The following is a 100,418-nucleotide window of genomic DNA, read 5'->3' on the forward strand; positions in this document are numbered from 1 at the left end:
GGAAGGCAGCCAGTCCGGCGGCGGGGGCGAGCAGGGCGGCGTCCATCGCGCCTACCTCGCCAGCGCCAGCTGTTGCGCCAGCCGGCCGCGGATCAGCAGCACCGCCAGCACCGGGGCGACGCCGCCCAGCAGCGGATCGGCGCGCAGCCACAGCGCGACGCCGGCGGCGAGGCCGGAAGCCAGCAGCAGCCAGGCTGACACCCGCCGCACCTGCTCCGGGTCCGGATGCGGCTCGCCGATGAAGCCGAGCGGCGACAACAGCGTGGCGGCGAGGCCGGTGGCGAACACCGAGGCCAGCGCCGGGGCTGCGCCGTAGCCGCGTCCCCACTGGTCGACCGCCTGGGCCGAGGCCAGGGCCAGCAGTCCGCCTATCGCCAGGTAGAGATCGACGCCGAGCGCGATCCAGCTGCCGGCTCGCCGCTTAAGCAGCCAGGCCGAGTGCGGCAGCGCCAGCAGGCCGCCGGCGAGGTAGGCGGCGGACCAGCGCGCGCCGGCGTCGCCGGGGCCGAAGCGGCCCCAGAGCAGGAAGGCGATCGCCGGCGCGAAGGCGGCGGCGTGGATCAGATAGGAACGGCTCAGTTGGCGGATGGACATGGATCTCCTCGCAATGGGTTCAGTCGAACAGCGCGACCTGGATTTCGCGCGGACCCTTGAATGGATTGCGGCCATGGGCGACGGCGATGTTGTCCAGCAGCAGCAGGTCGCCGCGCTGCCAGGGGAAGGCGATTTCCTCGGCCTCCAGCGCGTCGTAGACCGGCGCCAGGTCTTCCGGCGCGATGGCCTCGCCGTCGCCCATACGCACCTCGTACGGCCGCGCGGGCCGGTCGCGGTACAGCAGCCGGATGTATTCGTAGCCGGCCGCGCCCATCGAGCGCGCGTTGTTGTGCTGGGTGGACAGCTGGTTGAACCAGATTTCCTCGCCGGTGGCCGGATGGCGCGCGGTGGCGCCGCCGACGTGGGATACGGTCAGGCTGCCGTCGTCCAGCCAGCGGTAGTCCAGATCGGTGTCGCGGCACAGCTGTTCGATGCGGGCCGGATCGTCGCTCTGAAACACGTCGTCCCAAGGCCGGTGGTATTCGCGCAGCGTGGAGTTGCGCGGCTCGCCGTCGGCGCTCGGGCGGCGGAAATTGCGCAGGTACTGGATGCCGCGCGCGCGGAAACGCTCCACCAGCTCGGGCGGCAGCCGCCGCGTCACCGCCCGCATATCGCAGATCACGGTCTCGCCGCCGCTGTCCGACGGCTGTTTGCAGAAGAAAGCCAGTTTGCGCGGATAGTGCGCCATATAGGCCTTTTCCTGGTGCAACCCTATCTTCAGCGAGGGGGGAATGCGGGTGGACTCGTAGACCTTGCCGTCTATATTGCGGCGCGGCGTGGCGCCGCCGATATAGCCGAAGGCGTGCTCCGGATGCAGCCCGGCGATGGCCTGGAAATCGGCGGTGTCGCGCAGCGCGAAGCCGCGCAGCAGCAGGCTGCCGTATTCCAGCAGCGCCTGCTCCAGCGCCGCCAGGCTGCCGCGGTACCAGTCGGCGACCGCGGCCGGGCTGTCGCGCAGCGCTTGCTCCCTGGGCGTGATCAGCAGCGGCATCCGCCACGGCGACAGCGGGCGGCACTCCACCCTCGGGTCGTGTTGCAGACCCAGCCCGCAGCGCGGATCGGCATCGGCGGCGTGTTCCATCGTCGTCTCCTCGCTTCAGGCCGGCAGCGGCTTGCGGATCAGGATTTCGAAGCCCAGCGCGCCCAGGCCGATGCCGGGGCTGGTCACCGCGCTGCAGTCGGCGAGGCCGGCCTCGGCCACCAGCGCGCGCGCCTCGTCCAGCGTCACCTTCTCTTCGACGTGGGTGGGCGGGTAGCCGACGGCGGCGCGCATCTGGGTGAATTTCTCCAGCAGCGCCGGCGACACGTCGCGGCGCATGTCGTGCACCAGGCCGATGCCGCCCGGCTGCAGCACGCGGTACATTTCGGTCAGGCTCTTGAGCTTGTCCGGCAGATGGTGCAGCGTGGCGCGGCTGACCGCCATCGCCAGGCTGCCGTCGGCGAACGGCAGGTTCTGCGCGTCGCCGACTTTCAGCTCGATCACGCCTTCCAAACCCAGCTCGGCTATGCGCGGGCGGCCGCCGTCCAACATGGTTTCGTCCAGGTCCAGGCCGACGAAGCGCCAGTCCTTGAACACCGGGTCGGCGGCCAGGCGCACCGGCACCACGGCGGTGGCGGTGCCGATGTCGACCAGCGCGCCGGGCGCCATGTCGCGGGCCAGCTGGCGGATGCGGGCGACGAAAAGCACGTCCCACGGCTCCAGCGCCTGCGAGGCGAAACGGTCGTATTCGTCGGCGGGGCGGAGGTTTTTCAGTAGCATCGGGTTTCTCCAATTAAACAAACAGGGTGGCGAGCGGCTTCGTCGCGTTCAAAGCCAGCCGACGGGGACGGTGGCCAACAACTTCCGGGCCGCCTTGCTGCTGACGCCGAAGGCGGGCCGGTCGCGGCGCTCTATCGCGTGCGCCACCATCGCGGCGACGCGGGCGCACAGCCCCAGCCCGACTCCCCAGCGCGGCTCTTCCACGCCCAGGTCCAGCAGCGCGGCGGCGGTGATGAAGTCGATGTTGGGCCGCAGGCCCTTGCGCTCCAGCGCGCGGCGGCAGGCGAGGTCGAACAGCCGGATATGCGGGCCTTCGAAGCCCCATTCGGCGAACAGAGCGCGGATATGCGGCGGGCGCGGGTCTTCGACGAACAGCGGATGGCCGAAGCCGAACAGCAGCTGGCCGGGCGAATCCAGCGCGGCGTCGACGGCGGCATGGACCGCGTCGTCGCCGGCGTCCGGGCCGATGGCTTTCAGCCAGGCCAGCGCCTCCTCGGCGGCGCCGACGTGCTTGGGGCCGCTGGCCATGAAGCCGGCCGCCACCGCCTGCGTCAGCGTGACGCCGGTGCCGATGGCGACGCGCGGCACCAGCACCGTCGGCGTGATGTAGCCGAAGCCGGCGTGCCAGGCCACCAGCAGCGCGTCGACGACGCGGATGGCGGTTGCATCGCGGCGGACGGCGCGCATCGCGGCCAGTACCCGCTCGGCGTGGCGGCCGCCGCCGGACTCGGCCCTGCCGCTCAGCGCCGCCGCCAGGAAGGCCGGCGCGCAGGCGATGGCGGCCAGGCCCTGGATAAAGTCCTCGTCCTCCGGCAGGCCGCTGACGGCCGCCTGTTCGCGGGCGACGTCCTCCAGCGCCGACAGATCGGCCAGGAAGCCGCAGGCGGCGGCCTGCACCATGCCGGCGCCGCTGGCCGCCACCGTCCGCGCCGCGGCGATGGCGGGTTGGCCGGCTTCGTCAACTAGCGCCGCGGATACGGCGGCGAGCGCGGCGTCCACCGATTCGGCGACGGCGGGTTCCGGCATCTCGCCGAACCACACCCGCCACAGCGCGCTGGCGAAATCGATGCCGCCTATCAGTTCGTTCAGATTGCTGCCGCGCACCCACAGGCCTTCGTTGGGCTCGATGGTGGCGCCGTCGATGTCCGTTCCGCGGTACAAGGTGCGGGGGCCGCCGAACAGCGATTGCGGCGCTGCCTCAGACGGCGGCGTGGCGACGGTCTGCGTCATGGCTGTCCTCCTGGGCGAGTTCGTCGATGGCGACGGCGATGGCCGCGGCCGGCAGGTCGGCGATGATCCTGCCGTGCAAGTGCACGGTCGGCAGGATGTTGGCGAAGAAGTAGCGGGCGGTTTTCAGCTTGCCGCGATAGAAGGCGGCCTCGGTCTGCGGCAGCTCCCGCTCCAGCGCGCGCGCGGCGAGATGGGCGCCTTCCAGCAGCGTCCAGCCGGCGACGGTATAGCCCAGCATTTCCAGGAAGCGGGTGTAGAACTGGCTGCTCTCCCGCATGCGGCCGTCGCGCACGGCTTCGCCTATCCGCTCCAGCGCGGCTTCCACGGCGGCCATCGCCTCGTCCAGCTGTCGCGACAGCGGCGCCGATTCGGCGGAGGCGTCGGCGTTTTCCAGGAAGGCGTCCAGTTCCTCGCGCAGATATTTGATCAGGCGGGAGTTGCGGCCGAAGCCCAGCTTGTCGCGCACCAGATCCTGCGCCTGGATGTAGTTGGTGCCTTCCCAGATCGACAGGATCTTCACGTCGCGCGCGTTCTGCTCCACCGGGTAGGCGTCGGTGTAGCCGATGCCGCCGTGCACCTGTATCGCCAGTTCGCAGATCCGCCAGGCCTGGTCAGAGACGAAGGCCTTGCACACCGGGGTCAGCAGCTGGACCAGCTTGCGCTGTTTCTCCACCTTCATCTCGTCCGGCGCGGCCTCGGCCTCCAGCGCGAAGGCCTCGGTGGAGGCGGCGGTGAGCTTGCCCAACAGGCCGCGGCAGCCTTCGACGCGGGCTTTCATCTCCAACAGCATCCGCTGCACGTCGCCGTGCTCGGCGATAGGCAGGCTGGGCGCGCCGCTGTCCGAGGTGCGCTCGATCGCGCGGCCTTGCAGGCGTTTGGCGGCGAACTCCACCGAGTGCAGATAGGCCGACGAGGCCAGGCCCAGGCCGATGACCGCGGTGCTGATGCGCGCCTGGTTCATCAGCGGGATCAGCTGCAGCAGGCCGGCGTTCTTGCGGCCGCCCAAGAGCGCGCCGCGGGTGACGCCCTGGCGGCCGAAGACCAGCCGGGTATTGGCGCAGCCCTTCAGGCCCATCTTGACCGGCAGTTCGGCGCACTCGACGAAGTTTTCCTCCAGCTCGCCGGTTTCCGGATTCGGCCAGAAGCGCGGCACCAGCAGGCAGGACAGCGAGTAGGAGCTGCCGCCGGCGTTGCCCAGGCGGCCGAGCACGAAGTAGACGGTGTTGTCGGTCAGGCTGTGCATGCCGGCCGAGATGAACACTTTCTCGCCGGTCACCGCGTAGACGCCTTCCTGCGGCAGCGGCTCGGCCAGCGTCTTCACCGCGGTCAGGTCGCTGCCGGCTTGGGCCTCGGTGGCGCAGAAGCAGGCGTCCCATTCGTGGCGCTGCAATTTGTCCAGGTAGACGGCCTTCTGCTCCGGCGTGCCGTGCAGGCGGAACAGCTTGATCGCCGGCAGGTTGAAGCCGCCGTAGGTCATGAAGGCCGGATTGGCGCCCATGAACATTTCCTGTATCGCCTGGCGGACGATGGGCGGCAGGGCGGGGCGGTGGACGTCGCCGCCATTGCCCAGCACCGGCACCCATTCCTGCTTGTAGCGTTGCCACAGCGGGTGGAATTCACGCGGGATCTCCACCTCGCCGTTGTCCAGCAGCCGGCACTCCTGGCGGTCGGATGCCTGGTAGGCGCGGCCCAGGTCCAGCGCGAAATCGCGCGCCTTCTCCAGCAGGAGGTCGTAATGGCCGCGGTCGCGGTTGTCGAACGGCGGGCGCGACAGGAATCGGCGCGCGGCCTGGTTCTGCTCCCACAGGAAGAAGCGCAGCTCGCGCAGGCTGACTTTGTAAGCGGACATATCGTTTTTCCTTGTTGGCGTTCAGGCCGCGGCGGAAATCCTGGCCACGACGGCGCCGGAGACGCCGCACAGCGCGGCGTCCCACAGCAGGGCGGCGGCTTGCTGGCCGGGCCGCAGCGAGGCGCGCAGCTCCATCAGCGCCAGCAGCGGATCGGCGTTGGAAAGATGGCTGCCCGCTCGCGCCATGCGGCGTTCCGGCGCGACGCCCAGTTCGTCGGCCACGCGGGCGGCGAAGGCGGGGCCGAAACCGGCCGGCAGCATGCAGTCGATGTCGGACGGGCGGATGCGCGCCTTGTCCAGCGCCGCGCGCGCGGCGGCCAGGGCCCGCGGCAGCAGCTGGTCGGCCAGCCGGTCCGGCGCGAGCGCCCACGGATTGGCGATGGCTTCGCCGTAGTGGACGGCGTGGGACTCGATGGCGCCCCAGCCGCCTTCGCCGCCGTCCAGCAGCATCGCCGCCGCGCCGTCGCCGTAGGCCACCAGATCGCCCCAGGCGCGGAAGAACGGGTACAGCCATTTGTCGGTGGCCACCAGCAGCACGCGGCCGCCCAGCCGAACCAGCGCGTCGACCAGGGGCAGCGCGTTGTAGGCGCCGGCGGTGCCGGACTGGCCGACCGCGAACGGCAGCGCCTCGTCCAGGCCCAGCGCGTGCTGGACGCGGCCGGCCACCGATTCGTTGATGCGCTGGTTCAGCGAGGCGCTGGCGACGACGATGTGGCTGACCGCGGCCAGCTCCTCTGCGGCGACTTGCTCGCGCAGCGCGGCCACGGCCTGCAGCGCCAGGTCGGCGTGGCTGAGCTTGGCTTCGGCCACCGGCAGCGCGGCTGGGGAACCGGGCATCAGCCGCAGGCTTTCCTTCTCGTCCAGCCGGCCTTTGCCGCGCGGCAGCGCGCTGGCGGCGGACGGGAACAGCAGATGGCCGTAGCCGAAGTTGCGTTCGGCGGCCTGCACGCCGTGGAAGTCGGAGCGCTCCGGCACGGCGGAGGCGATGGCGCGGATTCTGAGCATGGCGTCACCCGTTGATGGTGGAGGAGGAGGCGAACAGGCCGATCAGCCGCTGTTTCAGCTCTTTGCGGTCTATCTTGCCGTTGGGATTGCGCGGCAGCGGCCCGGCGTGGAAGGCCAGGCGCTGCGGCGTCATGTAGCCGGGCAGCCGCTCCCGGCACAGCCGGAGCAGATCGGCCTCGGCCACGCCGTCCGCCGCGTGCAGGCTGACGACGATGGCCTCGCCCAGCATCGGATGCGGCACGCCGAAGGCGGCCGCTTCGCGCACGCCGGGGTGGGAAAACAGGACCTCCTCCACCTCGGTGGGGCTGACGCGGTAGCCGGAGGTCTTGATCATGTCGTCGCCGCGGGTGACGAAGTACAGATAGCCTTCGTCGTCGCGGTAGACGATGTCGCCGGACCAGACGGCGACGTCGCCGCGCGGAATCTGGCCGTGGGGACCCTGCCATGGCCGGAAGCGGCGGGCGGTCAGCTCCGGATCGTTCCAATAGCCCAGCGTGACGAAGGCGCCGCGGTGCACCAGCTCGCCCGGCTCGCCCGGCGCGCATTCGCCGCCGTCGGGCCGCAGCACGCGGATGTCGGCGTTGGGCACGGCCTTGCCGATGGAGCCGGGGCGCGAGGCGGCGTCTTCCGGCTGCAGATAGGTGGAGCGGAAGGCCTCGGTCAGGCCATACATCAGATAAGGCCTGGCTTGCGGAAAGGCCTGGCGCAGCCGGTCCAGCAGCGGACCCGGCATGTGGCCGCCGGTATTGGCGAAGCGGCGCACGCGCGCGCCGGTTTGCGCCGGCCAATCGGCGGCCATCAGCTGCATCCACAGCGGCGGCACGCCGGTGATGGCGGTGACGCCGTGGCGCTCGCAGAAGGCGGGCACTTCGTTGGGCTGCAAAAAGTCCAGCGGCGCGTAGCAGGCGGCGCTGGCCAGCGCGGTGCTCAACTGGCTGAGGCCGGCGTCGAAGCTCAGCGGCAGGATGCCGAGTATCACGTCGTCTTCGGCCAGGCCCAGGTAGGCCGACACGCTGTCGGCGCCGGCCACCAGGTTACGCTGCGACAGCACCACGCCCTTGGGACGGCCGGTGGAGCCGGAGGTGTACAGGATGGCGGCCGGATCGCTGTCCACCACCGCCGGCTCCGGCGCCGCCAGCGAGGCCTCGGGCAGCGCTTCCAGCCGCCAGGCGTCGAGCGTCAGCCCGTCCAGCGCCTCTTTGAGCCGCTGCAGCCGGGGGCCGCTGCTGAGCAGCAGGCGCGCGCCGCTGTCCTGCAGGATGTGGCGCACCTGGGCCGGCTTCAGTTGCGGGTTGATCGGCACCAGGATGGCGCCGCGGGCGTTGACGGCCAGCATCATCGCCACGGTGTCGTATTGCTTGCCGGCGTACACCGCTACCCGGTCGCCGGGCTCGATGCCGGCGGCGGCCAGGCGCTCGGCATGGCCGCGGACGTCGGCCAGCAGCCGGGCGTAGTCCGCGCGCGTGTCGCCCTGGACGAAGGCCGGCCGCCCGCCGTGGCGCTCGGCGCTCAGTTGCAGCAGATGATAGAGGCTGACGCGGGCGCGGTTCATTCGCTTGCTCCGGACTGGTGGATATAGGCCCCGGCGGGGCCCAGGGACAGGAAGCCGCTGACGCTGTAGCTGGGATGGTAGGCACCGCATTGCTCGAAAATGAGCAGATCGCCGACAGCGGGCGCGGCGATGGCTTCCGGCTGCCAGCCTATGACGTCGGCGCGGCTGCAGGTGCTGCCGACGTACTGCACGGAAGCCGTCGCCGCGCCGTCGGCGGCCGGCTGGCGGCGCAGCAACCGGGGGCGCGCGTATTTCTTGATCGCGGATTCGGTGCGGGCCAGCAGGAAGTTGTGGCTGAGGCCGCCGTCGCAGACGGCTACCGCGCGGCCGCCCAGCGTCTTCACCGCGCGCACGCGGGTGGCGAACAGGCCGGCGCCGGCGAAGATGCCGCGGCCGGATTCGTGAACCAGCCGGAAGCGGCGGCGCAGCGGGGCCAGCCGCTCGCGGTAGGCGGCGAAGGCGGCTTCATCGTCGTGGAAGCGCTCGCCGAAGCCGCCGCCGCAGTTGAGGAATTCGATCGGCGCGCCGGTGGCACCGGCCGCGTCGGCGGCGAAGGCGGCCAGCGCATGGGCGAGGTCGGCGGAGTCGCCGCCGCTGTCGTCGACGCGGAACTGGTGCGAGCCGGCGAAGCTGTGCAGGCCGATCACCGGCACGTCGGCGCGGCTCAGCGCCGCCGCTGCCAGCAGCGCTTCCTGCGGGCTCATGCCGAAATGGTCGGCCGGCTCGCGGCGGCGGCCGGGCATCAGTTCGGCCGCGTTCAGCCGCAACACGGTCTGCGGCGCCGGCTGCTTGCCCATCAGGCCGGCCAGCCGCTCGGCCTGGCCCAGGCTGTCGATGATGAAGACGCAGCGCGAGGCCAGCGCGGCGCGCATGAAGGTCTCGTCCATCGAGGGGTTGTTGATGTACTTGGTCGCCGCTATCCGGCCGACGGCGAGGTCCAGTTCGCCCAGGCTGGCCAGCTCCACGCCGTCGATAAAACCGTGGCCGCAGCGCGTCAGCAGCTCCAGGTTGGAATTGGCCTTCAGCGACACGATCAGCCCGGTGTCCAGCAGCTCGCGCAGCCTGCGGTAGCGCGCCAGCACGATGGACGGGTCGAACACGTAGCCGGGGGTCTTGACATCCCACAGCCACTGGATGGCCTGGTCGTCTTCCGGCAGCGGGATGGAGAGGGCGTCAGTTCGCGTCATGGCTGGCCACCGGGTGCAGGGTGAGGGCGGAGAAGGCGCCGCTGTTGGATTGGGTGACGCTGAGCAAGTGGCGGCCGGCGTCCACTTCGGCCAGGCCGATGTCGGCCAGATTGACCGCCAGGTCCGAGCAGCAGGCGTGGCCCTTCAGCAGGATGTTGTCGGCGCGCAGGATGTCCAGCGGGATGTCCATCGCTTTGCAGATGGAGATCCAGCCCTTGTGGTCGGAGTTGTGCGGCAGCAGGCAGCCGTAGTCTTCCAGCGCCACGCCGCTGTCGGCCACCGCTTGCTGCATCACTTTGCGGGTGTAGTGCCATTCCAGGTTGATCATGTCGCGCTCCACCGCGGCATTGGTGTCCGAACCCTGATGCCATTTGCCGTAGTTGCGCAGCTCCAGCGCGCCGATGCGGTTGCGGCCGCAGTCGCGGCTGAGCAGCAGGCAGGCGGCGCCGTCGCTCTGGATGCCGGACATCTGGCGCAGGCGGAAGCGTTCGCCGTAGACGCGGTCGACCGACACGATGATGGCGTGGCGCAGCTCGGCGTGGCTGGCCATCAGCGCGCCGGCCAGCTGGATCGCCGCGGCGTTGGACGAGCAATTCAGCTGATTGACCGAGCCGGCCCACGACGGCCGCAGGCCGAAGCGGGAAGCCAGCTCCAGCGGCAGGCTGCGCGGCGCGGCCGGCACGCTGAACAGCTGGGTGTGCACATGGATCACCGCGCCGACGTCGGCCGGTTTGAGGCCGGTTTCGTCGAACAGCCGCGCCATCGCGCGTTCGGCCAGCTCGACCTCGTTGATGTCGGGCGCGGCGTGAAAGTGGCGGCAGCCGGAGCGGATGATGGCCTGGACGCGGGCATCCGGCCAATTGTGCTGGCCGGCGCAGGCTTCGATGTCCTGCAGCTCGCCGGGAAAATGGTAGGCGGCGGCCGCGATGCCCATTTGGACCGGTATGCTGGCGATGCTTGTCATGCGTTTTCCTCCTTAGGCCGGCAGCGGCATGGCGGCGTAGTCCATCACCTGCATCTGCTCGAACACCCGCTGCACGCGCGGGCTGAGCAGGCCCATCTCGCGTATGGTGGGCACCAGGCGGCGGAAGATGGAGCGGCGCATCGAGCTGGTGACCGGGGAGTTCCGCACCAGGTGTCCGCATTCCTTCTTCGACAGTCCCATCGGCTCCCAGATGTCGTCCGCGCACAGGTGTTCGTGCAACGTGTTGGCGCCTTCGGCGACGAACTCCTCGCGCTCCTTGCGCTCGGTGTCCGTCATCTCCTTGTAGAGGCGGCACAGCGTGATGCGGCCGATGGCGAAGTGGCGGGCCTCGTCGCGCTGGATGCGGGTGACCAGGTCGCGGATGAACGGGTCCTGGGTGTAGGCGACGATGCTCTGGAACAGCGACAGCGCGATGCCTTCCACCAGCACCTGCATGCCGAGATTGGTGATGTCCAGATGGCTGCTGGTGATGGTGTCGCCCAGCAGGCTCTTCAGCGACTGGCTCATTGGATAGCTGATCGGCAGCTTGTCGTTGACCAGGCGGCCGAAAGCCTCGATGTGGCGGGCTTCGTCCATGATCTGGCCGGCGGCGCACAGCCGCGCCGACAGGCTCTCCTCGGCCACCGCCAGCTTGGACGCGCAGATCAGCGCCGCCTGTTCGCCATGCAGCACCTGCGACAGGGTCCAGCCCTGGGAGTGGTGGCGCACCTCGGCCCGGCCCTTGGCGTCCAGCTTGTTCCAGACATCGCTGCCGTAGATCAGCAGCGTGCCGTCCGGCATGCCCAGCGGGTTGTCGGCGTTCAGCTCGCAGCTCCAGTCGAGATCGGTGTTGACGTCCCACTGGTTGGCCTTGGCTTTCTGGTAAATGGCGTTCAGGCTGTCGTCGCCGAAGTCGTAGTTTTCGGACATGAACGCGTCCAGCGCGAAGTTCCATTTATACGGCTGAGCGGCATCCATCCGCGTCTCTAGCGTCGCTTGCATATCGATTCCTTTATCGCGTGGCGGCGGCGGGGCCGCCGTCGGTCAGATCCAGAAAGCGGGGCGCCAGCGCGTCCAGCGCGGGCAGGAGCAGGGCGGCCGGATCGGGCTGGCCTGCGTTCCAGAAAGCCAGGCGCAGCGTGTTGTCGCCGGCGTCCCACAGGTCGCGGCGCACGCGCTCGGCTGCGATCCAGGCTACCGGCGCCGGATCGAAGCCGGAGCGCAGCGCGGCTTCCCGCGCCAGGCCGGCGCCCACCGTCACCCGCGCGTCCAGCAGCGAGGCAGGCAGCGCCAGGTCCATCGCCGGCAGCCGCAGCTGCACGAACAGCCGGCAGCGCTCGCCCAGTCCAGACCACGCTTGCCGGACCAGCCGGTCCAGCAGCGCGTAGTACTGGCGGTGGTTGACCAGCACCGGCGCCGGGTTGGCGTGCGCGTAGGCGTGGCGGCGCGCGTAATCCGGCGTTTCCAGCAGCGGCAGATTGGCGCTGGCGCACGGCGCGGCGCGGCCGTGGTCAGGGTTGCGCGTCAGGCGCAGCGCCAGGGTTTGCTGCGGTGTCATGCGGCCTCCAGCGAGTGGCGAAGGTCCGGCGCGAAGGCCAGCTCGGCGATGGAGAAATAGCCGTTCATCGCCAGCGAGGCCAGCACGCAACGCCCGCCGGCGTAATCTTCTCCAGCCTCCATTTCCGCCAGCAGCGACAGCCACGGGTCGCTGCCGAAGGCATGGCCGAAGCGCGGGTAGTGGTCGGGGTGGGCGGCGGCGGCGTCGAAGCTCTTGAACAGCGCATGGCGGGTGGCTTCGGGGAAGAAGGGCAGCGCCAGCGGTATGCCGGGGCGGGGTTCGGTGAAGCGGCCCAGCGCGCGGCCCATCATGGTCAGCGCGTGCGCTTGCGGCGCGGAGCCCAGCAGCAGCGCGCCGTCGCCGCCGTCCGGGTGGATGTCCAGCAGCAGCGTGGCGATGCCGAAGCCGGAGCGGCCCCAGCGGCGGGTGCGGTGCCAGAAGGCGAAATTGTGGATGTCGACGTCGACGATCTGCAGCAGCAGCCGGCGCGGGCCGGTCAGGCTGGCCTTTTCTTTGACGTGGCGGAGGATGTAGCCCCAGCCGGTGCATTCGTAGCCGTTGGTGATCCAGTCCGGCTCGCGGCCGCAGGCGTCGGCGATTCCCCGGCGGAACCGCGCCGCTTCAGGGGTGTCGTCGGCCAGGTACTGGGACAGCACGGTCGAGGTGACGACATAGTCGTCGATGCGGACGCCCGCCGCATGGCGGTTGGCCTCGGCGCCTGCGCGGCGGCCGAGTTCGGCGGCCGCTTCGGCCAGGGGCGCCGACGCCGAGACGAAAGGCGTTTCCGTCTGGCGGTAGGCGACGACGTCGGCCCGGAATGCGGGCGGCATTTGCGGTTCGGTCATGGCGGTCCCCGGCCTAGGCGTGGCGATCAGACGGTCTGCTGCTGCAGCTGGGCGTCCAGCTGTTCCAGCGTGGTGAATTGGGTGATGTTCAGCTGCTCCGGGTCGATCGAGCCGTACAGCTGCTCGCAGAACACGATCAGCTCGACGACGTTCAGCGAGTCGATGCCCAGCTCGCCGAGGCCGACGTGGGTATCCACGGTTTCCACGTTCAGGATCTTGGCGGTTTCCTTGCGCAGCATTTCCAGGGTGTTGACGGTTTCGGACATGGTGTTTCTCCTTGTTGAGGGGGTCAGGCGTTTTGAGCGCGCGCGGCGGCGCGCAGCTCGTGGTAGCAGCGGTAGGAACTGCCTTCCATCTTGGTGAAGGCCAACAGGTCGCGCTGGTCGGCGAAGCGCCCGACGGCGCCGCTGGAGACCAGATGCAGCAGCAGCTCGTTGGAGGCGAACTTCAGCGCCAGCACCTTGTGCACGTCCTCGGCGGCGTAGTTGCCCGCCTGAGTCTTGGCGCGGGCGGCGGCGGCGATGAAGTCGCGCGCCGTGAGCGCGTCCTCATCCAGCCGCAGCCGGCCCTGGCCGTGCAGCCATTCGACGTGGGCCATCAGCGCGCGCACCAGAAAGGGCCGCACCGTGGTCAGGTATTTGTTCAGCGCCGCCGGACCGCCGGCCTTCAGCTTGTCGGCGGCAGCCACTGTCACTTCGCCGCGCACATCGCCCAGCTGCACCACGTCGTCGAGGAAGCTGTCGCCGCAGAGGCTGCGCTGCAGCGTCGCGTATTGCTCGGGCCAGACCAGGAAGGCCGACGGGAAGAAGCTGCCCGGGGTGCGGGCGGCGACGATGGCCATGCCGTTCAGGTTGGCGTACATGCCCCAGACCTTGTCTATGCGCAGCTTGAAGCCGTCGCCGTCGGGTTGGGCCACGGTGCGCCAGCTGCCCAGCGTCGGGCCGCCGGCGTCGCTCATCAGGAAGCGCAGATTGTTGCCGCTGTCTATGCATGCGCAGGCCCGGTCGTACTGGTCCGGCGTCAGGAACAGTGAAAACAGGATGCGGGCGAAGGTGCGCATGAAGGGTTTGTAGTGCGGAGCCAGGCCGTCGCGGCGTATCTGTTCCAGAATGCTTTCGCTGAGCGCGTGCTCGCGGTGTTCCAGCGGCACCGGTGCATGCGCGCTGGCTTCCGGCGCGGCGAATGGCTGCGCGGTCTGCCGGATCAGCATGTCGGAGTCCAGCAGCCGCACCGAGGCGCGGGCCACGATGGCGGCGAGGCCGGCGGGAGGCTCGCCGTAGCAGCGCAGCCGTTGCAGGACCGGCTGGGCGGCCAGTTCGGGCAAGCCGGGGGCCGGGATGGCGGGCGCGGCGACGCCGTCCGCCAGCGGGGTGGTGGTGTGCATGAAGCTTCCGTTCGATTGTGAAGGAGGGGGGCGCGTGCCGCGGTCAGGCTGGTGTCGCCGTTTCCTGATTCTCGCCGCGCAAGGCCCGCTCGATGTAGAGGCCGCGGCATTTCAGCCTTTGCAGCTTGCCGCTGGTGGTGCGCGGCAGGCTGCCGTTCGCGACGAAGACAATGGCGTGGGCGCCGAAGCCGAAGCGTTCGCGCAGCATGGCTTGCAGTTCGGCGCGCAACGCGGGCTGCTCGTCTTCGCGCTCGAACTCGATCATCGCGATCAGGTTCTCGGTGCCCTGGGTTTCGTCGTAGACGCCGGTGGCGGCGATGGCGTTGCCGCCTGCCAGCAGCGGGTGGGTGGCCAGCGTGTCTTCTATTTCGTGGGGGAAATAGTTGCTGCCGCGGATGATGATGATTTCCTTTTGCCGGCCGAGCACGAACAGCTGGCCATCGGCGAGATAGCCGAGGTCGCCGGTGGCGAACCATTCGCCTGGCCGGTAAGGCTCGTTCTGCCCTTCGGCGGGAAGATAGCCGGACATCAGCGAACTGCCGCGCAGTTGGATCTCGCCGATCTTGCGCGCTTCGGCCTCGGCGCCGTTGGCGTCGACCACGCGCAGCGACATGCCGGGAATCGGCTTGCCCATCGCCAGCACCGTTTCCGCGGCGCGCGTCCGCGCGTCGGCGGGGCGGGCGACGGCCTCGGCGACGAGGGCGTCGGAATCGATCCGGTCGGGAATCAGATAGGAAAACGACTGGCGGTCGTAGCCGGCGGTGGCGTCATGCATGGTGGCGGCCAGCGTGGTTTCCGCCATGCCGTAGCAAGGCTGCAGCGCTGAACGCGACAGCCCGTGCGCTTCGAACACCCGGGAAAATTCCTGCAGGCAAGCCAGGTCGACCCGCTCGGCGCCGATGAAGATGTTGCGCAGGCAGGAGAGGTCGACGTCCTGCATGGACGCGGCGCGGTAGCGGCGCACGCAGTATTGCAGGCCGAAGGTGGGCGTGGCCGTGGTGGTGGCGCCGAAGGAGGCGATGCGCTTGAGCCAGCCCAGCGGGTTGCGGATGAAGCCGGACGGCTGCATCAGCAGCAGCGGCGCCTGGTAGTAAAGATTGGACAGCAGCGTGACCAGGCCCATGTCGTGGTAGAGCGGCAGCCAGCTGGCGGAGGCGTCGCCGCGCGCCGGATCGTAGCCGACGACGCCGCCGATGCCGCGCACATTGTCGATGACGTTGCGGTGGCTCAACACCACGGCTTTGGGGCGGCCGGTGGAGCCGGAGGTCAGCTGCACGTGGTGGGCGTCGTCCGGGCCGGCGCGGAAAGGCTGGATCGAACCGGCGGCCTCGGCTGCCAGCTCCACCTCCGCAGTGGAGAGCACGCGCACCGGCAGCCCGGCGAGTTGCTGCCGCAGGATGTCGGCCTGAGGCGGCACAGCGATCAGCAGGCGCGGCGAGAACAGCCGGCAGGCGAGATGAATCTGGTTGCGCGAAGAGTCGGCTTGCGTCCGGCCCGGCAGCGGCACGGTGCAGGGCAGGGCGCCCAGCAGCGCTAAGCCGGTTTGCAGCAGCAGGTGGTCGATGGAGGCGGGCAGCGCCAGGATGACGAGATCGTTGCGTGACGCGCCCAATTCGCGCAGAGCCGCGGCGACGGCCAGCGCGCGGCGGGCCAGATCGGCATGGGAGATTCGTTTTTCTTCGCCGTTTTCCTCAAATATGGCGATGTGTCGCTCTGCGCCAGACTGGGAATGTTCCAGCGCAGATAAAATAGCGTCCGTCATTGATGCGTGGGTCTGCAATTTCCGAATCTCCTGCAGTTCTACTAAACGTTATTCTTGCGTTACATCATGCGGATAAGGGTTTGATTTTATTTTTTATGAAATTAGCATTTCATTTTTTCGAAAATAATACGACCACGTTGCTTTGGTGTGAACCTGTTATCTAGGACAGGTTTTTGAGTATATTTTTGGGTTTATTTTTTTGAAAGTTTTGAATGAAAAACGAGAAGCTACATTTATCGTTAGCTAAATTCATGCCGAATTTTTAGCTGAAATAATCCAAAAATTGGCTGAAAAATTTACTCGATCTTGGATTTGTGATTGAAAGATATGGTTTGGGAGTTGAGGGGCGTGTTTTGATGCGTGATGGGTTGGAAGAGAGTAATGGCCTCTTCGATAGTCAGGCGCGGAGTGCTATGTAATTATTGGTAATGTTATCTAGGCTAATTGGAAGTGTTAGTTTTGTTCTGTGGCCTGTATTTTCCAGGCGCAGGGAAAATGGAAGTGCAGTGAAATATTAATAGCATTGTTATTAATGTTGGTGCGGACATCGGGTTGCTATTGGGATTGATGGACTGTCACAAATACTGGTGGACAGTTTCTGCGAAGCTTGATCTGCGCGGTCGGTTGCCGGCGGAGATCGTGGCGGCAAGCCGCCACTGTATGGGAATTCAGGCTCGAGGATTGCCTGGTGCGGCGTCGGCGCTCAAGCGAGCCATCATCAGGACGTTCTTATAGCGGCTATCGATGCGTACGGCGTTGCGCTTGCGGCCTTCCAGTTGGAAACCATGCTTTTCGTAAAGCTTGATCGCGTTGAGATTATCTTCATGCACGGTTAGCTCCAAACGGCGGAGGCCGCGCTGTTCCGCTAAGCGCAATGTGCTTTCCAGCAACCATCCGCCCAGGCCCATGCCGCGGTAGCGGGGAAGCAAGCCCATGCCCAATGTGCCGCCATGCTGACAACTGGGGAGGCGATGAGGGGTGACATCGCACCACCCGACGACCTGGTTGCCGTCCAGCAACAACAAATGCGGCGCTTGGCTGGCTAGTTGGCTGCGCACGTATTCCGCCGAGTCCGCTTGCGCGATTTCCAGAAATGGCATGTAGCGCCGCTCTCTGGCCACGCTGTCCGTCAACTGCCAGAATGCCTCGGCGCGCTCGGGGGTGAGCGGTTGCAGCGTGTATGGGGCGGTGTACGGGCTGGGCATGACGGCATCTCCTGAATCGGGTCCATCATTCTGCCGAAGCGAAAATGCCGATGCAATAATGCCTTGGGTCAGGCTGCCGCGCCGCCGCTGGCGATCACGCCGCGGCAGTGCGTTTCCAGCGCGCCGATCTCGTCCAGCACCGCGTCGATGTCGCGGCGCTGTTCTTCCAGCTGGCGGCGCCGGGCCAGCAGCAGGTCCAGCAGCTTCTGGGACTGGCTGGCTTCGTCGTGGGCCAGCTGGTACATGTCTATGATTTCGCGGATTTCCGCCAGCGACAGGCCGATGCGCTTGCCGCGCAGGATCAGCCTCAGCCGGGCGCGGTCGCGGCGGGTGAACAGGCGTTGGCGCCCGTCGCGCCGGGGCTCGATCAGTCCCTGTTCTTCATAGAAGCGGATGGTGCGCAGGGTGACGTCGAATTCGCGCGCCAGGTCGGAGATGGTGAATAGTTCGGCTTGGTTCATGGATTTCCTTACAGGCGCGATTGTAGCGTTTTTCCCACGCGGCTTGCTGAAAGCTTGATTTACGTTTACGTAATCGTCAATTGTTGCTTCAAGATTTTAAGGACATCGTTGCCGAAAAGCCGCCATGGCAAGCGCTGCGGCCAGTCATGATCGATACGTGGAATGAGTGTCCCGTTAGGCGAGGCGGGCCAGCAGGGTATTGACGAATGGGGGGCGCGTGGATTCAGTCATTTGTCTGGAGGCGCGTTTCCGGGCAGCGGGCCAATGTGTCGGATCATGGCGTGGAGTGAGGGGCACGGCTCGGCCATTTTGTTGAGTGAGCAGGTTGATGAAGGAGGCTTGCGCGCCTTGTTCTGAGCCAGGCGCCAGGCGTTCGCACCGCGTCAAGAATGCGGGACCGCAGAAGGCGTCCCGCATCTGGCGGATAGGAGGAGACGGCAGCTCAGACCGCCGTTGACGACTCCTGAGCGCTTTATCGCACTACCCATACTTGATTATCGTTGCCTGACATGCAATCCCATACCTGAACGTTGGTGCCGTTCGTGGTCCCGCCGCCGCTGACATCCAGGCACTTGCCGCCGACCCAGACAATCCTGCCGGGAAAGTTGGAGTCGGTCGACCATTGCTGATTGCGGTTGCCCGCTTGGCAATCCCAGATTTGGACATTGGTGCCGTTGGCGGTGCCTCCGCCGGAGACATCCAGGCATTTGCTGGTGCCTGCCCAAATGATTCTTCCTTGGCTGAGTATCCATTGCTGATTGCCGTTTCCGGGCTGGCATTGCCACATCTGGACATTGGTGCCATTGGCCGTGCCGCCTCCGCTGACATCCAGACAATTGCCGCCATGACCTATCACCGTGGCGGCATGCGCAGCGACGCTGAACAGGGATGCGCTCCCAAGTATGGCCAAGCCCATCAATACGGAGTGAGTCGTTTTCTTCATGTCAATCTCCAAATCAGAGAGTCAATCAGAATTCGTTAGCGGTCACATTTGATATCGAAATATCCGGCTTCGGTTTCCTGATATGGCTGGAGACGTGGAGCATGGGTGTTTCTTACTGCCGATGGCTGCCTATCGGCGCAACATGACTGCCAGAGCGAATGCTTTACTGCCACGTGAGTATGGAGTCTGATTCTGCTCATTCAAGTTGGTATGTTTACTGATATAAGTTATTGTTTTTAATGGTTAAGTCATTCGTGTTGTAGAAGAGAAAATGCATATGGAGAAAGCGGCGTTCAGGGAGTCGCGGCTGATATCGGATAGCTAGTGGCGTTGTGTCGCAATGGGGGAGAATCCTGTGTCTCTGGCAAGCAACTGAGGCATTGCGGAGGGTCGCCAGGGCTGATGGGTGGCAAAATGCAATGTCTTCGCGGGGAGCGGCGCGTGCGAGTCGCTTGGGCACAGTGAAGACGCGGCGTGAAATCATCACTGTTCTTTTTGCCAGGGATGGATCACCCATTGCAAGACTCATCGCGATATCGAGCTTGTCGGCTGTTTCCCCGATGCCTGCCATCGGCAAAATCCAGAAATGCCTGATGTGGAGGACGATGGTGGAAAAGTTGAGTCTGAACGACGCCAGGATGGCCTGATCGAGGACAAGAACGCTAGTCGAAATGCGAGGCCGCCGCCGCGCTTTTGGCTTACAATGCCGCCAGACCAGATACATCCAGAGGAATCACACCATGACCGCAACCGTTTTCAATGATGCAGACCTGACCCGTCTCGAAACCCTGCTGACTCCGCTGTCGGCCAGCGGCAGCACCATGCGCCCGGACGAGGTGCAGGGCTTCTTCTCCGCCCTGGTCAGCGGTCCGGACGCGGTGGACACTGACTTCTGGCTGCCGGAAGTGCTGGGCGATGCGCCGGCTTTCGAAAACCAGGCCGACGAAGTCGAGCTGAAGGCCCTGCTGCAGAAACTGTTCGACGCCACCCGCGACGCGCTGGCGGCGGGCGAGGAGCTGGACCTGATCCTGTACGCCGAGGAAGACAGCGGCGAAGAGGGCGAGCCGGACTACTGGCCGTGGGCCAACGCCTACCTGTACGCGCTGGATCTGGTCGACACCGACTGGTTCGAAGTGGCGGAAGAGGATGAGGGCTTCGAAAGCCTGATGATGCCGATGCTGGTGCTGGGCGGCGCCTTCGAGGACGAGGAAGGCGGCGAAGATCTGCTGACTTTCACCGACGAAGAAGTCGACGGCTACAAAGGCGAGCTGAGCGACGCGCTGGCCGCGGTGTTCGCTTACTGGCGCGCCAAGGATCAGGCGCCCACCACCGTTCGCCGCGAAGGCGACAAGGTGGGCCGCAACGATCAGTGCCCGTGCGGCAGCGGCAAGAAATACAAGGCCTGCTGCGGCGCCAACTGAGGCGGCAGTCGGTGCCATGGAAAAAGCGGACTTCGGTCCGTTTTTTTGTTTGCGCCCGCGCGCATCTCGGCGCTGCGGGTATCGCGCTAGCCTGAAGCCTGAGCGGGTGATAGAACGAATCATGGTGGGCCTGGGAGGCGGCGATGGATTGGAAAACTTGGCTTTGCGGCGGTGTGGCCGCGCTGGCCGCCGCAACCGCGCTGGGCGCGGAGGTGGCATCGATGCGGATTCTGCGTCCGGAAGGCGCGCGCGATTATCTGCGGGTGACGCCGCATCCCTTGCCGGCAGGCAAGCGTCCGCTGGTGATTCTGCTGCATGGGCACGGAGGTTCGGCGCGCCAGCTGCTGGGCCTGGAGGCGGGCGCGGCGCCGTTGTCGCAATGGATGGAGATATCCGACCGCGAAGGCTTGCTGCTGGCGGTTCCCGACGGCGCGCGGGGCGGCGACGGAAAGCAGGGCTGGCATGATTGCCGGGCCGACGCCGCTAGGAACTCGCAGACCGACGACGTCGGCCTGGTCGCCGCCATCATCCGGCGCGAGGTTGCCGAGCGCGGCGCCGATCCGGCGCGCGTGTACGCGATGGGCATGTCGAATGGCGGCATGATGGTCTTCCGGCTGGCCAGCGAGTTGGGCGATGGCCTGGCGGCTTTCGCCACCGCCGGCGCGTCGATGGCGCGCAGCAGCGGCTGCGCCGCGCCCAGCCATCCCTTGTCCGCGCTGATCATTGCCGGCACTGCGGACCCGGTGGTGCCCTATGCAGGCGGGCAGGTTCGCCTGTTCGACGAAAAAGGGCGTGGCGAGGTGATGCCGGTGGCGGACAGCGCCGCGTTCTGGCGCCGGCTGGACGATCTGCCGGACATCCCGCATGTCACTGCGCAGTTGCCGCATGCCAGCGCCGGCGACCCGACCCGGGCCACGCTGACGCAGTGGGGAGAAGATGGCCCGGGGCGCAGAGTGCTGCTGCTGACCATCAGCGGCGGCGGCCATGTCGAACCCAGCGTGGCTCATCGGGTCGGCGCGTTATACACGCATCTGCTGGGGCATCAGAATGGCGATGTGGAGTCGGCGGAGCTAGCCTGGAAGCTGTTTCGCGACCAGAGAAAACCGTGAGTTCATCGCCGCCGGAGGCCCGCGGCCTTGAGATTCGAGAGGCGGGGCTAGACAGCCAGCAGCCGTTCCTCGAACAGCTGCTGGGTCAGCAGAAGCAGGCCCTGCAGCTGGTCGGCGACGACGGGCGTATAGACGTTCAACTGGCGCAGCACCTGGCAGGTTTCCTGATAGCCGCGCTCCAGTCCGGAGCGAGCCAGCGGAGCGAACGCCTGCAGGAGAGCCTGAGAGGATAGGTCTTCGCGCTGCCGGCGATAAAGCTCCAGCAGGATTTCCATGCCCAGCAGCAGGCGCTGGCTGTGGCTGCCGCCGGTCAGTTCGTTTTCCGGCGGCAGCACTGGTTCGATGTCCAGGCCGGCCAAGCGGGAGATTTGATCCATGGCCGCGCTGAACAGCAGCTCGGCGGCTTGCGCGCCCTGGCTGAGGCTGATGTCGGCGCTGTCCTCTCTCGCGGGCTTGCCGCCGTGCTGGCCGGTCCGGTGTGAGACAGCGAACGGCTCATGATTGCCGGCCGGCCGCGGCTGCACGCCGCGGATCGGTTGCACGGCGATATCGTTATCCTCCGCCATCGCCGTCTCCCGCAGGCTCAGCTAGCGCTGGCCTGGCTGGTTCCCGTCCCGGACGAGGCCGATTGGGCGCTGGAGGACAGGTTGCTTTTCAGGAAGGCGTCCAGGCCTTTTTCGACCAGATCCTTGGTCTTTTCCACCCCGCTTTGCACGTCGCCGTTGAATACCTTGAGGCTTTTGAGGATGTCGGTGGCTTCGCCGTAACCCTGTTCGAAGCCCTGGCGGATCAGGTTGACGAAGTTTTTGGCCTGGTCGTCGGCGCTGAGTTCAGGATGCTGTTGCTGGTACAGCGCGAACATGCTGGTGGCGCCGTCCAGGATGCGCTTGGAGGTGGCTTCCGGCGAGTTGTCGTCGCTCTGGCCGTCCTGCTGGATGGAAATGCTCAGCTGGGTGCTGCTGACTTGCAGCGACCCGCTGCCCTGATTTTGCTGAGAGCCGTCCTGGTTGGAGAAGTCGGCGTTCAGAATCTGGGTGATATTGGTGATCGACGCACGGAACAGCAGAGTTTGAGACTGCTTGCCGCTGCTGATCGACACATCCAGCGACTGCACCAGCACCGAATTGAGCTGGTTGCGGGAGTTTTGGGCGCTGTAGGCGGAACTCTGGGCCGGGAGCGCGCTGCCGGCCTGGCCGGGCTGATTGTTGTTCAGAGAGGATATCGACATCACGGACTCCTGTCGGCGCGTCGTTATTTGGCTGGCGCACGCTTGTGGTGGTTGAGAGGACAACTCCAGTATGCCCCGATATCGGCAATCCGGCCGAAAACTTGGGGGCGAGGTGGGCAAGTAATTGATTTTGCTGATCAAAATGACACAGGCCGCGCCTGGGCGCGGCCTGGAGGGCAGCGATGCGTCGATGCTTAGAAGACGAAGTGCTCCTCGTCCAGCGCCATCAGCGGCTTGGCGCCGGTCTTGATGCTGGCTTTCAGCGCTTCGGCCTCCGGCAGCAGTTTGGCGTAGTAGAAGCGGGCGGTGGTGATCTTGGCGTTGTAGAACGCGTCGTCGCCCTGGCCCAGCTTGGCGAACGACACTTCGGCCATGCGCGCCCACAGCCAAGCATAGGTCAGGTGGCCGATCAGGCGCAAGTAGTCGGAAGCGGCCGCGCCGGCCTCATCCTTGTCTTGAAGGCTGGCCATGCCCACGCCCATGGTCAGTTCGCCCACTTCCTTCATCAGCCTGGCGAGAGGATTGGCGAATTCGCCCAGTTGGGGGTGGCCTTCGTGCTGCTGGCAGAACTGGTGGATCAGCTTGGTGAATTTGCGCAGTTTGGCGCCCTGGTCCAGCAACACCTTGCGGCCCAGCAGGTCGATCGCCTGGATGCCGTTGGTGCCCTCGTAGATTTGCGAGATGCGGGCATCGCGCACCAGTTGCTCCATGCCCCATTCGCGGATGTAGCCGTGGCCGCCGAACACCTGCACGCCGAGGTTGGCCGCGGCGAAGCCGTTGTCGGTCATGAAAGCCTTGGCCACCGGGGTCAGCAGCGCGACTAGGTCGGCGGCGTCGGCGCGGACGGCTGCGTCCGGATGCTTGTCCTCGATGTCCAGCTGCAGAGCCAGGAGGCCGGCCAGCGCGCGGCCGGCTTCGGTGTAGGCCTTCTGCGTCAGCAGCATGCGGCGCACATCCGGGTGGACGATGATGGGGTCGGCGGCCTTGTCCGGGCATTTCGCGCCGTTCAAGGCGCGCATCTGCAGCCGCTCGCGGGCATAGGCCAGCGCGCCCTGGAACGAGGCTTCGCCCAGGCCCAGGCCCTGCATGCCGCAGCCGAGGCGGGCGGCGTTCATCATGGTGAACATGCAGGACAGGCCCTTGTTGGCTTCGCCGATCAGCCAGCCCTTGGCGCCGTCCAGGTTGATCACCGCGGTGGCGTTGGCCTTGATGCCCATCTTGTGTTCCAGGCTGCCGCAGGCGACGGCGTTGCGGCTGCCGTCCTTCAGGTATTTGGGCACGATGAACAACGAGATGCCCTTCACGTCCTTGGGCGCGTCCGGCAGGCGTGCCAGCACCAAGTGGATGATGTTGTCGGACAGGTCGTGCTCGCCGGCGGAGATGAAGATCTTGGTGCCGCTGATGAGGTAGCTGCCATCGGTTTGAGGCTCGGCTTTGGATTTCAGCAGGCCTAGGTCGGTGCCGCAGTGCGGCTCGGTCAGGCACATGGTGCCGGTCCAGCTGCCGTCCACCAGCTTGGGCAGGTAGGTCGCCTTCTGCTCGTCGGTGCCGTGGGCGTGGATGGCGGAATAGGCGCCGTGCGACAGGCCCGGGTACATCGACCACGCCACGTTGGCCGAGCATTGCATCTCCATGATGGGAAAACCCAGGCTTTTGGGCAGGCCTTGGCCGCCGTAGGCCGGATTGCAGTCCAGCGCCGGGAAGCCCAGCTCGCAATACTGCTTGTACGCTTCCTTGAAGCCGGCCGGAGTGGTGACAGACTTGGTGGCGCTGTCATAGTGACAGCCTTCCTCGTCACCCTGGCGGTTCAGCGGCGCGAGTTCGGATTCGCAGAATTGGGCCGCTTGTTCCAGGTAGGCGCTGAAGATGTCCTGGGTGGCTTCTTCATATCCCGGCAATGTGGGGATGATGTCCTGCACCTTGATCAACTCGTTGAGAACGAAATCAAAATCGCGCAGAGGGGCTTTGTAAGCGGGCATTCGGTTTCTCCAGTTGGTTGGCGCCGCCTGGTGCGTGCCAGGGCGATACGTTGTTATGATGAGACCCTGTGTAGGCTGGGGTATTCATTCAAACGATTGTTTAAATTATTCCCGGGATTTTGACAACTAAATCGCGCTCGCGCCTTGGCGGGGGTGTGGTTTAACGGCAACGCGACGGCAAGAAATGGAATGACCTGGCTTAAACGCAAAATGCGCCGCTTTTCCGCGGCGCGGCACAATTGGTTCGCGCGCCCCGGCATGCGGCGGCTGGCGCCGTATCTGGATCGGCCGGCCTATTGGTCGTTCAACCGCCGCAAGGTGGCGATGGGCGTGGCGGTGGGGCTGTATTCGGGCGTGATGCCGGGCTTCACGCAAAAGGCCACGGCGCTGGCGCTGGCCTTGTTGCTGCGGGTGAACATTCCGGCGGCGATGGTGGTTTCGCTGTACAGCAATCCGCTGACCGTGCTGCCGCTGTACTATCTGGCCTATCGCTATGGACGATGGCTGCTGGGCTCGGACGCGGCGGCTACAATGACGGCGCCCCCGGGTTTGCTCGCGCTGGGGCCGGCGGCCTGGGCGCGGCAGACGCTGGGGTGGCTGATTGATTTGGGCTGGCCGCTGCTGGTGGGCATGCCGGCATTGGGGGCGACCCTGGGCGCGGCGGGCTATCTGGCCACCCGGGTATTATGGCGCTGGGCGGTGGTCAGCGCATGGAACGATAGAAAGGCGAAGTGTGGATCTCGTTGAAAAACGGTTGTCGTCGGAACTGGTCTACCAGGGCGGATTTATCAATGTGCGCAAGGACCGGGTAGCCCTGCCGGATGGCAACGAATCCTCGCGCGAATACATTCTTCATCCCGGCGCTGTGGCCGTGCTGGCGATCACGCCGGAGGGCGAGCTGGTGCTCGAGCGGCAATACCGTTATCCGGCCGGCCGCGAGTTCATCGAGATACCGGCCGGCAAGATCGACCCGGACGAAGCGCCGGAGCAGACCGCCCGGCGCGAGCTGCTTGAGGAGACCGGCTACCGGGCCGGCCGTTGGACTTATCTGGGCACCGCCCATCCCTGCATCGGATACTCCAACGAAAAAATCAGCTATTACCTCGCGCAAGAACTTATGCTTAGCGAAAGGCAACTGGACGCCGGCGAGTTTCTGGAAGTGCTGACCGTGCCTCTGGACGCCGCGATGAACATGGCGCTGACCGGCGAAATTTGCGACAGCAAATCCATCGTCGGCCTGCACTGGCTGGCGGCTTACCTGGGCGGGAGGATGCGGGGTGTCGAGATTTGACGCGTATTACGACCGGCGGCGAGGCCGCCGGGTCAGCATGGGGTGCAAGGCCCGCATCAAGTCGCTCTTGAGCGGGCAGACGTTCTACGGGGAGTGCGTGGACTTGTCGGTGGACGGCATGGCCCTGCGCTCGTCCTTCGTGCCGCAATTCGGCGAACGGCTCAGCGTGATCGTGCTGGTGCCAGGCGTCGGCGCCACTTCGGGCAAGCCGTTCGAGGCCGAGGTGGAGGTCAAGCGCTGCAATGAAGTGCAGCGCGGACTGATTTATGAAATAGGCGTGCGCATCCTGGTGCGAAAAACCTGAGCGGCGAGATATTCATCGCTTTCCCGCACTAATTTCAGTAGGCATTACAAGAATTTACTAAGCTTCATCTATTGTTACAAAAATCCGCAATTAAAAAAATCCATTGATTCAAAGACTTCCCCCACACAATGTTCTCGGCACTGCCTGAACCCGGTTCAGACCGGCTTTTGTCCGGTTGATTGGCGCTGCTATGCTATACCCAAAATAGAACCGGAGACACAGTCAGTACTCTAATTCAGCAAGGGGAAAGGCAGATTGCGAGTTGCAGCGCGCCCAGCCCCTGCTACCAGCCAGGAGAGAGTCATGCACCCGGATATCTTCAGTCACTACGCAGTGCGATACGACAAGACCCGCGAGGAGGAGTACACGATCCAGGAGTACCTGGAGCTGTGCAAGAAAGATCCGGGAGGCTACGCCACGGCGGCCGAACGCATGCTGACCGCCATCGGCGAGCCCGAGTTGGTGGATACCCGCCACGATTCGCGGCTGTCTCGCATTTTCTCCAACAAAGTCATCAAGGTTTACCCGGCATTCCGTGACTTCTACGGCACGGAGGAGGTGATCGAGCAGGTGGTCGCCTACTTCCGCCACGCGGCCCAGGGGCTGGAAGAGAAAAAGCAGATCCTCTACCTGTTGGGGCCGGTGGGCGGCGGCAAATCGTCTATCGCCGAGAAGCTGAAAGAGCTGATGGAGCTGGTGCCGTTCTATTGCCTGAAGGGCAGTCCGGTCAACGAGTCTCCGTTATCCCTGTTCAGCTACGATGAGGACGGCTCCATTCTGGAGGAACAGTATGGAATCCCGCGCCGCTACCTGAAATCCATCCCCAGCCCCTGGGCGGTCAAGCGCCTGCACGAGTTCAACGGCGATATCGGGCAGTTCCGCGTGGTCAAGCGCTATCCGTCGGTGTTGCGCCAGGTGGCCGTAGCCAAGACCGAGCCGGGCGACGAGAACAACCAGGACATCAGTTCGCTGGTGGGCAAGGTGGACATCCGCAAGCTGGAAAAGTACGCCCAGGATGACCCGGACGCCTACAGCTACTCCGGCGGCTTGTGCCTGGCCAACCAGGGCCTGCTCGAGTTCGTCGAAATGTTCAAGGCGCCGATCAAGGTGCTGCACCCTTTGCTGACCGCTACTCAGGAAGGCAACTTCAAGGGAACGGAAGGGTTCGGCGCAATTCCCTTCGACGGCATCATTCTCGCGCACTCCAACGAGAGCGAGTGGAAGCAGTTCCGCAACAACAAGAACAACGAAGCCTTCCTCGACCGGATCTACATCGTCAAGGTGCCGTACTGCCTGCGCGTGGCCGAGGAAATCAAGATTTACGACAAGCTGATCCGCAACTCCTCGCTGGGCAAGGCACCATGCGCGCCGGGCACGCTGAAGATGATGGGCCAGTTCGCGGTGTTGTCGCGCTTGAAGGAGCCGGAAAATTCCAGCCTGTACAGCAAGATGCAGGTGTACGACGGCGAGAATCTGAAGGATACCGATCCCAAGGCCAAGTCGCTGCAGGAATACCGCGATTACGCCGGCGTGGACGAAGGCATGAGCGGTTTGTCGACGCGCTTCGCGTACAAGATTCTGTCCAAGGTGTTCAACTTCGACCACAGCGAGGTGGCCGCCAATCCGGTGCACTTGCTGTATGTAATAGAGCAGCAGGTCGAGCGCGAGCAATTCCCGGCTGAAACGGAACAGAAATACCTGACTTTCCTGAAGGAATATCTGGCGCCGAAATACGTTGAATTCATCGGCAAGGAAATTCAAACCGCCTATCTGGAAAGTTATTCCGAATACGGGCAGAACATTTTCGACCGATACGTGACTTTCGCTGATTACTGGATACAAGATCAGGAATATCGCGATCAGGATACCGGCGAAATTTTCGACCGCACGTCTCTTAATGCCGAACTGGAGAAAATCGAGAAGCCCGCGGGAATTTCCAATCCCAAGGATTTCCGCAACGAGATCGTAAACTTCGTTTTACGGGCCCGAGCCAACAACGGCGGCAAGAATCCCACCTGGACCAGCTACGAGAAGCTGCGCACGGTGATAGAGAAGAAGATGTTCTCCAACACCGAGGAGCTGCTGCCGGTGATCTCCTTCAACGCCAAAGCCAGTGCCGAGGATGCGAAGAAGCACGAGGACTTCGTCAATCGCATGGTGGAGAAGGGCTATACCGCGAAGCAGGTGCGGCTGCTGTGCGAGTGGTATCTGCGCGTGCGCAAATCCTCATAAGCCGCCCGAGCCGGCCCGGCCAGCGTGCCGGGCCTGCAGGAGGCGCCGGGTCCGCGCGGTCCGGCGACAAGGAGACACAACCGCGCGCGGCGATCGGTCACGGGTTCCGGCAAGGAAGCCGGTAGCCGCCAGCAGCGCGCCAGAGAGGTGGCGATGTCCCACATCATAGACAGACGCCTCAACGGCAAGAACAAGTCGGCGGTCAATCGCGAACGCTTTCTTCGCCGTTTCAAGGCGCAAATCAAGGAAGCCGTCTCCAAGGCGATCAAGGGGCGGAGCATCACCGATATCGAGAGCGGGGAAAAGGTATCCATCCCGGTGAAGGACATTTCCGAGCCCAACTTCCATCATGGAAAGGGCGGCGTTTGGGAAAACGTCCACCCAGGCAATGAGGAGTTCATCAAGGGGGATCGCATGCCGCGGCCCCAGGGCGGCGCCGGCGGCGGCGGCAGCAAGGCCAGCCAGGACGGCGAGGGCGAGGACGATTTCGTGTTCCAGCTGTCGCGCGAGGAATTCATGAACGTGTTCTTCGACGACCTGGCCCTGCCCAACCTGGTCAAGACGCAGCTGATGGGCATCGAGGAAATGAAAACGGTGCGCGCCGGCTATACCAACGACGGCACCCCCACCAATATCAACATCGTTCGTTCGCTGCGCGGCGCGCTGGCGCGGCGGGTGGCGATGGCCGCGCCGACGCTCAGCAGCATAGACGAGGCGGAAGAGGAGCTCGATACCTTGATCGAGTCCGATGACGACAACGCGATGGAGGTGAGGGACAGGCGGCAGCATATCCATCAGATGAAAGAGCGGCTGGCGAGCATTCCATGGATAGATCCGTTCGACCTGCGCTACAACAACCGTGTCAAGCAGCCCAAACCGACCAGCCAGGCGGTGATGTTCTGCATCATGGACGTGTCCGGCTCGATGGACGAGCAGAAGAAGGACATGGCCAAGCGCTTCTTCATCCTGCTGTACATGTTCCTGCAGCGGAATTACGAGAAGATCGAAGTCGTATTCATCCGCCACCATACCAGCGCGGTTGAGGTCAATGAGCAGGATTTCTTCCATTCCCGCGAGAGTGGCGGCACCGTGGTGTCGTCCGCATTGAACCTGATGAGCGACGTCATCCGCAAGCGCTATTCCAGCAGCGAGTGGAACATCTACGCCGCCCAGGCGTCCGACGGCGACAACTGGGACAGCGACTCTGCCAATTGCGGCCGCATCCTGGAAGAGAACCTGCTGCCGTACTGCCAGTATTTCGCCTACATCGAGATCACCGAAGGCGAGCCGCAGAACCTGTGGTACGAGTACCTGAAGGTCAAGGCGCAGTGTCCGCAGTTCGCGATGCAGAAAATCCGCTCCGCATCCGACATTTATCCGGTGTTCCGGGAGCTGTTCAAGCGCCAGCCGGCGAATGGGAGGGTGTCGGTATGAAACGGACGCGCAAGGGGGAGGGCACGGCGCCGATTTCCACCGGCTCGGAATGGACTTTCGACCTGGTCGGCGAATACGACCGCGCGATTCGAGAGATCGCCGTGGGAGAATTCAAGCTGGACGTGTATCCCAACCAGCTGGAAATCATCACCGCCGAGCAGATGATGGATGCCTACGCCTCGGTGGGCATGCCGGTCAATTACAACCACTGGAGCTACGGCAAGCACTTCGTCTCCACGGAGAAGAGCTACAAGCGCGGCCAGATGGGGCTGGCTTATGAAATCGTGATCAATTCCAACCCCTGCATCGCCTATCTGATGGAAGAGAACTCCATGATGATGCAGGCGCTGGTGATTGCCCACGCCGCCTATGGCCACAATAGCTTCTTCAAGGGCAACTACCTGTTCCGCTCCTGGACCGACGCCTCGGCCATCATCGATTACCTGGTGTTCGCCAAGAGTTACATCATGAAGTGCGAGGAGCGCTACGGCATCGACGAGGTGGAGGAGCTGCTGGATTCCTGCCACGCGTTGATGAATTACGGCGTCGACCGCTACAAGCGGCCGCAGAAGCTGTCGCTGGCCAAGGAGCAGGCGCGCCAGGAAGAGCGCGAGCATTATCTGCAGATGCAGGTGAACGACCTGTGGCGCACGATACCGAAGCGCGACAAGGATGGCGGCGACAAGATGCCGCCGCGCTTCCCGGCCGAGCCGCAGGAGAACATCCTGTACTTCATCGAGAAATCGGCGCCGCTGCTGGAGCCCTGGCAGCGCGAGGTGGTGCGCATCGTGCGCAAGGTGGCCCAGTACTTTTATCCGCAGCGGCAGACTCAGGTGATGAACGAGGGCTGGGCGACGTTCTGGCACTACACCATCATGAATCGTTTGTACGACAAAGGCCTGATCACCGACGGCTACATGCTGGAGTTCCTGCAGAGCCACACCAATGTGGTGTCTCAGCCGCCGGTCACCGCGCGCTGGTACAGCGGGATCAATCCCTATGCGCTGGGTTTCTCGATGTACCAGGACATCAAGCGCATCTGCGAGGAGCCGACCGATGAGGATAGGGCCTGGTTTCCGGATTTGGCCGGCAGCGATTGGCGGGAGTCGCTGGAGTTCGCGATGCGCAACTTCAAGGACGAAAGCTTCATCTCCCAATACCTGTCGCCCAAGCTGATCCGCGATTTCCGCCTCTTTTCGATCCGCGACGACGACCGCGACGACAAGCTGGAGATTTCCAGCATTCACGATGAGGAAGGATATCGGGACATCCGCGGCAAGCTGGCCGAGCAATACAATCTGGGCTCGCGCGAGCCGAATATCCAGGTGTGGTCGGTCAATATGCGCGGCGACCGCAGCCTGACGCTGCGCCATACCATGCACAACCGCCGGCCGCTGGAGGAACAGAGCGCGCAGGAAGTGCTGAAGCATGTGTGCCGGCTATGGGGTTTCGACGTACGGCTGGAGAGCGTGGACATCAACGGCGAGGTCAAGCAAGTATACGAGGTGCAGGCGGTGAAAGAGACTGAAACAGCCTAAAGGCTTTGGATATGAAACGAAACGGACGGCGCGGGCGCGCCGTCCGTTTTCTTTTCCCGTTCGGTTGGGCCGGGAGGCCGGCCCGGGTGGGGATCAGGCAGTGCCGGCCACCGGCGATAGCCGGCAGTGGGAGCGGTCTTCGAAACTGTCGTTGGGTTCGCCCCAGGCCTGAGCGTACAACAGTTGGCCATTGGCTTCGACGCGGATGGTGATTTCCTGGCGGAAGTGCTCGCTCAGGCTGCGGGGTCCGCTGGCGAACACCACTTCCAGCACGCCGTGTCCGCCCTCCGCCTGGCGTATCGCCGGGTGGGCCAGCACATAGGGCAGCTCGTCCATCACCGGCCACAGGCACAGCGTGCCATCGGGCAGATAGCCGAGCAGGGTGGTTTCTCGATGCAGGATTTCGCCGTCGGTGCCGCTGGCCGTGTAGTGCAGCAGCAGCGCGCGCTGGCCGGGCAAGGCCTGCCAGTGCAGGCAGCCGGTGAAGGTCTGGTCTTCGTGGTTGATGCCTTCGCCACAGAACTGGTTGGGAAGCGATTGCAGAGCGGCTAGCAGCGGCATGACTTCTCTCTTCCGGTTGCGGATGCGAGATGGTCAGGATCGCAGGTTTGCCTGGCGAATGCAATACGGGTCAGGCTTGCGGGGGCGTTTGTCCGGGCATGGGGATGAAGGCGCGCCACGGTTGCTCGGGGTGGACCAATTCGGCCAGCCGCACGCCGTAGACGGCTTCCAACCGCTCGCGCTGCATCATCTCGCGGTTGTCGCCGCAGCCAGCCGCGCGGCCGTCGTTCAGCAGCAGCACCCTGTCAGCGTGGCGTAGCGCCAGGTTGAGGTCGTGCACGACCGCCAGCGCGCCGATGCCCAGTTCGCTGGCCAGCGCCCGGACCCGCGCCATCAGCGAGTCTGCCATCGCAAAATCCTGGGCTGCCGTGGGTTCGTCCAGCAGCAGATAGCGCTCGGGCCGCGGCGACAGCAGCAGCTGGCACAGCGCCCGCGCCAGTTGCAGTCTTTGCCGCTCTCCGCCGGAGAGGCGGGTCAGGTATCGATCGGCCAGGCCGGCGGCATCGCTGAGGCGCAGCGCCTCGGCCACGGCGGCGTCGACGCTTTGCCGTCCGGCTTCCGGGCGCAGGTAGGCGCCGGCGGCCACCAGCTCCGCCCCGCGCCAGCCGTCCGGGGTCATAGGGTGCTGTTCGACGACGGCGCGCCAACTGGCCAGCTCCGCGCTGCGCATCCGCGTCAGCGGCTGTCCTGCGAGCAGAATGCTCCCTTGGTCCGGCTGCCACAGGCCGGACAGCAGCTTGAGCAGGCTGCTTTTCCCGGCGCCGTTGGGTCCCAGCACGGCCAGCAGCTCGCCGGGGCGCAGCGTCAGGTCTATATCGGCCAGCAAGATTCGGCCGCCTTTGCTCAGCGACAGGCCGCGGGCTTCAAGCATGGCGAGGTCCTTGGCGGCGAAGCAGCCACAGGAAGAACGGCGCGCCCAGCAGGCTGGTGATCACGCCGACCGGCAATTCGGCCGGCGCCAGCAGCGAGCGGGCCAGCCAGTCGGCGCTGACGGTCAGCCAGGCGCCCAGCAGCGGGGAGACGGCGAGCAGCCGGCGGGAGTCGCTGCCGAGCAACTGGCGCGCCAGGTGCGGCGCCATCAGGCCGACGAAACCTATCATGCCGCAGCCGGATACCACCAGACCGGCCGCGAGCGCGGCCAGCAGCACGATGCGCCATTCCTGCCCGCGCACGGAAAAGCCCAGATGGAAGGCGGCGCTTTCCCCCAGCTGCAAGGCGTTCAGGAAGCGCCAGTGGCTGAATAGCGCGAGCCAGACCAGCGGCGCGGACACGGTCAGCGCCAGGGCCAGCGGCCACTCTGCGCTGGCGAAGCTGCCCATCAGCCAGAAGGTCACCACGCGCAGAGAGCCGTCCGGCAGCATGGTGATCAGCAAAGTCAGCAGGCTGCCGAGCAGGGTGCTGACCGCCAGCCCGCTGAGAATCAGGCGGTTGCCGTCCTTGTCGTCGCCCAATAGCCGGACCAGAAGCAGCGCGCCCAGGCCGCCGGCGAAGCCGGCCGCCGCCACGCCGTACAGGCCCGCACCCAGACTCAGGGCCAGGGCCGCGGCCAGGGCCGCGCCGCTGTTGATGCCGATCAGGCCGGGCTCGGCCAGCGGGTTGCGGAAGCGGGCCTGCACCGCGCAGCCGGCGCTGGCCAGCAGCGCGCCCGCAGAGGCGGCGGCCAGCAACCGCGGCAGGCGCAGTTCCAGCAGCAGCTGCCATTCCAGAGCCGGCTGCGGATCCAGAGTGAGCAGGCTGGCGGGCCTCAATTGGCTGTGGTACAGCAGGGATGCTAGAGCGGTGAGGCCGAGCAGGGGGAGCAGGATGAAGAGAAGAGAGCGGACGCGCATGGGTGGGAGAGGGAGGGGCGGAGGCCCCTCCGAATGTCAGCGCAGGCCGAGCACGTCCTGCATGTCGAACAGGCCGTGCGGTTTTTCGGACAGCCAGCGCGCGGCGCGCACCGCGCCGTTGGCGAAGGTGGCGCGGCTGGAGGCCTTGTGGCTGATTTCCACGCGTTCGCCCAGCGTGGCGAACAGCGCGGTGTGATCGCCGACGACGTCGCCGCCGCGCACGGTGGCGAAGCCTATCGCATGCGGATCGCGCTCGCCGGTCACGCCTTCCCGGCCGTAAACCGCGCATTGCTTCAGATCGCGGCCCAGCGCGTCGGCGATCACCTCACCCATGCGCAGCGCGGTGCCGGATGGCGCATCCACCTTGAAGCGGTGGTGGGCTTCGATGATTTCGATGTCGTAGTCCTCGTTCAGCACGCGGGCGGCCACATCCAGCAACTTGAAGGTGAGGTTGACGCCCACGCTGAAGTTGGATGCGAACACAATGCCGATCTTGTCCGCCGCGGCGCGGATGGCGGCTTTGCCGGCATCGTCGAAGCCGGTGGTGCCGATTACCATGCGCACGTCGCGCTCAGCGCAGGCCAGCATATGCTCCAGCGTGCCTTCGGGGCGGGTGAAATCTATCACCACGTCGGCACCGTCCAGAGCGGAGATGAAGTCGGAACTGATGGCGATGCCGCTGTTGCGACCGCAGAACAGGCCGGCATCCTGGCCGATAAAGCCGGAGTCGGCGCGGTCTATCGCCGCATGCAGGCGGACACCCGGCGCATTCAGCACCGATTCGATCAGCACGCGGCCCATCCGGCCGGACGCGCCGACGATCACGATGTTCTGGCCGCTCATGGCTTCTTGGTTTCCTGAGCGGGCGCGGACGCGTCCAGCTGCTTGGCCGGCGGCGCCGGCTGAGCATTGCCTTCGATGCGGTCCAGCACATCGCCCTTGAAATAGACGGTCAACAATTTATCGCTGGCGGGATCCACCTTGCTGCCTTTGACGTCGCTATACTTGTAGTCCCAGCGATCGGCATGGAAAGGATCGGTCAGCAGCGGGGTGCCCAGCAGGAAGCGCACCTGAGCGCGGGTCATGCCGGGCTTGAGCTTGGCGACGGCGTCCTGGGTCACGTAATTGCCTTGCTGGACTTCCACGCGGTGGCTCCAGTCGAGCGGATTCATCGAACTGCAGCCGGCGACTGCGATGACGGCGGCGAAAATCAGGGCGCGCATGGTACTCCGATTGACTCAAACGTTTATGAGGCTGTAATTAGGCAAAGCCGTCAAAAGGCTTTATCATGATTCGAAAACCGAGACACTTTATATCACGATGAGCAAAGCCAGTCACCTCAAAGATATCGGCCTGAAAGCCACCGGACCGCGTCTGAAAATCCTCGATCTGTTCGAGCAGGGCGACGCCGGCCACATGTCCGCCGAAGACGTCTATCGCAAGCTGCTTGCGGAAAACATCGACATCGGACTAGCCACCATTTACCGCGTGCTGACCCAGTTCGAACAGGCCGGCATTCTGGTGCGCCACCATTTTGAAACCGGCAAGGCTGTGTACGAGCTGAACCAGGGTGGCCATCACGATCACATGGTCTGCGTCAGCTGCAACAAGGTGGTGGAGTTCTTCGATCCTGAGATCGAGGCGCTTCAAGACCGGATCGCAGAACAGCATGGTTTCCGCATCGTCGAGCATGCGCTGTACATGTATGGCGAGTGCCCGGACTGCCTGGGCAAGAGCGGCCGCCGCGGATGATTCCCTGGCTCGGTCCCGAGCCTGTCTTCCCGCCGGTGTCGCAGGCCCTCAGTCATCCCAACGGCCTGCTGGCGGCCGGCGGCGACCTGTCGTCGCGCCGCATTCTCACGGCCTATTCCGAGGGCATTTTCCCCTGGTTTTCCGAAGGCGAACCGATATTGTGGTGGTCGCCCGCGCCCCGCATGGTGATGTTTCCCGATGAGCTCAAGGTCAGCCGTTCGCTGGCCAAAACGCTGCGCAATCTCGATTACGAGGTTCGCGTCGATGCCGCTTTCTTCGAAGTGATGCGCGCCTGTTCCGAGCCGCGGGCGGGGCAGGACGGCACCTGGATCGTGCCGGAAATGGTGGCTGCCTATTGCCGGTTGCATCAGTTGGGCTACGCCCACAGCTTTGAAACCTGGATGGATGGCGAGCTGGTCGGCGGGCTGTATGGCGTCTCCATCGGCCGCATGTTCTACGGCGAGTCGATGTTTTCGCGGCGGCGGGACGCGTCCAAGCTCGCCTTCGTCCATATGGTTCGGCATCTGCAAGCCCAGGGCGTGGCGATGATAGATTGCCAGATGCACACCGAGCATCTGGCCAGCCTCGGCGCGAGGCTGATATCGCGCGATGTTTTTCTTGCTACTCTGAAAGAGAGCATCCGGCATCCTCAGCCGGATCAGATGTGGGATTACCATTACCGCCATGAGTCATCGTGAAGCCGGCCAGGTCGCGGCCATCCATTTCTACGCCACTGCGCCATACCCGTGCAGCTATCTGTCCGGCCGACAGGCACGCTCTCAGGTGGCGATCCCGGCCGAGGCGATAGACAGCGGCGTCTATAGCCAGCTGGTCAGGCTGGGCTTTCGCCGCAGCGGCCTCTACACCTACCGCCCTTATTGCGATTCCTGCCAGGCCTGCATCCCGGTGCGGCTGCCGGTGGATCAGTTCCGGCCCAGCCGCACCCAGCGGCGGGTGTGGCGGCGCGGCGCCGAGATGAGCGCGCGCTGGCTGCCGCTGGGCTTCGACGCCGAGCATTACGCGCTGTATCGCTGGTATCAGCAGACCCGCCACGCGGGCGGCGGCATGTCGGACGACGACGCGCAGCAGTATTCCGAGTTCATCCTGAAAAGCGGGGTGGACAGCCATTTGGCCGAATTCCGGCTGGGCGGCCAGCTGAAGATGGTGAGCCTGGTGGATCGGCTGGTGGACGGCCTGTCAGCCGTTTACACCTTTTACGATCCGGAGGACAGCCAGTCCAGCCTGGGGGTCTACAACGTGTTGTGGCAGGTGGAGCAGGCGCGCCTGCTGGGACTGAGCTATGTCTATCTGGGCTACTGGATCGCAGACTGCCGCAAGATGGCGTACAAGTCCGGCTATCGGCCGCTGCAGATGCTGTACGGCGGCCGCTGGCAGGCGATGCCGGAGCGCGGCTGAGATGGATGCAAACGAAAACAGGCCCGAAAGGGCCTGTTTGCATTGAGGGGCGATGTCCGCTCAGTACGGCACGACGCGGTCGTTGCCGCCGCCGCTCAGCACTTTGACGCGCTGATTGGCGACGAAGGGGATGTCGGCTTCCTGGACGATGGAGATGGTGCGGCCGGTATCCAGCTTGACGGTGATTTCCAGCGCGTTCTTGGTCATCGCGCGTTGCGCGGCCTGGGTGCCGAAGCCGCCGGCCAGCGCGCCGACGATGCCGCCGGCGATCTGGCCCTTGCCGCCGCCGATATTGCTGCCGGCCAGGCCGCCCAGCGCGGCGCCGCCCAGAGTCAGCAATTCGTTGTTCTGGCCTTCCATTTTCACATTCTGCACCGACAGCACGGTGCCGAGCTGCACGGTCTGCGCCTGGCGCATCTGGCCTTTGGAGTAAACGGCTGCGGAATCGGATGTCGAGCAGCCGGCGAGCACGCCGACGCTCAGCAGGCTGACCAGGGTAATGCGGCTGATGGAAGAAATCATTTTTTCCTGCTCCATTCTTTCTATTTAGTTGCGAGCTTGTAGATATTGCGCCGCCGCCCGCGCGCATTCGCTGACCAGCTCCGGACCTCGATAGATCAGGCCGCTGTATAGCTGCACCAGGCTGGCGCCGGCATCCAGTTTTTCCACGGCGTCGTTGCCGGAAAGGATGCCGCCAACTCCTATGATAGGCAGAGCGCCGCCAAGTTCCTTGTGCAGTTTGCGTATGACTTCTGTTGAGCGGCTGCGAACCGGCGCGCCGGACAGGCCGCCGGCCTCGTTTTCCAGCGGATGGCCGGCCACTTCGCGGCGCGACAGCGTGGTGTTGGTGGCGATGACGCCGTCGATGCCGTTGCCGGTCAGCAGTCGGGCAATCTCGGCTATCTGCTCGTCGTCCAGGTCCGGCGCGATCTTCACCGCCAGCGGCACGTAGCGGCCATGCTTGTCGGCCAGCGCCTGTTGGCGCTGCTTCAGCGCGGCCAGCAGCCGGCCCAGCTCGTCGCCTTGCTGCAGTTGACGCAGGTTCTTGGTGTTGGGCGAGGAGATGTTGACGGTGACGTAGCTGGCGGCGGCGTAGACCTGATTCAGGCAGGCCAGGTAGTCGTCCACCGCGTTTTCTATCGGCGTGATCGCGTTCTTGCCGATGTTGATGCCGAGCACGCCCTTGAATTTGCAGCGGCGCACATTGTCCAGCAGCGCGGCGACGCCATAGTTGTTGAAGCCCATCCGGTTGATGATGGCCTCGTGTTCCGGCAGGCGGAATAGCCGCGGCCTGGGGTTGCCGTCTTGAGGGCGCGGGGTGACGGTGCCGATTTCGATGAAGCCGAAACCGAGCGCGGCCAGCGCGTCGATGTGGGCACCGTTTTTGTCCAGGCCGGCGGCGAGGCCGACGGCGTTCGGGAAGGTCAGGCCCATCGCCTGCACCGGCTGGCGCGCGGCGGGGGAGGCGGCCAGCGGCGTCAGGCGCAGCCGATGCGCGCGGTCGAGCATCTTCAATGTGTGCTCGTGGGCGGTCTCCGCGTCGAATTTGAACAGCAGCGGGCGCAGCAGCGGGTACAGCATGGCATTCTCCGGGCAGACAAATGCCCGGCATTATAACCGGGCATCGGGATCAGGCCAGCGGCAAATGCGCGGCTTACAAAATCCGGCAGGCCTCGTCGAAGTCGAAGCGAGGCGAGCGCGGGAACAGCTTGTCGGCCTCGCCGTAGCCCAGGTTGATCAGGAAGTTGGACTTGAAGCGGCCATCCGGGAAGAAGGCCGCGTCGACGGCGGCGTTGTCGAAACCGGACATCGGGCCGCAATCCAGGCCCAGCGCGCGGGCGGCCAGGATCAGGTAGGCGCCTTGCAGCGTGCCGTTGCGGAAGGCGGTGGTGTCGATCAGCGGCTGATTGCCCTCGAACCAGCTCCTGGCGTCCGCGTGCGGGAACAGTTGCGGGAGGTGTTCGTAGAAGCGGGTATCGTGGGCGACGATCACGCAGACCGGCGCGGCCAGGGTCTTGTCTACGTTGCCGGCGGCCAGGCAGGGCTTCAGCTTGGCCTTGGCTTCGTCGCTCTTGACGAACACCAGGCGGGCCGGCGAGCAGTTGGCGCTGGTCGGAGCCTGCTTCAGCAACTCATGCAGTTGATGCAGCAACTCGTCGCTCACCGGACGCGGTTGCCAGTGACTGTGGGTGCGGGCATTCAGGAACAGCTGTTCCAGCGTGGCGTGGGAGAGGGGAGTGCTCATGGTCTTACCTCGGTTGGGGTGGGGTGTTGTTGTTTGGCGTCTCCGGCGGAGGGCGCGGAGTTTTGAGGAGTTGCAGGTTCTTCGAAGGTGTTGGCCTGAACGGAGACGGTGACGCGGCGGTTGCGGGCGCGGCCGTCGGCGGTGGCGTTATCCGCAACCGGCAGATTGGCGCCATGGCCGACAGCCACCATGCGTTGCGCCGAGATGCCGTTTTCCTGAAACAGCCGCACCACGCCGCCGGCGCGCGCGGCCGACAGCTCCCAGTTGGACGGGAAGGCGGGCGTGCGGATCGGCGCGTCGTCGGTGAAGCCTTCCACTTTGATCGAGTTGTCCACATTCGACAGCAGCTTGGCCATATTGGACATCAGCGGCAGCGATTGCTGGTTCGGTTCGGCCTGGCCGATGGCGAACAGCGCGCTGTCGCGGATGTCGATATTGATCCCCTGGTCGGTCTGGGTGATGGTGACCTCGCCGCTCTGCACCAGCGGGCTCAAAACCTTGGCCAGGTTTTGCGTCAGCTGGCCCAGCTTGGCGGCCTCTTCCTCCTTGCGGCCGTGGGAGACGGCCTTGGCGATGGGCTTGGTCTTCGGAATCTCTATCATGGTGTTGGCGCCGCCGGTGGGCGGCGTCGATTGCACCGTGATCACCGTGCCGTTGCGGAAGGCGTCCATGATGGCGGACGACATCACGCGGTATTTGCCCTCGTTCAGCGAGGAGATCGCGTACATCACCACGAAGAAGGCGAACAGCAGCGTGATGAAGTCGGCGTAGGAAACCAGCCAGCGCTCGTGGTTCTCGTGCTCTTCTTCCTGTTTTCTGCGCCGCGATGCCATCTTCGCCTCCGCCTGATCAGAACAGCTGGGTGTCGAACAGCGATTTCACGCCGCCGGCGAATTCCACGCCGATGCGGCGCGCCACCCGGCTGGAGAAGTCGTCCTGCTGGGTGTAGTCCACAGTTTTTTCCGCCTTCACCATGTCGCGGGCCACCGAGGCCACGGTGCCGTAGCCGTCGGCCAAGCCCAGTGGAATGGCTTTTTCGCCCAGCCACACCATGCCGCTGAACATCTGCGGGTCTTTCTTCAGCCGGGGGCCGCGGCCGTTTTCCACCGCCTGGATGAACTGAGCGTGGATGTCGTCCAGCAGTTGCTGGCGGATGGCGTCGTGTTTGGGGTTGGGCGGGGAGAACGGGTCGCCCATCGCCTTGTTCTCGCCGGCGGTTTTCAGCCGGCGGTCTATGCCCAGCTTTTCCATCGCGCCGGTGAAGCCGAAGCCGTCGGACAGCACGCCGATGGAGCCGACGATGCTGGCCTTGTCGACGAAGATCTTGTCGGCGGCGGCGGCGATGTAGTAGCAGCCGGATGCGCAGACCTCGCTCACCACCACGTAGACCGGAATATCCGCGTGCTTTTTCTTCAGAAGCCGGATTTCATCGTAGACCATGCCCGACAGCACCGGGCTGCCGCCGGGGCTGTTGGCGTCGATGATCACGCCCTTGGTGTTCTTGTCGCGGAAGGCGTGATCCAGCGCCGAGATCATTTTTTTGCCGGTTTCATTCTCGCTGGTGATGGCGCCGTCCAGCTCGATCACTGCGGTGTGGCCGCCGCCGGCCAGGCCGACCGCGCTTTTTTCCTCGCTGCGCATGAACACGCTGGCGGCGATCATGCCGATGATGACCAACCAGGCCAGGCGGAAGAAGATTTTCCACTGCCGGCTGCGGCGCTGCTCCACCAGGGAGGCCGAGGCGAGCTTCTCCAGTAGTTGTCGTTCCCAGTTTTGGGTGTCGCTCATTTTTCGAATCTGCTCCAGGATAATCCCGTGAGTCTAGCAAAATTCAGGCTGCCATGACATTCAGCCAGACTTGGCCGTCTTCTTCGACGATATCCAGCGCCGTCAAGGATTGGCCGCGGCAGGGGCCCCAGGTGCAATAGCCGGTGTCGGGGCGGTAGCGCGCGCCGTGCATGCTGCAGATCAGGTAATGGCCGGAGAGATCGAATAGATTGCCGTCCTGCAGGTCCAGCTCCACCGGGATGTGGCGGCAGCGGTTCAGGTAGCCGTAAACCCGGCCGCGGTAGCGGATCACGAAGGCGGGCAGCGGATCGCCATCCGCCTGGGCGATCTCGAAGCGGCGGGCAAGGCCGCCGTCTTCCAGATCGGAGGAGCGGCAGATCAGCAGAGTCTGGGGAGCAGCCATGACGACAGCTCGGACAGCGAGTGGACGATGATGCGGGGCTCGCAGCTGATGAGCTCGGCGCTGTCGTGGGCGCCGTGGCTGATGCCGACGCCGTGGCTGCCGGCGTTTCGCGCCATCAGCAGGTCATGGCTGGTGTCGCCCACCATGACGGTGCGATCGAGCGCCACGCCGAACAGGTCGGTCAATTGCAGCAGCATGTCCGGGTGCGGCTTGGAGTGGCATTCGTCCACGGTGCGGGTGGCGTCGAACAGGTTTTTGATGCCGGCGGCCGCCAGCGCGCGGTCCAGGCCGGCGCGGCTGCTGCCTGTCGCGATGGCGACGAAAGCGCCGCAGGCGCGGATCGCCTCCAGCGTGTCGCGGGCGGCGTCGAACAGTGTGACGCGGTCGAGTCCGGACTGGTAATGGCGGCGAAAGGCGTCCACCAGTTCGGGCAAGCGGCCGGCTTGGTCCGGCGGGCAGAACTGCTGCATCGCCTCGGCCAGGCGCAGGCCGATCACGTGGCTGGCGGCCTCGCGGCCCGGCACCGGCAGGGCCAGGTCGCGGCAGGCCTGCTGGATGGCATTCACGATATGGGCGGTGGAGTCCATCAGGGTGCCGTCCCAGTCGAACACTACCAGATCGTATTCACGCATCAGCGCGGCTCCAGGGTTTTCAGGAATTTCTGCAGCTCCGGCGGCAGCGGGGCTTCCAGCTTGAGGGGCGCGCCGGTCAGCGGGTGCGGCAGCGTCAGGCTTCTGGCGTGCAGGAACATCCGCTTCAGTCCGCGCCGCGCCAGCTCCTTGTTCAGCGCGAAGTCGCCGTATTTTTCGTCGCCGGCTATCGCGCAGCCGTTGGCCTGCATGTGCACCCGGATCTGGTGGGTGCGGCCAGTGCGCAGATGCGCTTCGACCAAGGTAAATTCAGTGTAGCGCTGCTGGATGGCGAAGTTGGTGTGCGCGTATTGGCCGTCGTCGCCCTCGGCGACCTTCACCCGCCGCTCGCCGTCCGGAGTATGGAACTTGAACAGCGGCAGCTTCACCTGTTTGACGTTTTCCGGCCAGCGGCCGGCTGCCAACGCCAGGTAGCGCTTGTCCGGCACGTTGTCGCGCATCATGTCGTGAAGCTTGGTCAGCGCGGAGCGTTTCTTGGCCAGCATCAAGAGGCCTGATGTTTCGCGGTCCAGCCTGTGCACCAGTTCCAGGTAGCGCCATTCCGGGTGGGCGCGGCGCAATTGCTCGATCACGCCGAAGGACACGCCGCTGCCGCCGTGCACGGCCACGCCGGCGGGCTTGTCGATCACCAGCAGCGCGTCGTCTTCGTACACCACCGGGAAGGTGGCGGCGGGCACGTTTTTTTCCGCGCGCTCGGCGACGCGGATCGGCGGAATGCGCAATGTGTCGCCGGCCGCCACGCGGTAGCTGGCGTCGACGCGGCCCTTGTTCACCCGTACTTCGCCGGAGCGCAGAATGCGGTAGATATGGCTCTTGGGAACCCCTTTCAGCAGGCGTTGCAGGTAGTTGTCCAGCCGCTGGCCGGCATCTTCTGCGTCCACTTCAAGGAAGGTTACGGAATCTTTGCGAATGTCTGTCATATTGCTTATACTTATGGCGCTGCCTGCGGTGCGAATGCACCCAGAGCGGGCGGCGGTCGGAAACCAAGGTCACGGCCTGTTTAGCGTGATGCTGCTGCGGAAACCGAATAATGGCCGGCAGGGGCCAACTCCTGACCTGATGCCGTTTGCACAGCCGCAGCCAAGGTTAACTCGCTCACCGAAAAGTAGCGATGGTAATGCATTTATACGCATAACGCACTCACGAGTATTCCATCCCTTGATGCAAAGCCAGTCAGGGGATTTTGCAGCGAAGTTTGACCCGGCATGCCAGCCGTCCTGCAATGTTTGTCCCGCCTGGTAGGCGGGATCGGCGACAACGCCGATGCGCCGTTTGCGCACAGAATCGCTGGGCTGCATGTGACCAAAATCAGGAAGTCGGCTTTCATAGCAAATCAGCTTTTCTCGATCTTTACCTCGACACTTCTTTCGGAAAGCGCCCATTAATAGTCACTGGGCCGTCAAATACTGGCTGCATCCTTGCGTGAGTGCTGCGCAAGGAATGTAAATGAAACGTATGTTGTTCAATGCGACGCAAGCCGAAGAGCTGCGCGTCGCGATTGTCGACGGGCAGAAGCTCGTCGATCTCGATATCGAGACCGTAGGCAAGGAACAGCGCAAAGGCAATATCTACAAGGGTATCATCACCCGGATCGAGCCCTCGCTGGAAGCCTGCTTCGTCGATTACGGCACCGAGCGTCACGGCTTCCTGCCGTTCAAGGAAGTGTCCCGCTCCTATTTCCAGGGCTATGAGGGCGGCCGTCCGCGCATTCAGGACGTGCTGCGCGAAGGCATGGAAGTGGTGGTGCAGGTGGAGAAGGACGAGCGCGGCAACAAGGGAGCGGCGCTGACCACCTACATCAGCCTGGCCGGCCGCTACCTGGTGCTGATGCCGAACAACCCGCGCGGCGGCGGCGTGTCGCGCCGCATCGAGGGCGAAGAGCGCCAGGAACTGAAGGATCTGCTGTCGCAGCTGGAAGTGTCGCATGGCATGAGCCTGATCGCGCGCACCGCCGGCATCGGCCGCAATCTGGAAGAGCTGCAGTGGGACCTCGGTTACCTGATGCAGCTGTGGCGCGCCATCGAGGGCGCTGCCGGCGCGCAATCCGCGCCGTTCCTGATTCTGCAGGAAGGCAGTCTGGTGATCCGCGCGATCCGCGACTATTTCCATCCGGACATCGGCGAAGTGCTGATCGACACCGACGAAATCCACGATCAGGCCCGCCAGTTCATGAGCCATGTGATGCCGAACATGCTGTCGCGTGTGAAGGTGTACAAGGATCATGTGCCGCTGTTCTCCCGCTTCCAGATCGAGCACCAGATCGAAACCGCCTTCTCGCGCAGCGTGCAGCTGCCGTCCGGCGGCGCGATCGTGATCGACCATACCGAAGCGCTGGTCTCCATCGACGTGAACTCGGCTCGCGCCACCAAGGGCGCCGACATCGAGGAAACCGCGGTCAAGACCAACCTGGAAGCGGCGGAAGAGATCGCCCGCCAGCTGCGCTTGCGCGACTTGGGCGGCCTGGTGGTGATCGACTTCATCGACATGGAAAACCCGAAGAACCAGCGCGACGTGGAAAACCGCCTGCGCGACGTTCTGAAGCATGACCGCGCCCGCGTGCAGATGGGCAAGCTGTCCCGTTTCGGCCTGCTGGAACTGTCCCGCCAGCGCCTGCAGCCGTCCCTGGGCGAGACCAGCCACGAGCCATGTCCGCGCTGCCACGGCATCGGCTTCATCCGCGGCACCGAATCGTCGGCGCTGCACATCCTGCGCATCATCCAGGAAGAAGCGATGAAGGAAAACACCGGCGCGGTGCACGCGCAGGTGCCGGTCGACGTGGCCACCTTCCTGCTGAACGAGAAGCGCGCCGAGATCCACTCGATCGAAGAGCGCCTGGATGTCGACGTGGTGCTGATCCCGAACATCCATCTCGAAACCCCGCACTACAAGATCGTGCGCGTGCGCCACGACGACCTGGCCGAGCTGGGAGAAGCGCCGAGCTACAGCCGCGTCGAAGTGCAGGAAGAGGACGTGATCACCAATTTCGGCCAGGAAAAGCCGAAGGTGGAGCGTCAGGAGGCTGCGGTCAAGGGCATCACGCCGCAGCAGCCGGCCCCGAACGTGGAGGCCAAGCAGGCCAAGCCGGCCAAGCCCGCGGAGCAGGGCGGCCTGTTCGCCGGCATCGCGGCCTGGATCAAGAGCTTGTTCGCCGAGCCGGAAAAGGCGCCCGCGCAGGATGCCAAGAAAAAACCGGCGCCGGCCGCTTCGCGCAACAATGAGCAGCGCGGCAACCGCCAACGGCAGCAGGAGCGCCGCACCGGCGGCCAGGCCCGCCGCGAGCACGACCAGCGCCGTCATGTCCAGCAGGATGAGGGCAAGACCCGTCGCCAGGACGAGCGCAAGGATGGCGAACGCGTTGAGCGCGTAGAGCGCAAGGAAGCGCCGAGCCGCGAGCGTGAGGAGCGCAGCGAGCAGCCGCGCGAGCCGCGAGGCAACCGCCGCCGCGAGCCGCGTGAACCGCGCGAGCCCAAGGAAGTCCGCGAGCAGGCTCCGCGCGAAGAGCGCGTGAGCGAGAAGGCCGAGAAGCAGGACAAGCCGCAACAGGAGCCGCGTCGCCGCCAGGCGCCGGCAGCAGCTCCGGCTGAAGCCGTCGAAAAACCGGTGCAGGAAGAACTGCGTCTGGATGCCGAAGGCGAGCAAGCCGAGCAGGAGCGCGGCGAACGCCGCCGCCGCCGCAGCCGCCGCGATCGTCGCCGCGACAATCCGGAAGCTCAGCAGGACGGCGTTGCGGAAGCGGTTTCCGAGTCGCCGGCCGCGCCTGTCGCCGAAGCGGCGGGAGCCACTGTGGCCGCAGCCGTCGCAGCGGTAGTGGTAGAGTCGGCTGTGGAAGCAGTCGAGTCCAAGCCGCAGCTTGAGGTTGAAGCCAAGCCGGCGGTCGAGTCCGCTCCGGTCGAGCCGGTTGTCGCCGAGCAGCAAGCGCCGGTCGTCATCGTGGCCGAAGCTCAGCCTGAGGCTGTAGTGGTCGAGCCGGCGGTGGTTGTCGAAGCCGAGCAGGCTCCGGTTGCCGAGCCGGTGGCGGTGGCGGTGGAGCCGGTTGTCGAGGCGAAAGCCGAGGCTCAATCCGAGCTTGCCGCTCCGGAAGCGCTTGTTGTGGAAGAGGCCGCGCCAGTGGTGTTGGCGAAGGTGGAAGAGGCTCCGGTTGCGGAAGCGCCGGCGGTCAAGATCGAGGCGATTGCCGTCGAGTCGAAGCCGGTTGCTGTGGAGTCCAAGCCATTGGATCTGGGCGGCCTGGTGATGATCGCGACCAAGCCGGTGTCTCAGCAGCCCTCGGCGACGTCGGAGCCGGAGCTGCCGCAAGGCCCGCGCCGCCGCGATGTCGCCGCAGCTGACGCCGCGGTTGTAGAGCCGGTGCAACTGATGCAGGTCGAAACCCGCAACGGTTGAGCGTGATGCGGAGCGGAGAGGGCGGCGCCCTCTCCGCGGGCTTCATGTGTTGACAGCTGCGTTGATCTGAATTAGAATCGCTTTCTCTGATGTTCCCTGATAGCTCAGTTGGTAGAGCGACGGACTGTTAATCCGCAGGTCGCAGGTTCGAGCCCTGCTCGGGGAGCCAAGAATTCAAAAAAGCCCATGCGTTCGCGCATGGGCTTTTTGCGTTTCGCGCGGACTATCCGCTTGGCGCATGCGAGCCTGAATGGAAAGGGTCGCCGGCCGGATCGGCTGCGCCGGCGAAGCAAAGGCCGATGGGCGGAAGGGGCTGGGGATGTCCGGGCGCGATGACGATGGCCGGATTCATCAGGCCCGCAGCCAGCAGCCGGAGATCGAACAGCAGGTCCAGCGCATGCGCCATCGCTTGAGCGCGGCCGGCGAACGCGGCGTCCAGGTGGCTGAGAAAGTCGGCGTAGCATGCCGAAAAACGCGCCAGCAGCGCCTGCTCCGGGCTGCCGGGCGGGTAGTCGTCAAGACGGACATTGGCCGGCATCGGCCATACGCTGTCCGGATCAAAGCCGGGCGGGGAGTCTGACGCGGCGAAGGCGGCCAGCCCGTCGCAAAGCGGAGCATGATGGCTGGCCAATTCGTTGAGCGCGGCCAGCGCGTCGTCCAGCCCGCGGATGGCGGCGATCGGCGGGCCGGGGGGATAATCGAGCGCCTGGCTGCGCCTGGCGTCGAAATTCAGCTGTTTATGACATTGTTGGAACCCTTCCCGCAAGGAAAGGTAAAAGCCGGCCGATCCGGCATGTCTGTTTTCGCCATCGCGAGAGAGCGCGATCTGCGGCAGCAGAACATCGCGAAGCAGACGGGGGCTGAACGGTTCTATGCCCATGGCCGGCGCCTCCGGCGCCAGCGGCGGCGATGACGGGTAAGCCGGCGCAAAGCCGGGCAGCGCCACGCGCGGCTGTCCGCCGATGGCGATCTGCAGGTTGGCGGCCAGCGCCATCCGCCGCATCTGCGACGCGATCGCCTCCTCAAGCAGAATGGACAGCGCGCGGTTGGCCGCGGGCTTCAGCGACAGCCAAGCGGCGAGCAGGGGTGGGATCAGGCTATGTTCGCGCCGCAGCGCCTGCTGCAACAGGGAAGGGAGCCTGTCGGCGAAGGCAGGCTTTGTATGTCGCGGACGCCGGCCTGCTGCGCCGTTGCTTGCCGGAGGGGGCGGTGCGATACGCTCATGCCGGATTTTCCTTGAGAGAGGGACGCGCCGCTACTGGCGTCGCCAACGGAGGAAGCATGGCGGCGCGGTTTCCCCGCTGGGAACTGTTCTTTGGTGTAGACGGCGCTGCGCGCCCGATAGGCGCGGCATGGAATGTCGTTGGTATTTTTATGGGAGGGGGAACCAAACCGCCGCCATTCGCCCTAATATGTCGTTTTTGTTACGAGTCTTCGCGCCCGTGCGGCCGCGTTTCACTGCAAGCCGATGCCCCAAATCGAAATCCTGAATCAATCGTTGTTCCTGCTGATCAACGCTACGCCGGAAACCTCTCCGCTGGCCATCAAACTGGCCGCCTTTATCGCCCAGGACGTCATGCGCCTGCTGCCGCTGTGGCTGGCCGCGCTGTGGCTGTGGGGCCGGCCGGCTCTGCGCGACGTCATTCTGAAATCGGTGGCGCTGACGGTTGTGGCCTTGCTCGGGAATTGGCTGATCGGCCTGGCCTGGCCGCATCCGCGGCCGTTCGCCATCCCGCTTGGCCATACTTTCCTGCTGCATGATGCCACGCCGTCCTTCCCCAGCAATCACGGCACCATTTTCGCAATGATGGCTTTGTGCTGGTGCTTCAGCCCGGCGCGTGGCTGGGGCTGGTTGCTGGCGATCGCCGGCGCGGCGGTGGCCTGGTCAAGGGTATTCCTCGGCGTGCATTTCCCGCTGGACATGCTGGGCGCCTTGCTGGCATCCGTTTTCTGGTACGCTGCCTTGTCGCCGCTGTGGTCGCGCAAAGGCGAAGCCTTGACCGAGTCGCTGGAGTCGCTGTACCGCCAGTTGTTGGCCAAACCGATCGCCGCCGGGCTGATCAGGCGCTGAGCTCGCCTGGTGCTCCCGGCGACGCGCGATGCCGACGGGAGCTTTCGTGCCGCAATCTTCCACTCCGTTTTCCACTGCTCGCCCGGCCATGCCGCGCGGCGTCTGGGTTCTGGGCGTCGTCAGCCTGCTGATGGATGTTTCGTCCGAGTTGGCGCACAGCCTGCTGCCGCTGTTTCTGGCCGGCACCCTGGGCGTGCCGGTGCTGGCCATCGGCCTGATCGAGGGCGTGGCCGAGGCCACCTCGCTGATCTGCAAGGTGTTCTCTGGCACATTCAGCGACTGGTTGGGCAAACGCAAGCCCCTGCTTTTGCTGGGCTACGGCCTGGCGGCTTTCTCCAAACCGCTGTTTCCCCTAGCCGACTCCGCCTCCACCGTGCTGTTCGCGCGCTTTGTCGACCGCGTGGGCAAGGGCGTGCGCGGCGCGCCGCGCGACGCGTTGATCGCCGACATCACGCCGCCGGACATCCGCGGCGCGGCTTTCGGCCTGCGCCAGAGCATGGACACCGTCGGCGCGGTGCTTGGTCCGCTGCTGGCGATCGGCCTGATGCTTCTTTACCGCGACGATATCCGCAGCGCGCTATGGTGGTCGCTGCCGCCGGCGCTGCTGGCGGTGGCCGCCATCTGGCTGTGGGTGCGGGAGCCGGCAGAGCATGGCGAGGCGCGCGCGCCTGCCTTTCTGTTCAGCCGAGCTGTCTTTTCTCAATTTTCAGCAGGCTTCTGGGGCGTGGCCGGGCTGGGCGCGGTGTTCACGCTGGCGCGCTTCAGCGAGGCCTTCCTGGTGCTGCGCGGTGCGCAGCTGGGCTTGCCGCTGGCCTGGGCGCCGCTGACGATGGTGGCGATGTCGGCCAGCTACGCGCTCAGCGCCTATCCGCTGGGCTGGCTGTCGGACCATGTCAGCCGCGCGCGGCTGCTGCAGTTGTCCCTGCTGTTGCTGATAGCGGCCGATCTGGCGTTGGGAGCGGCCGCGGGGCCGGCGATGTTGCTGGCGGGCGCGCTGCTATGGGGCCTGCATCTGGGCTGCAGCCAGGGTTTGTTGTCGGCGCTGGTGGCCCAGACCGCGCCGCCTGGCCTGGCGGGATCGGCATTCGGCTTGTTCAACCTGATCTGCGGCGCGGCGACGCTGTTGGCCAGCGCGCTTGCCGGCGCTTTGTGGCAGGCCTGGGGCGCGGCTGCGGCCTTTCACGGCGGCGCGGCGTTCGCGGCGGCGGCCTTGCTGCTCGGCCTGGTTTTGCGCCCACTGAGACAGTTCTGATGTGGAGTGTTTTGACTGTGCGCACATTGCCTGTTTTTTAAGCGCACAAAACGACAAGTTGATGGTAAAGTAAATGTAAAGTTATTTGCTTATATCAATTTGTTATGTGTCGGCGGAGTGAGCATGTCTGAACGTGAAGTTAGGTTGTGGCCGGAATTCGTCAAGGCCCTGAAACAGGAAGTGGTGCCGGCCCTGGGCTGCACCGAGCCGATTTCGCTGGCGCTGGCCGCCGCGCTGGCGACCCGCGAGCTGGGCAAGGCGCCGGAGCGCATCGACGCCTGGGTATCGGCCAACCTGATGAAGAACGGCATGGGCGTGACCGTGCCCGGCACCGGCACCGTCGGCCTGCCGATCGCGGCCGCCGTCGGCGCGCTGGGCGGCGACCCGGACGCCAAGCTGGAAGTGCTGAAGAATCTGACCATCGAGCAGGTGGCCGCCGGCAAGCGGATGCTGGCAGACGGCAAGGTCAAGCTGGGCGTGGCCGCGGTGCCCAACATCCTGTACGCCGAGGCCTGTGTCTGGCATGGCGACGAGTGCGCGCGCGTCGCCATCGCCGACGCCCACACCAATGTGATCAAGATCGAGCTCAACGGCGAAGTGAAGCTGAAGCGCGAAGCCGCCGACGCCAAGCCGGTGGAAAGCTACGATCTGGGCGACGCCACCGCGCGCGACGTCTACGAGTTCGCGATGCGCGCGCCGCTGGACAGCATCGCCTTCATCCACGACGCGGCGGTGCTGAACAGCGCGCTGGCCGACGAGGGCATGAGCGGCAAGTACGGCCTGCACATCGGCGCCACGCTGCAGCGGCAGATCGAGGCCGGCCTGTTGTCCGAGGGCCTGCTGTCCAACATCCTCACCCGCACCACCGCCGCGTCCGACGCGCGCATGGGCGGCGCCACGCTGCCGGCGATGAGCAATTCCGGCTCCGGCAACCAAGGCATCGCCGCGACCATGCCGGTGGTGGCGGTCGCCGAGCACGTCAAGGCCGACCAGGAAACTCTGATCCGCGCGCTGGCGCTGTCGCACCTGATCGCCGTCTACATCCACACCCGCTTGCCGAAGCTGTCGGCGCTGTGCGCGGTCACCACCGCGTCGATGGGCGCGGCGGCCGGCATGGCCCAGCTGCTGAATGGCGGCTACCCGGCGGTCAGCATGGCGATCTCCAGCATGATCGGCGATCTGGCCGGCATGATCTGCGACGGCGCGTCCAATAGCTGCGCGATGAAGGTCTCCACCTCGGCCGGTTCCGGCTACAAGGCGGTGCTGATGGCGCTGGACGGCACCCGCGTCACCGGCAACGAGGGCATCGTCGCCCACGACGTGGACGTGTCCATCGCCAACCTGGGCAAGCTGGCTACCCAGGGCATGGCTCAGACCGACACCCAGATCCTGCAGATCATGATGGACAAGCGCTGAGCGCGGTTCAGCACGATGCGACAAGCCCGGCGACGCCGGGCTTTTTTCTTGCCGCGCGGCGGGTTTCAACGGGAAGCCAGGTATTGCGCCGGCGGCGCGCCCAGCGCGCGGCGGAACATGGCGATGAAGTTGCTGGGCGAGGCGTAGTCCAGCGCGTCCGACACTTGGGCGACGGTGCGGCCGGACGCCAGTTGTTCCATCGCCCATACCAGCTGCGCCTGCTGCCGCCAGCGGGTGAAGCTCATGCCGGTATCGGCCTGGATCAGCCGGCGCAGGCTGCGGCCGGACAGCGCGCCCCGCGCGGCCCATTCTTCCGCTGAATAGTTTGCGGCCGGGTCGGCCAGCATCGCGCTGGCGATCTTCTGCAGCCGCGGATCGGACGGCATCGGCAGATGCAGCGCTTCGCGGGCCGCTTGCCGGATCTCGTCGAGGATGACGGCGGCGATGCGCCGCTGTTCCGGCTGATGCGGCGCATCGGGCCGCCATGAGGCCGCCCGCCGCACCAGCTCCCGCAGCAGCGGCGAGATGGCCAGCACGCAGGGCTGGGACGGCAGCAGGCCGCAACAGCTGGGCAGCAGAAACACGCTCCAGCCGTTCAATGCGCCGCTGACGCGCACCCGGTGCGGCGTGTCCGGCGGCAGGTAACCGGCGCGGTGCGGCGGCAGCAGCCAGGAGCCGCGCGGCGTCTGGACGTGGATCAGCCCGTCGCTCACGCAAAACAGCTGGGCGCGAGCATGCCGGTGCCAGTCGTATTCGCGGGCGCCCAGCCGGTATTCGCGGCCGGCCTCGTCGCCGCCGTTGAGCGCGATCAGCTCCGGGCCTTCCAGCCATTCGCTGAAGTTGGTGGGAGTGGGGGTCGATTCCATGCTGGCCATTATTCACTATTTCTTGTCCAGATAGCGCTATATCGATGATTCCGACTGGCCCGACAATGATGGCGCGGGGCTTGGCGTGGCTTGCCGCCGCATTCATCTGAAACGGAGAGTCATCATGAGCAGCGTGATCATTGTCGGCGGCGGCATCGGCGGTCTATGTCTGGCGCAGGGGCTGGAGCGGGCGGGCATCGAGTTCGAGGTGCTGGAGGCGGATGCGGGACCGCAGGTCAGGGACCAGGGTTACCGCTTGCGGATAGACGCGATGGGCCAGCGCGCCTTGCGCCAGTGCCTGCCGCCGGAATTGTTCGAGTTGTTCCGCGCCAGCTGCGCGGTCAGCGGGCCGGCGCGCTTCGTCGATCCGCAGATGAATCCCTTGCCGGGCCGGCGGCCGGAGAGCTGGCGGAAAAACGCCGGCGCGGGCCAGGCAAACGGCGACTTGAGCGCGGATCGGCAGGTGTTGCGCGACATTCTGAGCCACGGCCTGGAGGCGCGCATCCGCTGGGGGCGGAGGGCGAGGAGATTTGAGCGTGGCGGCGATGGCGTCGTCGTGCACTGTGCCGACGGCGCTGAACACCAGGCGGATCTGGCCGTGGCCGCCGACGGCCTGCATTCGCCGCTGCGCCGGCAATGGCTGCCGCAGGCGGAGCCGGAAGCGATCGGCGCGCTGAATCTTTACGGCAAGGCCGCGCTGGGCGGCGTCGATCCAGCCTTGCTGGACGGTCCGACCGTGGTGTTCGCCGATGGCTTCACGCTGGTGATCGAGCCGATGCGTTTCCGCGCGCCGATGGAAACGCTGGCGGCGCTGCATGCGCCGGATTGCCGGCTGAGTCCGGCGGCGGACTACGTCTACTGGGCGCTGTTCGGCAGGATGGAGTGCCTGGGAGGGACATTCGAGGAAGCGGGCGGCAGCTTGCGCCGGCGCGTCGAGGACGCTGCGCGCGGCTTGCATCCGAGCCTGTCTGCCTTGCTGGCGAGGACCGAGCCGGAAACGATCAAGGGTCGGGAGGTGAGGATGGCGAGCCATGTGCCGATGTGGCCGACCGGGCGGCTGACCGCGCTGGGAGACGCCATCCACGCGATGAGTCCGGCCGGAGGCGTCGGCGCCAACACCGCGCTGGCCGACGCGGCGATGCTGGCGGCCTGCCTGGCCGAAGGCGATGTCGGCCAGGCTGTCGCCCGTTACGAGGCCGAGATGCGGGGCCGGGCCGAGCAGGCGCTGGCGGCGACGCGCGCCGGGACCGAGCGCCTGCTGCGGCGCGCTTGAGTCTACTCCTGCGTCGCCGGGCTCAGCGCCTGGCGAACGCTCTGCTCGTTCAGCGCCGGCGCGCACAGCTCGATGAAGCGGTAGGCGTAGCTGCGCAGATAGTGGCCGCGGCGGATGGCGATGCGGCTGGTCTGCTGGCCGAACAGCGGCGGCCCGTCCACTACTTTGACGCCGGCGTCGCGGCGCGGATCCACGGCCATCGAGGCGACGATGCCGACGCCCAGCTCCAGCTCGACGTAGGTCTTGATCACGTCGGCGTCCAGCGCCGCCATCACGATGTCGGGCGCCAGGCCGGCCTCGGCGAAGGTGTTGTCTATCTTGGCCCGGCCGGTGAAGCCGTGGTGGTAGGTGACGATGGGGTGCTCGGCCAGCGCGTCCAGCGTCAGAGGCTCGCGGTGCAGCGGATGCTCGGGCGGGGCGATCACGCAGTGGTGCCAGCTGTAGTAGGGGAAGGACACCAGTTCCGACACCTCGGTCACCGCTTCGGTGGCGATGCCGATGTCGGCGTCGCCGGCCAGCAGCAGCCGCACCAGCTCTTCCGGGCTGGCCTGGTGCAGCACCAGGTGCACGCGGGGGAAGGCGCGCTTGAACTCGGTCACCACCTGCGGCAGCGCGTAGCGCGCCTGGGTGTGGGTGGTGGCGATGGTCAGCTGGCCTTCGTCGCGCAGGCTGAACTGCTGCGCCAGGCGTTTGATGTTGCCGGCGTCCAGCAGCATGCGCTCGACGATGGTCAGCAGCTCCTTGCCCGGATCGGTCAGGCCGAGGAAGCGCTTGCCCTTGCGGATGAACAGCTCCACGCCCAGTTCGTCCTCCAGGTCCTTGATGTGCTTGCTGACGCCGGATTGGGAGGTGAACAGCGCGTTGGCCACCTCGGTCAGATTGAAGCCCTGGCGCACAGTCTCGCGGATGATGCGCAGTTGCTGGAAGTTCATGCCTTTTCTCCTTCCGCGGCGAACACGCGTGCGGCGCGCGCCTGCAGCCGCACCGCCTGTCCGACGGCGAGATCGGCCAGCAGGGGCGCGTCGGCCGGCAGTTCGGCGTCGAAGGATTGGCCGGCCAGCTCGTCGCGGCCCTCCAGTTCGATGCGGGACAGCCCGCCCAGCGTCAGCACCCGCTGCACCCGCGCCGGCAGGCCGGCGCCGTGTTCCGGCAGAATGGCCAGCTCGTGCGGACGGATGAAGGCCTCCACCGGCTGGCCGTGCGGCAGCTGGTGGTCGGCGGCCAGCGTCTGCCCGCCGACGGCCACCGCGCCGGCGGCGCTGACGCCGCGGACGCGGTTGGCGCTGCCGAGGAAGCCGTAGACGAAGGCGCTGGCCGGTTGGCCGTACACTTCGGCCGGCGAGCCGATCTGCTCCACCTTGCCGTGGTTCATCAGCACCACCCGGTCCGCCACTTCCAGGGCTTCTTCCTGGTCGTGGGTGACGAAGATCGAGGTGATGTGCAGCTCGTCGTGCAGCTTGCGCAGCCAGCGACGCAATTCCTTGCGCACCTTGGCGTCCAGCGCGCCGAACGGCTCGTCCAGCAGCAGCACGCGCGGCTCCACCGCCAGCGCGCGGGCCAGGGCGATGCGCTGGCGCTGGCCGCCGGACAGCTGGGCCGGCAGGCGGTCGGCCAGCCAGTCCAGCTGCACCAGGTCCAGCAGCGCGTGCACCTTGCGCGCGATCTCGGCTTCGGACGGGCGCTCGCGGCGCGGCTTCATCCTGAGGCCGAAGGCGACGTTGTCGAACACGCTCATGTGGCGGAACAGCGCGTAGTGCTGGAACACGAAGCCCACCTGGCGCTCGCGCACGTGGGTGGCGGAGGCGTCCTGGCCGTCCAGCAGCACGCGGCCGGCATCGGCCTGCTCCAGGCCGGCGATGATGCGCAGCAGCGTGGTCTTGCCGCAGCCGGACGGGCCCAGCAATGCCACCAGCTCGCCGCCGGGGAAGTTGAGGCTGACGTCGTCCAGCGCGGCGAAGTCGCCGAAGGCCTTGCGGATGTTTTCTACTTGTATGCTCATCTCAGTTTTCCTTGACGCTGCGCCATTCCACCCAGCTCTTCAGCGCCAGCGTGACCAGGGCCAGCAAGGCCAGCAGGGACGCCACGGCGAAGGCCGCGGCGAAATTGTACTCGTTGTAGAGGATTTCCACGTGCAAAGGCAGGGTATTGGTTTCGCCGCGGATGTGGCCGGACACCACCGACACCGCGCCGAATTCGCCCATCGCCCGCGCGTTGCTGAGGATCACGCCATACAGCAGCGCCCAGCGCACATTGGGCAGGGTCACGTGCCACAACACTTGCCAGCCGCGCGCGCCCAGCACCACCGCGGCTTCCTCCTCCTCGCGGCCCTGGGCTTCCATCAGCGGGATCAGCTCGCGGGCGATGAAGGGCACGGTGACGAACAGCGTGGCCAGCACGATGCCGGGCACCGAGAAAATGATCTTGATCCCGTACTCGGCCAGCCACGGCCCCAGCCAGCCTTGCTGGCCGAACACCAGCACGAAGATCAGGCCTGCGACGACGGGCGACACCGAGAACGGCAGGTCGATCAGCGTGATCAGCAGCTGTTTGCCGCGGAAGTCGAAGCGGGTGGCCGCCCAGGCGGCGGCCACGCCGAAGGCCAGGTTCAGCGGCACCGATACCGCCGCCGCCAGCAGCGTCAGCCTCACCGCCGCCAGCGCGTCGGGCTCGGACAGCGCGGTCAGGTAGGTATCCCAGCCCTTGGCCAGCGCCTCGGCGAACACGACGATTAGCGGCAGCAACAGGAATACGGCGAAGAAGCCCAGCGATAGAGTCAGGATGGTCCATTTGACGGCGCGCGACTCGCGGGTGGCGGCGCGGGATTCCAGCTGCGCGGCCTTGTCCGCCGCCGGGCGCGGATGGGTGATGGCGGCGCTCATCGGGCGGCTCCCGCGCGGCCGTGGCGGCGCGCGCTCCAGAACTGCAGGCCGTTGATCGCCAGCAAGAGCAGGAAGGACGCGGCCAGCATCACGCTGGCGATGGCGGCCGCGCCGGCGTAGTCGAACTGCTCCAGCTTGCTGATGATCATCAGCGGCGTGATTTCCGACACCATGGGCACGTTGCCGGCGATGAAAATCACCGAGCCGTACTCGCCGACCGCGCGGGCGAAGGCCAGCGCGAAGCCGGTCAGCAGCGCCGGCTGCAGCGTGGGCAGGATCACGTGGCGGAAAATCTGCCAGCGGCGCGCGCCCAGGCAGGCGGCGGCTTCCTCCAGCTCGGACTCCAGGTCTTCCAGCACCGGCTGCACGGTGCGCACCACGAAGGGCAAGCCGATGAACACCAGCGCCACCAGCACGCCCAGCGGGCCGAAGGCCACCTTTACGCCCAGCGGCTCCAGGTATTGCCCCAGCCAGCCGTTGCCGGCGTAGAGCGCGGTCAGCGCGATGCCTGCCACTGCCGTCGGCAGCGCGAACGGCAAGTCCACCAGCGCGTCCACCAGGCGCTTGCCGGGAAAGTGGTAGCGCGTCAGCGACCAGGCCAGCAGCAGGCCGAACACGCTGTTGATGGCGGCGGCGGCCAGCGCCATGCCGAAGCTGAGCCGGTAGGACGCGAGCACGCGCGGCGAGGCGGCGGCCTGCCAGAAGCTTTCCAGCGGCTGGCCGGCGGCGCGCAAGGCCACCGCGGCCAGCGGAATCAGCACCAGCAGTGACAGATAGCTGACGGTGAATCCCAATGACAGGCTGAAGCCGGGCAGGACGCGGGGAGGGCGGGGTGGCGGGGCGAGTGTCGCTGACATCGTGGATTCCAATTCATATAACCGAATAAACGATATCTTCGAGGCTCTTATTCTGAAAATAAGTATTTCTTCGTTGCTTATTCGAAATTATGCAAAGTGGGCGAGGGGTGAAGGCTTGGTTTTGTTCTGTCCGGGCTGAATGGCTGTCGGTGCGACAATTCCACTTTCAGAGCGCGCCAGCAAAAAGGCGATGAGCGAGGTTTTAAGCCGCCGCTTGTTCGACGCCGCGCGACGGTAGCGCGCGGCTAGTTTCGGTGGCTCCTCGCTCAGCGCTTTTTGGTCGGGGTTTCGCGGGCTGCAGGGGCGGCCTGGGATCGCCTCTGCGTGCGAATCTTCGATTCGCTCAACAGGGCTGGCCGCACCGCCCCTGGCCCGTTTGGCGGGCGGAACCGCCACCTAAAACATTGTTCGCGCAGCGGACACATTTGCTTATGTAGAGGCAATAGAGATGGCTAAATAGAAACCGCCCGGTGTCGCGTCCGGGCGGTTTTGAATAGCGGGGAGCCTCAGCGCGCCACGATCTGGTCGAACACCCCGCCGTCGGCGAAGTGGGTTTTCTGCGCCTTCTGCCAGCCGCCGAAAGTCTGGTCGATGGTGAACAGCTTCACCTTGCTGAACTGGCCGGCGTATTTGGCCGCCACCTTGGCGTCGCGCGGGCGGTAGTAGTGTTTGGCGGCCAGGGTCTGGCCTTCGGGGCTATACAGGTATTTCAGATAGGCCTCGGCCACCTTGCGGGTGCCGCGCTTGTCCGCCACCTTGTCCACCACGCTGACCGGCGGCTCGGCCAGGATGGAGACGGACGGGGTGACGATATCGAACTTGTCGGGCCCCAGCTCCTTGGCGGCGAGGAAGGCTTCGTTCTCCCACGACAGCAGCACGTCGCCGATGCCGCGCTGGGTGAAGGTGATCAGCGAGCCGCGCGCGCCGGAGTCCAGCACCTTGACGTTGCCGTACAGCTTCTTGACGAAGTCCTTGGCCTTGGCGTCGTTGCCGCCGGGCTGCTTCAGCGCGTAGCCCCAGGCCGCCAGATAGTTCCAGCGCGCGCCGCCGCCGGTCTTCGGGTTCGGCGTCACCACTTCCACGCCGGATTTGACCAGATCGTTCCAGTCCTTGATGTGCTTGGGATTGCCCTTGCGCACCAGGAACACGATGGTGGACGAGTACGGCGAGGCGTTGTTGGGCAGCCGCTGCTGCCAGTTGGGCGCGATGGACTTGGCCTGGCTGGAGATCTCGTCGATGTCGTAGGCCAGCGCCAGCGTCACCACGTCGGCGTCCAGGCCGTCTATCACCGAGCGCGCCTGCTTGCCGGAGCCGCCGTGGGACTGCTTGACGGTGACGGTTTCGCCGGTCTTGGCCTTCCAGTACTTGGCGAAGGCGGCGTTGTAGTCCTGGTAGAGCTCGCGCGTCGGATCGTAGGAGACGTTGAGCAAGGTCACGTCGGCGAAGGCGGAGGCGCTGCCGGCGAGCAGCAGGGCGATGGCGAGGTGGTGCAGGGGGCGCATGGCTTTGTTTCCCGTGATGATGAATGTTCTGATGGGGAGCACTGTAGGCAGGCCTTTCCGCAGCCGGGAAGCAAGAAAATCTGCAATCGATATCGAAAATACGGCAAAAGCCATCATTCCGGAAAAACAGATAGGCTTATCGGCAAATCGTATATGACCTTGTCACGGCCGGGGCTATAGTGGCGCCAATTCCACCACCCGGGGTCAGGCCATGAAACGATTCAAGCCCGTCAAAACCCTGCCAGCCGGCTTTGCGCCCGCCACGCTGGCCGCCTGTCAGCAGTTGTTGCAGCAGGAGGGCGTGCAGATCAGGCTGCAGTGGAATGAACAGGAAGTCTTCGCCAGCTTCGACGGCTGGTGGCTGTGCAGCAGCTTCATTCCGCAGGCCAAGGTCAGGGACGGCCGTTGCCAGCTGCAGCAGTACGCGGCGCGGCTGCGCATCTTCGGCCAGTTCGGCCAGGCGCTGCCGGCCAATTGGCTGTTCGCGATGAATTACGGCGAGACCAAGGCGGTGGCGCTGCTCAAGCTGATCCGGGTGCTGCACGTGCTCAACCATCTGGGGCGCAATGGCCGCCACCTGCCGCTGCGGATAGACGTCGACCCGCGCATCTGCCACGCCTACAGCGACCGCATCGTCGACTTCACCGCCCGCCTGCTGGAAACGCTGGAGTTTCCGGCCAACCTGTCGCAGATGCTGCTGTTCCTGGACGAGCGCACCGGCGAGCTGGGACTGTCGCTGCTGAGGCGCTACCGCCAGCACGGCCACCGGCTGGCGCTGGGCGACTTCGGCGCCGGCGGGCAGGATCTGTTGCGGCTGTGGCGGCTGGAGCCGGACGGATTGGCGCTGGCCCCGCGTTTCATGAGCCGGGCGGTGATGTATCCCCGCGTGCGCGACCAGTTGCTGCAGCTGGCGCCGCAACTGGTGGAGCAGGGTTTCGCGCTGGCGGTGGAGGACATCGTCTGTCAGAACATGCTGGGCCTGGCGCAGCGGATGGGCGCCGAGCACTGTTCGGGCCCGCTGTTGTCGGAGCGGCTGAAGCGGCAGCGCGCGGCGCGCGAGGTGGCTTTGTCGGGTATCGCCTGTTAGGATGTTTGCATTTTTGACCATCCGGTCAATTGCATGATGCGATATCCGAGCAGAGGCGAAATGAAACAACTGGCAATGGCGATGATGTGCGCGTGGGGCTTGTCCGCCTGCGTGATCGGCAATACCGACGGCTACCGCGACGTGGCCCAGCTGCAGCGTATGACGGACCAGGCGCTGAAGACCTGCGGCCAGGGCAAGGTCAAGTCGGTAAGTTACGGCAGCTTCACCTGCGCGGCCGGCGACGCGATGGCGGCGAAGTAGCATGGCGGTTACCGATGCGAACGGCGGCCTGTCCATCCGCCTGTTGTGCGCTGCCGACGCCGACGTCTACCAGGCGATCCGCGTCGCGGCCGCCACCCATGATCCGGCGTCCATCCATGCCGACGCCGCCGAAGTCGCCGCGCTGGACCGGGACGCCATCCAGAGGCAGATAGCACCCGGCGACGCGCAGCGGGTTGTGGGCGCTTTCATCGCCGGCGAGCTGGTCGGCGTGGCCGCGCTGCGGCGCAACGTTCTGGCCAGAACCCGCCACCGCGCGGCGGTGCAGGGCGTGTTCACCCGGTCGGAATGCCGCGGCAGGGGCGTGGCGCGCAGTCTGATGCAGGCGGTGCTGGACGAGGCCGCCAAGCTGCCGGGGCTGGCGTCGCTGGAGCTGGCCGTCCATGCCGAAAACGCGCCGGCCAAGGCGCTTTACCAGGCCTTCGGCTTCCGCCGCGTGGGTTTGATTCCCGGCGCGGTGATGGTGGACGGCCGCAGCCTGGACGAAGTGCTGATGCAGCGCCCGCTGAACTTCTCATCTTCCGCCGCCGCGCCGGCTTTCATTCCAGATGGCGATGATTACGCCTTGATCGAGGCGGCGCCGGATGTCGACACTTATCGCCGCCTGCGGGCCGAATCCGGCCTCAGCCCCAAGACCGAGGAAGCCGCTCGCCGCGGCCTGGCCGGCACGCTGTTCGCGGTGCAGCTGCGCCACGGCGGCGAAACCATAGGGATGGGGCGGGTGATAGGCGACGGCGGCGGCTTTTACCAGGTGGTGGACATCGCCGTGCTGCCGGCGCACCAGGGCCGGGGGCTGGGCAAGCGCATCATGGCGGCGATCCGCGGCTACATCGACCGCGAACTGCCGGTCAGCGCCTACGTCAGCCTGATCGCCGACGGCGACGCCAGGCATCTGTACGCCCAGTTCGGCTTCGAGCCCACCGCGCCGCGCTCGGAAGGCATGGCGCTGTTCAAGCGTTGATCCGAAATCTGCCGTCTTGCCCATAGCCTGGACCGAATCATCTTGACGCCGGCGCGGGAATCTCCAAGCCGCCACCGGGGCGGCGTCGTTCTTTAGGCAAGGTCGTGCCAGTGACTCAATTGCATCTGGTGTTCGGTCCGCAAGGGGCCGGCAAATCCACTCACGCGCGCAAGCTGGCCGAGGCCGAGCAGGCGGTGCATCTGGCGATAGACGACTGGATGGGCCAGCTGTTCGGCCCCGACCTGCCGCAGCCGCTGGACTTCGGCGGGGTGATGGAACGGGTGGCGCGCTGCGAGCGGCGCATCTGGCTGACGGCGCTGGCCATCGTCCGCGGCGGCGGCCGCGTGGTGCAGGACCTCGGCTTCATGAAGGCCGCCGGCCGCGGCCGTTTCCTGGCGCTGGCCGACGAGCATGGCTTGAGCGCCAAGTGGCATTAAGTGACGGCGGCGCCGGATGTGCGCCGTCAGCGCGTGCTGCAGCGCAGTGCCGCGCGCGGCGATACTTTCTCCTTTGAAGTGACGCCGGCGATGTTCGACGCGATGGAGACGCAGTTCGAGCTGGCCACGGACGAGGCGCTGGCCCGCTCGGCGGTGATCGCCACCGGCTAGCCTGGCCGCATCCCCTCGTAACACAGGCGCGCGGCGGCCCGGACGCGGGCGCGCAGGGCCGCGTCGACGCCTGGCGTGGCCAGGCCCAGCGCCATTTGCCGCAGCGGTTCGGCGATGGCCATCGCCAGCAGCAGCTCGGCGCAGGTCGCCGGATCGTCCACTTTCAGCAGGCCGCGGCGCCGGCGTTCGGCGAGCCAGTCCGCCAGCAGCGACGCGCTGTGGCGGACGCCGTGCCCGGTATACGCCGCCAGCGCCTGCTCGCGGCCGGGAAAATCGTTGATCAGCAGCTTGAACATGCCCACCGCTTCCGCCGACAGCACCCGCTCGGCGATGGATAGCAGCAGCGTTTCCAGCGCCCGAGGCAGGTCGGCGCTGTCGTCTTGCGGCATATCAACCGCGAAGACCAGTCCCGCGGTCCAGTCGTCGACGATGGCCGCCAGCAGCCGCTCCCGGTTGTCGGCGAAACGGTACACCGTCTTTTTGGCCACGCCGGCGCGCTTGGCCACCGCCTCTATGCTTAATGCCCGGTAGCCGTCGCCCAGCAGCAGCTCGGTTGCGGCCTGCAATACCTGATGGCGCAGCGTCTGTTCCGGGGAGGCGGGACGGCCGCGCGGCCGAGGCGTTGGGGATGCGGAAAGGTCAGGTGGACTTGACATGGCTTCTCATGTTGCTGGAATATGGAAACGTTAATCGTTTCTTAATTGGCCGCGCATTCGCGGGGTCCAGACGATCAAACAGCGAGGAGTGTACTGTGAATGCTCAGAATCGGATATCCAGCCATGATGAACTGCTGTCGCCGCGCCCGTTGCCATTGGAAACCGGCATCCGCCGGCTGGACGACGGCCGGCTGCTGGTGGCGGTGAGAACCGAGCTGCCGGGTTGCGCCGGCCGGATGGTCGAATGGTGGTTCAAGTTCTTCGAAACCACCCAGCACATCCGCTGGTGGCACCCGCACGACCATCACCGGATGCATGGCTGGGACCAGCATTGGCGGCGGGGCGAGAGCTATGTCGGCGCCTGCGTGCGGGCGGAGGAGTCGCTGGGCGATTTTCCGCCGGTGGCGGCGGTGCTGAAGTTTCACGAGCCGGCGGATTTCTTCACGGCTGACGCGCTGGCGCAGGCGAGGCGCGAGCAGGCGGTGTCCGGGCTGGTGTGCGCGCGGATCGCTTTCGGCGACGAGCCCAGGCTGGCGGCCGACGGCGACCCGCTGGACGGCGAGATGATCCATCTGGCGCGCGACAAGCCGCAGGGCGCGGTGCTGCGCAGCCGCTTCGTGCTGGGCGGCGAATCGCCGGTGCCGGACGAGCTGGGCCTGGGCCTGATGCAGCACTGCTACAACGAGTTCAGCAGCCTGGCGCGTTTCCTGCCGTCGCTGTACTACGGCGAGCACGCCAACGGCGAGAAGGGGCCGTTGGCGTGGTGAGCGCGTAAGGGGGCTACGCGCCAGGGCGCGGCTTGGCCAGGTGGCCGGCCATCAGCGGCCACACCCAGTCGGCCGCGTCCAGGCTCCAGCCGCCGTCCTTGGCCGCCTCGTCCAGCTTCCGCAGCGCCAGGATGTCGGCCAGGTCCGGCAGGCGCGAGAAGGCGTCGGCCTCGTCCGCGCGCATCGGCCCGCCCTGGTAGCCCAGCGTGGCGGCGCTGGCCGGCGACAGCGCCGCCAGATACGCCGGGTCGACCGCGCACAGGTAGCGTTTGGCTTCGACGTGCATGCCCACCAGCCGCGCCAGCCGGGGCGAGAAGCCCAGCTGCAGCAGATAGTCGCGCGCCAGCTTGTCGTGGGCCATTACGCCGTAGTCGCCCATGGCCTGAGCGCCGTCGTGTTCCAGCAGATGGCCGATGTCGTGCAGGAAGGCTGCTAGCACCATCTCGTCGTCATGGCCCCAGTCGCGCGCCAGCGTGGCGGCCTGGATGGCGTGGTCGAACTGCGAGACGGCCTCGCCGTAATGGCGGGCGCCGTGTTCGCGGTACAGCTGCTGCAAAACAGCGATGGCGTCGAACATCAGAATACCCTCCCGCCCAGCTTCCACACGCTCCGCACCAGCGGCACATCGCCGCGCGCCGTCATCGCCACCAGATCGGCGCGTTGGCCGACGGCGATGTCGCCGCGGTCGGCGAGGCCCACCGCCCGCGCCGGATTCAGGCTGACGGCGGCGACGGCGCGCGGCAGGCCCCAGCCCGCCACGGCGTGCAGCAGCCAGGCGGCGTGCAGCAGGCTGGCCGGCACGTAGTCGGACGACAGGATGTCCAGCAGGTCGTGGCGAGCCAGCTCCAGCGCCGCCACATTGCCGGAGTGGGAGCCGCCGCGCACCACATTGGGCGCGCCCATCACCGTTTGCAGGCCGTGCGCGCGGGCGGCTTGGGCCGCTTCCAGCGTGGTGGGAAATTCCGAGATCGCGACGCCGTCCCGCAGCGCTTCCTCGATGTGGGCAGCGTCGGTGTCGTCGTGGCTGGCCAGCGCGATGCCGCGCGCCTGGGCCATTTCCACCACCGCCTGCTTGTGGCGGCCGGCGAATTCCGCCTGCTTGGCCTTGCGTTCCGCCACGGCGGCGAGGAAGGTCTCCTCGTCCCAGCCCACCTTTTTCTCGCCATAGTATTTTTTGTATTGCTCCAGGTCGCGGTACTGGCGCTGGCCCGGCGTATGGTCCATCACCGATACCAGTTTCACCGCCGGGTGGGCGATCAGCGGCGTCAATTCGTCCAGCAGTTGCGGGAAGGCCAATTCGCAGCGCAGGTGGAAGAAGTGCTCCGCCCGCAGCGCGCCTTCGTCCATGCCCTGGTTGATGGCGGCGAAGGCGCTGTGCAGCGTGTCCAGCCGCACCCTTTCGCCTTCCAGATCGCCCACCGCCAGCGCGTCCAGCACTGTGGTGATGCCGGCGGCCACGCATTGGGCGTCGTGGGTGATCACCGCCGGCAGAATCGGCCACAGCACGCCGTTGCGCGGCATCAGGTGTTTTTCCAGATTGTCGGTATGGATCTCCACCAGACCAGGCAGCAGCAGCGCGCCGGCCAGATTTTCGCCTTCGGTCAGCGGCTGTTCGTGGATGGCGGCGATCAGCCCGTCTTTAATTTCCAGCGCGCCATTGTCGATCACGCGGTCGGCCAGCACGATGCGGGCGTGGTTCAGAATCTGTTTCATGCTGCGATTTCCGTTTGTTGCGCCAGCGGTACCTGGAACACGCGGCTGGCGATGGCGTCGCGGGTGGGGGCGTCGTGGAAGATGCCGATCAGCGCCGCGCCGCGGGCAAGGGCTTCGCGCATCAGTTGTACCACCACGTCGCGGTTGGCGGCGTCGAGGGATGCCGTCGGCTCGTCCAGCAGCAGTATCGGCCGCGGCGCGATCATGCCGCGCGCGATGTTGACGCGCTGCTGCTCGCCGCCGGAGAAGGTGGCCGGCGGCAGGCTCCACAGCCGCTCGGCGATGTTCAGCCGCGCCAGCCATTCGCCGGCCGTCAGCCGCGCCTCGGCGTCGGCGGCGCCCCATTCGCGCAGCGGCTCGGCGACGATGTCCAGCGCCGACACCCGCGGGATCACCCGCAAAAACTGGCTGACATAGCCCAGCGTGCGGCGGCGCACGGCGGCGATCTCGTGCGGCAGCGCGCGGGCCATGTCCAGCCATGCGCCCTGGTGGAACACGCCGATGCGGCCGCTTTCCACCAGATAGTTGGCGTATAGCGCCTTCAGCAGCGTGCTCTTGCCGGCGCCGGACGGACCGGCCAGCGCCACGCATTCGCCGGCGGCCGCCTGCAACGAGACATCGGTCAACACCGGCAGCCGCAGCCCGCCTTGCTGGTGCAGGGTGAAGGTCTTGCTCAGATTTTGCGCGTCTATCAATAGATTCATGATTTCAGGCCTGCAGGATGGAGGACACCAGGAGCTGGCTGTACGGGTGTTGCGGGTCGTCGAGGATCTGGTCGGTCAGGCCGGCTTCGACCACGCGGCCCTTCTGCATCACCAGCGTGCGCTGCGCCAGCAGCCGCGCCACGCCCAGATCGTGCGTCACCATGATGACGGCGATGCCGGCGTCGCGCACCAGGCGGCGGGTCAGGTCGAGGAAGCGCGCCTGCACCGACACGTCCAGCCCGCCGGTGGGCTCGTCCATGAACACCAGCCGCGGCTGAGTCACCAGATTGCGGGCGATCTGCAGCCGCTGCTGCATGCCGCCGGAGAAGGCGGATGGCTTGTCGTCGAGACGCGCGCGGTCTATTTCGACCTTTTCCAGCCAGTCGCCGGCGGTCTGCCGCAGCCGGCCGTAATGGCGCTGACCCAGCGCCATCAGCCGCTCGCTGACGTTGGCGCCGGCGGAGACGCCCATGCGCAGGCCGTCGCGGGCGTGCTGGGTGACGAAGCCCCATTCGCTGCGCGCCAGGCGGCGGCGCTCGGCCTCGGGCAGGCAGGTCAGCTCGTGCCGCATGCCTTCGCGGTTGGCGAAGCGCACGCTGCCGGCGTCGGCGGCCAGTCGGCCGGCCAGGGTGGACAACAGCGTGGATTTGCCGGAGCCGGATTCGCCGACGATGCACAGCACCTCGCCCGGGTATAGCTCGAAATTGACGTCGAAGCAGCCCTGGCCGTTGCCGTAGTCCTTGCTCAGCCCGCTCACGGTAAGGATGGGCGCCATCATGCTTGTTTCTCCTGCTGGCAATAGTCGGTATCCGAGCAGACGAACATCCGGCTACCGGCGTCGTCGGTGACGATTTCGTCCAGATAGCTCGTGCGCGAGCCGCACAGCGCGCAGCCTTGCTCCCAGCTTTGCGCTGTAAACGGATGATCGTCGAAGGCCAGGCTCTCCACCTTGGTGTATGGCGGAATCGCGTACAGACGCTTTTCGCGGCCGGCGCCGAACAGCAGCAAGGCCGGGCTCATGTGGAGCTTGGGGTTGTCGAATTTGGGAATCGGAGACGGCGAGGCCAGGTAACGGTCGTTGACCATCACCGGGTAGTCGTAGCTGGTGGCGATATGGCCGAAACGGGCGATGTCCTCGTACAGCTTGACGTGCATCAGCCCGTATTCCTGATGCGCGTGCAGCTTGCGGGTTTCCACCTCGCTGGCTTCCAGCGTGCGCAGCGGCTCCGGCTCAGGCACCTGGAAGATCATGATCTGGCCAGGTTTCAGCGGCCTTTCCGGGATGCGGTGGCGGGTCTGGATCAGCGTCGCGTCGGCGGTGCGGGTGGTGGTGGCCACGCCGGCCACGCGGCCGAAGAAGCGGCGGATGTTGACGGCGTTGGTGGTGTCGTCGGCGCCCTGGTCGATGACCTTGAGCACGTCGTCGCGGCCGATCACGCTGGCCGTCACTTGGATGCCGCCGGTGCCCCAGCCGTAAGGCAGCGGCATTTCGCGGCTGCCGAACGGCACCTGGTAGCCGGGAATCGCCACGGCTTTGAGCAGGCCGCGGCGCAGCATGCGCTTGGTGTTTTCGTCGAGGAAACCGAAGTTGTAGCGGTCGTCAGTCATGGCGGGTCTCCTGGTCGGCGGCGGCGCGCAGCTGGCGGATCAGCGCCAGCTCGGCCTGGAAGTCCACGTAATGCGGCAGTTTCAGGTGCTGGACGAAGCCGGAGGCTTCGACATTGTCGCTGTGGTAGAGCACGAATTCGCCCTGCTGCGCTGGCGCGTGGGCGGTTTCGCCCAGCTCCTCGGCGCGCAGGCTGCGGTCCACCAGCGCCATCGCCATCGCTTTGCGCTCGGCCTCGCCGAAGCTCAGGCCGTAGCCGCGGGTGAATTGCGGCGGCGCGCTCTTGCTGCCGGCGAACTGGTTGATCATCTGGCATTCGGTCAGCGTGATCTCGCCGATATCGATCTCGAAACCCAGTTCCTCCGGGCAGACCGTCACGCTGACTTCGCCCATGCGGATTTCCCCTGCGAACGGGTGGCTCTCGGCGTAGCCGCGCTGGGTGGAGTAGGCGAGGCCCAGCAGCCAGCCTTCGTCGCCGCGCGCCAGGTTCTGCAGCCGCGCCGGGCGACCGGCCGGGAACATCAGCGGCTCGCGCGTCAGGTCCACCGGTTCCGGGTCGCCCTCGGGCGGCAGGTCGGCCTCGATCAAGCCTTCGCGGTCCAGCAGCTGCAGCACGCCGGGCAGCGCGTCCGGCAGCGGCTCGGCGGCCTGCTCCAGCTCGATCTTTGGCGCGGCTGCCGTCAGGCCGAAGTCCAGCAGGCGCTGGGTGTAGTCGGCGGTGGGGCCGAGGATCTGGCCGCCCGGCACGTCCTTGAAGGTGCCGGACACGCGGCGGCGCACGCGCATCGCGGCGGTGTTGAGCGGCAGCGTCTGGCCGAAGCGCGGCAGCGTGGTACGGAAGGCGCGCAGCAGGAACACGGCTTCTATGCTGTCGCCGCTGGCCTGTTTCAGCGCCAGCGCGGCCAGCTCTTCGTCGTACAGCGAGCCTTCCTGCATCACGCGGGCCACGGCCAGGCGCATTTGCTGGCGGATTTGGGCGATGCTCAGCTCCGGCGCGGCCTCGTCGCCGCGGCGCGCGGCGGCCAGCAAGTCCCAGGAGCGGGCGATGGCGGTTTCCCCGCCTTTGACGGCTACATACATCTCAACCCTCCCGGATGCGGACGCTGCGCGGCAGGCCGGCGACGTGGGTGTCGGAAATCAGCATGGCGTCCACGCCCAGCGGGAAGCGGGCGTGATTGCGCTGCCATTCGCGCCAGAAGTCTTTGGGCAGGCCGGCGGCGCCGAAACGGCGCGGCGCGGCGAAGCCGGGGCCGCTGCCTTCCACCTGGTCCGCGCCGAAACCATCCACTTCGATCAACAGCGTGGCCGAGCGGTCCGGGTATTCGGCGCTGCCGGCTTTCAAACTCATCAAATCCGGCAGCGGCATGCCGGCGGCGATGACGATAAAGTCGGCTTCTTCCGGCAGCTCGGCCACGCGGATGCCGGTGTGGAAGCGCAGGCTGGCGATGGTGTCGTCCGGCAGCGCCGGCAGCCAGACGCGCACATCCTGATCGGCCAAGGTGTAGAGCAGGGCGGCGGCGGAAGCTTTGAGGCCGGGCAGGGCCGGCGGCAATACCGGCAGCGCGCGCGGCAGCAGCGGCTCGGCCATCGCGCTCAATACGGCGCGGAAGGTCTGCTGGGCGTCATCCACCGGATGGGCAAAAGCGCTATGCATGGTCATTCCCCCCGCACCATGGTGAAGAATTCGACCTTGCTGGAGGCGGCCTCGCGCGAACGGGCGGCGCGGCGTTCGGCCAGTTCGTTCTCCAGCGGCGCGATCCACGCCAGCATCAGCTCGCCGTGGCGGGCAGGGTCTTGCAGCAACGCGTCGGCCTGGGCGATCAGCTCGGCGTGGCGGCCGTCGCCGCCGCGCACCCAGCCGTGGCCGACATGGCCGTCTATCTCGCAGCTGGCGCGGCTGACGCTGATCTCGCCGAGGTTGAAACGGGCGCCGGCGCCGCCACTGCGGCCTTGCAGCATCATCAGGCCGGTTTCTGCGCGGCGCAGCCAGCGCGGGTCGGCGGGCAGGGCCGGCGGCAGCAGGGCCAGCAACCGTTCGATGGGGCTGTTGGCCAGCGCGGAAAGCCAGCGCTGTCGGGTGGAGGTGTCCATCATCTGCCTCATGGTTCAAGAAAGATTCATATAAACGTATAGACGTATGAATGATAATGGCGGGCATCGAAGGACAAACAGCACGCGGCGATGAAGGTTTTGTGACGTTTTCAAGGCGGGCACAGACGATTGCTTTAGCGCTGCGGTGATCAACATGTTTTTTGAATCCGCTGCGCGGATGATGCTTTTCATAGCCGGGGCTGCCCGGCGGGCAGGGAGGGGATATTTGTGTGGCCAAATATCCCCTCCACCCCTAAAGGCCACCCCGCAAGCCTGGCCTGCGGCTTCCCGTCGGGTCCCGCCAGGCCCGAGGCGCGGCTGAACTCGCGATTTGCTAACGTCAAATCGCTCAGACAGGCAGCCGCTTAAAACCTCGGGCCTGCCACCCGACGGCAGGCTTGAAGGGATCTGGGCGCGTCGGCCCCGTGTTTGCTATTTGCAGATCCAGGCGAAAACGTCGTTTAAGAAACGCGAAAGGATAGGAATGATAGAGAGAGGCTCCGGCGTCGCCGTGTGGCGGCAGATAGAGGAGGCATTGGCGGCCGACATCGCCGGCGGCGCATTGCAGGCGGGCCAGCAACTGCCCACCGAACTGCAACTGGCGGACCGTTTCGGCGTCAACCGCCACACCATACGCCGCGCGGTGGCCACGCTGGTGGAGCGCGGCCTGCTGCGAGTGGAGCAGGGGCGCGGCACTTTCGTGCAGGACAATGCGATCGACTACGCGATCAGCAAGCGCACGCGCTTCTCGCAGAACATGGCGCGGCAGAACCTCAGCTCGGACATCGACATCCTGAACAGCGACACCGTGCCGGCCAACGCCGAGCTGTCGGAATTGCTGCAGGTGGTCGCGGGCGACACGCTGTACCGCATCAAGACCCTGAGCAAGGTAGAGGGACGGGTGGTGGATTACGCGACCATGTTCTTTCCCGCTTCCCGGTTCCCAGGCTTGCCGGAAGCGTATCTGAGGCATCGCTCGGTGACGCTCGCGCTGGCCGAGTGCGGCGTGGCCGACTACACCCGCCGCTTCACCCGCGTCACCGCCCGGCTGCCGGACGCGGAGACGGTCGATTATCTGGGCATTCCCAAGAACCGTCCTGTGCTGCATGTGAAGTCGCTGAACGTCGACGCGGCCGGCGCGCCGGTGCAGTACGGTGTCACCTGCTTCAACGGCGACCTGGTGCAATTGGTGATGGAGCAGGAATGACGCGCTACGCGATTTATTATGCGCCCAGGCCGGACAGCGAGCTGTGGCGCGCCGGCTGCCGCTGGCTGGGGAGAGATGCCTTGAGCGGCGGCGCCCTGACTCAGCCTGAGGTGCCGGGCATCGGGGCGGAGGGCCTGGCCGGCTTGACCGGCGAAGCCGCCCGCTACGGCTGGCACGCCACCTTGAAGGCGCCGTTCGTTTTGCGGCCGGACCTGGGCGAGGACGCGCTGTTGCGGCGGACCGCCGGGCTGGCGGCGGCGTTCCAGCCGTTCGCGCTGAATCTGGAGGTGGGCTGGCTGGATGACTTTCTCGCGCTGCGGCCGGCGGCGCCGCTGCCGCGGTTGGACGAGCTGGCCGCCGCCTGCGTGGCGGCGCTGGAGCCGCTGGCGGACCGGAGCGGCCCGGCCAAGTCCAGGCCGGGACTGAGTCCGCGGCAAGAGGAGCTGTGCCGGCGCTGGGGCTACCCATATGTGTTCGAGCAGTTCCGTTTCCACCTGACGCTTTCCGGCAGCCTGGCGCGCGGATCGCAAACGGCCGCCACGCTGGAGGCGGGCGCCAGGCGGCATTTCTCCGGCCTGGCCGCCGCGGCCGAGATCGAGGGCGTCGCGCTGTTCGTCGAGCGGACGCCGGGCGAGCCGTTCCGCTACCTGGCCCACTGCGGTTTTGACGGAGTGGTGGCGCGCCATGACTGTTGAGTCCGGAATCCTGTGGTATGTGATCGGCCCGTCAGGCGCCGGCAAGGACAGCCTGCTGGCCTATGCGCGGCAGCGGTTGCCGCAAGTCGCCGGCGTGATGTTCGCCCACCGCTACATCACCCGGCCGGCCGATGCGGGCGGCGAGAACCACGTGGCGTTGAGCGCGGAGGAGTTCGCTGCCCGCGAGGCGAGCGGCTGTTTCGCCTTGTGCTGGCGGCGGCACGGCCTGGCTTATGGATTGGGTGTGGAGGTAGCGATGTGGCTGGCGCAGGGCTTGGACGTGGTGGTGAACGGTTCGCGTTCGATGCTGCCGCTGGCGGCTGAGTGTTTTCCCACTTTGCGTCCGCTGTGGATCACCGCCAGCCCCGAGGTGCTGGCGGCGCGATTGGCCGGGCGCGGTCGGGAATCGGTCGAGGAAATCGCCCGCCGGCTGGTGGAGGCGGGCAGCTTTGCGCCGCCGCCCGCGTGCGAGGTGCTGTGGAACGACGGCGAGCTGGCCGAGGCCGGCGAGTGTTTGCTGGCCCTGCTGGCGCGCCAGCCGGTTTGATCAGCGGTCCACCACGAAGCGCCGAATCTGCGTTTGCAGCGTGGCGCTGACCTCCTGTAGTCGGCCGCTGCTGAGACTGGCATCCTGGCTGGCTTTGAGGCTTTCGTCGGCGGAGCGGGCGATGGCCGACACGCTGCCGGCGATGGACTGGCTTTCCCGCACCTGTTCCTCGATATCCGCCGCCAGCCGCTCCAGCTCGCCCACGGTGGCGGTGGCGCCGCGTTTCAGCTCGGTCAGCGGTTCGATGATTTCGCCTATCAGCGTCACGCCGCGCGCCATTTCACGCTGGCCCTGTTCGATGCGGCCCATCGCCTCGGACGTTTGGTTATCCATCGCGGCGATCACCTCGTTGATCTCCCGGGTAGCTTGGGCGGTGCGCGCGGCCAGATTGCGCACCTCGTCGGCCACCACGGCGAAGCCGCGGCCCATTTCGCCGGCGCGCGCCGCCTCGATGGCGGCGTTCAGCGCCAGCATATTGGTCTGTTCGGCGATGCTGGTGACGGCTTCAATCATGCCGTGCATGGAGTTGGCGCGCTGGCGCAGCGTGTCCACCGATTCGGCGCTGCCCTGGATTTTTCCGGCGATCAGGCCGATTTCGTGTGAGGCGGTTTCGATCAGTTTTTGCCCTTGATCGGCCAAATCGGCCGCGTTGCGGGCCTGGCGCCTGGCTTGGTCGGCGGTGGTCGCCGCGCGGTCCAGCTTGGCGGAGAAGGCTCCGACCACGCCATTGATCTGATGGATTTCAGCCTGTTGCCGCTCCACGCCGCCGGCCACTTCCGCCGCGCTGCCTCGGGTGGCGCTGGCGGTGTCCGCTACGATGTCCGCGCTGGCGCGCAGTTCGCGCACCAGAGCGGCCAGCTCGTCCTGCATCTGAGCCATCCGCCGCAGCATTTGCGCCGTTTCGTCGTTGCCGGCGGCGTGCACTTCGCTGCGCAGGTCGCCCTGGGCCATCGAACCCAGCACCGCCACACTGTGTTCCAGCGGCCGGGTGATGCTGCGGGTGACGCTCCAGGCCAGCAGGAGGCCGGCCAGCACGGCGGCGATGCAGCAGCCCAGCAATAAGCCGCGGGTGGCGCCCATCAGCGACAGCACATCGGCCATTTCCGCGTTCATATGGTTTTGCTGGGCCGCTGCTAACTCGGCGGTGGCTCCGAGCAGCGCTTGCAGCGCAGGGCGGGTCTGGCTGCCGTATTGCCGGGCCAGCGCGGCCGGATCATTGGCTTCCACCAGGTCCACCGTGTTGCTGAAGGCCTTGGAGTAGGCGGTCCGCAACTCGGCCAAACGTTGCAGCGCGCCGGCCTGCTCCCCGCTCCAGGGCAGGGCCTTCAGGCGCTGCAGCGCGGTGTTGGCCTTGTGGCTGGCCTCATCCATCGCCGCGTACAGCGGCACGCGCTGCGGCTGGTCCGGAGTGGAGACGATTTGCAGAAGCAGCAGCGCCGCGCTTTGCGAGTAGCGGTCCAGATCGGCGGCCGCCTGCTGTTTGCTGGCATCTTCGCTGACGATGACGCGGGTGGCCTGTTCGATGCGGGCCAGCCCGGCCCATACGCTGGAGGCGATTGCTAGCAGGAAAGCCAGCAGTACCATGAAGGAGACGGCCAGTCTGGGTCCTACCTTGATTTTTTGCAGTAGCCTCATGACAGAGATCTCGCGGATTGCAAAACGGTTGGTCGGGATGACGCCTGGAATATGACGGCGGCTCCGCCTGGCGCTTACAGGTGGATGGTGGCGCTGCCGCTGCTGCCGGTTTTCTTGACGCGGTACATCGCCTGGTCTGCCGCCTGCAGCAGGCTGTCCGGATTACTGTAGCCGTCGCCGATGGCGATGCCGATGGAGATGCCCAGCTGGCAGGAGTTGCCGGAGACCAGGAAGGGCGTGTCGAAGGCTTCCAGGCATTTGTCGGCCACGGTGCGGGCGATGTCCTCGGCCTTGTCGTCCAGATCGCTCAGCAACAGCACGAATTCGTCCCCGCCTATCCTGGCCAGGGTATCGCTCTGGCGCACGGTGCCGGACAGGCGCTGCGCGGCCTGCCACAGCACCTTGTCGCCGGCTTTGTGGCCCAGGGTGTCGTTGATCATCTTGAAACTGTCCAGATCCATGAACAGCAGCGCCAGGCGGGTCTCCCGGCGCTGGGCCTGGGCCAGCGCCACGTGCAGCCGGTCGGACAGCAGCAAGCGGTTGGGCAGGCCGGTCAGCGAGTCGTGGTGCGCCATCTGAGCCAGCTCCGTCTGCTTGTCTTCCAGCTTGCGCAGCAGGCGGTTGAAGGAGGCGATCAGATAGCCGACTTCGTCCTTGCGGTGTATCGGCAAGGGCTCCAGCGGCAATTCGCCCCGCGTCATGCGGTCGGCGTGGCGGGCGGCGCGGAACAGCGGACGCAGCACGATGTACATGCCGCCGCAAGCCAGCACCGAAAACACGACGAAGGCGATCAGCGCCTGGCGCAGCGTGAAGTGCTGCACCCGGGCTACGGTGGCGAAGGCGTCCCGGCCGGGCAGCTTGGCCACCACCAGCCAGCCGGTGCTGGGCACCTGCACGATGGCGCGGACTTCCTCCTCTCCCTGCGGCGTGGCCGCCACCGCCGCGCCGCGATAGCCGGCCATCGCCTGGTCGTGCAGCGGGTCGCGCCCGGGCTCAGGCATCGGCTGCAGCGTCAGCTCGCTTTGAGAGCCGGTGATGATCTGATGGTCGCGCGGGGAAATCAGCAGGAAGCTGTCGCGATGATCGCCGATTCGGGATTGCTGCAGCAAATCAAGGAAACCCGGCGCGGCGATGGCGGTGACGCCGACCAGCACCGCCGGCACTTCGCCGCTCACCTGCACCGGCGCCGACATCGGCAGCACCGGCACGCCCGAACTGCGGCCGGTTATCGCCTTGCCGATGTAGAACCGGCCTTGCAGGGATTGACGGATGTAGTCGCGGTCGCCGTAGTTGACCTGCATCCGGTGCGGCACTTCCGGGTAATCGGCGATCACGCGGCCGTCCGGCCGCACCACGAACAAGCCGATGGAGAACAGCGGTTGGTACTGGTAACGCTCCTTCAGCCAGGCGCGCAGTGCGTCTGGGCGGTCCAGCAGCTCGGGCGGCAGCGCGGTGGCCAGGCGGGACAGCAAAGCCTTGCGCTGCCTGATCTTGTCGTCGATGTCGTGGGCGACGTAGCCGGCCAGCGCCAGCTGCTGCTCGGACACGACCTGGCCCAGATCCTGCCGCAGAAAGGAGCCCAGCGCGTAGTAACGCGACAGCACGCCGAAGATCATGATGGCCAGGGACAGCGCCAACAGGCGGATGATGATGCTGTCCGACAGGCGTTTGGACTTCATGCCTGCTCAGCTCCGTTCGCTTGGGTTCCGCCCGGGCTCAGGCCGCCGCTTTCCTCGCGCAGGGTCAACCATCGCTCCTTCTCGAGGATCCAGGGCGAAGCGCTATTTCCTGAGAGCGGCAAATCTGCTGCGCCGTATGGCTTTGCGGGGTCGTATTCATCTGTCGTCGCCTGTGTCCAGTCCTCACTATAGATAAGAGCCGCGGGGCTTTCCGCCCGCATAGGTCTAGCGCGGCAAGACAAGCTTCATGCCGCATTCACCGGCCTGTCATCGCCGGCGCTTATCGTTGCGCTGTTTTGTTTCAATCAGTCCGATGTGCAAATAGATTTGTCTATACGTCTAACCCAAGGAGCATCGTCGATGAAAAAGCAGATGGCTGTCGCGGCCGCCCTGGCCGTATCCGGGCTGCTGTCCCCGCTGGCGCAGGCCAAGACCACGCTGACCGTCTACACCGCGCTGGAAGCGGACCAGGTGAAGGACTACAAGGAAGCGTTCGAGAAGGCCAATCCGGACATCGACATCCGCTGGGTGCGCGAATCCACCGGCGTGATCACCGCCCGGCTGCTGTCGGAGAAAAACCATCCCCAGGCTGATGTCGTGTGGGGCCTGGCCGCCACCAGCCTGATGATCCTGGACCAGCAGGGCATGCTGCAGGGCTACGCGCCCAAAGGCGTGGAGAAACTGAGCCCGCAGTTTGTCGACAAGGCCAAGCCGCCGAAGTGGACCGGCATGGACGTATGGGCGGCCACCATCTGTTTCAACACCGTGGAAGCGGCGAAAAAGAATCTGCCCAAGCCGGAAAACTGGACCGATTTGACCCGCCCGGTCTACAAGGGCCAGATCGTGATGCCGCATCCGGCCTCGTCCGGCACCGGTTACCTGGACGTGTCCGCCTGGCTGCAGACCATGGGCGAGAAGAAGGGCTGGGACTACATGGACAAGCTGCACGCCAATATGGCGCAGTACGTCCATTCAGGCTCCAAACCCTGCAAGATGGCCGCCGCCGGCGAGTATCCGATCGGCATCTCGTTTGAATACCGCGGCGCGCAGCTGAAGGAGAAGGGCGCGCCGATCGACCTGATCTATCCGAAGGAAGGCCTAGGCTGGGATCTGGAAGCCACCGCCATCGTCAAGGGCACCAAGAACCTGGACGCCGCCAGGAAGCTGGCCGACTTCTCGGTGAGCCTGCCGGCGATGAAGCTGTACGAGCAGAACTACGCGGTGCTGGCGATGCCGGGCGTGGCAAAGCAGAACCCCTTCATTCCGGTCGACTACTCGCAGCGGCTGTCCAAGAACAACTTCGGCTGGGCCGCCAAAAACCGCGACGCCATCCTGAAGGAATGGTCGCGCCGCTATGAGAGCAAGGCCGCGCCGAAAGAGTGAACGGTCGCCCCGCAGCCGCCCCCCATGCCGGGGGCGGTTTGTTTCACGCATAGTCTCAGGTCACTGGAGCACCCGATGAAACCGGTCGATAGCCTGTCCGGCTTGTCCGAGCATTTATCCGTCCATGCGCTCAGCCGCCGTTTCGGCGCCTTCACCGCTTTGGATCAAGCCTCGCTTTCCATCCGCAAGGGCGAGTTTGTCTGTCTGCTTGGCCCCTCCGGTTGCGGCAAGACCACGCTGCTGCGGCTGATCGCCGGGCTGGATCTGCCGGATGCCGGCACGATCCGCCTGTCCGGCCGCGACATCACCCGCGCGGCGCCGGCCAAGCGCGACTACGGCATCGTGTTCCAGAGTTACGCGCTGTTTCCCAATCTGACAGTGGCCGACAACATCGCCTACGGCCTGACGCCGCGCCGCGACAAGGCCGGCCATGCCCGCCGCGTGCGCGAGCTGCTGGACATCGTCGGCCTGCCGGGCTCGGAAGGCAAATACCCGTCGCAGCTGTCCGGCGGCCAGCAGCAGCGGGTGGCGCTGGCCCGCGCGCTGGCCACTTCGCCCGGCCTGTTGCTGCTGGACGAGCCGTTGTCGGCGCTGGACGCTCGGGTGCGCGACAAGCTGCGGGAGGAGCTGAAGGGCCTGCAGCGGCGGCTGGGCGTCACCACGCTGATGGTCACCCACGATCAGGAAGAAGCCCTGTCCATCGCCGACCGGGTGGTAGTGATGAACGCCGGCCGGATCGAGCAGGCCGGCACGCCGACCGAGATCTACCGCAGCCCGGCCAGCCGCTTCGTCGCCGAATTCGTCGGCGACGCCAACTGGCTGCCGGCCGAGCGCCGCGGCGGCCGGGAGGCGGCGGTCGGCGGCTGCGTGCTGAGCCTGACCCGGGATCTGCCCGATGCCGCGGGCTTGACGCTGTTCATCCGGCCGGAGGACGTCATCGTCAAGCCGCGCTGGGAACCGGCGGCCAACACTTTGCTGGCGCGGGTGGCGGATGTGTCTTTCGGCGGCGCGATGACGCGGCTGAGCTTGCGCCCGGAAGGCATGCCCGGCCTGATCCTGCGCGCCGAAGTATGCCCGTCGATGCTGAACCGCCAGTCGCTGGTGCCGGGCGAGATCGTGCCGGTGGAGCTGCCGGCGGCGCAACTGCGCGCCTATCCGGGAGAAGCAGCATGCTGAGCCTGGCGCGACGATGGCTGCCCGCCGCCCTGCGCGTGGATGGCGAACGCCTGGCCGGCGCCGCGCTGGCCTGGGCGCTGCTGGGATTGCTGGCGCTGGCGCTGGGCCTGCCGCTGTTGTTCATTCTCGGCAAATCGGTGCTGACCATGGACGGCGACTTCGCCGGACTCGGCAATTTCACAGAGGTGCTGGCTTCGCCCGGCCTGATGCGCGCGGCCGGCAACAGCCTGCTGCTGGCCTTGACGGTGTCGGCGCTGGTGGTGCCGGCGGCTTTCGCTTTCGCCTGGGCGCTGTGCCGCAGCCAGGCGCCGGGTCGGGGAGCGTTCCGCCAGATCGCGCTGCTGCCGCTATTGGCGCCGTCTCTGCTGCCGGCCATCTCGCTGGTTTACCTGTTTGGCAACCAGGGCCTGTTGAAAAGCTGGCTGGGCGGCGGATCGGTTTACGGTTTCTGGGGCATGGTCGCCGGCGAGGCGTTCTATGCCTTTCCCTATGCCTTCATGCTGCTTTCCACTTCCTTGTCCGTCGCCGACGCCCGCTTGTACGAGGCGGCGAGGGCGATGGGGGCCGGCGCGTGGCGGCGCTTCGCCACCATCACGCTGCCGGGCGCGCGCTACGGCCTGGCATCGTCGGCGCTGCTGGTGTTCACGCTGGTGCTCACCGATTTCGGCGTGCCCAAGGTGGTGGGCGGCGATTGCAATGTGCTGGCGGTGGAGGCGTTCAAGCAGGTGGTGGGGCAGCAGAACTTTCCGCGCGGCGCCGTGGTGGGGCTGATGCTGCTGTTGCCGGCCGTGCTGTCCTGCTTCATCGAGCGGGCGATGTCGCGCCGCCAGCGCGCGGCCTTGTCGGCGCGGTCTACGCCGTTTTCGCCGTCCACGGCCCCGGCGCGGGACGCGGCCGCGCTCGTCATGCTGGCGATCATGGCCATGCCGTTGCTGGCGCTGATGGGCGTCGGCGTGGGGGCTTCCTTCATCAAGTATTGGCCATACGACCTTAGCCTGACGCTGGCCCACTACCGTTTCGACCAAGTGGACGGCGGTGGCTGGGACGCGTATTTCAACAGCCTGGAAATGGCCGCGGCCACCGCGCTGATCGGCGCGACGCTGGCTTTTCTGGGCGCCTACTGCTGCGAGAAGCTGCCGGCCGCGCCGCTGGCGAGGGGCGCGCTGCGGTTGCTCGCGATGTTGCCGATGGCGGTGCCCGGCCTGGTGCTGGGCCTGGGCTACGTGTTCTTTTTCAACCACCCCGACAATCCGCTCAACGGCTTGTATGGCGGCCTGACGCTGATGACGGCCTGCACTGTCGTCCATTTCTACACCACCGCTCATCTGACCATCGCCACCGCGCTCAAGCAGATGGACGGCGAATTCGAAGCGGTGGCCGCCGCGCTGAAGGTGCCGTTCTGGATCACGCTGCGCCGGGTGACGCTGCCGGTTTGCCTGCCTGCGCTACTGGACGTGGCGCGTTTCCTGTTCGTGTCGGCGATGACCACGCTGTCGGCGCTGGTGTTCATCGCCGGGCCGGAGCGCAGCCTGGCGGCGGTGGCCATCGTGACCATGGACGACGCCGGCGACACCGCCGCCGCCGCCGCGATGGCGACGCTGATCGTGCTCAGCTCGGCGCTGGCCTCGCTGGCGGCGTCGCTGTTGTCGCGCCGGCTGGTGGGGCGCGGCCAGCCGTGGCGTCCGCGCTGACCGTTCACGCCGGCATGGCGCCGGCGTTCATGGGCAAGAGGGGAGTACGGCGTATTACTTAAGCGGCTTGCAATCGCTTTGCCTTGATTTGATGACGAACTATATCTGAAAGGCATGTCATCGCCGGCCCCGCCAGGCGGTCCGGTCGTCATCGTCAATCGCAGGGTCGCGCCATGTCCACTCCTTCATTCCTGTTGCCCGCCGCGCTGCTTATGGCGCTGCTCGCCGGCTGCGCCGGCAGCGTGGACAGCGGAAAATTCATCGCCTTGAGAGACGCCGCCGTCCAGGTGAATCGCGGCGCCCAGGCGAGCTTCGATCAATTGCAGCGCGACGCGCGCGACAGCGCGGTGCTTGGCTATCCGGACCGCAAGGTCGGCGCGCAGGGCTTCCCGCTGGTGAACGCGCAAGGCGAAAGCTACGATCTGAGCGCGCCGCTGTCCCGGGTGACTGCTACGCTGGACGCGCTCAGCTGCTACTCGGAAGCGCTGGCCAAACTGGCGGGCGGCGGCAAGATGGAGGACATAGACCGCGCGTCGCAGGATTTGGCGGCCAGCCTGCGCGGCCTGCCGGCCGGGACGTTGGACGCCCAGGCGGCGAATGGCGTCGCCATCGCGGTGGACGCGCTGGGCCAGGCCATGCTCGCGGCCCAACGCCGGGAGGGGCTGCGCGGCGTGATGGACCGCGCCCAGCCCGGCCTGGACGCGCTGGCGCAGATGATGGAGCGGGTGGACGAGGATTTGAAGCTCTATGTGCTCAATATCCGCTTGCGTTATCTGGGGCTGGTCAACCGCGATGGCGTGCGCCCGCCCTATCACAGCTGGGATCGTTACCGTTTCGACCAGCAGGTAGCCGCGCAACTGGCCGGCTACGACAGGCTGGAGCAGGCGCTGGCCTCCACCGACAAGGCGGTGAGGGACTTCCCGGAACTGCATCGCCAATTGCGGGCGAGCCTGGATCAGCCTGGCAAGCCGCTTGACCGGCTGCATGATTTCATCGCGGAGGCGCGCCGCCTGCGGGCGCTGTACCGCGACCTGCCGAATAGTTGACGAGGAGGCAAACCATGGATAGTCATGATCTGGCGGAGCTGCTGACCGGCCTGGCGTCGCGTCTGAACAACCTGATGGTGGACACTTCGGGCGCCGTCAGCCGTCAATGCTCCGATCTGCAGGAGACACTTACCGGCCAGGCGTTGGCGGCCATCGCCAAGGATCTGGACCATGCCACCGCCCAGTACGCCGCCGCGGTCAACGCGTTGACCGAAGCGACGCAGGAGGCCGACGCGGCCGCCGCGGCGCTGGATCAGACCGCGCGTTCGATCGAGGCTGTGGCCAAAGTGGTGAAGTTCGCCGGCCAGGCGTCCGCGCTGGCGGCGGGCGTGCTGGCCTGAGCCGAAGGGCGCGCGCGGGACGCAGAGGGCGGGCGTCGGCGCAGGGGAATTGTGAGTAGAGTTGTCCCGGGCTTGTAAAGCCGTAAGGCTGTCCGATAGTGAGATAAAGCCTGTCAGGCGAGCGATATCCGAGAGGATGCCGCCGGGGGGCGGAGCGGCGGCGACATTCTCCAGTTCCTGCTAAGGGGGCGGCCCTGAGGGCCGACTGATCATGATAGACACTTCGGAAGCCAAACTCGGATTGGGCAAGGGCAAACCGTCTTCTTCCGTTTGGTGGGCGTTGGCCGGCCTCGGCATCGCATTGTTCGGCCTGGGCGCCTCGCTGCTGCTGAACGAGATCCACACATCCCACTTTCAGTCGATGTTCTTCAGCCGCGCCGGCCGCCACGCCACTTTCGCGGTGGAGCAGGGGCCGAGCAAGGAAGTGCGCTTTCCCTCTCCCGGCGGCCCCTATGACCAGCGCATGGGCTATGTCGAGCTGCCGCGCTTCCTGCAGCGGCTGGGGCAGCGCGGCTACGCGATAGACGCCCAGGCCAGGCAGTCGCCCGATTTGATCAAGCTGACCGACCGAGGCGTCACCGGCCCGCTGTTGCCGCTGGGCCTGTTCCCGCCGTACCGCGAGAAGGACCAGGCCGGGCTGCTGGTGCGGGACGGCTACGGCAGGCCCATTTACCAGTCGCAGTATCCGCAGCGGATATACAGTAATTTCGAATCGCTGCCGAGGCTGCTGGTGGCCGGCCTGTTGTACATCGAAAACCATACCCTGCTGGACGATGGCAATCCGCAGCAGAACCCGGCCATCGAATGGTCGCGCTTCGGCAAGGCACTGGCCGACGAGAGCCTGCACCTGTTCCGACCCGGCTACCACTCGGCCGGCGCCAGCACCCTGGCCACCCAGATCGAGAAGTTCCGCCATTCCCCCGGCGGCCGCACCGGCTCGCCCAAGGAAAAGCTGCGCCAGATGTTGTCGGCCTCGGTGCGCGCCTACCACAACGGCGAGGACACCACCGCTTTCCGCCGCCAGCTGGTGGTGGAGTATCTGAACACGGTGCCGTTGGCGGCTCGCGCCGGTTTCGGTGAGATCTCCGGCATCGGCGACGGCATGTGGGCCTGGTATGGCCGCTCTTTCGACGAGATGAACCGCACGCTGGACAACGACTCTCCGCTGACGGTGGATGAGCAGGCCACCGTGTTCAAGGAGGCGTTCAGCCTGATGATTTCCCAGCGCGGCCCGTCCGCTTACCTGAATGGCGACATGAAGGTGCTGGAAGACCTGACCAATTCCTATCTGAGGCTGATGGCGCGGGACAAGGTGATTTCGCAGGAGCTGTGCGACGCGGCGCTGAAGGTGTCGCTGCGGCAGCAGAAGGAAAAAGTGAATCCGACGGTCAAGTCGCTGGTGGAGCGCAAGGGCGCCAACGCGGTGCGGATCAAGCTGGCCGGCATGCTGGGCATGCCCAGGCTGTATGATCTGGATCATGTCGACCTCGAGGTCAACAGCACGCTCGATTCGCAGCTGCAGCAGTCGGTCACCGACCACCTGATGAGGCTGCGCGACCCCGAGTACGCGAAGTCGGTGGGCCTGGGCGACAAGTTCCTGCTGCAGCAGGGCTCGCCGGAGGGCGTGACCTACAGCTTCACGCTGATCGAGCGCACGCCGTTCGGCAACAAGGTGCGGGTGCAGGCCGACAATTTCGACCAGCCTTTCGACATCAACGAGGGCACCAAGCTGGACCTGGGCTCCACCTCCAAGCTGCGCACGCTGGTCACCTATCTGGAAGTGATCGCCGATCTGCACCGGCAATACGCGGACTTGAGCCCTGAGGCGCTCGGCAAGATCAAATCGGGCGAGCATGAGTCGGTGCTGCGGCGCTGGGCGATAGACTATCTGCGCCAGAGCGACGACCGCAGCCTGCCGGCGATGCTGGCGGCCTCCCTGGAGCGCAAGTACAGCGCCAGCCCGGGAGAGAGCTTTTTCACCGGCGGCGGGCGCCACACCTTCGAGAATTTCGACAAGAACGACAATGGCCGCATCCTGAGCTTGCGCGAGGCGACCCAGCGCTCGGTGAACCTGGTCTACATCCGGGTGATGCGCGACATCGTCCGCTATTACATGTATCCGGCCGGTTACGACGATACCCTGATGGGCGACAAGGAGGACCCGCGCCGGCGCGAATACCTGCAGCGCTTCGCCGACAAGGAAGGCAAGACCTTCATGGCCGGCTTCTACCACAAGTACCGCGGCAAGGATGTGAGCCAGATCGACGCGCTGCTGGTGGAGAAGGCGCGGCGCAGTCCCAAGCGGCTGGCGGTGATCTTCCGCAGCATCCGCCCGACGGAAGACCAGCAGGCGATGGCGGCCTTCATCGCCAAGCACGCCAATCCGCCGGCCAAGCTGGAGCCTGCGACGCTGGCCAAGCTGTACGACGAGCTGGGCCCGGACCGCTTCAACCTGGCCGACCGGGGCTACTTGGCCGGGGTCCATCCGCTGGAATTGTGGATGGTCGCCTATTTGCACGCGCATCCCGACGCGGGCTGGAGCGAGATGGTCCAGGCCAGCGCCGCACAGCGCCAGGAAGTTTACCAGTGGCTGTTCAACAGCAAGCACAAGGGCGGCCAGGACAACCGCATCCGCCAGATCCAGGAAACCGACGCTTTCCGCAAGATACACGCGGCGTGGAAGCGGATGGGCTATCCCTTCGACTCCCTGGTGCCGTCCTACGCCACCGCGCTGGGGGCTTCGGCCGACCGGCCGGCGGCCCTGGCCGAGCTGATGGGCATCCTGTCCAATGACGGCGTGCGCCTGCCCACCGTCTACATCGACAAGATGCGCTTCGCCGAGGCCACGCCGTACGAGACTTCGCTGGCGCAGGCGCCGACGCGCGGGGTGAGGGTGTTGCCGCCGGAGATTCCGCAACTGGTGCGCCAGGTGCTGTCCGAAGTGGTGGACAAGGGCACTGCCCACCGGGTAGCCGGCGCCTTCGACCGCAAGAAGGGCGAGCACACGCTGATAGGCGGCAAGACCGGCACCGGCGACAACCGCTTCAAAACCTTCTCGCGCGGCGGCGGCTTGACCTCGGCGCGGGTGGTCAGCCGCTCCGGCGCCTTCGTGTTCTATATCGGCGACCATTACTTCGGCACCATCGTCGCCTACGTGGCCGGGCCCAAGGCGGCCGATTACCGGTTTACCAGCGCCTTGCCGGTGCAGGTGCTGAAAGTGCTGGCGCCGACCTTGCTGCCGCGCCTGGACTACACGCCGCTCGAAACCAGCCGCGGAGCGGACAGCGTGGCGGAAGGGACGCCGGACGCCGGCCTGCCGCCGGGCACGCCCCTGTGCCTGGTGCCCAGCATGGGCGGCGTGTGCCAGTTGCTTCAGCAGCCGGAAATGAAGCCGGGGCCGCCGGCGAGCCGGGATGAGGCCAGGAGGGGGGGCCGCGGGCTTGCGTGACGGCGGCGCAAATGATAAGTTAGGCGAACTATATCCGCCGTCAGGCGCAAGCCTGCGGCCGTAAGCGTTTACGTCAAGCAACGCACCCTAGCCACCCGGCCGTGGCGCGGTGCGTTGCCTTCTTGAAGCGACCGCCGCGCGGGCCGGGATCTGCGCGGAGACCGCTGTCCATGCCCGAAGTCCTGTCATTTTCTCAAGCTTACCGCCGCCTGTTGGCCAAGACGGCGGCGTTGTTCCTGTCTTATCTGGCGGTGGCGATGTCGCTTCCGGTCACCTCCATCTATGTGATCGACCAACTGCATTACGGCAACGCGCTGGGCGGGCTGGCGGTGGGCATCACCTTCTTTTCCACCATTCTGACCCGCGGCTATGCCGGGCGCCTGTGCGATCAGCAGGGCGGCAAGGCCTGCATGCGGCGCGGGCTGTACCTGTACATGCTGGCCGGCGCGGTTTGCCTGGCTTCGTCCTGGCTGGCCGACCAGCCGGTCCTGGCGCTGGGCGTGCTGTTGTCCGGGCGCTTGCTGTTGGGGCTGGGCGAGAGCCTGGCCATCGTCGGCATGGCGGCCTGGAGCATAGGCCTGATGGGGCCGGCCCATTCCGGCAAGGTGATGTCGCTGGTGGGCATGGGGATGTACGGCGCTTTCGCCGCCGGTGGGCCCTTGGGGCTGCTGCTGTTCCAGCAGGCGGGTTTCCGGCCGTTGATGGCGGCCTGCGCGTTGCTGCCGCTGGCCGGGCTGCTGCTGATCCGGCGGTTTCCGCGCATCGCGCCGCATGCCGGCCAGCGGGAGTCCTTCCTGCGCATCCTGGGGCGCATCGGCAAGCCGGGCGCGGCGGTCTTTCTGCAAGGGGTCGGCTTCGCCGGCCTGGGCGCCTTCTTCGCCTTGTATTTCTCCAGCCGCGGCTGGGCCTGGGGCAGCCTGGGCCTGACCGGTTTCGGCGTCGGCTTCGTGCTGGTGCGCGTGTTGTGCGGCCATCTGCCGGACCGCATCGGCGGCGCGAAGGTGGCGCTGGCCTCGCTGGCGGTGGAGGCCGTCGGCCAGTGGCTGATCTGGAGCGCGGCCACGCCGGCCGCCGCCCTGCTGGGGGCGCTGCTGACCGGCGTTGGTTGCTCCATGGTGTTTCCGGGCATGGGCGTGGAGGTGATCAAGCGCGTGCCCGCCCATCTGCGCGGCACCGCGCTGGGCGGCTTCGCGGCTTTCCAGGATATGGCCTATGGTTTGACGGGGCCGGTGGCCGGCTTGTTCGCCGACAGCTTCGGCTACGGCGCGGTGTTTCTGACCGGGGCCGTGGCGGCCATGCTGGGCATGGCCACGGTGGCGCTGATGCTGGCCGAGCGCGCGCCGGAGCCCGCGCGCGGCTAGCGGCGCCGGTTCAGCCGCCGGCGCGATGCCGGCGGCTGCTGCGGATGCGGCTCGGGAGAGACCGCAGATCCGCCCGCGGGGATAATCAGAACGGCTTGGTCGGCAGGTACTTGCCGTCCAGCGTGATCACCGCGCGTTGGCCGCCGTCCGGGTCTTCCACTTTCTTGATGTCCAGCTTGAAGTTGATCGCGCTGATGATGCCGTCGCCGAATTGCTCATGCACCAGCGCCTTCAGCGTGGTGCCGTAGATCTGCACCATTTCATAGAAGCGATAGATGGTGGGGTCGGTCGGCACGCCGCCCGGAATGCTGCCGCGCAGCGGGATGGTCTGCAGCAGCGCGACGGCGTCGTCGTCCAGTTCCAGACGGTCCGCCACCAGGCGGGCGGCCTCTTCCGGCAGCGCGTGCTGGCCCAGCAGCGCGGCGGTGGTGTAGGCGATGCTGAGGCCGGTGCCCTGGTTTATCTCCTCGAAGCTCAGGCGCTTACGCGCCTTGGCGGCGATGATGGCGTCGGTCAGGGCTTGGCGTGGGGCTTGCTGGCATTGGGATTGCATATTGATTCTCCTTGCTTGGGGTGGAGCGCGGCTGGGGACGCCATGAAAGGCCGGGCGCGCCGCCGCGCGGGGATGGTTTCGGTTCAGGGCTGGCGGACGGCGTCGTCCAGCATGGCCGCCGTCTGCGGGCAATCTCGCAGCGGCACGAAGCGGCCTTGCTCCGGATCCAGGGCCTGGATGTCGCCGCTGGCGATGTCGTACATCCAGCCGTGCAAGCGCAGCCGGCCCTGTCTCAGCGCCAGCGCCACTGCGGGATGGGTGCGCAGATTGGCCAGTTGGGCGATGACGTTCTCGCGGGCCATGGCATTCACTTTGGCGTCGTGGCCGGCGTGCTCGCCGGCGTCGCTGATCGCCTTGGCGCAGTCGGCGTGGCGCAGCCAGCCGGCGACGGCGGGCATGCCCGTCAGATCCTTGCCGCAGGCGACGGCCGTCATCGCGCCGCAGTCGGAATGGCCGCAGACCACGATGTCGGCCACGCCCAGCGCGGCGACCGCGTATTCCACGGAGGCGGACACGCCTCCCGGCTCCTGGCCGTAGCCGGGCACGATGTTGCCGGCGTTGCGGATGACGAACAGTTCGCCCGGTTCGCGCTGGGTCAGCAATTCCGGCACCACCCGGCTGTCGGAGCAGGCGATGAACAGCGTGGCGGGGGATTGCGAGCCGGCCAGCCGGCGGAACAGCTCGGCGCGTTCCGGATAGGCCTCGCGCTGGAATTTTAGGGTGCCGGCGATGATGTCCTGCATGGCGGTTCTCCGTGTGGTGAAACGATGAACGGATGATGCGCCGCTTTTATTATTGGGTCCAAGACTGGTAAATTATGACTTTCATAGGAATAGCCAATAGTTTGGACTCATGCTGCTACGACACATCCGCTACTTCCTCGCGGTAGCCGAACATCTCAATTTCACCCGCGCGGCCGAGGCGCTGCATGTTTCCCAGCCGACGCTGTCGCAGCAGATACGCCAGCTGGAAGAGGCGCTGGGCGCGGAATTGTTCGACCGGAGCGGCCGCCAGCTGCGGCTGACCGACGCCGGCGGCGCCTACCGGGTCTACGCCCGCCGCGCGCTGCGGGATCTGGAGGCCGGCCGGCGCGCCTTGCACGACGTGGCTTCGTTGCAGCGCGGGCAGCTGCGGCTGGCGATGACCCCTACCTTCGCCGCCTGGCTGGCTGGTCCGCTGCTGGCGCGCTTCCATCAGCGCCATCCCGGCATCGCGCTGATTGTGCGCGAGATGTCGCAAGAGGCGATGGAGGCCGGGGTGGCCGACGACGCTTTCGATATCGGCATCGGCTTCGCGCCCTCGGGCACGCTGGAGGTGGAGGCGGCACCCTTGCTGGACGAGCGTCTGGCGCTGGTGGCGGGAGAGGGGCACCCGCTGGCGGGGAGGAGGGACGCCTTGTCCCTGGCGGAACTGGAGGCCATGCCGCTGGTTTTGCTGAGCGCGGATTTCATCACGCGCCGCCATGTCGACGACTACTGCCTCCGCCACGGCATCCGGCCCAGGGCTGCGATCGAGGTGAACGGCATGGGCGCGGCGGTGGAGATCATCCGCCACGGCGGATTGGCCGGCATCCTGCCCGCGGCCGTCGCCGCCAGCCAGCCCGGGCTGGCGGTGCTGGCGCTGGAGCCGGCCTTGCCGGGGCGGCAGGCCGCGCTGTTGACCAAGCGGGACGGCTATCGCAGCGCCGCCGCCCGCGCCTTCGCGGAACTGGCGCGGAGCTTCGCGGACGCTACGGCGTAACGGCGCCGTCGCGGAAGGACGGCATGGAGCCGGCCAGCATCTCCAGCAGCCTGGCGGCTGCCGGGCTTTGCCGGCGGCCCTGATGGGTGATCAGATGCACTTCCGCCTGCTGCAGGTTGCGCTGTTCGATCGGAATGGCCAGCAATTGGCCGTTTTCCAGCTCGCGCCGGACTGCGAAGAGCGGCTGCACCGTCGCCGCCTGCCCGGTCAGCGCGTATTCAATCATCACCCGGTAGGAATTGGTGACGATGGCCGGTTCCAGCTGGCATTGTTCGGCTCTTTCCGCGTCGCGCAGGATTTGCCGCACGCCGAAGCTCACGTCCGGCAGCGCCAGCTTGTGCCGCGCCAGCTCTTCCAGGCTGATGGGGCGTTTCGCGCGCGCTAGCGGGTGATCGGGCGTGGCCACCGCGTACAGCGGCTGGACCGAGCTGCGATGCACCCTCAGCAAGGGATTGGGCGCGGTATAGAACACGATGCCGATATGCGCCCGGTCCTCCAGCACCGTACGCACGATGTCGTTGGTACCGCGGATATCGATACCCACCGTGATCTGCGGATAGCGCTGGGAAAACGGATGGATGGCGTCGATCAGATCGCTGATCACGCCGCCGCCGGTCACCACGGACACATGGCCGCGGTGTATGCCTTTCAATTCGCGTAGCGCCGTCATCACCGCTTCCTGCTCGCTCAGCTGCTTGTTGTGATAGTCCAGCAGCAGCCGGCCGGCTTCGGTCGGCTGGAAGCCGCGGCGGTGGCGTTCGAACAGCGTGGCGCCCAGCTCCATCTCCAGCTGGCGGATCTGCCGGCTGACCGCGGAAGCGGCGATGTCCATGTGGTCCGCCGCCGCGCGCACGCCGCCCAGCCGGGCCGCTTCGAAGAAGTAGCGGACGCGCTGATCATTGAACTCCATGTTTCATCCTGATTAGTTGTGTTGCCTTAAAGGCAACAAAGAAACCATTCTATGATGTTGGAGAATTGTTTGTCATTTGCTTACAATCCCCGCTCATAATGACAAGGTACTTTCGCGGTGTGGTTATTCAGTCCATTGGACTTGGCTGCCGCGAATCGGGAGAAGGGTATGCAGGCAGACAGGCAAGGCCGGTTGGGCGGATTCGCGATGCTGTCCGATGCCGCCGTGCAGGACATGGCGGCGTGGCGGCAGGATCTGCACCGCCATCCGGAAACCGCGTTCGACGAACACCGCACCGCGGGCAAGATCGCCGCTTTGCTGCGCGGCTTCGGGCTGGAGGTGGCGACCGGCATCGGCCGCACCGGCGTGGTGGGCACCTTGCGCGCCGGCGGCGGCGCGCGCTCCATCGGCCTGCGCGCCGACATGGACGCGCTGCATCTGCATGAAGAGGGCGACGCGCCTTACCGTTCGCTGCACGCCGGCCGCATGCACGCCTGCGGCCACGACGGCCACTGCGCGATGCTGCTGGGCGCAGCCAGGCATCTGGCCGAGAGCCGCGCGTTCGACGGCACCGTCCAGTTCATCTTCCAGCCGGCCGAGGAGAACGAGGGCGGCGGCCAGGAGATGCTGGAAGACGGCTTGTTCGAGCGCTTTCCTGTGGACGGCGTCTACGGCATGCACAACTGGCCCGGCCTGCCGCTGGGACAGATGGCCATGCATCCGGGCCCGATGATGATGGCCTTCGACCTGTTCGAGATCCGCTTGCGCGGCCAGGGCGGCCACGCCGCGATGCCGGAGCGCACCCGCGACGTGGTCGCGGCCCAGTCCCAGCTGGTGACGGCGCTGCAGAGCATCGTCAGCCGCAACGTCGATCCGCTGGATTGCGCGGTGCTGTCCGTCACCCAGGTGGAGGCGGGCTCCACCTGGAACATCATTCCCGAGCAGGCGCTGCTGCGCGGCACGGTCCGCTACGTCAATCCCACGGTGCAGGCGGTGATAGAGAGCCGGATGCGCGCGCTGGTCGACCACATCGCGCTGGCGATGGGCGTTGAGGCGGAGATGGACTACTGGTACCGCTATCCGGCCACCATCAACGCCGAGGCGGAAACCTGGCGGGCGGCCGACGTCGCCGCCGAGCTGCTGGGCGAGGCGAACGTGCGCACCAATATGCGGCCGTCGATGGCGTCCGAAGACTTCGCCTTCATGCTGCAGGAGCGTCCCGGCTGTTATGCCTGGCTGGGCGTGGACGGTCCGGCGCCCAGCGCGGGGCTGCACAGCCCGCATTACGATTTCAACGATCAGGCGCTGGCGATAGGCGCGGCGTACTGGATCAAGCTGGTGGAAACCACGTTGGCCCCCGCGGCCGCAAAACAATAACGGGAATAAAAGCATGGCGCATGCGGGTGTTGGGCAATTGCAGGGCGGCGGGGTGGCTGCGGGCGCGGGATTCAACCGTCTGGCCCACCTGATGGCGATAGGCATCGTGATCGTCGCCGAACTGATCTACGTGCAGAAGTTTTCGGTGGGCAAGGGCAGCATCATCCTGCTGCCGCTGCTGTATGCCTTCGTGCTGGGCATGATGTGCAACCCGGCTGTCAATCCGCTGGCCGGCCGCTGGGTGAGCCGCGACGTCAGCGCCACCCTGAGCCAGGTGATCATCATCGCGGTGCTGCCGCTGGTGGCCAAGCTGGCCACGCTGCTGGGGCCGCAGTTCCAGGCCATCGTCGCGGCGGGGCCGGTGCTGATCTTCCACGAGCTGGGCAATGTCGCCACCGCGCTGGTGGCGATGCCGGTGGCGGTGCTGCTGTTCCGCATGGGCCGCGAGGCGGTGGGGGCGACGTTTTCCATCGACCGCGAACCCAATATCGCGGTGATCTCCGAACGCTACGGCCTGCGCAGCCCGGAAGGCATGGGCGCGCTCAGCGTCTACGCGATCGGCACCATGTTCGGCACCATTTTCTTCTCGCTGATCGTGCCGGTGGTGCATTCCTGGAATCTGTTCAGCGACAAGGCGCTGGCCATCGCCTGCGGCGTCGGCAGCGGCAGCATGATGGCCGCCTGCGCCGGCACGCTGATCACCGCCTTGCCGGAGCAGAAGGACACGCTGATGGCGCTGGCGGCGGCCAGCAACCTGCTGACCACCACCACCGGCGTGCTGTTCGGCATCTACGTGGCGCTGCCGTTCGCCAATAAGCTGTACGCGCTGCTGAGCCGCCTGCGCGCGCCCCGGCCGCAAGCCGCCATCCGGATGGACGCCGCCGACGCCGAGCTGCTGAAATCGGAAGAGCCCGAGCTGGGGCTGGGCGCTTTCGCCGCCAACCTGCTGATGGCCGGCGCCATCATCGTGCTCAGCCATCTGATCGGCCCCAAGAAAGAGCTGGCCGCGGTGCTGCTGGGCGTGGCGATGGTGCTGGGTATCTGTTTCGCCAGCCGCCTGCTCAACCGCTGGCTGCCGCTGAAGATCCCGACGCTGATCTGGCTGTCCATCCTGGGCGTGCTGGCCAGCCTGCCGGGCCTGCCCGGCGGCGAGTGGCGCAACCAGTGCTTCAGCCAGGTGGACGTGCTGGCCTGCGCGACGCTGGTGCTGGCCTACGCCGGCCTGGCCGTGACCCGGCGCGAAGCGGCCATTTTCAAGCGCGACGGCCTGCGTCTGCTGGTGATCGCCATCCTGGTGTTCAGCGGCACCTTCCTGGGATCGGCCTTGGTCAGCGATATTCTGTTTTCGTTGAAATTTGGACACTGATTGCCAAATGATCGGCATAAAAGTCAGTAAAGTTGCCAAATTTAATGTAATAGCTTTGTGAACAATCAAGCTTTTCTTAATAAAAATTAAGTCAAGCAAGCTTGCTAAAGAATGCCTATGTGCTAAATTGTTATGAATGGAATGATCATGTTCATGACATTCAACCATCTACCCCTTTGCGGCCGCCTCGTGCGGCCTTTTTTCTTGTCGGCCGGCGCCGGCGACATCGGCTAGGGTTGAGCCACGCTTCGGCGCGGCAGGAAAATCTCCGCCACCATGCAGCGCGCGCCGCCGCCGCCCAGCCGCTCTATGGTGTCGATCGGCGCCAGCGCGATGCGGGCCTCGCTGGAGAGCAGGCCTTGCTGTTCCGCCGTCAGCGCCTCCCAGGCCTGGCGCGACAAGGCGAACACCGGCGCGCCGTCGGCGGCGGACAGCTCCAGCATATTGCCGGCGAAGCATTCCAGCTGGCGGTAGTCGATGTCGACGACGCGCTTGCCGCCTTGCTCCAGCGAATGGCGCAGCGCGCGGCGCTCGCCGGCGTCGGCCACCGATTCCAGGCAGACCACGGCCAGCGCGCGGCCCACGCTCATCATCACATTGGTGTGGAAGATGGGTTTGCCGGCGCGGTCGGCCGCGCCGAACCAGAACGGCCGATAGCCGATTTCCCGCTCCACCGCTTCCATCACCCGCTCGCTGCTGCGCGTCGAGCGGCAGACATAGGCGATGCGGGCCGAGTGGTCGAACACCATGGAGCCGGTGCCCTCGTGGTAATGGCCGTCGCGCTCGAAAGGGCTGAGGTCGACCGCGCGGCGCAAATCGAATTGTTTTCCGATGGCGTCCAGGATGTCCTGGCGCCGTTCCTGCCGGCGGTTTTCCGCCTCCATCGGGTAAATCAGCGCCCGGCCGTCGGCATGCAGGCTCAGCCAGTTGTTGGGAAAGATGGAGTCCGGCGTGTGGGGCTCATGGGTGTCATCCACCACCAGCACATTGACGCCGCAGTCGCGCAGCGCATCGACATAGGCGTCGAATTCGGCCAGCGCGGCGCGCTGCGCCTCGGCGGCGTCCCGTTCCCGGTTCTGGAAGGCGTTGCTGGCGGTGGTTTGCGGGTTGGACAGGAAGCGGACCGGCCGGATCATCAGAACGTCGCTGGTGGTTTGCATGCCTTTTCATCCTAGGGGAGGCGGTGGGTAAGGTGTCCGTCTTGACCTGCGGCTATCGATTGAGCCGGTATTGATGCGGATCAAGAATGGTCGATATTGTGCGCCTCCGGATTGTCGTCAAAAAGCTGGCAAACCTTACAGAATTTTCATATTGTTTTGCAAATTGATGGGTTTGATTGACGATTTGGCATGAACGATGCCGACAGGCAATTACTGGCGCTGCTGCGCGACGACGCGCGGATATCCGTCACCGCGTTGGCGGAGAAGTTGAGAGTGTCGCGGGCGACGGTGCAGCATCGCATCGCCAGGCTGGAAGAGAGCGGGGTGATCGTCGGCTACACGGTGAAAGTGAAGCCGGAGGCGGAAGCCAGGCGCATCCGGGCCTGGATGTGCATCGCGGTGGAGGGCAACAAGACCGCCGCGGTGATGCAGGCGCTGCGCGGCGATCCCAGCGCCCACGCCTTGCATTCCACCAACGGCCGCTGGGACATCCTGGCCGAGCTGCGCGCCGATTCGCTAGAGCAATTCGACCGGGTGCAGGGGCGCGTCAGGCTGATTCCGGGCATTTCCGCCAGCGAAACCAGCATTCTGCTGTCCACGCACAAGGCCTAGCGGCCGGTTACTTGGCCTGCGGCTTTTCCTGGTAGCAGGTGGTTTCCAGCAGGGTGGGCAACAGTTTGTCGGCGGCGTCGCGTCCCAGCGCGAATTGGACCTTGCCGGTGTTGATCACGGCCCTGACGACCGGAGCGCTGACGGGCACGTCGTTGATCACCACCACCATGCTTTGATTCAGGAAGTCGCCGGTGGCCTGCTGCAGGCGCGCGGCGGCCGCCTTATTGAGCGTGGCGCTCAGGGAGAGGTTGTCGCGCTGGATGTTCAGGCTGCTTTCGGTGAAGTCGCAGGCGGAATCCAGACGCAGGATGTTGCCGGTGATGACGGGCTTGCTTGGCGCATCGGCCATGGCCGCGGCGGAAACCAGCAGCGCGGCGGCGGGCAGGAGAAACTTCATCAGACGCTCCATGTTCAGGATGTGGCTCATCGCATTATGACCGAGGCCGCCGCCAGAGGTTGCGTGGACTTGCTGTCAGGCTCGCGGCCGCGACAAGCGCAGCCGGTCTCAGAGCCCCGCGTTGGCTATTCGGCATCCGAAGCCGGCTCGGCATCGCTTCTGCCCAGCTGCTGGCGGTACTGGCGCGGCGTCAGGCCGGTCAAGGCCTTGAACTGCCGGCTGAAGGCGCTGTGATCGGCATAGCCGCAGCGCAGCGCCACTTCGGTGATGGCCATGTCTTCATGCAGCAGCCGGTGCGCGTGTTCCAGCCTGGCCTTGTGTATCATCTGCCGCGGCGACAGGTGGAACACTTTTTTGCAGTAGCGCTCCAGCTGGGCGGCGGACATGCCGGCGATGCCGGTGAGCTCCGCCATGGTGACCGGCTGGCTGAAGTTGCGGCGGATGAATTCGTCCACCGCCACCAGGCGTTTGTACGCCGGGTGGGTCTTGCTGGCCGCTTGCAGGTCCAGCGAGATGCCGATCAGGCCGATGATCTCGTCCTGCCGGTCGCGCAACGGCCATTTGTAGGTCAGGCACCAGCCCGGCTCGCGGTTCTTGAACAGATGCAGTTCCAGCTGGCTCTCAAGCACCAGGCCGTCTTGCAGCACCTTGAGATCCTGCGCCGTATACGCCGGCCCCAGCTGGGCCGGGAACACTTCCGCGCTGGTCTTGCCCAGCAGCGGCCGCAAATCCTTCAGCCCGCAGCGCTGCACCAGCGTCTGGTTGGCGCAGAGATAGCGCGCTTGCCTGTCCTTGATGAAGATGGCCGCATTGGGGATGAGGTCCAGCACCGGCAGGAGCGGGGCGATGCCCGCCAGCAGCTGGTCTATCGTCGCCGGGCGGATTTCGTCCCGCCAGCGGGCGATTTTTTCCACGGTCTCGCTCGTCATCCCTTCCGCCTTTCTTGGCGCGCCAAGCGCCGCGCCTGGCCGTCGGCGTCCATCGCCGCCCCGCCATCCCGAATGCTCTGCCGCCCGGCCAAGCCTCAAGCCTATCCCGCTCGCCAGGCCCTCTTAAACGAAAACTATGCCGATTTCGTCATCGCAACTGATGATAACCATCAAGATTGTCGCCGACAACGCAGCCATGCTAGCGGGGTGGAAGCGAATACCGGCGCGGCGCGGAGATTCAATGGAATCAACGGCCTGCGAGACGACGGCGCGGTCGGTCGGACTGGATGGGGTTTGGAAATGGATACACGAATGAAACAGGTGGAGATCATCGATTCCCACACCGGGGGCGAACCCACCCGGCTGGTGCTGAGCGGATTCCCCGCATTGACGGGAGCCACCATGGCGGACAAACGCGATGCGTTGCGCGAACTGCACGATCCATGGCGCCGCGCCTGCCTGCTGGAGCCGCGCGGCAGCGATGTGCTGGTGGGCGCGCTGTATTGCGAGCCGGTTTCGCCCGACGCCGCCTGCGGGGTGATCTTCTTCAACAACACTGGCTACATCGGGATGTGCGGCCACGGCACCATAGGCCTGATCGCCTCCTTGCATTACCTGGGGCGCATCGCGCCCGGCAGCCACAAGATCGACACCCCGGTGGGGCCGGTGGACGCCGTCTTGCATGAGGACGGCACGGTGACGCTGCGCAATGTGCCGGCTTATCGCTACCGCCGGCAGGCGGCGGTGGAGGTGCCCGGCCATGGAACGGTGACCGGCGACATCGCCTGGGGCGGCAACTGGTTTTTCCTGGTGGCCGAGCATGGCCTGAGCGTGCGGCTGGACAATGTCGAGGCGCTGAGCGCGTTCAGCTGCGCCACGATGCAGGCGCTGGAGGCGCAGGGCGTCACCGGCGCCGACGGCGCGCGCATCGATCATGTGGAGCTGTTCGCCGACGACGAACACGCCGACAGCCGCAACTTCGTCATGTGCCCAGGCAAGGCCTACGACCGTTCCCCCTGCGGCACCGGCACCAGCGCCAAGCTGGCCTGCCTGGCCGCCGACGGGAAGCTGGCCGAAGGCGAAGAGTGGGTGCAGGCCGGCATCACCGGCAGCCGTTTCATCGGCCATTACCAGCGCGAAGGCGACTTCATCCGCCCCTACATCACCGGCCGCGCCCACATCACGGCGCGCGCCACATTGCTGATCGACGAACAAGACCCCTTCGCGTGGGGCATCTGAGCCCGCGCCTCTCATTACCTCTACCACCTGAATGAATGCCGCAAGGAGCAAAACAATGAGCGATAACATTTTCACCGGCTGCATCCCGGCGCTGATGACCCCGTGCACCGCCGATCGCCAGCCGGATTTTGACGCGCTGGTGGCCAAGGGCAAGGAGCTGGTGTCCCTGGGCATGAGCGCGGTGGTGTACTGCGGCTCCATGGGCGACTGGCCGCTGCTGAGCGAAGCCCAGCGCCAGGAGGGTGTGGCGCGGCTGGTGGCCGCCGGTGTGCCGACCATCGTGGGTACCGGCGCCGTCAACACCCGCGAGGCGGTTTCCCATGCCGCCCACGCCGCCAGGGTGGGCGCGCATGGCTTGATGGTGATCCCGCGGGTGCTGTCGCGCGGCGCGTCGCCGGCCGCGCAAAAGGCGCATTTCTCGGCCATTCTGGCCGCCGCGCCCAAGCTGCCGGCCGTGATCTACAACAGCCCCTACTATGGCTTCGCCACCCGCGCCGACCTGTTCTTCGAGCTGCGCCGCGCCTATCCCAACCTGATCGGCTTCAAGGAGTTCGGCGGCGCCGCCGACATGCGCTACGCCGCCGAGCACATCACCTCCCAGGATGACGAAGTCACGCTGATGGTGGGGGTGGACACCCAGGTGGTGCACGGCTTCGTCAATTGCAACGCCACCGGCGCCATCACCGGCATCGGCAACGCGCTGCCGCGCGAGGTGCTGCACCTGGTGGCGCTGAGCAAGGCGGCGGCCAGGGGCGATGCCGTCGCCCGCCGCCGCGCCGGCGAGCTGGAATCGGCGCTGGCCGTGTTGTCCTCCTTCGACGAAGGCTGCGACCTGGTGCTGTATTACAAGCACTTGATGGTGCTGAACGGCGACAAGGAATACGCGCTGCATTTCAACGAGACCGACGCGCTGAGCCCCGCCCAGCGCCGCTATTCCGAAACCCAGTACGCGCTGTTCCGCGAGTGGTACCGCAACTGGTCGGCCGAACTGAACGTCGCCTGAAGCTTAATCACACAGGAAACATGATGAATCTGACAGGCAAGATGCTCATCGGCGGGCAGGCCGTCGCCGGCCGCCGCGAGAGGATCCGGGCGATAGACCCGTCCACCGATCAAGCGCTGGAGCCGGGCTACCCCGGCGCGGACCGCGAACAGGTGGAGCAGGCCTGCGCATTGGCCTGGGACGCGTTTGACGCCTACCGCGAAACCGCGCCGGAAACGCGGGCGCGCTTTCTCGAAACCATCGCCGACGAGATGGAAGCGCTGGGCGATGCGCTGATAGAACGCGCGATGGCCGAAACCGGCCTGCCGCGCGCCCGCTTGCAGGGAGAGCGCGGCCGCGCCTGCGGCCAGCTGCGGCTGTTCGCCCGCACGCTGCGGGCCGGCGAGTGGCTGGACGCGCGGGTAGACCCGGCCATGCCGCAGCGCCAGCCGCTGCCGCGCGCCGATCTGCGCCAGCGCCAGGTGGCGCTGGGGCCGGTGGCGGTGTTCGGCGCCAGCAATTTCCCCTTGGCCTTCTCGGTGGCCGGCGGCGATACCGCTTCCGCGCTGGCGGCCGGCTGCCCGGTCATCGTCAAGGCCCATAGCGCCCATCCCGGCGTCAGCGAACTGGCGGGGCGGGCCATCGCGCGGGCGGCGGAGAAATGCGGGTTGCCGGCCGGCGTGTTCGCGCTGCTGTTCGGCGAAGGCCGCGAAGCGGGGCAGGCTTTGGTGGCCGATCCGCGCGTCAAGGCGGTGGGCTTCACCGGCTCGCGCGGCGGCGGCCTGGCCTTGTGCCGGCTGGCGCAAAACCGGCCGGAGCCGATTCCGGTTTATGCGGAAATGAGTTCCACCAATCCGGTGTTTCTGCTGCCGGCGGCGCTGCAGGCGCGCGGCGAGGCGCTGGCGCAGGGCTTTGTCGGCTCGCTGACGCTGGGCGCGGGGCAGTTCTGCACCAATCCCGGCTTGATCATCGCCGAGCAGGGCCCGGCGTTGGATGGCTTCATCGCCGCCGTGTCCGCTCTGCTGCGGCAGAGCCCGGCGCAGACCATGCTGACGCCCGGCATCTTCCACGCTTACCTGGCGGGCGTGGACGCGCTGTCCGGGCATGCGCGCCTGGCGGCCGCTGGCCTGCCGGTCACCGGGCCGAATCAGTGCCAGGCCCAGCTGTGGCTGGCCGACGCGCGGGACTATCTGGCCAACCCAGCGCTGCGGGCCGAAGTGTTCGGCGCCGCCTCCTTGATCGTGCAATGCAAGGACGCGCGGGAGTTCCGCCAACTTGCCGAGCAGCTGGAAGGCCAGCTCACCGCCACGCTGCAGCTGGACGAGGGCGATCTGGACCTGGCCCACGCGCTGCTGCCCACGCTGGAGCGCAAGGCTGGCCGCATTCTGGCGAACGGCTGGCCCACCGGCGTGGAAGTGTGCGACGCCATGGTGCATGGCGGGCCGTACCCGGCCACCTCGGACGCGCGGGCCACCTCGGTGGGCACGGCGGCCATCCAGCGCTTCCTGCGGCCGGTCTGCTATCAGGACTTTCCGGACGCGCTGCTGCCGCAGGCCTTGAAACAGGCCAATCCGTTGGCGCTGCGCCGCCTGCTGGACGGCGATCGGGAGGACTGAGCCATGGCGCCCGCTATTGCGCCCGGCGCGGCCGTCATCGTGGTGGGCGCCGGCGTGGTCGGCATCGCCGCCGCCTTGCAGCTGCGCCTGGCCGGTTTCGAAGTGACGCTGCTGGACCGCGGCGAGCCGGCGATGGAAACCAGCTACGGCAATGCCGGAGCTTTCGCCGTCAGCGACGTGATCCCGCTGGCCGAGCCCGGCGTGCTGCGCAAGGTGCCCGGCTGGATGCTGGACCCGCTGGGGCCGCTGGCCCTGCGCTGGCGCTACCTGCCCACGCTGGCTCCCTGGCTGCTGCGCTTTCTGGCTGCAAGCCGGCCGCGCCGCGTGGCCGAGCTGACGCAGGCGCTGGCCGCGTTGCTGGGCCGGGTCAATGACGACTACGCCGGACTGATCGCCCAAGCCGGCCTTGGCCATTTGTGGCGGCGGCACGGCAACCTGACGCTGTATCGCAGCCGGGAGGAGTTCGACGCAGCCGCGCCGGACTGGGACGCCAAGCGCCGCCATGGCGTGCAATGGCAGGCGCTGGACCGCGAGGCGCTGGTGGAAGAAGAGGGCGTTGTGGGCGAGGAATGGCGCTACGCGGTCAAGGTGCCGGCGTGGTCCCATGTGGACGACCCCTATGTCTTCAGCCGCGGCCTGTTCGACGCCTTTCTCCGCGAGGGCGGCCGCTTTGTCCGGGACGAGGCGCTGGCCACGGCGATGGAGGCCGGCCGCGTGGCCGGCGTGGAAACGGCGGGCAACGGCCGCCTGCGCGCCGACGCGGTGGTGATCGCCTGCGGCGTGTGGAGCGACCGCTTCGTCAAGCAGCATAAATACCGCGTGCCACTGGAAAGCGAGCGCGGCTATCACGTCAACCTGCCCAAGGCCGGGGTGGCGCTGCGCCACTTCATCCAGTGCGCCAGCGAGAGCTTCGTCATCCTGCCGATGGCCAACGGCGGCCTGCGCCTGGCCGGCACGGTGGAGCTGGCGCATCGCGACGCGCCGCCGGACTGGCGCCGCGCCCACATCCTGCTGGACAAGGCCAGGCGCATCGTCGGCGATTTCTCCACCGAAGACATGACAGTGTGGATGGGCAACCGCCCGTCGCTGCCGGACACCCTGCCCATCATCGGCCCGGCGCCGCAGCCGGGGCTGTGGTTCGCCACCGGCCACGGCCATCTGGGCCTGACGCTGGCGGCCACCACCGGCGCGCTGCTGCGCGACATGCTGCAGGGACGGCCGCCGGCGCTGGACATGCAGCCGTATCGGCTATCTCGTTTTTGACCCCGCCTCAGGCTGGCGTAGACCAGCCGCGGCGGGGGAGCGGTAGCAGGGTGGGCCGGGTGGCTTGCCCTGGTCAATGCAGCAATAAAGGAGACATCTCATGGCTTGGAACAAACTGTTTGCGGAAGTGAACTGGGTGGTGGCGCTGGGCGGCATGATGGCGCCGTTCGCCATGGCGGCGGCCCATGCCGATACCGTGGTCAAGATAGGCTTCGCCTCGCCGATGTCCGGCCCGCAGGCCCACTATGGCAAGGACAATGAAAACGCCGCCAAAATGGCGGTGGACGATGTCAACGCCAAGGGCCCGGTGGTGGGCGGGCAGAAGATCAAGTTCGAACTGGTGTCCGAGGACGACCAGGCCGACCCGCGCATCGGCACCCAGGCGGCGCAGCGGCTGGTGGACGCCGGGGTGAAGGCCGTCATCGGTCACTTCAACTCCGGCGTGTCCATCCCCGCCTCGCGCATTTACTCAGAAGCCGGCATCCCGCAATTGTCGGTGGCCACCAACCCGGCCTATACCCAGCAAGGCTACAAAACCACCTTCCGCCTGGTGGGCAGCGACAGCCAGATAGGCGGCGCGCTGGGGCAGTTCGCCGTCAAAACGATGAAGGCAAAGACCATTGTCGCCATCGACGACCGCACCGCCTACGGCCAAGGCATCGCCGACGAATTCGTCAAGGCAGTGGCGGCCAACGGCGGCAAGGTGACTCGCCGCGAGTTCACCACCGACAAAGCGACCGACTTCACCGCCATCCTCACCTCGCTCAAGGCCGTCAATCCGGACGTGGTGTTCTACGGCGGCGCCGACGCCCAGGCCGCGCCCATGGTCAAGCAGATGAAACGGCTAGGCCTCAAGGCCAGGCTGATGGGCGGGGACATGCTCAACACCCCCACCTTCATCCAGCTGGCCGGCGCGGACGCGGCCGGTCACTACTCGGCGGTGGCCGGCGGCGTGCTCGGTGCCCGTCCGGCGGGCAAGGCGTTTGAGCGCCGCTACAATGAACGCTTCCATCAAGACGTGGTGCTGCTGGGGCCGCAGTTCTACGACGGCGTGATGCTGGTGGCCGCAGCCATGAAACAGGCGGGCTCAGTGGAGCCGGCCAAATACCTGCCCAAGCTGGCCGCCATCCGCTACAGCGGCGTGACGGCGGACTTCGCCTTCGCGCCCAATGGCAATCTGTTGAAAGCGCCGGTCACGCTGTCCACGGTGAAAAACAACGCTTGGGCCGTGGAAACGGTGGTCCGCTGAGCGCGGCAAGGCAAGACGATATTTCATCGGGCGTACTCCTCTGCCTCTGGCCGGCTCTTTTTAAGAGGCCGGTTCTTTTTTTACTCGTCGGTTTGGTTTGGCGTCGGGAGACTTTATTGCACAAATCAGTTAAAGGTTGAGTGCAACCAATCCATATGCGGACTTATTCCATCCGTACCGTTTGCGGCGTGTCCGGAGCTGTAGCGCGATTCAGAATCGCTGCGCAGATTTCAAGCTCCACCACCTGTCGGTCAAAGTCCCGCGACTTCACGCGGTCTGCCAGCAACTTGAAGCAGTGCATCTTCTTGTCGACTGGGCTGCGCCGATGGTAGCCGCTCTACTTCCTCCCAAGCACCGTCGCAGATAC

General features: G+C 66.2%; 101 protein-coding genes, 1 tRNA gene and 1 pseudogene. 43 read left to right on the forward strand and 60 right to left on the reverse strand.

Annotation, left to right across the window (positions count from 1 at the left end; genetic code table 11):
* Nucleotides 1–51 precede the first annotated feature (51 nt).
* From VL52_RS09035 to VL52_RS24470, 19 genes are all read right to left on the reverse strand, one after another.
* Complete coding sequence (locus VL52_RS09035) at nt 52–594, reverse strand: hypothetical protein (protein ID WP_046156725.1); 543 nt, start codon at nt 592–594, stop codon at nt 52–54.
* Between the two features lie 19 nt (nt 595–613).
* On the reverse strand, nt 614–1,675 hold the full coding sequence (locus VL52_RS09040) for a TauD/TfdA family dioxygenase (RefSeq protein ID WP_046156726.1): 1,062 nt from the start codon (nt 1,673–1,675) through the stop codon (nt 614–616).
* Nucleotides 1,676–1,690: 15 nt separating this feature from the next.
* Nucleotides 1,691–2,353 carry a class I SAM-dependent methyltransferase gene (locus VL52_RS09045; RefSeq protein ID WP_046156727.1) on the reverse strand — a complete coding sequence of 221 codons (663 nt, stop codon included), beginning with the start codon at nt 2,351–2,353 and terminating at the stop codon, nt 1,691–1,693.
* Between the two features lie 48 nt (nt 2,354–2,401).
* Nucleotides 2,402–3,583, reverse strand: a complete 1,182-nt coding sequence (locus tag VL52_RS09050) for a citrate/2-methylcitrate synthase (protein WP_046156728.1) — start codon at nt 3,581–3,583, stop codon at nt 2,402–2,404.
* Nucleotides 3,552–5,432 carry an acyl-CoA dehydrogenase family protein gene (locus tag VL52_RS09055; RefSeq protein WP_046156729.1) on the reverse strand — a complete coding sequence of 627 codons (1,881 nt, stop codon included), beginning with the start codon at nt 5,430–5,432 and terminating at the stop codon, nt 3,552–3,554. Before VL52_RS09055 ends, VL52_RS09050 begins: the two co-directional genes overlap by 32 nt.
* 21 nt (nt 5,433–5,453) lie before the next feature.
* On the reverse strand, nt 5,454–6,437 hold the full coding sequence (locus VL52_RS09060; RefSeq protein ID WP_046156730.1) for a hypothetical protein: 984 nt from the start codon (nt 6,435–6,437) through the stop codon (nt 5,454–5,456).
* A 4-nt stretch (nt 6,438–6,441) separates the two neighbouring features.
* Nucleotides 6,442–7,989, reverse strand: coding sequence for an acyl-CoA ligase (AMP-forming), exosortase A system-associated (locus VL52_RS09065; RefSeq protein WP_046156731.1), 1,548 nt, complete (start codon nt 7,987–7,989; stop codon nt 6,442–6,444).
* Nucleotides 7,986–9,176, reverse strand: a complete 1,191-nt coding sequence (locus VL52_RS09070; protein WP_046156732.1) for a type III PLP-dependent enzyme domain-containing protein — start codon at nt 9,174–9,176, stop codon at nt 7,986–7,988. The genes VL52_RS09065 and VL52_RS09070 overlap by 4 nt, the downstream gene beginning before the upstream one ends.
* Nucleotides 9,163–10,140, reverse strand: coding sequence for a beta-ketoacyl-[acyl-carrier-protein] synthase family protein (locus VL52_RS09075; RefSeq protein WP_046156733.1), 978 nt, complete (start codon nt 10,138–10,140; stop codon nt 9,163–9,165). Before VL52_RS09075 ends, VL52_RS09070 begins: the two co-directional genes overlap by 14 nt.
* A gap of 12 nt (nt 10,141–10,152) precedes the next feature.
* Nucleotides 10,153–11,142, reverse strand: a complete 990-nt coding sequence (locus VL52_RS09080; RefSeq protein WP_046156734.1) for a ferritin-like domain-containing protein — start codon at nt 11,140–11,142, stop codon at nt 10,153–10,155.
* A 10-nt stretch (nt 11,143–11,152) separates the two neighbouring features.
* Nucleotides 11,153–11,698 carry a hypothetical protein gene (locus VL52_RS09085; protein ID WP_052729230.1) on the reverse strand — a complete coding sequence of 182 codons (546 nt, stop codon included), beginning with the start codon at nt 11,696–11,698 and terminating at the stop codon, nt 11,153–11,155.
* Nucleotides 11,695–12,543 (reverse strand): hypothetical protein, encoded by an 849-nt coding sequence (locus tag VL52_RS25190; RefSeq protein WP_046156735.1) that lies wholly within the window; start codon nt 12,541–12,543, stop codon nt 11,695–11,697. The genes VL52_RS09085 and VL52_RS25190 overlap by 4 nt, the downstream gene beginning before the upstream one ends.
* Nucleotides 12,544–12,569: 26 nt before the next feature.
* Nucleotides 12,570–12,809, reverse strand: a complete 240-nt coding sequence (locus tag VL52_RS09095) for an acyl carrier protein (protein WP_046156736.1) — start codon at nt 12,807–12,809, stop codon at nt 12,570–12,572.
* Between the two features lie 23 nt (nt 12,810–12,832).
* On the reverse strand, nt 12,833–13,927 hold the full coding sequence (locus VL52_RS09100; protein WP_046156737.1) for a hypothetical protein: 1,095 nt from the start codon (nt 13,925–13,927) through the stop codon (nt 12,833–12,835).
* A gap of 43 nt (nt 13,928–13,970) precedes the next feature.
* Complete coding sequence (locus VL52_RS09105; protein WP_046156738.1) at nt 13,971–15,689, reverse strand: AMP-binding protein; 1,719 nt, start codon at nt 15,687–15,689, stop codon at nt 13,971–13,973.
* Between the two features lie 668 nt (nt 15,690–16,357).
* A complete protein-coding gene (locus VL52_RS09110) occupies nt 16,358–16,894 on the reverse strand; it encodes a GNAT family N-acetyltransferase (RefSeq protein WP_046156739.1) in 537 nt (178 codons plus the stop codon).
* Between the two features lie 68 nt (nt 16,895–16,962).
* The gene (locus VL52_RS09115) at nt 16,963–17,355 is read right to left on the reverse strand and encodes a MerR family transcriptional regulator (protein WP_046156740.1); all 393 of its coding nucleotides are present in this window, start codon (nt 17,353–17,355) and stop codon (nt 16,963–16,965) included.
* Between the two features lie 472 nt (nt 17,356–17,827).
* On the reverse strand, nt 17,828–18,298 hold the full coding sequence (locus tag VL52_RS09125; protein ID WP_081665967.1) for an RICIN domain-containing protein: 471 nt from the start codon (nt 18,296–18,298) through the stop codon (nt 17,828–17,830).
* Between the two features lie 214 nt (nt 18,299–18,512).
* Entirely contained in the window at nt 18,513–19,022 is a 510-nt protein-coding gene (locus tag VL52_RS24470) for a hypothetical protein (RefSeq protein ID WP_144410199.1), read from the reverse strand.
* Nucleotides 19,023–19,038: 16 nt separating this feature from the next.
* Here VL52_RS24470 and VL52_RS09135 point away from each other — a divergent pair, with 16 nt between their 5' ends.
* Together VL52_RS09135 and VL52_RS09140 are read left to right on the forward strand one after the other, a co-directional pair.
* Nucleotides 19,039–19,719, forward strand: a complete 681-nt coding sequence (locus tag VL52_RS09135; RefSeq protein ID WP_021476270.1) for a YecA family protein — start codon at nt 19,039–19,041, stop codon at nt 19,717–19,719.
* 143 nt (nt 19,720–19,862) lie between these two features.
* Nucleotides 19,863–20,828, forward strand: a complete 966-nt coding sequence (locus tag VL52_RS09140; RefSeq protein ID WP_046156743.1) for a CE1 family esterase — start codon at nt 19,863–19,865, stop codon at nt 20,826–20,828.
* Between the two features lie 47 nt (nt 20,829–20,875).
* On the opposite strand, the gene VL52_RS09145 is transcribed toward VL52_RS09140, so the two are convergent.
* The 3 genes from VL52_RS09145 to VL52_RS09155 all read right to left on the reverse strand — a co-directional run bounded on the left by VL52_RS09145 (nt 20,876) and on the right by VL52_RS09155 (nt 24,035).
* Nucleotides 20,876–21,394, reverse strand: a complete 519-nt coding sequence (locus VL52_RS09145) for a DUF5610 domain-containing protein (RefSeq protein WP_046156744.1) — start codon at nt 21,392–21,394, stop codon at nt 20,876–20,878.
* Between the two features lie 17 nt (nt 21,395–21,411).
* The gene (locus tag VL52_RS23235; protein WP_052717399.1) at nt 21,412–22,056 is read right to left on the reverse strand and encodes a DUF5610 domain-containing protein; all 645 of its coding nucleotides are present in this window, start codon (nt 22,054–22,056) and stop codon (nt 21,412–21,414) included.
* A 194-nt stretch (nt 22,057–22,250) separates the two neighbouring features.
* A complete protein-coding gene (locus tag VL52_RS09155; RefSeq protein WP_046156745.1) occupies nt 22,251–24,035 on the reverse strand; it encodes an acyl-CoA dehydrogenase C-terminal domain-containing protein in 1,785 nt (594 codons plus the stop codon).
* A gap of 189 nt (nt 24,036–24,224) precedes the next feature.
* Here VL52_RS09155 and VL52_RS09160 point away from each other — a divergent pair, with 189 nt between their 5' ends.
* The 6 genes from VL52_RS09160 (at nt 24,225) to VL52_RS09185 (ending at nt 30,834) form a co-directional block, all read left to right on the forward strand.
* Nucleotides 24,225–24,782 carry a DUF2062 domain-containing protein gene (locus tag VL52_RS09160; protein WP_046156746.1) on the forward strand — a complete coding sequence of 186 codons (558 nt, stop codon included), beginning with the start codon at nt 24,225–24,227 and terminating at the stop codon, nt 24,780–24,782.
* Nucleotides 24,769–25,326, forward strand: a complete 558-nt coding sequence (locus VL52_RS09165) for an NUDIX domain-containing protein (RefSeq protein ID WP_046156747.1) — start codon at nt 24,769–24,771, stop codon at nt 25,324–25,326. The genes VL52_RS09160 and VL52_RS09165 overlap by 14 nt, the downstream gene beginning before the upstream one ends.
* Nucleotides 25,313–25,630: a PilZ domain-containing protein gene (locus VL52_RS09170; RefSeq protein WP_115618613.1), complete on the forward strand. Its 318-nt coding sequence runs from the start codon at nt 25,313–25,315 to the stop codon at nt 25,628–25,630. The genes VL52_RS09165 and VL52_RS09170 overlap by 14 nt, the downstream gene beginning before the upstream one ends.
* 303 nt (nt 25,631–25,933) lie before the next feature.
* Entirely contained in the window at nt 25,934–27,862 is a 1,929-nt protein-coding gene (locus VL52_RS09175; protein WP_046156749.1) for a PrkA family serine protein kinase, read from the forward strand.
* A gap of 153 nt (nt 27,863–28,015) precedes the next feature.
* Nucleotides 28,016–29,296, forward strand: a complete 1,281-nt coding sequence (locus tag VL52_RS09180; protein WP_046156811.1) for a YeaH/YhbH family protein — start codon at nt 28,016–28,018, stop codon at nt 29,294–29,296.
* Nucleotides 29,293–30,834: a SpoVR family protein gene (locus VL52_RS09185; protein ID WP_046156750.1), complete on the forward strand. Its 1,542-nt coding sequence runs from the start codon at nt 29,293–29,295 to the stop codon at nt 30,832–30,834. The genes VL52_RS09180 and VL52_RS09185 overlap by 4 nt, the downstream gene beginning before the upstream one ends.
* Before the next feature lie 93 nt (nt 30,835–30,927).
* Here the strand turns inward: VL52_RS09185 and VL52_RS09190 are convergent, their stop codons facing one another.
* The 5 genes from VL52_RS09190 to VL52_RS09210 form a co-directional block, all read right to left on the reverse strand.
* A complete protein-coding gene (locus VL52_RS09190; protein ID WP_046156751.1) occupies nt 30,928–31,395 on the reverse strand; it encodes a hypothetical protein in 468 nt (155 codons plus the stop codon).
* 70 nt (nt 31,396–31,465) lie between these two features.
* A complete protein-coding gene (locus VL52_RS09195; protein WP_046156752.1) occupies nt 31,466–32,266 on the reverse strand; it encodes an ATP-binding cassette domain-containing protein in 801 nt (266 codons plus the stop codon).
* Nucleotides 32,259–33,224, reverse strand: a complete 966-nt coding sequence (locus tag VL52_RS09200; protein WP_046156753.1) for a FecCD family ABC transporter permease — start codon at nt 33,222–33,224, stop codon at nt 32,259–32,261. Before VL52_RS09200 ends, VL52_RS09195 begins: the two co-directional genes overlap by 8 nt.
* Nucleotides 33,225–33,260: 36 nt before the next feature.
* Nucleotides 33,261–34,067 carry a 4-hydroxy-tetrahydrodipicolinate reductase gene (gene dapB, locus VL52_RS09205; RefSeq protein WP_046156754.1) on the reverse strand — a complete coding sequence of 269 codons (807 nt, stop codon included), beginning with the start codon at nt 34,065–34,067 and terminating at the stop codon, nt 33,261–33,263.
* Nucleotides 34,064–34,447, reverse strand: a complete 384-nt coding sequence (locus VL52_RS09210) for an outer membrane protein assembly factor BamE (RefSeq protein ID WP_046156755.1) — start codon at nt 34,445–34,447, stop codon at nt 34,064–34,066. Before VL52_RS09210 ends, dapB begins: the two co-directional genes overlap by 4 nt.
* A 97-nt stretch (nt 34,448–34,544) precedes the next feature.
* On the opposite strand from VL52_RS09210, the gene fur reads away from it, so the two are divergent.
* Genes fur through VL52_RS09225 form a run of 3 tightly spaced genes read left to right on the forward strand, consistent with a single transcriptional unit; the run spans nt 34,545 to nt 36,392 of the window.
* The gene (fur, locus tag VL52_RS09215; protein WP_021476286.1) at nt 34,545–34,976 is read left to right on the forward strand and encodes a ferric iron uptake transcriptional regulator; all 432 of its coding nucleotides are present in this window, start codon (nt 34,545–34,547) and stop codon (nt 34,974–34,976) included.
* Nucleotides 34,973–35,674 carry a leucyl/phenylalanyl-tRNA--protein transferase gene (gene aat, locus VL52_RS09220; protein WP_046156756.1) on the forward strand — a complete coding sequence of 234 codons (702 nt, stop codon included), beginning with the start codon at nt 34,973–34,975 and terminating at the stop codon, nt 35,672–35,674. Before fur ends, aat begins: the two co-directional genes overlap by 4 nt.
* Nucleotides 35,661–36,392 carry an arginyltransferase gene (locus tag VL52_RS09225; RefSeq protein ID WP_046156757.1) on the forward strand — a complete coding sequence of 244 codons (732 nt, stop codon included), beginning with the start codon at nt 35,661–35,663 and terminating at the stop codon, nt 36,390–36,392. The genes aat and VL52_RS09225 overlap by 14 nt, the downstream gene beginning before the upstream one ends.
* Nucleotides 36,393–36,452: 60 nt before the next feature.
* Here VL52_RS09225 and VL52_RS09230 read toward each other — a convergent pair whose 3' ends face one another.
* From VL52_RS09230 to VL52_RS09265, 8 genes are all read right to left on the reverse strand, one after another.
* Nucleotides 36,453–36,914 carry an outer membrane lipoprotein gene (locus VL52_RS09230; RefSeq protein WP_031296090.1) on the reverse strand — a complete coding sequence of 154 codons (462 nt, stop codon included), beginning with the start codon at nt 36,912–36,914 and terminating at the stop codon, nt 36,453–36,455.
* A 24-nt stretch (nt 36,915–36,938) separates the two neighbouring features.
* Nucleotides 36,939–37,973 carry a quinone-dependent dihydroorotate dehydrogenase gene (locus VL52_RS09235; RefSeq protein ID WP_046156758.1) on the reverse strand — a complete coding sequence of 345 codons (1,035 nt, stop codon included), beginning with the start codon at nt 37,971–37,973 and terminating at the stop codon, nt 36,939–36,941.
* A 73-nt stretch (nt 37,974–38,046) separates the two neighbouring features.
* Nucleotides 38,047–38,637, reverse strand: coding sequence for a malonic semialdehyde reductase (locus tag VL52_RS09240; protein ID WP_046156759.1), 591 nt, complete (start codon nt 38,635–38,637; stop codon nt 38,047–38,049).
* Nucleotides 38,634–39,470 (reverse strand): flagellar motor protein MotD, encoded by an 837-nt coding sequence (gene motD, locus VL52_RS09245; protein WP_046156760.1) that lies wholly within the window; start codon nt 39,468–39,470, stop codon nt 38,634–38,636. The genes VL52_RS09240 and motD overlap by 4 nt, the downstream gene beginning before the upstream one ends.
* A 16-nt stretch (nt 39,471–39,486) precedes the next feature.
* A complete protein-coding gene (locus tag VL52_RS09250) occupies nt 39,487–40,425 on the reverse strand; it encodes a S49 family peptidase (RefSeq protein ID WP_046156761.1) in 939 nt (312 codons plus the stop codon).
* A gap of 43 nt (nt 40,426–40,468) precedes the next feature.
* The gene (locus VL52_RS09255; protein ID WP_046156762.1) at nt 40,469–40,828 is read right to left on the reverse strand and encodes a Rieske (2Fe-2S) protein; all 360 of its coding nucleotides are present in this window, start codon (nt 40,826–40,828) and stop codon (nt 40,469–40,471) included.
* Complete coding sequence (locus VL52_RS09260; RefSeq protein ID WP_144408750.1) at nt 40,804–41,460, reverse strand: HAD-IA family hydrolase; 657 nt, start codon at nt 41,458–41,460, stop codon at nt 40,804–40,806. Before VL52_RS09260 ends, VL52_RS09255 begins: the two co-directional genes overlap by 25 nt.
* Nucleotides 41,460–42,398, reverse strand: coding sequence for an RluA family pseudouridine synthase (locus VL52_RS09265; protein ID WP_046156764.1), 939 nt, complete (start codon nt 42,396–42,398; stop codon nt 41,460–41,462). The genes VL52_RS09260 and VL52_RS09265 overlap by 1 nt, the downstream gene beginning before the upstream one ends.
* Before the next feature lie 526 nt (nt 42,399–42,924).
* Between VL52_RS09265 and VL52_RS09270 the strand changes: the two genes are divergently transcribed.
* Entirely contained in the window at nt 42,925–45,861 is a 2,937-nt protein-coding gene (locus tag VL52_RS09270) for an Rne/Rng family ribonuclease (RefSeq protein WP_046156765.1), read from the forward strand.
* 93 nt (nt 45,862–45,954) lie between these two features.
* Nucleotides 45,955–46,030 (forward strand) — tRNA-Asn (locus VL52_RS09275).
* A 54-nt stretch (nt 46,031–46,084) separates the two neighbouring features.
* Here the strand turns inward: VL52_RS09275 and VL52_RS09280 are convergent.
* Complete coding sequence (locus VL52_RS09280; RefSeq protein WP_046156766.1) at nt 46,085–46,987, reverse strand: ferritin-like domain-containing protein; 903 nt, start codon at nt 46,985–46,987, stop codon at nt 46,085–46,087.
* A 342-nt stretch (nt 46,988–47,329) separates the two neighbouring features.
* Here VL52_RS09280 and VL52_RS09285 point away from each other — a divergent pair, with 342 nt between their 5' ends.
* The 3 genes from VL52_RS09285 to VL52_RS09295 all read left to right on the forward strand — a co-directional run bounded on the left by VL52_RS09285 (nt 47,330) and on the right by VL52_RS09295 (nt 50,600).
* On the forward strand, nt 47,330–47,932 hold the full coding sequence (locus VL52_RS09285) for an undecaprenyl-diphosphatase (protein WP_046156767.1): 603 nt from the start codon (nt 47,330–47,332) through the stop codon (nt 47,930–47,932).
* 46 nt (nt 47,933–47,978) lie between these two features.
* Entirely contained in the window at nt 47,979–49,184 is a 1,206-nt protein-coding gene (locus VL52_RS09290; protein WP_235429253.1) for an MFS transporter, read from the forward strand.
* A gap of 123 nt (nt 49,185–49,307) precedes the next feature.
* On the forward strand, nt 49,308–50,600 hold the full coding sequence (locus VL52_RS09295; protein ID WP_046156769.1) for an L-cysteine desulfidase family protein: 1,293 nt from the start codon (nt 49,308–49,310) through the stop codon (nt 50,598–50,600).
* Nucleotides 50,601–50,665: 65 nt separating this feature from the next.
* Here VL52_RS09295 and VL52_RS09300 read toward each other — a convergent pair whose 3' ends face one another.
* Entirely contained in the window at nt 50,666–51,466 is an 801-nt protein-coding gene (locus VL52_RS09300) for an AraC family transcriptional regulator (RefSeq protein WP_046156812.1), read from the reverse strand.
* 124 nt (nt 51,467–51,590) lie between these two features.
* On the opposite strand from VL52_RS09300, the gene VL52_RS09305 reads away from it, so the two are divergent.
* Entirely contained in the window at nt 51,591–52,739 is a 1,149-nt protein-coding gene (locus tag VL52_RS09305; RefSeq protein ID WP_046156770.1) for an FAD-dependent oxidoreductase, read from the forward strand.
* A 2-nt stretch (nt 52,740–52,741) separates the two neighbouring features.
* On the opposite strand, the gene VL52_RS09310 is transcribed toward VL52_RS09305, so the two are convergent.
* The 5 genes from VL52_RS09310 to VL52_RS09330 all read right to left on the reverse strand — a co-directional run bounded on the left by VL52_RS09310 (nt 52,742) and on the right by VL52_RS09330 (nt 57,977).
* On the reverse strand, nt 52,742–53,671 hold the full coding sequence (locus VL52_RS09310) for a CysB family HTH-type transcriptional regulator (RefSeq protein ID WP_046156771.1): 930 nt from the start codon (nt 53,669–53,671) through the stop codon (nt 52,742–52,744).
* The gene (locus VL52_RS09315) at nt 53,668–54,738 is read right to left on the reverse strand and encodes a sulfate/molybdate ABC transporter ATP-binding protein (RefSeq protein WP_046156772.1); all 1,071 of its coding nucleotides are present in this window, start codon (nt 54,736–54,738) and stop codon (nt 53,668–53,670) included. Before VL52_RS09315 ends, VL52_RS09310 begins: the two co-directional genes overlap by 4 nt.
* Before the next feature lies 1 nt (nt 54,739).
* Entirely contained in the window at nt 54,740–55,618 is an 879-nt protein-coding gene (cysW, locus tag VL52_RS09320; protein WP_046156773.1) for a sulfate ABC transporter permease subunit CysW, read from the reverse strand.
* Nucleotides 55,615–56,475 carry a sulfate ABC transporter permease subunit CysT gene (gene cysT / locus VL52_RS09325; RefSeq protein WP_046156774.1) on the reverse strand — a complete coding sequence of 287 codons (861 nt, stop codon included), beginning with the start codon at nt 56,473–56,475 and terminating at the stop codon, nt 55,615–55,617. Before cysT ends, cysW begins: the two co-directional genes overlap by 4 nt.
* A gap of 506 nt (nt 56,476–56,981) precedes the next feature.
* Nucleotides 56,982–57,977, reverse strand: coding sequence for a sulfate ABC transporter substrate-binding protein (locus tag VL52_RS09330; protein ID WP_046156775.1), 996 nt, complete (start codon nt 57,975–57,977; stop codon nt 56,982–56,984).
* Between VL52_RS09330 and VL52_RS24990 the strand changes: the two genes are divergently transcribed.
* The 6 genes from VL52_RS24990 to VL52_RS24995 all read left to right on the forward strand — a co-directional run bounded on the left by VL52_RS24990 (nt 57,976) and on the right by VL52_RS24995 (nt 60,912).
* Complete coding sequence (locus tag VL52_RS24990; RefSeq protein ID WP_160298930.1) at nt 57,976–58,134, forward strand: hypothetical protein; 159 nt, start codon at nt 57,976–57,978, stop codon at nt 58,132–58,134. The two genes, VL52_RS09330 and VL52_RS24990, sit on opposite strands and share 2 nt — an antisense overlap.
* Before the next feature lie 54 nt (nt 58,135–58,188).
* Nucleotides 58,189–59,064: an EAL domain-containing protein gene (locus VL52_RS09335; protein ID WP_046156776.1), complete on the forward strand. Its 876-nt coding sequence runs from the start codon at nt 58,189–58,191 to the stop codon at nt 59,062–59,064.
* A 60-nt stretch (nt 59,065–59,124) separates the two neighbouring features.
* Nucleotides 59,125–59,325: a hypothetical protein gene (locus tag VL52_RS09340; protein WP_144410200.1), complete on the forward strand. Its 201-nt coding sequence runs from the start codon at nt 59,125–59,127 to the stop codon at nt 59,323–59,325.
* Nucleotide 59,326: 1 nt separating this feature from the next.
* Nucleotides 59,327–60,304: a GNAT family N-acetyltransferase gene (locus VL52_RS23850; protein WP_082113687.1), complete on the forward strand. Its 978-nt coding sequence runs from the start codon at nt 59,327–59,329 to the stop codon at nt 60,302–60,304.
* A gap of 104 nt (nt 60,305–60,408) precedes the next feature.
* Nucleotides 60,409–60,741: a P-loop nucleotide/nucleoside kinase family protein gene (locus VL52_RS23240; protein ID WP_160298931.1), complete on the forward strand. Its 333-nt coding sequence runs from the start codon at nt 60,409–60,411 to the stop codon at nt 60,739–60,741.
* Between the two features lie 18 nt (nt 60,742–60,759).
* Nucleotides 60,760–60,912 carry a hypothetical protein gene (locus VL52_RS24995; RefSeq protein WP_160298932.1) on the forward strand — a complete coding sequence of 51 codons (153 nt, stop codon included), beginning with the start codon at nt 60,760–60,762 and terminating at the stop codon, nt 60,910–60,912.
* Here VL52_RS24995 and VL52_RS09355 read toward each other — a convergent pair.
* A complete protein-coding gene (locus tag VL52_RS09355) occupies nt 60,909–61,568 on the reverse strand; it encodes a TetR/AcrR family transcriptional regulator (protein ID WP_046156778.1) in 660 nt (219 codons plus the stop codon). The two genes, VL52_RS24995 and VL52_RS09355, sit on opposite strands and share 4 nt — an antisense overlap.
* A 95-nt stretch (nt 61,569–61,663) precedes the next feature.
* Here VL52_RS09355 and VL52_RS09360 point away from each other — a divergent pair, with 95 nt between their 5' ends.
* Nucleotides 61,664–62,335: a DAPG hydrolase family protein gene (locus VL52_RS09360; protein ID WP_046156779.1), complete on the forward strand. Its 672-nt coding sequence runs from the start codon at nt 61,664–61,666 to the stop codon at nt 62,333–62,335.
* A gap of 13 nt (nt 62,336–62,348) precedes the next feature.
* Here the strand turns inward: VL52_RS09360 and VL52_RS09365 are convergent, their stop codons facing one another.
* The 8 genes from VL52_RS09365 to phnG are packed head-to-tail and all read right to left on the reverse strand — an operon-like array spanning nt 62,349 to nt 68,449.
* Complete coding sequence (locus VL52_RS09365; protein ID WP_070981462.1) at nt 62,349–62,912, reverse strand: phosphonate degradation HD-domain oxygenase; 564 nt, start codon at nt 62,910–62,912, stop codon at nt 62,349–62,351.
* Nucleotides 62,912–64,048, reverse strand: coding sequence for an alpha-D-ribose 1-methylphosphonate 5-triphosphate diphosphatase (locus VL52_RS09370; RefSeq protein ID WP_046156780.1), 1,137 nt, complete (start codon nt 64,046–64,048; stop codon nt 62,912–62,914). The genes VL52_RS09365 and VL52_RS09370 overlap by 1 nt, the downstream gene beginning before the upstream one ends.
* Complete coding sequence (phnL, locus tag VL52_RS09375; protein ID WP_046156781.1) at nt 64,045–64,752, reverse strand: phosphonate C-P lyase system protein PhnL; 708 nt, start codon at nt 64,750–64,752, stop codon at nt 64,045–64,047. Before phnL ends, VL52_RS09370 begins: the two co-directional genes overlap by 4 nt.
* Nucleotides 64,753–64,756: 4 nt before the next feature.
* A complete protein-coding gene (gene phnK / locus VL52_RS09380) occupies nt 64,757–65,530 on the reverse strand; it encodes a phosphonate C-P lyase system protein PhnK (RefSeq protein WP_082113689.1) in 774 nt (257 codons plus the stop codon).
* On the reverse strand, nt 65,527–66,360 hold the full coding sequence (locus VL52_RS09385; protein ID WP_046156782.1) for an alpha-D-ribose 1-methylphosphonate 5-phosphate C-P-lyase PhnJ: 834 nt from the start codon (nt 66,358–66,360) through the stop codon (nt 65,527–65,529). The genes phnK and VL52_RS09385 overlap by 4 nt, the downstream gene beginning before the upstream one ends.
* Nucleotides 66,353–67,438 (reverse strand): carbon-phosphorus lyase complex subunit, encoded by a 1,086-nt coding sequence (locus tag VL52_RS09390; protein WP_046156783.1) that lies wholly within the window; start codon nt 67,436–67,438, stop codon nt 66,353–66,355. Before VL52_RS09390 ends, VL52_RS09385 begins: the two co-directional genes overlap by 8 nt.
* Nucleotide 67,439: 1 nt before the next feature.
* Nucleotides 67,440–68,012 carry a phosphonate C-P lyase system protein PhnH gene (gene phnH, locus VL52_RS09395; protein ID WP_052717396.1) on the reverse strand — a complete coding sequence of 191 codons (573 nt, stop codon included), beginning with the start codon at nt 68,010–68,012 and terminating at the stop codon, nt 67,440–67,442.
* A 2-nt stretch (nt 68,013–68,014) separates the two neighbouring features.
* Nucleotides 68,015–68,449: a phosphonate C-P lyase system protein PhnG gene (gene phnG, locus VL52_RS09400; RefSeq protein ID WP_046156816.1), complete on the reverse strand. Its 435-nt coding sequence runs from the start codon at nt 68,447–68,449 to the stop codon at nt 68,015–68,017.
* A 484-nt stretch (nt 68,450–68,933) separates the two neighbouring features.
* Here phnG and phnF point away from each other — a divergent pair, with 484 nt between their 5' ends.
* From phnF to phnN, 3 genes are read left to right on the forward strand one after another with little or no spacing between them, the layout of a single operon-like run.
* On the forward strand, nt 68,934–69,656 hold the full coding sequence (gene phnF / locus VL52_RS09405) for a phosphonate metabolism transcriptional regulator PhnF (protein ID WP_046156785.1): 723 nt from the start codon (nt 68,934–68,936) through the stop codon (nt 69,654–69,656).
* A complete protein-coding gene (locus tag VL52_RS09410; RefSeq protein WP_046156786.1) occupies nt 69,653–70,351 on the forward strand; it encodes a DUF1045 domain-containing protein in 699 nt (232 codons plus the stop codon). The genes phnF and VL52_RS09410 overlap by 4 nt, the downstream gene beginning before the upstream one ends.
* Complete coding sequence (phnN, locus tag VL52_RS09415) at nt 70,341–70,898, forward strand: phosphonate metabolism protein/1,5-bisphosphokinase (PRPP-forming) PhnN (RefSeq protein ID WP_046156787.1); 558 nt, start codon at nt 70,341–70,343, stop codon at nt 70,896–70,898. Before VL52_RS09410 ends, phnN begins: the two co-directional genes overlap by 11 nt.
* Here the strand turns inward: phnN and VL52_RS09420 are convergent, their stop codons facing one another.
* A complete protein-coding gene (locus VL52_RS09420) occupies nt 70,899–72,533 on the reverse strand; it encodes a methyl-accepting chemotaxis protein (RefSeq protein ID WP_082113690.1) in 1,635 nt (544 codons plus the stop codon).
* A gap of 74 nt (nt 72,534–72,607) precedes the next feature.
* Entirely contained in the window at nt 72,608–74,212 is a 1,605-nt protein-coding gene (locus VL52_RS09425) for a GGDEF domain-containing protein (protein WP_046156789.1), read from the reverse strand.
* A gap of 360 nt (nt 74,213–74,572) precedes the next feature.
* Here VL52_RS09425 and VL52_RS09430 point away from each other — a divergent pair, with 360 nt between their 5' ends.
* The 7 genes from VL52_RS09430 to VL52_RS09460 all read left to right on the forward strand — a co-directional run bounded on the left by VL52_RS09430 (nt 74,573) and on the right by VL52_RS09460 (nt 84,658).
* Nucleotides 74,573–75,595 (forward strand): putative 2-aminoethylphosphonate ABC transporter substrate-binding protein, encoded by a 1,023-nt coding sequence (locus VL52_RS09430; protein WP_046156790.1) that lies wholly within the window; start codon nt 74,573–74,575, stop codon nt 75,593–75,595.
* Nucleotides 75,596–75,670: 75 nt separating this feature from the next.
* Nucleotides 75,671–76,771 carry a putative 2-aminoethylphosphonate ABC transporter ATP-binding protein gene (locus VL52_RS09435; protein ID WP_046156791.1) on the forward strand — a complete coding sequence of 367 codons (1,101 nt, stop codon included), beginning with the start codon at nt 75,671–75,673 and terminating at the stop codon, nt 76,769–76,771.
* Nucleotides 76,765–78,462 (forward strand): putative 2-aminoethylphosphonate ABC transporter permease subunit, encoded by a 1,698-nt coding sequence (locus tag VL52_RS09440; protein ID WP_052729233.1) that lies wholly within the window; start codon nt 76,765–76,767, stop codon nt 78,460–78,462. The genes VL52_RS09435 and VL52_RS09440 overlap by 7 nt, the downstream gene beginning before the upstream one ends.
* A gap of 173 nt (nt 78,463–78,635) precedes the next feature.
* Nucleotides 78,636–79,508, forward strand: a complete 873-nt coding sequence (locus VL52_RS09445; protein WP_046156792.1) for a hypothetical protein — start codon at nt 78,636–78,638, stop codon at nt 79,506–79,508.
* A gap of 14 nt (nt 79,509–79,522) precedes the next feature.
* A complete protein-coding gene (locus VL52_RS09450) occupies nt 79,523–79,849 on the forward strand; it encodes a hypothetical protein (protein WP_046156793.1) in 327 nt (108 codons plus the stop codon).
* A 211-nt stretch (nt 79,850–80,060) separates the two neighbouring features.
* Nucleotides 80,061–83,297: a transglycosylase domain-containing protein gene (locus VL52_RS09455; protein WP_046156794.1), complete on the forward strand. Its 3,237-nt coding sequence runs from the start codon at nt 80,061–80,063 to the stop codon at nt 83,295–83,297.
* A 170-nt stretch (nt 83,298–83,467) separates the two neighbouring features.
* Nucleotides 83,468–84,658, forward strand: coding sequence for an MFS transporter (locus tag VL52_RS09460; RefSeq protein WP_046156795.1), 1,191 nt, complete (start codon nt 83,468–83,470; stop codon nt 84,656–84,658).
* Between the two features lie 85 nt (nt 84,659–84,743).
* Here VL52_RS09460 and cynS read toward each other — a convergent pair whose 3' ends face one another.
* The gene (gene cynS, locus VL52_RS09465; protein WP_046156796.1) at nt 84,744–85,211 is read right to left on the reverse strand and encodes a cyanase; all 468 of its coding nucleotides are present in this window, start codon (nt 85,209–85,211) and stop codon (nt 84,744–84,746) included.
* A gap of 83 nt (nt 85,212–85,294) precedes the next feature.
* On the reverse strand, nt 85,295–85,954 hold the full coding sequence (locus VL52_RS09470; RefSeq protein WP_046156797.1) for a carbonic anhydrase: 660 nt from the start codon (nt 85,952–85,954) through the stop codon (nt 85,295–85,297).
* 109 nt (nt 85,955–86,063) lie between these two features.
* On the opposite strand from VL52_RS09470, the gene cynR reads away from it, so the two are divergent.
* Entirely contained in the window at nt 86,064–86,951 is an 888-nt protein-coding gene (cynR, locus tag VL52_RS09475; protein ID WP_046156798.1) for a transcriptional regulator CynR, read from the forward strand.
* Here the strand turns inward: cynR and VL52_RS09480 are convergent.
* Nucleotides 86,941–87,861 carry a LysR family transcriptional regulator gene (locus VL52_RS09480; RefSeq protein WP_046156799.1) on the reverse strand — a complete coding sequence of 307 codons (921 nt, stop codon included), beginning with the start codon at nt 87,859–87,861 and terminating at the stop codon, nt 86,941–86,943. The two genes, cynR and VL52_RS09480, sit on opposite strands and share 11 nt — an antisense overlap.
* Before the next feature lie 168 nt (nt 87,862–88,029).
* Here VL52_RS09480 and VL52_RS09485 point away from each other — a divergent pair, with 168 nt between their 5' ends.
* The gene (locus VL52_RS09485) at nt 88,030–89,238 is read left to right on the forward strand and encodes a M20 aminoacylase family protein (protein WP_082113691.1); all 1,209 of its coding nucleotides are present in this window, start codon (nt 88,030–88,032) and stop codon (nt 89,236–89,238) included.
* A gap of 13 nt (nt 89,239–89,251) precedes the next feature.
* Nucleotides 89,252–90,604 carry a DUF3100 domain-containing protein gene (locus VL52_RS23855; RefSeq protein WP_082113692.1) on the forward strand — a complete coding sequence of 451 codons (1,353 nt, stop codon included), beginning with the start codon at nt 89,252–89,254 and terminating at the stop codon, nt 90,602–90,604.
* A gap of 230 nt (nt 90,605–90,834) precedes the next feature.
* Here VL52_RS23855 and ctlX read toward each other — a convergent pair whose 3' ends face one another.
* On the reverse strand, nt 90,835–91,764 hold the full coding sequence (gene ctlX / locus VL52_RS09495; protein WP_046156800.1) for a citrulline utilization hydrolase CtlX: 930 nt from the start codon (nt 91,762–91,764) through the stop codon (nt 90,835–90,837).
* 189 nt (nt 91,765–91,953) lie between these two features.
* Between ctlX and VL52_RS09500 the strand changes: the two genes are divergently transcribed.
* On the forward strand, nt 91,954–92,376 hold the full coding sequence (locus VL52_RS09500; RefSeq protein WP_046156801.1) for an Lrp/AsnC family transcriptional regulator: 423 nt from the start codon (nt 91,954–91,956) through the stop codon (nt 92,374–92,376).
* Nucleotides 92,377–92,383: 7 nt separating this feature from the next.
* Here the strand turns inward: VL52_RS09500 and VL52_RS09505 are convergent, their stop codons facing one another.
* Together VL52_RS09505 and VL52_RS09510 are read right to left on the reverse strand one after the other, a co-directional pair.
* Complete coding sequence (locus tag VL52_RS09505; protein WP_144408911.1) at nt 92,384–92,773, reverse strand: hypothetical protein; 390 nt, start codon at nt 92,771–92,773, stop codon at nt 92,384–92,386.
* Between the two features lie 125 nt (nt 92,774–92,898).
* Nucleotides 92,899–93,702, reverse strand: coding sequence for an AraC family transcriptional regulator (locus tag VL52_RS09510; RefSeq protein ID WP_046156803.1), 804 nt, complete (start codon nt 93,700–93,702; stop codon nt 92,899–92,901).
* A 312-nt stretch (nt 93,703–94,014) separates the two neighbouring features.
* Here VL52_RS09510 and VL52_RS09515 point away from each other — a divergent pair, with 312 nt between their 5' ends.
* The 5 genes from VL52_RS09515 (at nt 94,015) to VL52_RS09535 (ending at nt 100,051) form a co-directional block, all read left to right on the forward strand.
* Entirely contained in the window at nt 94,015–94,941 is a 927-nt protein-coding gene (locus VL52_RS09515; RefSeq protein ID WP_046156804.1) for a 4-hydroxyproline epimerase, read from the forward strand.
* Nucleotides 94,942–94,996: 55 nt separating this feature from the next.
* Complete coding sequence (locus tag VL52_RS09520; RefSeq protein ID WP_046156805.1) at nt 94,997–95,944, forward strand: dihydrodipicolinate synthase family protein; 948 nt, start codon at nt 94,997–94,999, stop codon at nt 95,942–95,944.
* A 23-nt stretch (nt 95,945–95,967) separates the two neighbouring features.
* Nucleotides 95,968–97,539 carry an aldehyde dehydrogenase (NADP(+)) gene (locus VL52_RS09525; protein WP_046156806.1) on the forward strand — a complete coding sequence of 524 codons (1,572 nt, stop codon included), beginning with the start codon at nt 95,968–95,970 and terminating at the stop codon, nt 97,537–97,539.
* A gap of 3 nt (nt 97,540–97,542) precedes the next feature.
* Nucleotides 97,543–98,802 carry an NAD(P)/FAD-dependent oxidoreductase gene (locus VL52_RS09530; protein ID WP_046156807.1) on the forward strand — a complete coding sequence of 420 codons (1,260 nt, stop codon included), beginning with the start codon at nt 97,543–97,545 and terminating at the stop codon, nt 98,800–98,802.
* A 100-nt stretch (nt 98,803–98,902) separates the two neighbouring features.
* On the forward strand, nt 98,903–100,051 hold the full coding sequence (locus tag VL52_RS09535; RefSeq protein WP_046156808.1) for a branched-chain amino acid ABC transporter substrate-binding protein: 1,149 nt from the start codon (nt 98,903–98,905) through the stop codon (nt 100,049–100,051).
* 163 nt (nt 100,052–100,214) lie between these two features.
* On the opposite strand, the pseudogene VL52_RS25325 reads toward VL52_RS09535, so the two are convergent.
* Nucleotides 100,215–100,388, reverse strand: a pseudogene (locus tag VL52_RS25325) (IS5/IS1182 family transposase); the annotation flags it as partial.
* Nucleotides 100,389–100,418 lie beyond the last annotated feature (30 nt).

It is taken from the genome of Chromobacterium vaccinii (assembly GCF_000971335.1).
Classification (GTDB): Bacteria; Pseudomonadota; Gammaproteobacteria; order Burkholderiales; family Chromobacteriaceae; genus Chromobacterium; species Chromobacterium vaccinii.

What these genes read in the sequence shown, in the direction of transcription:
- cynS (WP_046156796.1), bottom strand. Translation starts at nt 85,211, where the DNA reads ATGCAATCCCAATGCCAGCAAGCCCCACGCCAAGCCCTGACCGACGCC.
- VL52_RS09225 (WP_046156757.1), top strand. Translation starts at nt 35,661, where the DNA reads ATGAGTCATCGTGAAGCCGGCCAGGTCGCGGCCATCCATTTCTACGCC.
- cynR (WP_046156798.1), top strand. Translation starts at nt 86,064, where the DNA reads ATGCTGCTACGACACATCCGCTACTTCCTCGCGGTAGCCGAACATCTC.
- VL52_RS09035 (WP_046156725.1), bottom strand. Translation starts at nt 594, where the DNA reads ATGTCCATCCGCCAACTGAGCCGTTCCTATCTGATCCACGCCGCCGCC.
- phnK (WP_082113689.1), bottom strand. Translation starts at nt 65,530, where the DNA reads ATGATGGCGCCCATCCTTACCGTGAGCGGGCTGAGCAAGGACTACGGC.
- phnH (WP_052717396.1), bottom strand. Translation starts at nt 68,012, where the DNA reads ATGCATAGCGCTTTTGCCCATCCGGTGGATGACGCCCAGCAGACCTTC.
- VL52_RS09525 (WP_046156806.1), top strand. Translation starts at nt 95,968, where the DNA reads ATGAATCTGACAGGCAAGATGCTCATCGGCGGGCAGGCCGTCGCCGGC.
- VL52_RS09340 (WP_144410200.1), top strand. Translation starts at nt 59,125, where the DNA reads ATGAAACAACTGGCAATGGCGATGATGTGCGCGTGGGGCTTGTCCGCC.
- VL52_RS09200 (WP_046156753.1), bottom strand. Translation starts at nt 33,224, where the DNA reads ATGCGCGTCCGCTCTCTTCTCTTCATCCTGCTCCCCCTGCTCGGCCTC.
- VL52_RS09195 (WP_046156752.1), bottom strand. Translation starts at nt 32,266, where the DNA reads ATGCTTGAAGCCCGCGGCCTGTCGCTGAGCAAAGGCGGCCGAATCTTG.
- VL52_RS09055 (WP_046156729.1), bottom strand. Translation starts at nt 5,432, where the DNA reads ATGTCCGCTTACAAAGTCAGCCTGCGCGAGCTGCGCTTCTTCCTGTGG.
- VL52_RS09385 (WP_046156782.1), bottom strand. Translation starts at nt 66,360, where the DNA reads ATGACTGACGACCGCTACAACTTCGGTTTCCTCGACGAAAACACCAAG.
- VL52_RS09095 (WP_046156736.1), bottom strand. Translation starts at nt 12,809, where the DNA reads ATGTCCGAAACCGTCAACACCCTGGAAATGCTGCGCAAGGAAACCGCC.
- VL52_RS24470 (WP_144410199.1), bottom strand. Translation starts at nt 19,022, where the DNA reads ATGTATCTGGTCTGGCGGCATTGTAAGCCAAAAGCGCGGCGGCGGCCT.
- VL52_RS09425 (WP_046156789.1), bottom strand. Translation starts at nt 74,212, where the DNA reads ATGAAGTCCAAACGCCTGTCGGACAGCATCATCATCCGCCTGTTGGCG.
- VL52_RS23850 (WP_082113687.1), top strand. Translation starts at nt 59,327, where the DNA reads ATGGCGGTTACCGATGCGAACGGCGGCCTGTCCATCCGCCTGTTGTGC.
- VL52_RS09390 (WP_046156783.1), bottom strand. Translation starts at nt 67,438, where the DNA reads ATGTATGTAGCCGTCAAAGGCGGGGAAACCGCCATCGCCCGCTCCTGG.
- VL52_RS09315 (WP_046156772.1), bottom strand. Translation starts at nt 54,738, where the DNA reads ATGAGCATACAAGTAGAAAACATCCGCAAGGCCTTCGGCGACTTCGCC.
- VL52_RS09335 (WP_046156776.1), top strand. Translation starts at nt 58,189, where the DNA reads ATGAAACGATTCAAGCCCGTCAAAACCCTGCCAGCCGGCTTTGCGCCC.
- VL52_RS09140 (WP_046156743.1), top strand. Translation starts at nt 19,863, where the DNA reads ATGGATTGGAAAACTTGGCTTTGCGGCGGTGTGGCCGCGCTGGCCGCC.
- VL52_RS09515 (WP_046156804.1), top strand. Translation starts at nt 94,015, where the DNA reads ATGAAACAGGTGGAGATCATCGATTCCCACACCGGGGGCGAACCCACC.
- VL52_RS09050 (WP_046156728.1), bottom strand. Translation starts at nt 3,583, where the DNA reads ATGACGCAGACCGTCGCCACGCCGCCGTCTGAGGCAGCGCCGCAATCG.
- VL52_RS23855 (WP_082113692.1), top strand. Translation starts at nt 89,252, where the DNA reads ATGGCGCATGCGGGTGTTGGGCAATTGCAGGGCGGCGGGGTGGCTGCG.
- VL52_RS09240 (WP_046156759.1), bottom strand. Translation starts at nt 38,637, where the DNA reads ATGAGCACTCCCCTCTCCCACGCCACGCTGGAACAGCTGTTCCTGAAT.
- phnN (WP_046156787.1), top strand. Translation starts at nt 70,341, where the DNA reads ATGACTGTTGAGTCCGGAATCCTGTGGTATGTGATCGGCCCGTCAGGC.
- VL52_RS09480 (WP_046156799.1), bottom strand. Translation starts at nt 87,861, where the DNA reads ATGGAGTTCAATGATCAGCGCGTCCGCTACTTCTTCGAAGCGGCCCGG.
- cysT (WP_046156774.1), bottom strand. Translation starts at nt 56,475, where the DNA reads ATGTCAGCGACACTCGCCCCGCCACCCCGCCCTCCCCGCGTCCTGCCC.
- VL52_RS09145 (WP_046156744.1), bottom strand. Translation starts at nt 21,394, where the DNA reads ATGGCGGAGGATAACGATATCGCCGTGCAACCGATCCGCGGCGTGCAG.
- VL52_RS09445 (WP_046156792.1), top strand. Translation starts at nt 78,636, where the DNA reads ATGTCCACTCCTTCATTCCTGTTGCCCGCCGCGCTGCTTATGGCGCTG.
- VL52_RS09185 (WP_046156750.1), top strand. Translation starts at nt 29,293, where the DNA reads ATGAAACGGACGCGCAAGGGGGAGGGCACGGCGCCGATTTCCACCGGC.
- VL52_RS09125 (WP_081665967.1), bottom strand. Translation starts at nt 18,298, where the DNA reads ATGAAGAAAACGACTCACTCCGTATTGATGGGCTTGGCCATACTTGGG.
- VL52_RS09270 (WP_046156765.1), top strand. Translation starts at nt 42,925, where the DNA reads ATGAAACGTATGTTGTTCAATGCGACGCAAGCCGAAGAGCTGCGCGTC.
- VL52_RS09455 (WP_046156794.1), top strand. Translation starts at nt 80,061, where the DNA reads ATGATAGACACTTCGGAAGCCAAACTCGGATTGGGCAAGGGCAAACCG.
- VL52_RS09310 (WP_046156771.1), bottom strand. Translation starts at nt 53,671, where the DNA reads ATGAACTTCCAGCAACTGCGCATCATCCGCGAGACTGTGCGCCAGGGC.
- VL52_RS09085 (WP_052729230.1), bottom strand. Translation starts at nt 11,698, where the DNA reads ATGACACCGCAGCAAACCCTGGCGCTGCGCCTGACGCGCAACCCTGAC.
- VL52_RS09510 (WP_046156803.1), bottom strand. Translation starts at nt 93,702, where the DNA reads ATGACGAGCGAGACCGTGGAAAAAATCGCCCGCTGGCGGGACGAAATC.
- VL52_RS09180 (WP_046156811.1), top strand. Translation starts at nt 28,016, where the DNA reads ATGTCCCACATCATAGACAGACGCCTCAACGGCAAGAACAAGTCGGCG.
- aat (WP_046156756.1), top strand. Translation starts at nt 34,973, where the DNA reads ATGATTCCCTGGCTCGGTCCCGAGCCTGTCTTCCCGCCGGTGTCGCAG.
- VL52_RS09530 (WP_046156807.1), top strand. Translation starts at nt 97,543, where the DNA reads ATGGCGCCCGCTATTGCGCCCGGCGCGGCCGTCATCGTGGTGGGCGCC.
- VL52_RS09235 (WP_046156758.1), bottom strand. Translation starts at nt 37,973, where the DNA reads ATGCTGTACCCGCTGCTGCGCCCGCTGCTGTTCAAATTCGACGCGGAG.
- VL52_RS09115 (WP_046156740.1), bottom strand. Translation starts at nt 17,355, where the DNA reads ATGAACCAAGCCGAACTATTCACCATCTCCGACCTGGCGCGCGAATTC.
- fur (WP_021476286.1), top strand. Translation starts at nt 34,545, where the DNA reads ATGAGCAAAGCCAGTCACCTCAAAGATATCGGCCTGAAAGCCACCGGA.
- VL52_RS09190 (WP_046156751.1), bottom strand. Translation starts at nt 31,395, where the DNA reads ATGCCGCTGCTAGCCGCTCTGCAATCGCTTCCCAACCAGTTCTGTGGC.
- VL52_RS09450 (WP_046156793.1), top strand. Translation starts at nt 79,523, where the DNA reads ATGGATAGTCATGATCTGGCGGAGCTGCTGACCGGCCTGGCGTCGCGT.
- VL52_RS09065 (WP_046156731.1), bottom strand. Translation starts at nt 7,989, where the DNA reads ATGAACCGCGCCCGCGTCAGCCTCTATCATCTGCTGCAACTGAGCGCC.
- VL52_RS09210 (WP_046156755.1), bottom strand. Translation starts at nt 34,447, where the DNA reads ATGCGCGCCCTGATTTTCGCCGCCGTCATCGCAGTCGCCGGCTGCAGT.
- VL52_RS09110 (WP_046156739.1), bottom strand. Translation starts at nt 16,894, where the DNA reads ATGCCCAGCCCGTACACCGCCCCATACACGCTGCAACCGCTCACCCCC.
- VL52_RS09430 (WP_046156790.1), top strand. Translation starts at nt 74,573, where the DNA reads ATGAAAAAGCAGATGGCTGTCGCGGCCGCCCTGGCCGTATCCGGGCTG.
- VL52_RS09505 (WP_144408911.1), bottom strand. Translation starts at nt 92,773, where the DNA reads ATGAAGTTTCTCCTGCCCGCCGCCGCGCTGCTGGTTTCCGCCGCGGCC.
- VL52_RS09520 (WP_046156805.1), top strand. Translation starts at nt 94,997, where the DNA reads ATGAGCGATAACATTTTCACCGGCTGCATCCCGGCGCTGATGACCCCG.
- dapB (WP_046156754.1), bottom strand. Translation starts at nt 34,067, where the DNA reads ATGAGCGGCCAGAACATCGTGATCGTCGGCGCGTCCGGCCGGATGGGC.
- VL52_RS09100 (WP_046156737.1), bottom strand. Translation starts at nt 13,927, where the DNA reads ATGCACACCACCACCCCGCTGGCGGACGGCGTCGCCGCGCCCGCCATC.
- VL52_RS09330 (WP_046156775.1), bottom strand. Translation starts at nt 57,977, where the DNA reads ATGCGCCCCCTGCACCACCTCGCCATCGCCCTGCTGCTCGCCGGCAGC.
- VL52_RS09370 (WP_046156780.1), bottom strand. Translation starts at nt 64,048, where the DNA reads ATGAAACAGATTCTGAACCACGCCCGCATCGTGCTGGCCGACCGCGTG.
- VL52_RS09255 (WP_046156762.1), bottom strand. Translation starts at nt 40,828, where the DNA reads ATGGCTGCTCCCCAGACTCTGCTGATCTGCCGCTCCTCCGATCTGGAA.
- VL52_RS09470 (WP_046156797.1), bottom strand. Translation starts at nt 85,954, where the DNA reads ATGCAGGACATCATCGCCGGCACCCTAAAATTCCAGCGCGAGGCCTAT.
- VL52_RS09230 (WP_031296090.1), bottom strand. Translation starts at nt 36,914, where the DNA reads ATGATTTCTTCCATCAGCCGCATTACCCTGGTCAGCCTGCTGAGCGTC.
- VL52_RS09295 (WP_046156769.1), top strand. Translation starts at nt 49,308, where the DNA reads ATGTCTGAACGTGAAGTTAGGTTGTGGCCGGAATTCGTCAAGGCCCTG.
- ctlX (WP_046156800.1), bottom strand. Translation starts at nt 91,764, where the DNA reads ATGCAAACCACCAGCGACGTTCTGATGATCCGGCCGGTCCGCTTCCTG.
- VL52_RS09135 (WP_021476270.1), top strand. Translation starts at nt 19,039, where the DNA reads ATGACCGCAACCGTTTTCAATGATGCAGACCTGACCCGTCTCGAAACC.
- VL52_RS09265 (WP_046156764.1), bottom strand. Translation starts at nt 42,398, where the DNA reads ATGACAGACATTCGCAAAGATTCCGTAACCTTCCTTGAAGTGGACGCA.
- motD (WP_046156760.1), bottom strand. Translation starts at nt 39,470, where the DNA reads ATGGCATCGCGGCGCAGAAAACAGGAAGAAGAGCACGAGAACCACGAG.
- VL52_RS09305 (WP_046156770.1), top strand. Translation starts at nt 51,591, where the DNA reads ATGAGCAGCGTGATCATTGTCGGCGGCGGCATCGGCGGTCTATGTCTG.
- VL52_RS09160 (WP_046156746.1), top strand. Translation starts at nt 24,225, where the DNA reads ATGACCTGGCTTAAACGCAAAATGCGCCGCTTTTCCGCGGCGCGGCAC.
- VL52_RS09060 (WP_046156730.1), bottom strand. Translation starts at nt 6,437, where the DNA reads ATGCTCAGAATCCGCGCCATCGCCTCCGCCGTGCCGGAGCGCTCCGAC.
- VL52_RS09250 (WP_046156761.1), bottom strand. Translation starts at nt 40,425, where the DNA reads ATGAGCGACACCCAAAACTGGGAACGACAACTACTGGAGAAGCTCGCC.
- VL52_RS09075 (WP_046156733.1), bottom strand. Translation starts at nt 10,140, where the DNA reads ATGACAAGCATCGCCAGCATACCGGTCCAAATGGGCATCGCGGCCGCC.
- VL52_RS09045 (WP_046156727.1), bottom strand. Translation starts at nt 2,353, where the DNA reads ATGCTACTGAAAAACCTCCGCCCCGCCGACGAATACGACCGTTTCGCC.
- phnG (WP_046156816.1), bottom strand. Translation starts at nt 68,449, where the DNA reads ATGGACACCTCCACCCGACAGCGCTGGCTTTCCGCGCTGGCCAACAGC.
- VL52_RS09460 (WP_046156795.1), top strand. Translation starts at nt 83,468, where the DNA reads ATGCCCGAAGTCCTGTCATTTTCTCAAGCTTACCGCCGCCTGTTGGCC.
- VL52_RS09420 (WP_082113690.1), bottom strand. Translation starts at nt 72,533, where the DNA reads ATGAGGCTACTGCAAAAAATCAAGGTAGGACCCAGACTGGCCGTCTCC.
- VL52_RS09175 (WP_046156749.1), top strand. Translation starts at nt 25,934, where the DNA reads ATGCACCCGGATATCTTCAGTCACTACGCAGTGCGATACGACAAGACC.
- VL52_RS25190 (WP_046156735.1), bottom strand. Translation starts at nt 12,543, where the DNA reads ATGACCGAACCGCAAATGCCGCCCGCATTCCGGGCCGACGTCGTCGCC.
- VL52_RS09260 (WP_144408750.1), bottom strand. Translation starts at nt 41,460, where the DNA reads ATGCGTGAATACGATCTGGTAGTGTTCGACTGGGACGGCACCCTGATG.
- VL52_RS09040 (WP_046156726.1), bottom strand. Translation starts at nt 1,675, where the DNA reads ATGGAACACGCCGCCGATGCCGATCCGCGCTGCGGGCTGGGTCTGCAA.
- VL52_RS24990 (WP_160298930.1), top strand. Translation starts at nt 57,976, where the DNA reads ATGGCTTTGTTTCCCGTGATGATGAATGTTCTGATGGGGAGCACTGTA.
- VL52_RS09105 (WP_046156738.1), bottom strand. Translation starts at nt 15,689, where the DNA reads ATGACGGACGCTATTTTATCTGCGCTGGAACATTCCCAGTCTGGCGCA.
- VL52_RS23235 (WP_052717399.1), bottom strand. Translation starts at nt 22,056, where the DNA reads ATGTCGATATCCTCTCTGAACAACAATCAGCCCGGCCAGGCCGGCAGC.
- VL52_RS09300 (WP_046156812.1), bottom strand. Translation starts at nt 51,466, where the DNA reads ATGGAATCGACCCCCACTCCCACCAACTTCAGCGAATGGCTGGAAGGC.
- VL52_RS09080 (WP_046156734.1), bottom strand. Translation starts at nt 11,142, where the DNA reads ATGCAAGCGACGCTAGAGACGCGGATGGATGCCGCTCAGCCGTATAAA.
- VL52_RS09070 (WP_046156732.1), bottom strand. Translation starts at nt 9,176, where the DNA reads ATGACGCGAACTGACGCCCTCTCCATCCCGCTGCCGGAAGACGACCAG.
- VL52_RS09365 (WP_070981462.1), bottom strand. Translation starts at nt 62,912, where the DNA reads ATGTTCGACGCCATCGCTGTTTTGCAGCAGCTGTACCGCGAACACGGC.
- VL52_RS09410 (WP_046156786.1), top strand. Translation starts at nt 69,653, where the DNA reads ATGACGCGCTACGCGATTTATTATGCGCCCAGGCCGGACAGCGAGCTG.
- VL52_RS09435 (WP_046156791.1), top strand. Translation starts at nt 75,671, where the DNA reads ATGAAACCGGTCGATAGCCTGTCCGGCTTGTCCGAGCATTTATCCGTC.
- VL52_RS09500 (WP_046156801.1), top strand. Translation starts at nt 91,954, where the DNA reads ATGAACGATGCCGACAGGCAATTACTGGCGCTGCTGCGCGACGACGCG.
- VL52_RS09355 (WP_046156778.1), bottom strand. Translation starts at nt 61,568, where the DNA reads ATGTCAAGTCCACCTGACCTTTCCGCATCCCCAACGCCTCGGCCGCGC.
- VL52_RS09535 (WP_046156808.1), top strand. Translation starts at nt 98,903, where the DNA reads ATGGCTTGGAACAAACTGTTTGCGGAAGTGAACTGGGTGGTGGCGCTG.
- VL52_RS09485 (WP_082113691.1), top strand. Translation starts at nt 88,030, where the DNA reads ATGCAGGCAGACAGGCAAGGCCGGTTGGGCGGATTCGCGATGCTGTCC.
- phnL (WP_046156781.1), bottom strand. Translation starts at nt 64,752, where the DNA reads ATGAATCTATTGATAGACGCGCAAAATCTGAGCAAGACCTTCACCCTG.
- phnF (WP_046156785.1), top strand. Translation starts at nt 68,934, where the DNA reads ATGATAGAGAGAGGCTCCGGCGTCGCCGTGTGGCGGCAGATAGAGGAG.
- VL52_RS09155 (WP_046156745.1), bottom strand. Translation starts at nt 24,035, where the DNA reads ATGCCCGCTTACAAAGCCCCTCTGCGCGATTTTGATTTCGTTCTCAAC.
- cysW (WP_046156773.1), bottom strand. Translation starts at nt 55,618, where the DNA reads ATGAGCGCCGCCATCACCCATCCGCGCCCGGCGGCGGACAAGGCCGCG.
- VL52_RS09285 (WP_046156767.1), top strand. Translation starts at nt 47,330, where the DNA reads ATGCCCCAAATCGAAATCCTGAATCAATCGTTGTTCCTGCTGATCAAC.
- VL52_RS09440 (WP_052729233.1), top strand. Translation starts at nt 76,765, where the DNA reads ATGCTGAGCCTGGCGCGACGATGGCTGCCCGCCGCCCTGCGCGTGGAT.